General features: G+C 71.3%; 98 protein-coding genes and 4 pseudogenes (2 of these 102 only partly in view). 62 read left to right on the top strand and 40 right to left on the bottom strand.

The annotated features are described in order from the left end of the window. The 7 genes from LJ657_RS05710 to LJ657_RS05680 all read left to right on the top strand — a co-directional run. Positions 1-514 carry the end of an ABC transporter substrate-binding protein gene (locus tag LJ657_RS05710; RefSeq protein WP_232647115.1) on the top strand. Its footprint begins 821 nt before the window's first position, so the window shows 514 of its 1,335 coding nt (coding positions 822-1,335); the start codon falls outside the window, past its left edge; the stop codon is at positions 512-514. Positions 515-533: 19 nt separating this feature from the next. After that, a complete protein-coding gene (locus LJ657_RS05705) occupies positions 534-1,418 on the top strand; it encodes a carbohydrate ABC transporter permease (protein ID WP_232647114.1) in 885 nt (294 codons plus the stop codon). Continuing rightward, entirely contained in the window at positions 1,418-2,323 is a 906-nt protein-coding gene (locus tag LJ657_RS05700) for a carbohydrate ABC transporter permease (protein ID WP_232647113.1), read from the top strand. Before LJ657_RS05705 ends, LJ657_RS05700 begins: the two co-directional genes overlap by 1 nt. A gap of 48 nt (positions 2,324-2,371) precedes the next feature. Then, on the top strand, positions 2,372-4,003 hold the full coding sequence (locus tag LJ657_RS05695) for a glycoside hydrolase family 43 protein (protein WP_232647112.1): 1,632 nt from the start codon (positions 2,372-2,374) through the stop codon (positions 4,001-4,003). A gap of 209 nt (positions 4,004-4,212) precedes the next feature. Beyond that, the gene (locus LJ657_RS05690) at positions 4,213-5,256 is read left to right on the top strand and encodes a LacI family DNA-binding transcriptional regulator (protein ID WP_232647111.1); all 1,044 of its coding nucleotides are present in this window, start codon (positions 4,213-4,215) and stop codon (positions 5,254-5,256) included. Positions 5,257-5,453: 197 nt separating this feature from the next. Further along, positions 5,454-6,086: a VOC family protein gene (locus LJ657_RS05685; protein ID WP_232647110.1), complete on the top strand. Its 633-nt coding sequence runs from the start codon at positions 5,454-5,456 to the stop codon at positions 6,084-6,086. Positions 6,087-6,139: 53 nt separating this feature from the next. Beyond that, positions 6,140-6,541, top strand: coding sequence for a VOC family protein (locus LJ657_RS05680; RefSeq protein ID WP_232647109.1), 402 nt, complete (start codon positions 6,140-6,142; stop codon positions 6,539-6,541). Here LJ657_RS05680 and LJ657_RS05675 read toward each other — a convergent pair. Both LJ657_RS05675 and LJ657_RS05670 read right to left on the bottom strand, forming a co-directional pair. After that, positions 6,524-7,210, bottom strand: a complete 687-nt coding sequence (locus LJ657_RS05675; protein WP_232647108.1) for a DUF6597 domain-containing transcriptional factor — start codon at positions 7,208-7,210, stop codon at positions 6,524-6,526. The two genes, LJ657_RS05680 and LJ657_RS05675, sit on opposite strands and share 18 nt — an antisense overlap. Before the next feature lie 179 nt (positions 7,211-7,389). Further along, positions 7,390-8,526, bottom strand: a complete 1,137-nt coding sequence (locus LJ657_RS05670; RefSeq protein ID WP_232647107.1) for a YihY/virulence factor BrkB family protein — start codon at positions 8,524-8,526, stop codon at positions 7,390-7,392. A gap of 777 nt (positions 8,527-9,303) precedes the next feature. Between LJ657_RS05670 and LJ657_RS05665 the strand changes: the two genes are divergently transcribed. The 20 genes from LJ657_RS05665 (at position 9,304) to LJ657_RS05570 (ending at position 32,223) form a co-directional block, all read left to right on the top strand. Further along, positions 9,304-11,745 carry a Pls/PosA family non-ribosomal peptide synthetase gene (locus LJ657_RS05665; RefSeq protein ID WP_232647106.1) on the top strand — a complete coding sequence of 814 codons (2,442 nt, stop codon included), beginning with the start codon at positions 9,304-9,306 and terminating at the stop codon, positions 11,743-11,745. A 24-nt stretch (positions 11,746-11,769) separates the two neighbouring features. Continuing rightward, on the top strand, positions 11,770-13,860 hold the full coding sequence (locus tag LJ657_RS05660; RefSeq protein WP_232647105.1) for a non-ribosomal peptide synthetase: 2,091 nt from the start codon (positions 11,770-11,772) through the stop codon (positions 13,858-13,860). Positions 13,861-14,006: 146 nt separating this feature from the next. Beyond that, on the top strand, positions 14,007-15,014 hold the full coding sequence (locus LJ657_RS05655) for a TauD/TfdA family dioxygenase (protein ID WP_232647104.1): 1,008 nt from the start codon (positions 14,007-14,009) through the stop codon (positions 15,012-15,014). Beyond that, a complete protein-coding gene (gene sbnB / locus LJ657_RS05650; RefSeq protein ID WP_232647103.1) occupies positions 15,011-16,066 on the top strand; it encodes a 2,3-diaminopropionate biosynthesis protein SbnB in 1,056 nt (351 codons plus the stop codon). Before LJ657_RS05655 ends, sbnB begins: the two co-directional genes overlap by 4 nt. A gap of 37 nt (positions 16,067-16,103) precedes the next feature. Then, entirely contained in the window at positions 16,104-17,069 is a 966-nt protein-coding gene (gene sbnA / locus LJ657_RS05645; RefSeq protein WP_232647102.1) for a 2,3-diaminopropionate biosynthesis protein SbnA, read from the top strand. Positions 17,070-17,212: 143 nt separating this feature from the next. Further along, entirely contained in the window at positions 17,213-18,847 is a 1,635-nt protein-coding gene (locus LJ657_RS05640) for an acyl-CoA dehydrogenase family protein (protein ID WP_232647101.1), read from the top strand. Between the two features lie 293 nt (positions 18,848-19,140). Beyond that, positions 19,141-20,430, top strand: coding sequence for a GAF domain-containing protein (locus LJ657_RS05635; RefSeq protein ID WP_232647100.1), 1,290 nt, complete (start codon positions 19,141-19,143; stop codon positions 20,428-20,430). A 174-nt stretch (positions 20,431-20,604) separates the two neighbouring features. Then, positions 20,605-21,882 carry a hypothetical protein gene (locus LJ657_RS05630; RefSeq protein WP_232647099.1) on the top strand — a complete coding sequence of 426 codons (1,278 nt, stop codon included), beginning with the start codon at positions 20,605-20,607 and terminating at the stop codon, positions 21,880-21,882. Between the two features lie 186 nt (positions 21,883-22,068). Further along, positions 22,069-22,641 (top strand): GNAT family N-acetyltransferase, encoded by a 573-nt coding sequence (locus tag LJ657_RS05625; protein ID WP_232647098.1) that lies wholly within the window; start codon positions 22,069-22,071, stop codon positions 22,639-22,641. A gap of 127 nt (positions 22,642-22,768) precedes the next feature. After that, complete coding sequence (locus tag LJ657_RS48890) at positions 22,769-22,852, top strand: putative leader peptide (RefSeq protein ID WP_309486338.1); 84 nt, start codon at positions 22,769-22,771, stop codon at positions 22,850-22,852. A 152-nt stretch (positions 22,853-23,004) separates the two neighbouring features. After that, the gene (locus tag LJ657_RS05620) at positions 23,005-24,702 is read left to right on the top strand and encodes a nitrite/sulfite reductase (RefSeq protein ID WP_232647097.1); all 1,698 of its coding nucleotides are present in this window, start codon (positions 23,005-23,007) and stop codon (positions 24,700-24,702) included. A gap of 31 nt (positions 24,703-24,733) precedes the next feature. Continuing rightward, positions 24,734-24,922: a hypothetical protein gene (locus tag LJ657_RS05615; protein ID WP_232647096.1), complete on the top strand. Its 189-nt coding sequence runs from the start codon at positions 24,734-24,736 to the stop codon at positions 24,920-24,922. Further along, positions 24,919-25,629, top strand: a complete 711-nt coding sequence (locus LJ657_RS05610) for a phosphoadenylyl-sulfate reductase (RefSeq protein WP_232647095.1) — start codon at positions 24,919-24,921, stop codon at positions 25,627-25,629. The genes LJ657_RS05615 and LJ657_RS05610 overlap by 4 nt, the downstream gene beginning before the upstream one ends. Before the next feature lie 23 nt (positions 25,630-25,652). Next, positions 25,653-26,189 carry an adenylyl-sulfate kinase gene (gene cysC, locus LJ657_RS05605; RefSeq protein ID WP_232647413.1) on the top strand — a complete coding sequence of 179 codons (537 nt, stop codon included), beginning with the start codon at positions 25,653-25,655 and terminating at the stop codon, positions 26,187-26,189. Then, a complete protein-coding gene (cysD, locus tag LJ657_RS05600; protein WP_232647094.1) occupies positions 26,186-27,124 on the top strand; it encodes a sulfate adenylyltransferase subunit CysD in 939 nt (312 codons plus the stop codon). Before cysC ends, cysD begins: the two co-directional genes overlap by 4 nt. Positions 27,125-27,126: 2 nt before the next feature. Further along, a complete protein-coding gene (locus LJ657_RS05595) occupies positions 27,127-28,455 on the top strand; it encodes a sulfate adenylyltransferase subunit 1 (protein ID WP_232647093.1) in 1,329 nt (442 codons plus the stop codon). 221 nt (positions 28,456-28,676) lie between these two features. Continuing rightward, positions 28,677-29,783 carry an aliphatic sulfonate ABC transporter substrate-binding protein gene (locus tag LJ657_RS05585; RefSeq protein WP_232647091.1) on the top strand — a complete coding sequence of 369 codons (1,107 nt, stop codon included), beginning with the start codon at positions 28,677-28,679 and terminating at the stop codon, positions 29,781-29,783. Positions 29,784-29,817: 34 nt separating this feature from the next. Continuing rightward, the gene (locus LJ657_RS05580) at positions 29,818-30,603 is read left to right on the top strand and encodes an ABC transporter ATP-binding protein (protein WP_232647090.1); all 786 of its coding nucleotides are present in this window, start codon (positions 29,818-29,820) and stop codon (positions 30,601-30,603) included. After that, on the top strand, positions 30,590-31,468 hold the full coding sequence (locus LJ657_RS05575) for an ABC transporter permease (RefSeq protein ID WP_232647089.1): 879 nt from the start codon (positions 30,590-30,592) through the stop codon (positions 31,466-31,468). The genes LJ657_RS05580 and LJ657_RS05575 overlap by 14 nt, the downstream gene beginning before the upstream one ends. 5 nt (positions 31,469-31,473) lie before the next feature. Beyond that, a complete protein-coding gene (locus LJ657_RS05570; protein WP_232647088.1) occupies positions 31,474-32,223 on the top strand; it encodes a sirohydrochlorin chelatase in 750 nt (249 codons plus the stop codon). 13 nt (positions 32,224-32,236) lie between these two features. Here the strand turns inward: LJ657_RS05570 and LJ657_RS05565 are convergent, their stop codons facing one another. From LJ657_RS05565 to LJ657_RS05550, 4 genes are read right to left on the bottom strand one after another with little or no spacing between them, the layout of a single operon-like run. Beyond that, complete coding sequence (locus LJ657_RS05565; RefSeq protein WP_232647087.1) at positions 32,237-32,866, bottom strand: mycothiol-dependent nitroreductase Rv2466c family protein; 630 nt, start codon at positions 32,864-32,866, stop codon at positions 32,237-32,239. A 55-nt stretch (positions 32,867-32,921) separates the two neighbouring features. Then, positions 32,922-33,518, bottom strand: a complete 597-nt coding sequence (locus LJ657_RS05560; protein ID WP_232647086.1) for a TIGR03086 family metal-binding protein — start codon at positions 33,516-33,518, stop codon at positions 32,922-32,924. A 25-nt stretch (positions 33,519-33,543) separates the two neighbouring features. Continuing rightward, entirely contained in the window at positions 33,544-34,572 is a 1,029-nt protein-coding gene (locus LJ657_RS05555; protein WP_232647085.1) for a ketopantoate reductase family protein, read from the bottom strand. A 54-nt stretch (positions 34,573-34,626) separates the two neighbouring features. After that, on the bottom strand, positions 34,627-35,175 hold the full coding sequence (locus LJ657_RS05550) for a DUF1697 domain-containing protein (protein WP_232647084.1): 549 nt from the start codon (positions 35,173-35,175) through the stop codon (positions 34,627-34,629). Positions 35,176-35,575: 400 nt separating this feature from the next. Between LJ657_RS05550 and LJ657_RS05545 the strand changes: the two genes are divergently transcribed. Beyond that, positions 35,576-37,834 carry an MMPL family transporter gene (locus LJ657_RS05545; RefSeq protein ID WP_232647083.1) on the top strand — a complete coding sequence of 753 codons (2,259 nt, stop codon included), beginning with the start codon at positions 35,576-35,578 and terminating at the stop codon, positions 37,832-37,834. Positions 37,835-38,011: 177 nt separating this feature from the next. Here LJ657_RS05545 and mgt read toward each other — a convergent pair. Then, positions 38,012-39,127, bottom strand: a pseudogene (gene mgt / locus LJ657_RS05540) (macrolide-inactivating glycosyltransferase); the annotation flags it as partial. A gap of 258 nt (positions 39,128-39,385) precedes the next feature. Between mgt and LJ657_RS05535 the strand changes: the two are divergent. After that, positions 39,386-40,258, top strand: a complete 873-nt coding sequence (locus tag LJ657_RS05535; RefSeq protein WP_232647082.1) for a phosphotransferase enzyme family protein — start codon at positions 39,386-39,388, stop codon at positions 40,256-40,258. 130 nt (positions 40,259-40,388) lie between these two features. Here LJ657_RS05535 and LJ657_RS05530 read toward each other — a convergent pair whose 3' ends face one another. The 4 genes from LJ657_RS05530 to LJ657_RS05515 form a co-directional block, all read right to left on the bottom strand. After that, positions 40,389-41,111, bottom strand: coding sequence for a 3'-5' exonuclease (locus tag LJ657_RS05530; protein ID WP_232647081.1), 723 nt, complete (start codon positions 41,109-41,111; stop codon positions 40,389-40,391). A gap of 102 nt (positions 41,112-41,213) precedes the next feature. Then, complete coding sequence (locus LJ657_RS05525; protein ID WP_232647411.1) at positions 41,214-42,491, bottom strand: DUF5919 domain-containing protein; 1,278 nt, start codon at positions 42,489-42,491, stop codon at positions 41,214-41,216. 80 nt (positions 42,492-42,571) lie between these two features. Then, entirely contained in the window at positions 42,572-43,894 is a 1,323-nt protein-coding gene (locus tag LJ657_RS05520) for a copper amine oxidase (RefSeq protein WP_232647080.1), read from the bottom strand. 70 nt (positions 43,895-43,964) lie between these two features. Further along, positions 43,965-44,768 (bottom strand): Tat pathway signal sequence domain protein, encoded by an 804-nt coding sequence (locus tag LJ657_RS05515; protein WP_232647079.1) that lies wholly within the window; start codon positions 44,766-44,768, stop codon positions 43,965-43,967. A gap of 193 nt (positions 44,769-44,961) precedes the next feature. Here LJ657_RS05515 and glgX point away from each other — a divergent pair, with 193 nt between their 5' ends. Next, entirely contained in the window at positions 44,962-47,091 is a 2,130-nt protein-coding gene (gene glgX, locus LJ657_RS05510; RefSeq protein WP_232647078.1) for a glycogen debranching protein GlgX, read from the top strand. Here glgX and LJ657_RS48525 read toward each other — a convergent pair. Continuing rightward, complete coding sequence (locus LJ657_RS48525) at positions 47,088-47,414, bottom strand: hypothetical protein (protein WP_308117010.1); 327 nt, start codon at positions 47,412-47,414, stop codon at positions 47,088-47,090. The genes glgX and LJ657_RS48525 overlap by 4 nt on opposite strands. A gap of 111 nt (positions 47,415-47,525) precedes the next feature. Between LJ657_RS48525 and LJ657_RS48520 the strand changes: the two genes are divergently transcribed. From LJ657_RS48520 to LJ657_RS05490, 4 genes and pseudogenes are all read left to right on the top strand, one after another. Beyond that, the gene (locus LJ657_RS48520; protein WP_308117009.1) at positions 47,526-47,651 is read left to right on the top strand and encodes a hypothetical protein; all 126 of its coding nucleotides are present in this window, start codon (positions 47,526-47,528) and stop codon (positions 47,649-47,651) included. Between the two features lie 967 nt (positions 47,652-48,618). Then, on the top strand, positions 48,619-50,976 hold the full coding sequence (gene treY, locus LJ657_RS05500) for a malto-oligosyltrehalose synthase (RefSeq protein WP_232647077.1): 2,358 nt from the start codon (positions 48,619-48,621) through the stop codon (positions 50,974-50,976). A gap of 129 nt (positions 50,977-51,105) precedes the next feature. Then, positions 51,106-51,397 (top strand): annotated as a pseudogene (locus tag LJ657_RS49325) (dihydrolipoyl dehydrogenase); the annotation flags it as partial. A gap of 251 nt (positions 51,398-51,648) precedes the next feature. Further along, on the top strand, positions 51,649-52,899 hold the full coding sequence (locus LJ657_RS05490) for a M14 family zinc carboxypeptidase (protein WP_232647409.1): 1,251 nt from the start codon (positions 51,649-51,651) through the stop codon (positions 52,897-52,899). Positions 52,900-53,050: 151 nt separating this feature from the next. Here LJ657_RS05490 and LJ657_RS05485 read toward each other — a convergent pair whose 3' ends face one another. From LJ657_RS05485 to LJ657_RS05475, 3 genes are all read right to left on the bottom strand, one after another. Further along, positions 53,051-53,470 carry an SSI family serine proteinase inhibitor gene (locus LJ657_RS05485; RefSeq protein ID WP_232647076.1) on the bottom strand — a complete coding sequence of 140 codons (420 nt, stop codon included), beginning with the start codon at positions 53,468-53,470 and terminating at the stop codon, positions 53,051-53,053. Next, the gene (locus LJ657_RS05480) at positions 53,467-54,831 is read right to left on the bottom strand and encodes a M14 family zinc carboxypeptidase (protein ID WP_232647075.1); all 1,365 of its coding nucleotides are present in this window, start codon (positions 54,829-54,831) and stop codon (positions 53,467-53,469) included. The genes LJ657_RS05485 and LJ657_RS05480 overlap by 4 nt, the downstream gene beginning before the upstream one ends. Before the next feature lie 161 nt (positions 54,832-54,992). Further along, complete coding sequence (locus LJ657_RS05475; RefSeq protein WP_232647074.1) at positions 54,993-55,544, bottom strand: FHA domain-containing protein; 552 nt, start codon at positions 55,542-55,544, stop codon at positions 54,993-54,995. A gap of 173 nt (positions 55,545-55,717) precedes the next feature. Here LJ657_RS05475 and treZ point away from each other — a divergent pair, with 173 nt between their 5' ends. Beyond that, positions 55,718-57,463 carry a malto-oligosyltrehalose trehalohydrolase gene (gene treZ / locus LJ657_RS05470; protein WP_232647073.1) on the top strand — a complete coding sequence of 582 codons (1,746 nt, stop codon included), beginning with the start codon at positions 55,718-55,720 and terminating at the stop codon, positions 57,461-57,463. Positions 57,464-57,470: 7 nt separating this feature from the next. Here treZ and LJ657_RS05465 read toward each other — a convergent pair whose 3' ends face one another. The 10 genes from LJ657_RS05465 to LJ657_RS05420 form a co-directional block, all read right to left on the bottom strand. After that, positions 57,471-58,424 carry an aminoglycoside phosphotransferase family protein gene (locus LJ657_RS05465; RefSeq protein WP_232647072.1) on the bottom strand — a complete coding sequence of 318 codons (954 nt, stop codon included), beginning with the start codon at positions 58,422-58,424 and terminating at the stop codon, positions 57,471-57,473. A 46-nt stretch (positions 58,425-58,470) separates the two neighbouring features. After that, positions 58,471-59,598 carry an aminopeptidase P family protein gene (locus LJ657_RS05460; protein ID WP_232647071.1) on the bottom strand — a complete coding sequence of 376 codons (1,128 nt, stop codon included), beginning with the start codon at positions 59,596-59,598 and terminating at the stop codon, positions 58,471-58,473. A 117-nt stretch (positions 59,599-59,715) separates the two neighbouring features. Further along, positions 59,716-60,333: a LysE family translocator gene (locus tag LJ657_RS05455; RefSeq protein WP_232647070.1), complete on the bottom strand. Its 618-nt coding sequence runs from the start codon at positions 60,331-60,333 to the stop codon at positions 59,716-59,718. Positions 60,334-60,506: 173 nt separating this feature from the next. Next, entirely contained in the window at positions 60,507-61,094 is a 588-nt protein-coding gene (locus LJ657_RS05450) for a PDZ domain-containing protein (protein WP_232647069.1), read from the bottom strand. Between the two features lie 139 nt (positions 61,095-61,233). Beyond that, positions 61,234-63,108, bottom strand: coding sequence for an O-aminophenol oxidase PhsA (gene phsA / locus LJ657_RS05445; RefSeq protein ID WP_232647068.1), 1,875 nt, complete (start codon positions 63,106-63,108; stop codon positions 61,234-61,236). A 101-nt stretch (positions 63,109-63,209) separates the two neighbouring features. Beyond that, the gene (gene cyc2, locus LJ657_RS05440; RefSeq protein ID WP_232647067.1) at positions 63,210-65,366 is read right to left on the bottom strand and encodes a germacradienol/geosmin synthase Cyc2; all 2,157 of its coding nucleotides are present in this window, start codon (positions 65,364-65,366) and stop codon (positions 63,210-63,212) included. Positions 65,367-65,462: 96 nt separating this feature from the next. Beyond that, positions 65,463-66,215 (bottom strand): ABC transporter ATP-binding protein, encoded by a 753-nt coding sequence (locus LJ657_RS05435; RefSeq protein ID WP_232647066.1) that lies wholly within the window; start codon positions 66,213-66,215, stop codon positions 65,463-65,465. Then, positions 66,212-66,964, bottom strand: coding sequence for an ABC transporter permease (locus LJ657_RS05430; protein ID WP_232647408.1), 753 nt, complete (start codon positions 66,962-66,964; stop codon positions 66,212-66,214). The genes LJ657_RS05435 and LJ657_RS05430 overlap by 4 nt, the downstream gene beginning before the upstream one ends. A 92-nt stretch (positions 66,965-67,056) precedes the next feature. Further along, the gene (locus LJ657_RS05425; protein WP_232647065.1) at positions 67,057-67,875 is read right to left on the bottom strand and encodes an ABC transporter permease; all 819 of its coding nucleotides are present in this window, start codon (positions 67,873-67,875) and stop codon (positions 67,057-67,059) included. A gap of 7 nt (positions 67,876-67,882) precedes the next feature. Then, complete coding sequence (locus LJ657_RS05420; RefSeq protein WP_232647064.1) at positions 67,883-68,815, bottom strand: ABC transporter substrate-binding protein; 933 nt, start codon at positions 68,813-68,815, stop codon at positions 67,883-67,885. A gap of 225 nt (positions 68,816-69,040) precedes the next feature. Here LJ657_RS05420 and LJ657_RS05415 point away from each other — a divergent pair, with 225 nt between their 5' ends. Beyond that, entirely contained in the window at positions 69,041-70,303 is a 1,263-nt protein-coding gene (locus LJ657_RS05415) for a cytochrome P450 (protein ID WP_232647063.1), read from the top strand. A gap of 18 nt (positions 70,304-70,321) precedes the next feature. Here the strand turns inward: LJ657_RS05415 and LJ657_RS05410 are convergent, their stop codons facing one another. The 3 genes and pseudogenes from LJ657_RS05410 to LJ657_RS05400 all read right to left on the bottom strand — a co-directional run. Further along, on the bottom strand, positions 70,322-71,506 hold the full coding sequence (locus LJ657_RS05410; RefSeq protein WP_232647062.1) for a damage-control phosphatase ARMT1 family protein: 1,185 nt from the start codon (positions 71,504-71,506) through the stop codon (positions 70,322-70,324). A 46-nt stretch (positions 71,507-71,552) separates the two neighbouring features. Beyond that, positions 71,553-72,200, bottom strand: a complete 648-nt coding sequence (locus tag LJ657_RS05405; protein WP_232647061.1) for a ScbR family autoregulator-binding transcription factor — start codon at positions 72,198-72,200, stop codon at positions 71,553-71,555. 283 nt (positions 72,201-72,483) lie between these two features. After that, positions 72,484-72,873 (bottom strand): annotated as a pseudogene (locus LJ657_RS05400) (AfsA-related hotdog domain-containing protein); the annotation flags it as partial. A 278-nt stretch (positions 72,874-73,151) separates the two neighbouring features. On the opposite strand from LJ657_RS05400, the gene LJ657_RS05395 reads away from it, so the two are divergent. Beyond that, complete coding sequence (locus tag LJ657_RS05395; RefSeq protein WP_232647060.1) at positions 73,152-74,072, top strand: lytic polysaccharide monooxygenase auxiliary activity family 9 protein; 921 nt, start codon at positions 73,152-73,154, stop codon at positions 74,070-74,072. A gap of 18 nt (positions 74,073-74,090) precedes the next feature. Here the strand turns inward: LJ657_RS05395 and LJ657_RS05390 are convergent, their stop codons facing one another. Continuing rightward, positions 74,091-74,744 carry a Tat pathway signal sequence domain protein gene (locus tag LJ657_RS05390; RefSeq protein WP_232647059.1) on the bottom strand — a complete coding sequence of 218 codons (654 nt, stop codon included), beginning with the start codon at positions 74,742-74,744 and terminating at the stop codon, positions 74,091-74,093. A gap of 661 nt (positions 74,745-75,405) precedes the next feature. Between LJ657_RS05390 and LJ657_RS05385 the strand changes: the two genes are divergently transcribed. The 3 genes from LJ657_RS05385 to LJ657_RS05375 all read left to right on the top strand — a co-directional run bounded on the left by LJ657_RS05385 (position 75,406) and on the right by LJ657_RS05375 (position 77,654). Further along, positions 75,406-76,059 (top strand): DUF6230 family protein, encoded by a 654-nt coding sequence (locus LJ657_RS05385; protein ID WP_232647058.1) that lies wholly within the window; start codon positions 75,406-75,408, stop codon positions 76,057-76,059. Further along, positions 76,059-76,514, top strand: a complete 456-nt coding sequence (locus tag LJ657_RS05380; RefSeq protein ID WP_232647057.1) for a DUF6114 domain-containing protein — start codon at positions 76,059-76,061, stop codon at positions 76,512-76,514. Before LJ657_RS05385 ends, LJ657_RS05380 begins: the two co-directional genes overlap by 1 nt. 105 nt (positions 76,515-76,619) lie before the next feature. Then, the gene (locus LJ657_RS05375) at positions 76,620-77,654 is read left to right on the top strand and encodes an Lrp/AsnC family transcriptional regulator (RefSeq protein ID WP_232647056.1); all 1,035 of its coding nucleotides are present in this window, start codon (positions 76,620-76,622) and stop codon (positions 77,652-77,654) included. A 254-nt stretch (positions 77,655-77,908) separates the two neighbouring features. On the opposite strand, the gene LJ657_RS05370 is transcribed toward LJ657_RS05375, so the two are convergent. After that, complete coding sequence (locus LJ657_RS05370; RefSeq protein ID WP_232647055.1) at positions 77,909-79,366, bottom strand: MFS transporter; 1,458 nt, start codon at positions 79,364-79,366, stop codon at positions 77,909-77,911. 336 nt (positions 79,367-79,702) lie between these two features. On the opposite strand from LJ657_RS05370, the gene LJ657_RS05365 reads away from it, so the two are divergent. From LJ657_RS05365 to LJ657_RS05335, 7 genes are all read left to right on the top strand, one after another. After that, a complete protein-coding gene (locus LJ657_RS05365; protein WP_232647407.1) occupies positions 79,703-80,521 on the top strand; it encodes an SAM-dependent methyltransferase in 819 nt (272 codons plus the stop codon). Positions 80,522-80,756: 235 nt separating this feature from the next. Further along, positions 80,757-81,767 carry a substrate-binding domain-containing protein gene (locus tag LJ657_RS05360; RefSeq protein ID WP_232647054.1) on the top strand — a complete coding sequence of 337 codons (1,011 nt, stop codon included), beginning with the start codon at positions 80,757-80,759 and terminating at the stop codon, positions 81,765-81,767. 186 nt (positions 81,768-81,953) lie between these two features. Next, positions 81,954-84,290, top strand: a complete 2,337-nt coding sequence (locus LJ657_RS05355) for a sensor histidine kinase (RefSeq protein WP_232647053.1) — start codon at positions 81,954-81,956, stop codon at positions 84,288-84,290. Between the two features lie 15 nt (positions 84,291-84,305). Continuing rightward, complete coding sequence (locus LJ657_RS05350; RefSeq protein ID WP_232647052.1) at positions 84,306-84,737, top strand: roadblock/LC7 domain-containing protein; 432 nt, start codon at positions 84,306-84,308, stop codon at positions 84,735-84,737. 1 nt (position 84,738) lies between these two features. After that, entirely contained in the window at positions 84,739-85,098 is a 360-nt protein-coding gene (locus tag LJ657_RS05345; protein WP_232647051.1) for a DUF742 domain-containing protein, read from the top strand. Then, complete coding sequence (locus LJ657_RS05340) at positions 85,085-85,687, top strand: GTP-binding protein (RefSeq protein ID WP_232647050.1); 603 nt, start codon at positions 85,085-85,087, stop codon at positions 85,685-85,687. Before LJ657_RS05345 ends, LJ657_RS05340 begins: the two co-directional genes overlap by 14 nt. A gap of 154 nt (positions 85,688-85,841) precedes the next feature. Beyond that, positions 85,842-87,248, top strand: coding sequence for a glycoside hydrolase family 43 protein (locus LJ657_RS05335; RefSeq protein WP_232647049.1), 1,407 nt, complete (start codon positions 85,842-85,844; stop codon positions 87,246-87,248). 68 nt (positions 87,249-87,316) lie between these two features. Here the strand turns inward: LJ657_RS05335 and LJ657_RS05330 are convergent, their stop codons facing one another. Then, the gene (locus tag LJ657_RS05330; RefSeq protein ID WP_232647048.1) at positions 87,317-88,276 is read right to left on the bottom strand and encodes an ABC transporter substrate-binding protein; all 960 of its coding nucleotides are present in this window, start codon (positions 88,274-88,276) and stop codon (positions 87,317-87,319) included. Positions 88,277-88,557: 281 nt separating this feature from the next. Between LJ657_RS05330 and LJ657_RS05325 the strand changes: the two genes are divergently transcribed. Genes LJ657_RS05325 through LJ657_RS05310 form a run of 4 tightly spaced genes read left to right on the top strand, consistent with a single transcriptional unit; the run spans position 88,558 to position 93,263 of the window. Then, positions 88,558-91,746 (top strand): sensor histidine kinase, encoded by a 3,189-nt coding sequence (locus LJ657_RS05325; RefSeq protein ID WP_232647047.1) that lies wholly within the window; start codon positions 88,558-88,560, stop codon positions 91,744-91,746. After that, positions 91,743-92,201 (top strand): roadblock/LC7 domain-containing protein, encoded by a 459-nt coding sequence (locus LJ657_RS05320; RefSeq protein WP_232647046.1) that lies wholly within the window; start codon positions 91,743-91,745, stop codon positions 92,199-92,201. The genes LJ657_RS05325 and LJ657_RS05320 overlap by 4 nt, the downstream gene beginning before the upstream one ends. 56 nt (positions 92,202-92,257) lie before the next feature. After that, the gene (locus LJ657_RS05315; protein WP_232647045.1) at positions 92,258-92,674 is read left to right on the top strand and encodes a DUF742 domain-containing protein; all 417 of its coding nucleotides are present in this window, start codon (positions 92,258-92,260) and stop codon (positions 92,672-92,674) included. Continuing rightward, complete coding sequence (locus LJ657_RS05310) at positions 92,661-93,263, top strand: GTP-binding protein (RefSeq protein WP_372487806.1); 603 nt, start codon at positions 92,661-92,663, stop codon at positions 93,261-93,263. Before LJ657_RS05315 ends, LJ657_RS05310 begins: the two co-directional genes overlap by 14 nt. 75 nt (positions 93,264-93,338) lie before the next feature. Here LJ657_RS05310 and LJ657_RS05305 read toward each other — a convergent pair whose 3' ends face one another. The 3 genes from LJ657_RS05305 to LJ657_RS05295 are packed head-to-tail and all read right to left on the bottom strand — an operon-like array spanning position 93,339 to position 95,868. Beyond that, positions 93,339-94,007, bottom strand: coding sequence for an ABC transporter permease (locus tag LJ657_RS05305; RefSeq protein ID WP_232647044.1), 669 nt, complete (start codon positions 94,005-94,007; stop codon positions 93,339-93,341). Further along, on the bottom strand, positions 94,004-94,714 hold the full coding sequence (locus LJ657_RS05300; protein ID WP_232647043.1) for an ABC transporter permease: 711 nt from the start codon (positions 94,712-94,714) through the stop codon (positions 94,004-94,006). Before LJ657_RS05300 ends, LJ657_RS05305 begins: the two co-directional genes overlap by 4 nt. After that, positions 94,711-95,868 carry an ABC transporter ATP-binding protein gene (locus tag LJ657_RS05295; protein ID WP_232647042.1) on the bottom strand — a complete coding sequence of 386 codons (1,158 nt, stop codon included), beginning with the start codon at positions 95,866-95,868 and terminating at the stop codon, positions 94,711-94,713. The genes LJ657_RS05300 and LJ657_RS05295 overlap by 4 nt, the downstream gene beginning before the upstream one ends. 305 nt (positions 95,869-96,173) lie before the next feature. Here LJ657_RS05295 and LJ657_RS48055 point away from each other — a divergent pair. From LJ657_RS48055 to LJ657_RS05270, 5 genes and pseudogenes are all read left to right on the top strand, one after another. Then, positions 96,174-96,269 (top strand): annotated as a pseudogene (locus LJ657_RS48055) (glycosyltransferase family 2 protein); the annotation flags it as partial. Positions 96,270-96,438: 169 nt separating this feature from the next. Beyond that, complete coding sequence (locus LJ657_RS05285; RefSeq protein WP_232647040.1) at positions 96,439-98,565, top strand: ArnT family glycosyltransferase; 2,127 nt, start codon at positions 96,439-96,441, stop codon at positions 98,563-98,565. A 145-nt stretch (positions 98,566-98,710) separates the two neighbouring features. Next, positions 98,711-99,667, top strand: coding sequence for an ATP-binding cassette domain-containing protein (locus LJ657_RS05280; protein WP_232647039.1), 957 nt, complete (start codon positions 98,711-98,713; stop codon positions 99,665-99,667). Further along, positions 99,664-100,461 (top strand): ABC transporter permease, encoded by a 798-nt coding sequence (locus LJ657_RS05275; protein WP_232647038.1) that lies wholly within the window; start codon positions 99,664-99,666, stop codon positions 100,459-100,461. The genes LJ657_RS05280 and LJ657_RS05275 overlap by 4 nt, the downstream gene beginning before the upstream one ends. Positions 100,462-100,501: 40 nt before the next feature. Beyond that, on the top strand, positions 100,502-101,731 hold the full coding sequence (locus LJ657_RS05270) for a cytochrome P450 (protein ID WP_232647037.1): 1,230 nt from the start codon (positions 100,502-100,504) through the stop codon (positions 101,729-101,731). Here the strand turns inward: LJ657_RS05270 and LJ657_RS05265 are convergent. The 4 genes from LJ657_RS05265 to LJ657_RS05250 form a co-directional block, all read right to left on the bottom strand. Then, the gene (locus LJ657_RS05265) at positions 101,721-104,870 is read right to left on the bottom strand and encodes an ATP-binding protein (protein WP_232647036.1); all 3,150 of its coding nucleotides are present in this window, start codon (positions 104,868-104,870) and stop codon (positions 101,721-101,723) included. The two genes, LJ657_RS05270 and LJ657_RS05265, sit on opposite strands and share 11 nt — an antisense overlap. Before the next feature lie 287 nt (positions 104,871-105,157). After that, on the bottom strand, positions 105,158-105,898 hold the full coding sequence (locus tag LJ657_RS05260) for an FAD:protein FMN transferase (protein ID WP_232647035.1): 741 nt from the start codon (positions 105,896-105,898) through the stop codon (positions 105,158-105,160). Positions 105,899-105,902: 4 nt separating this feature from the next. Beyond that, complete coding sequence (locus LJ657_RS05255) at positions 105,903-106,613, bottom strand: FMN-binding protein (RefSeq protein WP_232647034.1); 711 nt, start codon at positions 106,611-106,613, stop codon at positions 105,903-105,905. Positions 106,614-106,632: 19 nt separating this feature from the next. After that, positions 106,633-107,970, bottom strand: a complete 1,338-nt coding sequence (locus LJ657_RS05250; protein WP_232647033.1) for a ferredoxin reductase family protein — start codon at positions 107,968-107,970, stop codon at positions 106,633-106,635. A gap of 153 nt (positions 107,971-108,123) precedes the next feature. Between LJ657_RS05250 and LJ657_RS05245 the strand changes: the two genes are divergently transcribed. The 4 genes from LJ657_RS05245 to LJ657_RS05230 all read left to right on the top strand — a co-directional run bounded on the left by LJ657_RS05245 (position 108,124) and on the right by LJ657_RS05230 (position 112,061). Further along, positions 108,124-108,813 (top strand): response regulator transcription factor, encoded by a 690-nt coding sequence (locus LJ657_RS05245; RefSeq protein WP_232647032.1) that lies wholly within the window; start codon positions 108,124-108,126, stop codon positions 108,811-108,813. Beyond that, positions 108,810-110,279 (top strand): sensor histidine kinase, encoded by a 1,470-nt coding sequence (locus LJ657_RS05240; protein WP_232647031.1) that lies wholly within the window; start codon positions 108,810-108,812, stop codon positions 110,277-110,279. Before LJ657_RS05245 ends, LJ657_RS05240 begins: the two co-directional genes overlap by 4 nt. Positions 110,280-110,534: 255 nt before the next feature. Continuing rightward, on the top strand, positions 110,535-111,536 hold the full coding sequence (locus LJ657_RS05235; RefSeq protein WP_232647030.1) for an NAD-dependent epimerase/dehydratase family protein: 1,002 nt from the start codon (positions 110,535-110,537) through the stop codon (positions 111,534-111,536). 219 nt (positions 111,537-111,755) lie between these two features. Next, positions 111,756-112,061 carry a hypothetical protein gene (locus LJ657_RS05230; RefSeq protein WP_232647029.1) on the top strand — a complete coding sequence of 102 codons (306 nt, stop codon included), beginning with the start codon at positions 111,756-111,758 and terminating at the stop codon, positions 112,059-112,061. A gap of 4 nt (positions 112,062-112,065) precedes the next feature. Here LJ657_RS05230 and LJ657_RS05225 read toward each other — a convergent pair whose 3' ends face one another. After that, complete coding sequence (locus tag LJ657_RS05225) at positions 112,066-113,178, bottom strand: sensor histidine kinase (RefSeq protein ID WP_232647028.1); 1,113 nt, start codon at positions 113,176-113,178, stop codon at positions 112,066-112,068. A 2-nt stretch (positions 113,179-113,180) separates the two neighbouring features. Next, complete coding sequence (locus LJ657_RS05220) at positions 113,181-113,918, bottom strand: response regulator transcription factor (RefSeq protein WP_232647027.1); 738 nt, start codon at positions 113,916-113,918, stop codon at positions 113,181-113,183. A 187-nt stretch (positions 113,919-114,105) separates the two neighbouring features. Here LJ657_RS05220 and LJ657_RS05215 point away from each other — a divergent pair, with 187 nt between their 5' ends. Both LJ657_RS05215 and LJ657_RS05210 read left to right on the top strand, forming a co-directional pair. Continuing rightward, complete coding sequence (locus tag LJ657_RS05215) at positions 114,106-114,789, top strand: glycosyltransferase family 2 protein (protein ID WP_232647405.1); 684 nt, start codon at positions 114,106-114,108, stop codon at positions 114,787-114,789. Positions 114,790-114,794: 5 nt separating this feature from the next. Beyond that, positions 114,795-115,343: the 5' portion of a TIGR04282 family arsenosugar biosynthesis glycosyltransferase gene (locus LJ657_RS05210; protein ID WP_232647404.1), read on the top strand. The gene runs 60 nt beyond the window's last position; the window shows 549 of its 609 coding nt (coding positions 1-549); the start codon lies at positions 114,795-114,797; its stop codon lies off the right edge, out of view.

Below are 115,343 nucleotides of genomic sequence, written 5' to 3'. Positions count from 1 at the left end.
CGGCATGGTGCAGAACTTCACCAAGTCCTTCGGGAAGTGGGCGCTGTCGCCGTGGCCGTCGTACCGGGGCGAGACCGCCAAGACGCCGGCCGGCACCAACCTGACCGGCAGCGTGACCCTGGTGACCAAGCAGTGCAAGGACGTCAAGCAGGCCGCCGAGGCCGCGCTGTGGATGTCCACCAACACCGGCGCGGTCACGACGATGGCGAGCCCGACGACCGGCAACGGCGTGATGCCGGCGCTCGCCGACTCCAACTCGTACGTCGGTGGGGCGATCTCCGACAAGCTGCTCGGCAAGAACTACCAGCCCGCCCAGAAGGTGGTCACCGACAGCCTGAACACCATCACCACGGACTGGACCTTCGGGCCGGACTGGACCGCCATGTTCACCGAGATGCAGGCCGGCTGGGCCAAGGTCGTCAGCAAGGAGGAGAAGGTCACCGATCTGCTGGCGCACATGCAGGGCTGGACGGTCAAGGACCTGAAGTCCCGCGGCATCAGCGTCAAGGGCTAGAGGCCGGGGTCGAGAACCGATGATTCGCTCACTGCGCTGGAAGGGTGCCGCCTTCACGGTGCCCTTCCAGCTCGGCTTCGTCTTCCTCTATCTGCTCCCGATCGGCTACGCGGTCTACCAGTCGCTGTACAAGGAGCAGCAGTCCGGGCTGGGTCTCGGCGGCTCGACGGAGAAGTTCACCGGGCTGGACAACTACCAACAGGGCCTGACCGACCCGGCGTTCATGGGCTCGGTGCTGCGGGTGGTGCTGTTCGCCTGTGTGCAGATCCCCGTGATGCTGCTGATCAGCCTGCTGCTGGCGCTGCTCCTGGACACGCTGACCTCGAAGGTCGCCGGCCGGTTCCGGATCCTGCTCCTGGTGCCCTACATGATCCCCGGCGTGGTCGCCGCGCTCGTGTGGATCAACCTGTACAGCCCGGACGTCGGTCCGCTGACCCCGCTGGGCAAGGTCTTCGGCTTCGACTGGAACTTCTTCGCTCCGTCGATGGTGTGGCCGTCCATCGGCAATCTGCTCACCTGGCACGGCGTCGGCTACAACATGGTGATCATCTACTCGGCGCTGCAGGGCGTCCCGCGCGAGCTGTTCGAGGCCGCGCGGCTCGACGGCGCCTCCGAGCGGCGGATCGCGCTCAGCATCAAGATCCCCTTCGTACGGGGCGCGTTGGTGCTGACCGGCATGCTGTCGATCATCCAGATGCTGCAGATCTTCAACGAGCCCGCGTTGTTCCGGAACATCACCCCGCAGACGGTCAGCGACAGCTTCACCCCGATCATGATCATCTACAACCAGGCGTTCAACGCCGGCAACTACCACTACGCCGCGGCTCTGTCGGTGCTCCTGGCCCTCATCCTCGGCGTCGCCTCCTTCCTCTTCTACCGGCTGACCGCAAAGGAGGCGGACTGATGACGATCACCGAAGAGCGCACCGAGCCGCGTGCCGTCCGGCGCCTCAACCGCCCGGACGCCGCGGCCAGTTCCCGCGGCGGCCAGCGCTTTCTCCTCGTCGGCCTGACGCTGGCCAGCGTCTACAGCCTCTTCCCGGTCTGGTGGCTGATCGTCTCCGCCACCAAGGACCGCGTCGGCCTCTACCAGAGCAACGGCCTGTGGTTCTCCGGCTGGCACCTCTGGAACAACCTGCACCAGCTGTTCACCTACGAGCACGGCATCTTCCTGCGCTGGACCGCCAACTCCCTCCTGTACGCGGGGGTGGGCTCCCTCGGCGGCACCCTGCTCGCCCTCGCCACGGGTTACGGTCTCGCCCGCTTCGAATTCCCGGGCCGCAACCTGGTGTTCGCGTGCGTGGTCGGGTCGTTCCTGATCCCGATCGCGCTGCTCACCCTGCCGCTGTATCTGCTGTTCTCGCAGATCGGCATGGTCGACACGCCCTGGGCGATGCTGATCCCCTGCCTGATCAACCCGTTCAGCGTGTACCTCGCAAAGGTCTACACCGAGGCCACGATCCCGTACGAGCTGCTGGAGGCGGCCCGTATCGACGGCGCCGGTGAGCTCAGGATCTTCTTCAGCATCGTGCTGCGGATGATGACGACGGGCGGTGCCACCGTGTTCCTGCTGGCCTTCGTCAACACCTGGAACGCCTTCTTCCTGCCGCTGACCGTCCTGCGCGGCGAGGACAACTGGACCCTCAACATCGGCCTGTACAACTGGTCCGGCAAACGCCTCGAGTCCGGCGTCGACCTCACCAGTCTGGTGCTGACCGGCGCGCTGCTGTCCATCGTGCCGATGGCGATCATGATGGTGGCGATGCGCCGCTACTGGCGGACCGGCGTCACGCTGGGGGCCCTCAAGTGACCGCCGGGTCAAGGGCGTTGAAGTGACCGTCTGCCGAGGAGCCTTCAAGTGACGCTGCTGCACAACCCCGTCATCCGCGGTTTCGCCCCCGACCCCTCTCTGGTCCGGGCCGGCGACTGGTACTACGTGGCGACGAGTTCCTTCGAGTGGTTTCCGACCATCCCGGTCCACCGTTCGCGGGACCTGGCCCACTGGCAGTACGCGGGCCATGTGCGCGGTGCCGCCCCCGGGGACTCGCTGGCCGGGGTGCCGGACTCGGGCGGCATCTGGGCGCCCTCGCTGAGCTGGGACGGTGAGCGGTTCTGGGTGGTGTACTCGGTCGTCCGGTCGGTGGGGACGCCGTACTTCGACACCGACACGTACGTCAGCACGGCCGCCGAGGTGAGTGGCAGGTGGACGACCCCGCAACGGGTCGGGAGCCATGGCTTCGACCCCGCGCTCTTCCACCACGAGGGGCGGCTGTGGCTGCTCAACCTGCAGAACGACCACCGACCGGGTGGACGCCGGTTCGCCGGGATCGTCCTGACCGAGCTGGACCGGAAGACGCTGAACCCGGTCGGTGGCACCCACTTGCTGCTGCAGCACGAACGGCTCGTCGAGGGGCCGAAGCTGCTGTGGCGGGACGGCTGGTACTACCTGGTGCTGGCGGAGGGCGGCACGGGCTTCGAGCACGGGGTGCGGGTGGCACGCGCTCGCGCGGTCACCGGCCCGTACGAACTCGACGAGCGGCCGCTGCTGACATCGCGCGACGACCCGTCGCTGCCGTTGCAGAAGGCCGGCCACGGCGAGCTGGTGCGGACTCCGGGCGGGGACTGGGTGCTCAGCCACCTGACGGCCCGCCCGGTACGGACGCCGGAGGGCCCGCGCTGCACGCTGGGCCGGGAGACGGCGGTCCAGGCGGTGGCTTGGGATGAGGACGGCTGGCCGAGGATGCCGCACGGGGGTTGGCATCCGGCCGTCGAGGTCGACGTACCGACTCATCCCGAGCCGCTGCCGCCTCGGCCCACCGGCTCCGACCCCGAGCCCGAGCGGCTGTTGCCCCGACTCGCCGCCTCCGAGGGGCCGTTGGGCTGGCCGTGGAGCACTCTGCGGGCGGCCCCCGATCCGTCCTGGGCCGACACCACGAGCCGTCCGGGCTGGATCCGGCTGCGCGGCCGGCACGGGCCCGAGTCGCGGTGGGCGCACAGTCTGCTGGCCCAGCGGATCACGGAGCACCGGGCGGAGGCCGAGGTCACCGCGGAGGCACGGCCGGACACCTTCACGCAGGCCGCGGGGCTGGTGCTCCGGTACAACGCGGAGGCGTATCTGAGCCTGGACCTGACCTGGGCGGAGCACGAGGGCGAAGGGCAGCGCGGGCAGCAGTGGCGGGCAGGCGGCCGTACGGTGCTGCGGCTCGTGGAGCGCGACGAGGCGAGCACCCGGACGGTGGCCGTGGTGGACGTCGACGCGGACGCTCCGGTGACGCTCGGGGTGACGGTCGACGGGGCCGAGGCGCGGTTCTGGTGTGTGCGGGGCGGGGTGCGTACGCCGGTCGGGGAGCCGTTGGACTTCGGCAGGCTCTCCGACGACCACGGATCCAAGCTCCGCTTCACCGGGTCGATGGCCGGTATCCACGCCGTGGACCTGGTGGACGCGGAGTTCACGGCCGACTTCACCGGGTTTCGGCTGGTCTGCTGGTAGCCGTCGCGGCCGTCTGCGGCCCTTGGGGCCGCCATCTCCCGGCGCCCGTCGCCGCGTTCGAAGTTTCGAAAGTCCGAGACCCCTGAAGACCTGCGAAGTCCAGCCTCTTCCCGACGTGATCCGGTGAACTTAGTGTAGGAAGCGCTTACTGTTTCCGCGCTGGTCGAAACTTTTCATGGCCCTCGGGCGGGCCGGAGAGGTGGTTCCCGATGGTCCGTACGGGGAGTGCGAGCGTGGCCGCCGGGCCGACGCTGGCGGTCGTGGCCCGCGAGGCGGGAGTCTCCGTGCCGACCGCCTCCAAGGTGGTCAACGGCCGGGAGGACGTGGCTCCCGAGACGCGCCGCCGCGTCACCGAGGCCCTGGACCGGCTCGGCTATGTCCGCAGACCCCGGTTCGACGCGGCGAAGGTGCCGGGGCTGGTCGACCTGGTGGTGCACTCCCTGGACAGCTCCTGGTCGGGGGCGGTCCTGCAGGGGGTGGAGGCGGCGGCGCACGACGTGGGTCTCGAGGTGGTCGTCTCGGCGGGGCTCAACCGGACCCGTGGCGGGCGCCCGGAGCGCGGCTGGCTGGACAAGCTGATCGCGCGCGGTTCGTCCGGGGTGCTGTTCAACCTGGCCGAGCTGACACCCTCGCAGTACGCCTGGCTGGACACGCACCGCATCCCGTACGTCCTGATCGACCCGGTCCTCGAACCGCCGCCGGGTGTGGTGTCGGTGGGCGCGGCGAACTGGCAGGGCGGGGTCACCGCGACCGAGCACCTGCTCTCCCTCGGCCACGAACGCATCGCCGTCATCGCCGGCCACCAGCGCAAGATGTGCAGCAGCGCCCGGGTCGCCGGATACCGCTCGGCGCTGGCGACGGCGGGGGTCCGCCACCGCCCGGAGTACGTCCGGCACGCCGGCTTCGACGAGACCGTCGCGCACCGCAGGATGCTGGACCTCCTGGATCTGCCCGAACCGCCGACGGCGGTGTTCGTCTGCTCCGACCACATGGCCCTGGGGGTGTACGAGGCCCTGGCCGTACGGGGGCTGCGGGTCCCGGACGACATCAGCGTGGTGGGCTTCGACGACCTGCCCGAGTCGCGGTGGGTCGCGCCCGGTCTGACGACGATCCGGCAGCCGCTGGCGGAGATGGCGGCGGGGGCGTTGCACTTGCTTGTGCGGATGATGGAGGGGAGTCGGATGGAGGGGACGCGCACGGAGCTGTCCACCCGGCTGGTGGTGCGGGCCAGCACGGGGTGCCCCCGCCGGTAGTGCCGTTGCGGGTCGTGGGTTGTCCTCGGCGGCGTCGTGGCCGGTCGCGCCCAGGCGGCGGAGCCGCACAATGACACAGCCCCGCGCCCCTTGAGGGCGCGCCCCGAACCGCCCGGCTGAAGACGGCACCCGCCCGCGAAGCATGGCTGCCGCACGAGCGTTCCCTTGTGGTGGCTGTCTGCGTAGCCTCGGCTGCGATGGACGTCATTCCCGCACACCTGGATCATCTGGTCCTCGCGACCCCCGAGCTCGCGGGGACGGTCGCCGAGTTCGCGCGGCGGACCGGTGTGACGCCTGCGCCCGGTGGGGCGCATGTCGGGTTCGGTACGCGTAATCATCTGGTGTCGCTGGGTGGGTCCAGCTATCTGGAGATCATCGGCCCGGATCCGGAGCAGGCCGGGTCGGAGGGCCCGCGGCCCTTCGACGTCGACCAGTTGTCCTCCGCGCGAACGGTGACCTGGGCGATCGGTCCGCCCGACCTGGACGCGGCGGTCGCAAAGGCGCGGGCGCGGGGGTACGACCCCGGTCCGGTGCGCCCGATGAGCCGGCGCCGGCCGGACGGCACGCTGCTGGAGTGGCGTCTGACCGACGGCGACACCGCGCACCCGTCCGGTCTCGTCCCCTTCCTCATCGACTGGGGGGCCTCGGCCCACCCGACGTCGACGGGGCTGCCCGTCACTCCCCTGCTCCGCCTGTCGGCCACCGCCCCGGACCCCGACGAGATACGCCCGCTGCTGTCCGCCGTGGGAGCCGAGCTCGTCGTCACCGAGGGACCGGTGGGTCTCTCGTTCACGGTGGACACCCCTCACGGGCCGGTGACCTTCGGCTGAGCGTGTCCGATTCCTTCAAGACCGGCCACCGGGGTGCTGCCTACGGTGACGGCATGACTCCACGATTCGCCGTGGTCGGCCTGGTCACTTCCGACCTGGCCGCCTCACTCGCCTTCTACCGTCGCCTCGGGCTCGTCTTCCCGGAGGGGTCCGAGGACCAGCCGCACGTCGAGGCCGAGCTGCCCGGCGGGCTGACTCTCGCCCTGGACCCCGAGGAGACCGTCCGTTCCTTCCATGCCGGGTGGCAGCCGCCGTCCGGGGGCGGCCGCATCTCGCTCGCCTTCACGTGCGGGTCGCCCGCCGAGGTCGACGCCGTCTACGAGGACCTCGTGGGCGCCGGGTACCACGGCGAACTCAAGCCGTGGGACGCCTTCTGGGGGATGCGGTACGCGGTCGTGCACGATCCGGACGGCAACGGCGTCGACCTGTTCGCGCAGCTACCCTCGGCCGAGTAGCTGCCCGAGCCGCAGTCCGGCCAGCTCCTTGACGTCCCGGGCCAGATGGGCCTGGTCGGCGAAGCCCGCCCGGGCGGCCGTCTCCGCGAACGGCAGCCCCTGCCGGGCCAGCCCCAGCGCCCGCTGCAGCCGCAGCACACGGGCCAGCGTCTTCGGGCCGTAGCCGAAGGCGACCAGGGAGCGGCGGTGCAACTGGCGGGCGCCGAGGCCCAGTTCGTCGGCGGTGGCCGCGACCGGGCGGCCCTCGCCGAGGGCGGCCACGAGGTGCCGTAGCAGCGGGTCGGGGGGTTCGGCGTCGGCGGCCAGGCGCAGCGCCGCCTCCTCCAGTCCGTCTGCCGGTTCGGGAGCGGCGTGCACGTGGGCGGTGAGCCGGCGGACCTCCGCGGCCGGCCGCAGGTCGGCGAGCGGGACGCGCCGGTCGCGCAGCTCGTGGGCGGGCACGCCCAGGAGGGCGGGCGCGGTGCCGGGGTGGAAGCGGACGCCCACCCATGTTCCGGGCTCGCCCGCGGTGACGTACGCGTGCGTGTCGGGCCCCGCGACCAGGAGCCGGCCCTGGTGCCACAGCAGGTCCATGCAGCCGTCGGGCAGCACGCGTCCGGCTCCGGCCTCGGACGGGGTGTTCGTCCACACGACGGCCCCGGTCAGCCGGGACGCCCTTTCCGCGTACACGTACGAAAGGCTACGCCCCCCGCGTCCGACTGCCTGCGGGATGCCGCCGCGGCTGGGGGTGTGGAAGGAGCAACCCGGTCGGGGTGTGTGAGCGCTGCCGGCTGCCGGTGCGTTCTGGCTGGTCGCGCCCACGCGGCGGAGCCGTGGACCGACACAGCCCCGCGCCCCTTTGGGGCGCCTCAGGAGCCGTCGTGTTTGTGGTGCGGGTGGGTGCTCTTCACATGTGTCCGCAGTCTCGACGTCACGTCCTCCGGTGGCAGGAAGCGCGACCAGCGCTCCGGGAACTCGGAGGGCATGTCCGGGTCGCCCGGGTCCGTCTCGTGGCCGGCGGCCGCGCGGGCCACGTGCTCGGCCAGCTGCGCCTCGCGCAGCCGCTCGTTGGCGGCGCGGGCCGCGGCGGTCGCGGCGGCCGGCCAGACGCGGTCGATCGCGGCGTTGACCGCGGCCCCCACGAGGACCGCGAACGCGGACACACCGATCCACAGCAGTACGGCGACGGGCGCGGCCAGCGAGCCGTAGATGGTGGGGCCCTCCACCGTGCCGGTCAGGTAGATGCGCAGCAGGAAGCTGCCGAGCACCCACATCGCGAGGGCGACCAGGGCGCCGGGCACGTCCTCGATCCACGGGGAGCGGACCGGCACGGACACGTGGTACAGCGTGGTCAGGAAGGCGACCGACAGGACGATGACGACGGGCCAGTACAGGACCTGTACGACGGTCGTCGACCACGGCACGATGTTCACCACGGCGTCCGGGCCGGCGACCATCAGCGGCAGCGCGACGGAGCCGATCAGCAGGGCCACGATGAACAGCACGAAGGACACCAGGCGGGTCTTCACGATGCCCCGGACGCCGTCGAGGCCGTACATCACGGTGATGGTGTCGATGAAGACGTTCACGGCGCGGGAGCCCGACCACAGGGCGAACAGGAAGCCTATGGAGATGACGTCGGGCCGGCCGCCCTTCATGACGTCGTGCAGGATCGGCTGGGCGATCTCCGAGACGCCCTTGTCGGACAGGACGGTGCGGGACGCCTCCAGGATGTTGTTCTCCAGGCTGGCGATGGAGTGGGCGCCGGTCCAGGCGTCGACATAGCCGAGCAGGCCGATCAGGCTCAGCAGCAGCGGCGGCACGGACAGCAGTGTGAAGAACGCGGCCTCGGCGGCGAGGCCCAGGATGCGGTACTCCATGCACGAGTTCACGGTGTCCTTGAGCAGCAGCCAGGCAGTCCTGCGCTTCGAGACGTTCCGATAGAGGGCACGCGCCCGGTGGAGACGCCCGGAGGGGCTCTGCGGGGATTCACTTGCTGACTGCACGACCTAACGGTATCCGTCGTGGCCCAGTGCACTCATCCCCCGTCCCCGGCAGCCATAGGAGGAATCCGACCCATTTTCCTGTCATGTCCGCGTTGGCCGGATTGTTCGGGTGTCCCTCCGGACGGCTGCGCAACGACACACGTCGTCGACGTGATCGGAAAACCACGGGGTTGCGAAATCGCCAATGGCCGAAATGCCCTTGAACCGTTCATGAAGTTTCCGAAAGAATTCGCGTTGCATTCGTTGCGCACGCCGGGAACGGCTCAGGCGCACACGGCACGGGGGGACTTCGAGGGGCCGGGACCAGACGCCCCATACAGCCGCGTACCCGTGATCCGCATGGGATCCATGCGGGTCGCGCCGTGCTGCCCCGCGCCCTTTTCACGCGGCCACTTCACCCACTTCCGCACCATTCCGAACTCGAATCTCACCGCTTCCCAATGTTATTTAATTCCGTCCCGCCGTGAACAGCGGGAGGAGTTCCGCCGTATTTGTCTCGGGGGATTTTCATGCCGGCTCCGCACTCGTTGACGCGTACACCACCAAGAGTCCACCGAGGTGGCGCGGGTGCCAAGCGCTCCCCGGCATGTGGCGCCTGTGGCAGGTGGATTTCCCGGGCACACCGTGGCGCGAGGCGCGCAAGGGGGTTCTGCGGGATTCCTCCGACGGCTCGGCCCGGTGGCGGAATGTCCGCGCCCGGCAACAGCCCGGCAAGCGCCGGAACCGGGCGGGCCGCAAACGTCGTAAAGCCTGTAAAACCCGTAAGGAGCGCATGTGGTGGGTAAAATCGACACCGGCACCGAAAATGTACTGGCCGAGATTCTGTCAGGTGTCGTCGACAAGGAACACATACCAGTCGACAGTCACTTCTTCGACGATCTCGGCGCCAATTCCCTGACCATGGCCCACTTCTGCGCCCGGGTCAGGAAACACCCGGATCTGCCGTCGGTGTCGATGAAAGACGTGTACGGCCATCCGACGATCCGCAGGCTGGCGGCGGCCCTCGACACCGCACCGGCCCCCGTCGCCCCGGCCCGGGTCCCCGAGCCGCCCGCACCGCAGCCGGGCAGCACCCCGCGCTACCTCCTGTGCGGCGCGCTGCAGTTTCTGGCCTTCGCCGCCTACTGCGCGCTCGCCGGGATCGTCATGGGCCGGGGCTACGAGTGGATCTCCGCCGTGGACGGGGTGGTCGACGTCTATCTGCGGTCACTCGTCTTCGGGGCCGCGGTCTTCCTGGGCGCCTGTCTCGTCCCGATCGCCGCCAAGTGGCTGCTGGTCGGCCGCTGGAAGGAGACCGAGTTCCCGGTCTGGGGCCTCGCCCACGTCCGCTTCTGGACCGTCAAGGCGCTGCTGCACGCCAACCCGCTGATCCTGTTCACCGGCAGCCCGCTGTACGTGCTGTACCTGCGGGCGCTGGGCGCGAGGATCGGCAAGGGCGTCACGATCCTGACCCACACGGTGCCGGTCTGCACGGACCTGCTGACCGTCGGTGCCGGTTCGGTGATCCGCAAGGACTCCTTCGTCCTGTGCTACCAGGCGCACGCGGGCCGCATCCGCACCGGCCGCGTGACGCTCGGCCGGGACGTGTACATCGGTGAGAAGACCGTCGTCGACATCGGCACGACGATGGGTGACGGCGCCCAGCTCGGCCACTCCTCCGCCCTGTACGGCGGCGCGTCGGTCCCGGCGGGCGGGCGGTGGCACGGCTCCCCCGCCCAGCCCACGGACGTCGACTACGTCCGCGTGCCCCCGGCCCGCGTCTCGACCCTGCGCCGCGCCGTGTACGGCCTCGGCGGACTGCTGCAGATGCTGGTCGTCTACGTCCCCGTCGCGGTCGGCGGAACCTATCTGCTGCTGACGGTGGTTCCCGTCCTCGGCACGCTGCTCGACCCGACCACCGGGGACCTGGGCTCGCCCGAGTTCTACGTCGAAGCTCTGGGTTTCTCGCTCGCCGCCTACGTGGGCTTCGTGGTCCTCGGCCTCGCCGCCGTGTCCCTGCTGCCGCGCCTGCTGGGCACACTGCTGCGCCCGGACCGGGTCTACCCGCTCCACTGCTTCCACTACGCGGTGCAGCGCGCGATCGCCCGCATCAGCAACGTCAAGTTCTTCAAGTGGCTGTGCGGCGACAGCTCGTACATCGTCCACTACCTCAGGTCCATCGGCTACGACCTCTCGCTCGTCGAGCAGACGGGCTCCAACTTCGGCACCGAGGTCCAGCACGAGACACCGCACCTGGTGACCGTGGGCAGCGGCACGATGGTCGCAGACGGTCTGTCGATCGTGAACGCCGACTTCTCCGGTACGTCCTTCCGCGTCTCGCGGGCGACGATCGGCGCGCACAGCTTCCTCGGCAACAACATCGCGTATCCGAGCGGCGGCCGCACCGGCGAGAACGTCCTGCTGGCGACGAAGGTGATGGTCCCGCTGGACGGCGCACTCCGCGAGGGCGTGGGCCTGCTGGGCTCGCCCGCCTTCGAGATCCCGCGCTCGGTGGAGCGCGACAGCCGCTTCGACCATCTGCGCGAGGGTGCCGAACTGCACCGCCGGCTGGCCGCGAAGAACCGCTACAACCTGCGCTCGATGGGTCTGTTCCTGTTCGTGCGCTGGCTGCACTGGTTCGCCCTCAGCGTGATCGGCTTCGCCGCCTTCGACCTGTACGGCGGGGGCGGCACCGCCGGCGGTCTGCTGATCGGCGCGTCGCTGATCGTGGGCCTCGCGTTGAGCACCGGCTACTACGTGCTCGTGGAGCGGCTGATCACCCGCTTCCGGCCGCTGCGGCCGCGGCTGGTGTCGATCTACGACCCGCACTTCTGGTGGGTGGAACGCCTGTGGAAGGTGCCCGACAACCACCTCGCGGTGTTCAACGGGACGCCGTTCAAGAGCTTCGTCTGGCGGCTGCTGGGCGTGCGGATCGGGCGCCGGGTCTTCGACGACGGCTGCTACATCACGGACCGCACGCTCGCCGCGATCGGCGACGACTGCACGCTCGCCGCGCACACCAAGGTGCAGGCCCACTCCCAGGAGGACGGCACCTTCAAGTCCGACCACATCAGCATCGGCGCCGGCTGCACGCTCGGCACCGGAGCGCTCGTCCACTACGGCGTCTCGATGGGCGACGGCGCCGTCCTCGCGCCCGACTCCTTCCTGATGAAGGGCGAGGAGATGCCGCCCGGGGCGCACTGGGGCGGAAACCCGGCGGTCGCGCCGCGGCACGCATGACAGCAACAGGGGGGAACTGAACTCATGGAAACGATCCCGCGCTGGACGCGCGATCCGGTACCGGGCACGGCGGAGTACGAGGTCCCGCTGCCGGAGGGCCTGCCGGGCGCGGCGTCCGCCCTCGCGGCCGCACATGCCCGGGTGCTCACCGCACTGTCCGGCGAGCCCGCCGGTCACCACGACACCCTGTCCGTGACCGTCACGGACGGCATCCTGCGTCTGCGCTACCGCACCGACGTCCTCGACGCCCAGGCGGCCGCCCGCATCGCCGGCTACCACCTCACCGCGCTCACCGAACCCGACCGTCCCACCCTGCTCTCCGAGGACGAACTCCGCTTCCAGCTGGACGAGTTGGCGGGTCCGGAGCGGGAGCTGCCCGACCGGCGGGTGCACGAGCTGTTCGAACAGCGGGTGGCCCTGCACCCGGACGCGGTGGCCGTCGTGCAGGACGGACGGCAGTGGACCTACCGGGAGCTCAACTCCCGTGCCAACCGCGTCGCCCGGGCGCTGCTCGCCCGCGGGCTGCGGCGTGAGGGCGTGGTCGCGGTGGTGATGGAGCGGAACCCGGACTGGCCGGCCGCCGTGCTCGGCGTGCTGAAGGCGGGTGGTGTGTATCTGCCGGTCGAGCCGCACTTCCCCGCGGACCGCACAGCGCGGACCCTCGCCCGGGCCGACTGCCAGCTGGTCCTCACCGAACCCGGCAGCGACGGCAACGTCGGCCGGGCGGCCCGGAAGCTGTTCGTCGACACCGCGTACGCCGAGGGCCACTCCGACGGCGACCTGGGCATCCCCGTCACCGCGGACCAGCTCGCGTACATCTACTTCACCTCCGGCTCCACCGGCGAGCCCAAAGGGGCGATGTGCGAGCACGCCGGCTTCGTCAACCACGTCCTCGCCAAGATCGGCGACCTGGGGATCGGGGCCGGCCGGACGGTCGCCCAGACCGCGCCGCAGTGCTTCGACATCTCCCTGTGGCAGCTGGTCTCCGCGCTGCTCGTCGGCGGGCGGACGCTGCTGGTCGGGCAGGAGACGATCCTGGACGTGCCACGGTTCGTGGACACGGTCGTACGGGGCCGGGTGAACGTGCTCCAGATCGTGCCGTCGTATCTGGAGGCCGTGCTCGCCGAGCTGGAGCAGCGGCCGCGGGAACTGCCCGACCTGCGCTGTGTGTCGGTCACCGGGGAGGCGGTCAAGAAGGAGCTGGTGCAGCGCTGGTTCGACGCGATGCCCGGGATCCGGCTCGTCAACGCCTATGGTCTGACGGAGACTTCGGACGACACCAACCACGAGGTCATGGACCGGGTGCCGGACCAGGAGCGGGTGCCGCTCGGGCGGCCGGTCGCGAACGTGCGGGTGTACGTCGTCGACGAGGACCTGGTGCCCGTGCCGCTGGGCGCGCCCGGCGAGATCGTCTTCTCCGGGGTGTGCGTGGGGCGTGGGTACGTCAACGACCCCGAGCGCACGAAGGCCGCCTTCACCGACGACCCGTACCGGCCCGGCGAGCGGCTGTACCGCAGCGGCGACCACGGGCGCTGGCTGCCCGACGGGAAGCTGGAGTTCCTCGGCCGCCGGGACAGCCAGGTCAAGATCCGCGGGTTCCGCGTGGAGATCGGCGAGATCGAGAACGCGCTGCTGCGGGTGCCCGGCGTGCGGGACGGCGCCGTGGTCGTCGTACGGAGTGCGCAGCTGGTGGCGTTCTGCACCGGGTCGGAGCCGGTGGGCGCCGACGAGGTGCAGGGCAAGCTGGCCGCCTCGCTGCCGCCGTACATGGTGCCGGCGGTCGTGCACTGGCGGGAGCGGCTGCCGCTGACCGGTAACGGCAAGACGGACCGCAAGACGCTGAGGGCGCTCGCCGAGGAGCTCGACGCGGGCGATTCCGGTGCGCCGGAGACGGCCGCCGAGCGGCGGTTGGCCGCCGCGTGGGCCGAGGTACTCGGCATTCACGCCGACCGGATCGGGCGCCTGGACCACTTCTTCGACCTCGGCGGTACCTCGTTGTCCGCCGTGAGGCTCGCTGTCGCCCTTGACCGGGCGATCACCCTCAAGGACGTCACCCACCATCCGGTCCTCGCCGACCTGGCGGGGCTGCTCGGCGCCCCGCCGGGCGGGCGGTGAATTGTCTGCGGGTGCGTGGGGGCTGGTCGCGCCCACGCGGCGGAGCCGCACATCGATGCAGCCCCGCGCCCCTTCAGGGCGCAACCGAACCGGAGCCGGCTTGATCCGGCCTGCTTGGAATCAGTACCACTGAAAGGAAGCGTGCAATGACGCACTCGTCCCCCGTCCTGCTACCGGACATCGAACAGACGCCCGGCCGTCCACCACTCCTGCACGCCAAGTCCGCTGGAGACCCCGCAAGTTGGGCCGCCCAGCACCGGCACGCGCTGCGGGCCGCGGTCGGGGAGCACGGCAGTCTGATGGTCCGCGGACTGAGCCTGACCGGACCCGCGGTCACGGAGGAGGTGTTCCGGCATCTCTCCAGCGGCCGGCTGATGGCCGACCGGGAGCCCTTCGCACCCCGCCGCTCCTACGCCGACGGCGTGTACTCCTCCTCCAAGTGGCCGCCCAACCAGCAGATGTGCATGCACCACGAGCTCAGCTACGCCCTGGAGTTCCCCGGTCTGCTGCTCTTCGCCTGTCTGGTGGCGCCGGAGAAGGGCGGCGCGACCGCGGTCGCCGACGGCCCGACCGTGCTCCGGGCGCTCCCCGCGGGCCTGGTCGAGCGGTTCGAGCGGGAGGGCTGGCTGCTGACCCGGACGTACAACGACGAGATCGGGGCGTCGGTCGCCGAGTCCTTCGGCACCGACGACCGGGCCGCCGTCGAGCGCTACTGCCGCGCGAACGCCATCGAGTTCGCCTGGCAGGACGACGGCTCGCTGCACACCCGGCAGCACCGCAGCGCCGTCGTACGCCACCCGGTGAGCGGCCGGCGCTGCTGGTTCAACCAGATCGCCTTCCTCAACGAGTGGACGATGGACCCCGAGGTGCGCGAGTACCTGGTCGACATGTACGGCCCCGACGGCCTCCCCTTCAACACCCGGTTCGGGAACGGCGATCCGCTCGACGAGGACATCGTCCGGACCGTCAACGAGGTCTACGAGGCCCACACCCTGCGCGAGCCGTGGCACTCCGGTGACCTGCTGCTCGTCGACAACATCCGCACCGCGCACAGCAGGGAGCCCTTCGACGGGCCGCGCGAGGTGCTGGCCGCGCTGGGCGACTCGGTGCGGCTGACGGACTGCGCGCCGACCATCGAGGTGAGGACCGCATGACCGCCGAGGAAAGTGCCACTCGAAGCGCCCTGGGCGCACCGCCGTTCGCCGTGATCTCCGGCGAGCAGGTGCAGTCGGTGCTGCACGGCCGGGAGCCGGAGATCGCCGAGCTCGTCGAGGCCGTGTACCGGCTGCACGGGGCGGGCGACTCGGTGAACCCGCCGTCGTACTTCCTGCGCTTTTCCGACCGCCCGACGTCCCGGATCATCGCGCTGCCCGCCTCGCTCGGCGGACCGCTGCGGGTGAACGGCCTGAAGTGGATCTCCAGCTTCCCGGAGAACACGAGGTCGGGCCTGCCGCGCGCCTCCGCCGTACTGATCCTCAACGACCCGGACACCGGCTACCCGTTCGCGTGCCTGGAGAGCTCGGTCATCAGCGCGACGCGCACGGCGTCCTCGGCGGCGCTGGCCGCCGACCGGCTGAGCCGGACCCGCCCGCGTCCGACCCGGGTCGGCTTCGTCGGCACGGGCCTCATCGCCCGCTACATCCACACCCATCTCACCGCCACCGGCTGGGAGTTCGAGGAGACGGGCGGGTACGACCTGTCGCCCGACAGCGCGGCCGGCTTCCGCGGCTACCTGGAGCGCTCGGGCGCCAAGGGACACGTCACGCTCCACGACGACCCCGAAACCCTGATCCGCTCCTGCGACCTGCTGGTGTTCGCCACGGTCGCGTCCGCACCGCACATCCACGACCCGTCGTGGTTCTCCCACCACCCGCTGGTGCTGCACGTGTCGCTGCGCGACCTGGACCCCGGGATCCTGCTCGCGTCGGCCAACTACGTCGACGACGTCGAGCACTGCCTGAAGGCGGAGACCTCGCCGCACCTGGCCGAACAGCTGACGGGGAGCCGGGATTTCCTCGACGGCACGCTGAACGACGTACTGACCGGGCGGGCGACCGTCCCCAAGGACCGGACGGTCGTGTTCTCCCCGTTCGGGCTGGGGGTGCTCGACCTCGCGGTCGGCAAGTTCGTCCACGACGAAGTGGCCCGGAGGGGCGGGCTGCACGTCGTGGACGGGTTCTTCCACGAGCTGCGCCGGCACGGCTGACCTGCCGGTCGTCGTGGCGCATGAGGAGGGGGGCAGCATGCCCGTCATTTCTGATCCCGTTCAGTTCAACGAGGAGGAGCTCTACGTCGACCTTCGGGCCGCGCTGGGGCTGCCGCTGTACCTGAAGTGCGAGGGCTTCAACTTCGCCGGCTCGATCAAGCTCAAGGCGGCCACCGAGATGGTCGACGCCGCCGAACGCGACGGACTGCTGCGGCCGGGCTCGGTCCTGGTCGAGTCGTCGTCCGGGAACCTGGGCGTGGCGCTGAGCGTGATCGCGGCGAGCCGGGGCCACCGGTTCCTGTGCGTGACGGACACGCGCTGCAACCAGCCGACGATCCGGCTGATGGAGTCCCTCGGCAGCAAGGTGCACATCATCGAGGAACCGGACGCGCGCGGTGGTTTCCTGGGCGCGCGGCTGGCGTACGTCAACGCACTGTGCGCGTCCGACGACCGGTACATCTGGCTGAACCAGTACACCAACCAGGGCAACTGGAAGGCGCACTACCGCACCACCGCCCCCGCCATCGCCCGCAGATTCCCGCACCTGGACGTCCTGTTCGTCGGGGCCGGCACGACCGGGACCCTGATGGGCTGCGCCCGCTGGTTCTGGCAGTGGCGGCGCCGGGTGCGCATCGTGGCCGTCGACAGCGTCGGCTCGGTGAGCTTCGGCGGGGCGCCGGGGCTCCGGATGATCCCGGGGCTCGGGACGAGCGTGCCGCCGGCGCTGCTCGACGAGTCGTACGTGGACCATCTGGTCCGCGTCGAGGAGAGCGACGCCGTCCTCGCCTGCCGCCGCCTGGCCGCCCGCGGCTTCATGTTCGGCGGCTCCACGGGCACCGTGATCAGCGGCGCCGGCCAGTGGCTCGCCGAACACGGCCACCAGGGCCTCACCTCGGTCGCCATCGCCCCGGACCTGGGCGAACGCTATCTGGACACGGTGTACCGGGAGGGCTGGCCGGCGAACGCGATGGAACCGGAACCGGCGATGGCGCGGCTGGCGTAATTCAGCCCGTCGTGAGGGTCCCCCGCTTGAGCGAAGCCGAGAGTGAGGGGAGTTCGAGGACGAGGCCGTTCAGGCCGATGCGGGGGTCCAGGGGGCGCGGCCCCCTGGTGGCCCACGACACCGGCCAGGGGTACCTTCGCCGCATGGCACGCCGCACACACACCGTGACCAACCAGCCCCCGCCCCTGGCCGACTACGACCTCTTCGGCGCCGACCATGCCCTCACCGAGGCCGTCGAGCGGCACCTGGACCCCGAGCTGCTCGACGAGGCGCACGGCGACCTGGCCGCGCTCGGCCGGGCCTCCGGTTCGGCGCAGCTGCAGGAATGGGCGGTCCAGGCCAACGAGAACCCGCCCCGGCTGCGTACCCACGACCGCCACGGCCACCGTGTCGACGAGGTGGACTTCCACCCCGCCTGGCACCGGCTGCTCGGCAAGGGTGTCTCAGCGGGGCTGACCGCGGCCTGGGCCCGGCCCGGCGGCCATGTCCGCAGAGCAGCCGCGTTCCTGGTGTGGACGCAGGTCGAGGCCGGGAACCTCTGCCCCCTGTCGATGACCCACGCCGCCGTCCCCGCGCTCCGCACCGACCCGGCCCTGGCCGCCGAGTGGGAGCCGCGGCTCACGTCCATGGTCTACGACCGCGAGCTGCGGCCCGCCCGCCTCAAGGCCGGGGCCCTGTTCGGGATGGGCATGACGGAGAAGCAGGGCGGCAGCGACGTACGCGCCAACACGACGACCGCACGGCCGCTCGCCGAGGAGGGGACGTACGAACTCACCGGGCACAAGTGGTTCTGCTCGGCCCCGATGTCCGACGGGTTTCTGGTGCTCGCCCAGGCTCCGGACGGGCTCACCTGCTTCCTCGTGCCGCGCGTCCTGGAGGACGGCTCCCGCAACGTCTTTCTGATCCAGCGGCTCAAGGAGAAGCTCGGCAACCGCTCCAACGCCTCCAGCGAGGTCGAGTTCGACGGCACCTGGGCCCGCCGGGTCGGCGAGGAGGGGCGCGGGGTGCGGACCATCATCGACATGGTGGCGGCGACCCGGCTGGACTGCGTGCTGGGGTCGGCGGGCCTGATGCGGCAGGCGGTCGCGCAGGCCGTGCACCACTGCACGTACCGGGAGGTGTTCGGCGCGAAGCTCGTCGACCAGCCGCTGATGCGCAACGTCCTGGCCGACCTGGCCCTGGAGTCCGAGGCGGCGACCACGCTCGCGATGCGTCTCGCCGCCGCCTGTGACGAGGGCGGCGAGCAGGAGCGGGCGCTGCTGCGGATCGCCGTACCGGCCGCCAAGTACTGGGTGACCAAGCGCTGTACGCCGGTCACGGTCGAGGCCGCCGAGTGCCTGGGCGGCAACGGGTACGTCGAGGAGTCGGGGCTGCCCCGGCTGGTGCGCGAGTCGCCGCTCAACTCGATCTGGGAGGGCGCCGGGAACGTACAGGCGCTGGACGTGCTGCGCGCCCTGCGGCGCGAGCCGCAGGCACTCGACGCCTACCTCCAGGAGGTCGGCAGGGCCCGCGGCGCCGACCACCGCCTGGACGGTGCGATCAAGGACCTGCTGACCGAGCTGGCCGACCTGGACGGGATCGAGGGGCGGGCCCGGCGGCTGACGGAGCGGCTCGCCCTGGTGCTCCAGGGTTCGCTGCTCGTCCGGTTCGCCCCGCCGGAGGTGGCCGACGCCTTCTGTGGCTCACGGCTGGGCGGCGACAGCGGCGCGGCCTTCGGGACACTGCCCCACACCCTGGACCTGGCGTCGGTGGTGGAGCGGGCCCGGCCGGTGTCCTGAACTGCATTCATGTCGTACGGGGGTGGTGCTGCGCCGACACGGCACCACCCCCGCCCAACCGGCCCGTTCGAGGCCACGAACACCGCTCGGGACGGCGTCGCTCAATATTCAATCAAGCCGGAGCCCGTCCACCAGGGTTGCAAGGGGTTGCAACTTGCTGCTGTCTGTCGCTGGACTGTGCCCGTCCGTCGGGAACGAACGGCACTATGAGACGGACAGTACGGACGACTCCGGCTCCGTGGCCGAAACGCGGCGAGAAACCGGTTGTCCGAGCCCTTCTTCCGGGAGGCCGAGTGGTGCACCCGCCGACGGACGTGACGCAGCTCGCCGTGGTCGACTCGGCGCGCGCGGCGCGGGTACTCAGCGAGGTCCGCGCCGCCAGGCTCTCCGGGCAGCGCACGCCCGTCGCGCCGCGCCCGGTGATCGAGCAGTCCTGGGGGCGCATGCTGCGCAGCGGTATCGACCCCGAACGCGACCACCGGTCGGGGCTGCTGCCCTCCGACGAGGTGCGGCGGCGCCGGGAGAGCACGACTCTGCGGCACGTCCTGCCGGTGCTGCGGGAGGGGCTGCTGTCGGTCGCGGACGTCGCCCACCACATCATGGTGGTCGCCGACGAGGACGGCCGGGTGCTGTGGCGCGAGGGCAGTGCGCCCGTCCTGCGCAAGGCCGACGGGCTCGGCTTCGAACTGGGCGCCGACTGGCGGGAGGACGTCGTCGGGACGAACGGCATCGGCACCCCGGCGGTGGTGCGCCGGCCCGTGCAGGTCTTCGCCTCCGAGCACTTCGTGCGCTCGCAGACATCCTGGACCTGTACCGGCGCGCCCATCACCGACCCGCGCGACGGCCGGCTGATCGGTGTCGTGGACGTCAGCGGACCGCTGGAGACGATGCACCCGGCCACGCTCGCCTGGGTCGACTCGGTGGCCAAGCTCGCCGAGGCCCGGCTGCGCGAGCTGCACCTGACCTCGCTGGAGCGGCTGCGGGCGGTGGCCGCGCCCGTGCTGGCCCGGGTGGGCGGCCGGGCCCTGGCGGTGGACCGGGACGGCTGGACCGCGGCGGTGACCGGGATCCCGTACACCGGCCGGGTCTCCCTGCCGAAGTCCCTGACGGCGGGCCGCCGGTGGGTGCCGCCGCTCGGTCTGTGCTCGGTGGAGCCGCTGGCCGAGGGCTGGCTGATCCGGGCCACGGACGAGTCGGTGCCGCGCGGCGCCACGCGCATCGTGCTGGACCTGACGCAGCCGCGCCGCTGGTCGGTCACGGTGTCCGGGTCCGCGGGCTCCTGGAGCCACGAACTGAGCCCCCGGCACGCCGAGTTGCTCTATCTGCTCGCCCTGCACCGCACTGGCCGCAGCGCGGCGGGCCTGGCCGAGGAGGTGTTCGGCGACCCGGCCCGTACGGTCACGGTGCGCGCCGAGATGTCCCGAGTACGGCGCTATCTCGGCGGGTTGCTGGAGCACCGGCCGTACCGCTTCGCGGAGGACGCGGAGGTGGAGCTGCTCCTGCCGGCCGACTCGCGCGATCTTCTGCCGCAGTCGACGGCACCGGCGGTGATCAACGTACGGCGGCCGGCCGATCCGCCCTGAACGTGTCCGACACATACCCCTGAGTGACCACACGGCCGCATCTTCCGCATATTTGCACGGTCTTCCTCCCCGACCGCCCCGGACTGCCGTAGCATCCCTCTACGGGCCACCCCACCTGCTCCTTTGGTCAACACACGGACCAATGGCCGCAGTTGGCCCGCCTCGGGAGGACGTATGAAGCAACGTGGCCGACACCGCAGGCAGCAGCGGGGCCGTGCGCTGCGCGCGTTCCTCGCCGGCACCGCCCTCGCACTCACCGCCGCCGCCACCATGATCAGCGCCTCGCAGGCCACGGTCGGCGACCGGCCGGGGGCCCTGAAGGCCCTCGCGGCGTCCGACCGGACGGCCGGGCTGCGGCTCCAGGAGCGTCTGGTGCCGCGGAGCACCCTGGACCGGCTCGCCGCCGCGATGGGCAGGCCCGTGGGTGTGAGCACCGTCCTCGACGACGCCGACCACTCCCTGCTGGGCGCGGCCGACTGCACGACCGCCGAGCGCACGGCGCTGCCCGTGGCGCCCGCGGCCACGCGCGCGTACTGCTGGGACGCCGCCGACACGCGCGGCTGGCGGGCCGGCGCGGTCACCACCTCCGGGGACGCGGACGACGACGGCCACTGGGGCGAGCGCCGCGTGATCCTCTCCGGCTGGACCCACCGGAGCGGCAGCTCGGCGAAGCCCGGCGCGGCCCGGGTCGCCTTCGTCGACGCGAGCGACCCCGACCGTCTCACCTACACCTGGGCGGCCCTCGCCGTACCCGTCGACGGCGGCCGCGACTACCGCGGGCTCAGCTCCCCCGTCTCCGGGATGGTCTGGTACCAGGACCGGCTCCTGGTCACCGCCGCCGACGGCCTGTACGTCTACGACATGCACCGCATCCAGCGGGCCACGGTCGACAGCGGCGCGGTCGGCAGGGTAGGCGGCGGCTGGGCGGCGTACGGCGCGCGGTACGTCCTGCCGGCCGTCGGCTCGTACCGGCTCACGGGGAAGGCCGCCCGCCCGGCGGCGATCTCCCTCGACCGCAGCACCGCGCCCGACAGTCTGGTGGCGAGCGAGTGGGTCCCCACGGGCAGCGGCCGGCACACCACCCGGCTGTGGCGCTACGCGTTCAGCAGCAACCCGGCCCGGGCCGGCCTGCTGGCCACCGACTCCACGGGACGCACGGTCGCGACCGAGGCGTACGAGACGAAGACGGCAGGCGTCGGCGGCGTCCTGTCGTACGGATCACAGTGGTACCTGGCCCGCGCGGCGGACACCGCGGACGGCCACGGCACCCTCTGGCGGCAGAACGCGCACGGCGCGCGGGCCACGCGGTGCGGGGCGGACGGAACGCACCGCTGCTGGGCCGGGCCCTCCGGGTCCCTCTCCTACTGGGAGGAGACGGGTGAGGTCTGGTCGCAGTCCGGGCGGATGTTGTATGCGCTGCCGTTGAGCTCCGTCGAGAAGTCTCTGGGGTAGTCGATCCGCGGGCTGGGTTGTTGTTCGTCCGCGGCGGCATCGTGGCTGGTCGCGCCCGCGCGGCGGAACCGCACATCGATACAGCCCCGCGCCCCTTCGGGGGCGCTTCCGAACCGCAGCGGACTTCGCGTCGGCTGCTTGGACTCCGATCGACAAAGCCACAGGCCGGATGATTCCCTGACCGCCATGACCAACATTCCCGTGACCACCTGGTCCCTGGAGCAGACCGCGCCGACCGACAGGCTTCCGGCCGCCGTGCCGGAGGGGGAGGTGCGGATCGTCCGCTCCGAGGTCCCCTCGCCCGAGTTCAGCCGTTTCCTGTACACGTCCGTCGGCGGCGACATCCGCTGGACCGACCGGCTGGGCTGGACGTATGCGCGGTGGCAGGAGCACCTGGGCCGGCCGGGCGTGGAGACATGGGTCGCCCACGACCGCGGGACGCCCGCGGGGTACGTGGAGCTGGACCCGCAGGACGACGGGGTCGTGGAGATCGTCTACTTCGGCCTGCTCCCCGCCTTCCGGGGGCGGCGGATCGGCGGACACCTGCTGTCGTACGGCGCAGCCCGCGCCTGGGACCTCGCGGACCGCTGGCCGGGACTGGCGCGGACGAAGCGGGTCTGGCTGCATACCTGCAGCCTGGACGGGGAGCACGCCATGGACAACTATCTGCGCCGGGGCTTCAAGCTCTTCGACACCAAGGTCGAGGAGGAGGCGGAGCTGGCGGCGGCGGACCCGTGGCCCGGGGCATACCGCGCCTGACCTGCACCGACAAGTCCGGCGGCAGCCGATGTGATCGACGACACCCTTGTCCCACATTTCGGGACAAGGGTGTCCGCATCATGGACGAAGCTGGACTGTGTCCAGATTGCCATGACACGCTTCCGTCATGTCTGGAACTGGAATTGCCTTGGTGAGTCGGCGGCACGTCGACCTCGGCCGCATGTCCAGCGCCATCTGTCCGGCGAGCTGAGCGATACCCGCAGTGGCCTCCGGCCACGGGCAGCAAAAGCCGACATATACCGACATCACTCCCATCCTGCGCAATGACGCGCACGTATGCCCATGCGCCCGAACGCGCAGGTCAGAGCCGCTTTCCCGCCTGTCCCGAAGGACGTAACAACCATGGCCGCCACCCCGCAGAAGCCTGCCGCCGCGACTCCCCGCCGCAAGGTGAGTCGTCACCGCGGTGAGGGTCAGTGGGCCGCGGGGCACCACACCCCGCTGAACGGCAACGAGCAGTTCAAGAAGGACGACGACGGTCTCAATGTGCGGACACGCATTGAGACGATCTACTCCAAGCGCGGCTTCGACTCAATCGACCCCAACGACCTGCGCGGACGTATGCGCTGGTGGGGCCTGTACACCCAGCGCAAGCCCGGGATCGACGGCGGCAAGACCGCGATCCTGGAGCCGGAGGAGCTGGACGACAAGTACTTCATGCTGCGGGTGCGGATCGACGGCGGGCGCCTCACCACCCAGCAGCTGCGCGTGATCGGCGAGATCTCGGAGGAGTTCGCGCGCGGCAGCGCGGACATCACCGACCGGCAGAACATCCAGCTGCACTGGATCCGCATCGAGGACGTCCCGGAGATCTGGAACCGGCTGGAGGCCGTCGGCCTGTCCACGACCGAGGCCTGCGGCGACTGCCCGCGTGTGGTCATCGGCTCGCCGGTCGCCGGTATCGCCGAGGACGAGATCATCGACGGCTCCTGGGCGATCGAGGAGATCCACGAGCGCTACATCGGCAGCAAGGAGTTCTCCAACCTGCCCCGTAAGTTCAAGACGGCGATCTCCGGCTCCCCGCTCCTCGACGTGGTCCACGAGATCAACGACATCGCGTTCGTCGGCGTCGAGCACCCCGAGCACGGCCCCGGCTTCGACCTGTGGGTCGGTGGCGGTCTGTCCACCAACCCGAAGCTCGGCGTCCGGCTCGGCGCCTGGGTCCCGCTGGACGAGGTCCCGGAGGTGTGGGCCGGCGTGGTCGGCATCTTCCGCGACTGGGGCTACCGGCGGCTGCGCACCCGCGCCCGTCTGAAGTTCCTGGTCGCCGACTGGGGCCCGGAGAAGTTCCGCCAGGTCCTGGAGGACGACTACCTGGGGCGCAAGCTGGTCGACGGTCCGGCCCCCGCCGAGCCCTCGGACCGCTGGCGTGACCACGTCGGCGTGCACCGCCAGAAGGACGGCCGGTTCTACGTCGGCTTCGCCCCGCGCGTCGGCCGCGTCGACGGTGCCACCCTCACGAAGATCGCCGAGGTCGCCGAGGCCCACGGCTCGGGCCGGGTGCGTACGACCGTCGAGCAGAAGATGATCGTCCTCGATGTCGAGGAGGCACAGGTCGAGCCGCTGGTCGAGGCCCTGGAGGCGCTGGACCTGACGGCGAAGCCGTCCCCCTTCCGGCGCGGCACCATGGCCTGCACCGGCATCGAGTACTGCAAGCTCGCCATCGTCGAGACCAAGCAGCGCGGTTCGTCCCTGATCGACGAACTGGAGCGCCGCATCCCGGACTTCGACGAGCCCCTCACCATCAACCTCAACGGCTGCCCGAACGCCTGCGCACGTATCCAGGTGGCGGACATCGGTCTCAAGGGCCAGCTGATGCTCAACGACCAGGGCGAGCAGGTCGAGGGCTACCAGGTGCACCTCGGCGGTGCGCTGGGCCTGGAGGCCGGGTTCGGCCGCAAGGTCCGTGGCCTGAAGGTCACGTCCGAGGAACTGCCCGACTACGTCGAGCGCGTCCTCAAGCGGTTCCAGGACGAGCGCGAGGACGGCGAGCGCTTCGCGGCCTGGGTCACCCGCGCCTCCGAGGAGGCACTGTCGTGAGCGTCAGCGAACGACAGCGAAAGGAGGGGCCATGAGCGAGCGGGCCGCCCCCTTCTACTGCCCCTACTGCGGCGACGAGGACCTCCGTCCGAGCGAAGCCGTCGAAGGTCGCCATGGCGCGTGGGAATGCGCCGCGTGCAACCGGGCTTTTCAGCTGAAGTTCCTCGGGCTGCTCGCCCGGGGTCTCCAGCACTCCGAAGCAGGGGGAGACGAGATATGACCGCGGTGAAGGAAGAACGTACGACCGAGGACCTCAAGGCGCTCGCCGAGCAGGCCGGCCGTGACCTGGAGGACGCCTCCGCGCTGGAGATCCTCCAGTGGGCGGCCGACACCTTCGGCAAGCGTTTCTGCGTGACCTCATCCATGGAGGACGCGGTGGTCGCGCATCTCGCCTCCCGCGCGATGCCCGGCGTTGACGTGGTGTTCCTCGACACCGGTTACCACTTTCCCGAGACGATCGGCACACGAGACGCGGTGGAGGCGGTGATGGACCTCAACGTCATCACGCTCACCCCGCGCCAGACGGTCGCCGAGCAGGACGCGGAGTACGGCCCCAGGCTGCACGACCGCGACCCCGACCTGTGCTGCAAGCTGCGCAAGGTCCAGCCGCTGGAGCAGGGGCTGACCGACTACGTGGCCTGGGCGACCGGTCTGCGCCGCGACGAGTCCCCGACCCGGGCGAACACCCCGGTCGTCGGCTGGGACGAGAAGCGCCAGAAGGTCAAGATCTCCCCGATCGCCCGCTGGACCCAGGACGACGTGGACGCCTACGTCGCCGAACACGGCGTACTGACCAACCCGCTGCTGATGGACGGCTACCCGTCCGTCGGCTGCGCCCCCTGCACCCGCCGGGTCCTGGAGGGCGAGGACGCGCGGGCCGGCCGCTGGGCCGGAAGCGCCAAGACCGAGTGCGGGCTGCACGGATGACGACGACGATTCAGGAGACGAACGTGACGACCGGAGCCACCGTCTGGCTCACGGGTCTGCCGAGTGCCGGCAAGACCACCATCGCGTACGAGCTGGCCGGCCGGCTGCGCGAGGAGGGCCACCTCGTCGAGGTGCTCGACGGCGACGAGATCCGCGAGTTCATCTCCGCGGGCCTCGGCTTCAGCCGCGAGGACCGGCACACCAACGTGCAGCGCATCGGCTTCCTCGCCGAACTGCTCGCCCGCAACGGCGTCAAGGCGCTCGTCCCGGTGATCGCGCCGTACGCGGACAGCCGCGAGGCGGTGCGCAAGCGCCACCAGGAGGGCGGGGCGGCGTACATCGAGGTGCACGTGGCGACCCCGGTCGAGGTGTGCTCCGTACGTGATGTGAAGGGTCTGTACGCCAAGCAGGCGGCGGGCGAGCTGTCCGGGCTCACCGGGGTCGACGACCCCTACGAGGAGCCCGAGACGCCCGATCTGCGCATCGAGTCGCAGCACCAGACCGTCCAGGAGTCCGCGGCCGCGGTCCACGCGCTGCTCACCGAAAGGGGACTGGCATGACGACGACCGTCGCTGCGGTCGAGGAGGGTACGGCGGCCCCGTACACCCTCTCGCACCTGGACGCGCTGGAGTCCGAGGCGGTGCACATCTTCCGCGAGGTGGCGGGCGAGTTCGAGCGGCCGGTGATCCTGTTCTCCGGCGGCAAGGACTCCATCGTCATGCTGCACCTGGCGCTGAAGGCCTTCGCGCCGGCCGCGGTTCCCTTCTCGCTGCTGCACGTGGACACCGGGCACAACTTCCCCGAGGTCCTGGAGTACCGCGACCGGACGGTGGCGGAGCACGGGCTGCGGCTGCACGTCGCGTCGGTGCAGGACTACATCGACCGGGGTGTGCTCAAGGAGCGCCCGGACGGCACCCGCAACCCGCTGCAGACACTGCCGCTGACGGAGAAGATCCAGGCGGAGAAGTTCGACGCGGTCTTCGGCGGCGGACGCCGCGACGAGGAGAAGGCCCGCGCCAAGGAGCGGGTGTTCTCCCTGCGGGACGAGTTCTCGCAGTGGGACCCGCGCCGCCAGCGCCCGGAGCTGTGGAACCTGTACAACGGCCGCCACGCACCCGGCGAGCACGTCCGCGTCTTCCCGCTGTCCAACTGGACCGAGCTGGACGTGTGGCAGTACATCGCCCGTGAGGGCATCGAGCTGCCGCAGATCTACTTCGCACACGAGCGTGAGGTGTTCGCGCGCAGCGGCATGTGGCTGACCGCGGGCGAGTGGGGCGGCCCCAAGGACGGCGAGACCGTCGAGAAGCGGCTCGTCCGGTACCGGACGGTCGGCGACATGTCCTGCACGGGTGCCGTCGACTCGGAGGCCGTGACGCTGGAGCAGGTCATCACGGAGATCGCCGCCTCCCGGCTCACCGAGCGCGGCGCGACCCGCGCCGACGACAAGATGTCCGAGGCCGCGATGGAAGACCGTAAGCGCGAGGGGTACTTCTAAGCATGAGCACCACCACGGAACTCACCGAGACGACCCTTCTGCGGTTCGCGACCGCCGGTTCGGTCGACGACGGCAAGTCCACGCTCGTCGGCCGGCTGCTGCACGACTCCAAGTCGGTCCTGGTCGACCAGCTGGAAGCCGTCGAGCGGGCCTCCGCCAGCCGTGGCCAGGACGCGCCCGACCTCGCGCTGCTGACGGACGGCCTGCGCGCCGAGCGCGAGCAGGGCATCACGATCGATGTGGCGTACCGCTACTTCGCCACCCCCCAGCGGCGGTTCATCCTCGCCGACACCCCGGGCCATGTGCAGTACACCCGCAACATGGTGACGGGTGCCTCCACCGCCGAGCTGACGGTGATCCTGGTCGACGCCCGCAACGGCGTCGTCGAGCAGACCCGCCGGCACGCCGCGATCGCGGCCCTGCTGCGCGTCCCGCACGTGGTCCTCGCCGTCAACAAGATGGACCTGGTCGAGTACAAGGAGTCGGTCTTCGCGGCGATCGCCGAGGAGTTCACGGCGTACGCGCTGGAGCTGGGCGTCCCGGAGATCACCGCGATCCCGATCTCGGCGCTGGCCGGCGACAACGTGGTGGAACCCTCCGCGAACATGGACTGGTACGGCGGTCCGACCTTCCTGGAGCACCTGGAGACGGTCCCGGTCACCCACGACCTGAGGCACTGCCACGCACGTCTTCCCGTGCAGTACGTGATCCGCCCGCAGACCGCCGAGCACCCGGACTACCGGGGCTACGCGGGCCAGATCGCCGCGGGTTCGTTCCACGTCGGCGAGGCGGTGACCGTGCTGCCGTCAGGCCGCGCGTCGAAGATCTCCGGCATCGACCTGCTCGGCGAGCCGGTCGACGTCGCCTGGACCACCCAGTCGGTGACCCTCCTGCTGGAGGACGACATCGACATCTCGCGCGGCGACCTGATCGTGCCCAGCAAGGACGCCCCGGCGACCACGCAGGACATCGAGGCGACCGTCTGCCACGTGGCCGACCAGGCGCTGACCGTCAACCACCGGGTGCTGCTCAAGCACGGCACCCGCACGGTCAAGGCCATCGTCAAGGACATCCCGTCCCGTCTCACGCTCGACGACCTGTCCCTGCACCCGCACCCGGGACAGCTCGTCGCCAACGACATCGGCCGCGTGAAGATCCGCACCGCGGAACCGCTGCCGGTCGACTCCTACGCCGACTCCCGCCGCACGGGCTCCTTCATCCTGATCGACCCGAACGACGGCACCACGCTCACCGCGGGCATGGTCGGCGAGTCGTTCGCGTCCCCGGAGCCGGTCAAGGACGAGTCCGAAGACGACGGTTGGGACTTCTGACATGAACTCCCTCGACTACTACTCCACGTTCGCGAAGGAGGGCGGCCGCGTCGGCAGCGGCGCGCTCGGCAGCGGGCAGGGCGGAGTGGCGCGATGTGTGCGTTGACGTACGCGCACTGCCTGCGCGCCCTCACCCCCCACCGCCGTAGACGCAACCTGCCGACCTCCCGGCCACGACCTGAGAGACCGTGACCGCCGGGCCTCCGAGAGGAACACCTCCCGTGCCTGCTTCATCCGCTCGTCGCCGCGCTTTCGCGGTCCTTGCCGCGCTCCCTCTCCTCACACTGGCCGCTTGCGGCTACGGGTCCCAGTCCACGGCCGACAACGCCAAGGAGAAGGTCGCCGCGGGGGCGTCGAAGATCGACGGTCTCGGCTCCGTCAAGATCGGCTACTTCGGCAACCTGACCCACGGCACCGCGCTCGTCGCCCGTCAGCAGGGCCTCTTCCAGAAGGAACTGGGGGCCACCAAGGCGGACTACCAGATCTTCAACGCAGGCCCGTCCGAGATCGAGGCGCTCAACTCCGGCTCCATCGACATCGGCTGGATCGGCCCGTCCCCGTCGATCAACGGTTACGTCAAGTCCGGCGGCAAGGGCCTGAAGATCATCGGTGGTTCGGCGTCCGGCGGCGTGAAGCTCGTCGTGAACCCGAAGAAGATCAAGTCCCTCAAGGACGTCAAGGGCAAGAAGATCGCGACCCCGCAGCTCGGCAACACGCAGGACGTGGCGTTCCTCAACTGGATCGCCGACCAGGGCTGGAAGGTCGACGCGAACACCGGCAAGGGCGATGTGTCGGTGGTCCGCACCGACAACAAGATCACCCCCGACGCCTACGCGTCCGGCGCCATCGACGGCGCCTGGGTGCCCGAGCCGACCGCGTCCAAGCTGGTCGCCGAGGGCGGCAAGGTCCTGCTCGACGAGGCGTCCCTGTGGCCGGACAAGAAGTTCGTGATCACGAACATCATCGTGCGGCAGGCCTTCCTCAAGGAGCACCCGAAGGCCGTCGAGGCGGTGCTGAAGGCCTCGGTCGAGGCCAACAAGTGGATCAACGCCAACCCGGACCAGGCGAAGGCCACGGCGAACAAGCGGCTGGAGGCGGACTCCGGCAAGGCGCTCCCCGCGAAGGTGCTGGACCCGGCCTGGAAGTCGATCCAGTTCACCGACGACCCGCTGGCCTCCACCCTCAACACCGAGGCGGAGCACGCGGTCAAGGCCGGCCTGCTGGAGAAGCCCGACCTGAACGGCATCTACGACCTCACGCTCCTCAACAAGGTCCTCAAGGCCGAAGGCGAGAGCACGGTCGACGCCGCCGGTCTCGGCACCAGCTGATCCCCGCCCGATGAGTTCCCAGGAGGTGACGACCATGGCAACGACCACGACACTGGCCAAGGCCGAGGAGTCGGTGGAGTACGCCGCTCGCCTTGAGCATGTCTCGAAGTCCTTCGCAGGACCGGGCGGGCAGCAGCTCGTCCTGGACGACATCAGCCTCGATGTCGCGCCCGGCGAGTTCGTCACCCTCCTGGGGGCTTCGGGCTGCGGTAAGTCCACCCTGCTGAACCTGGTGGCGGGCCTGGACCGGCCGACCGTCGGCTCGATCGCGACGGAGGGCCGACCGGCCCTGATGTTCCAGGAGCATGCCCTCTTCCCGTGGCTGACCGCGGGCAAGAACATCGAACTAGCCCTCAAGCTCAGGGGGGTTGTGAAGAACGAGCGGCGCGACAAGGCCGAGCACCTGCTCGAACTCGTCCGGCTGAAGGGCGCGTACGGCAAGCGCGTGCACGAGCTGTCGGGCGGTATGCGCCAGCGCGTGGCGCTGGCCCGTGCGCTCGCTCAGGAGAGCAACCTGCTGCTGATGGACGAGCCGTTCGCGGCCCTCGACGCCATCACGCGGGACGTGCTGCACGACGAGCTGACCCGCATCTGGGCGGAGACCGGTGTGTCCGTCCTCTTCGTCACGCACAACGTGCGCGAGGCAGTGCGGCTCGCGCAGCGGGTCATCCTGCTGTCCTCCCGGCCGGGCCGGATCGCGCGCGAGTGGACGGTCGACATCCCGCAGCCGCGGCGCATCGAGGACGCGCCCGTGGCCGAACTGTCCCTTGAGATCACCGATGTACTGCGTGGGGAGATCCGCCGTCATGGCCAGCACTGAGACGACGCCGGACCAGGACGCCGGAAGCGTCGAGGCGGGCCTCGACGCGCTGGAGACCAGGGCCACCGGCCGTACGCCCTTCAGCCAGACCTTCAAGAACAAGATCCTCCCGCCCATCATCGCCATCGCTGTGGTGCTGGTGGCCTGGACGCTGCTCTATCCCGTCGTCGACAACCCGTCGAAGCTGCCCTCTCCGGGCGACGTATGGGCCGAGGTCGAGGACCAGTGGCTCAAGGGGACCCTGCTCGACTACATCTGGGGCAGCGTCTCCCGCGGTCTGCTGGGCTTCCTGCTCGCACTGGTCATCGGTACGCCGCTGGGCCTGGTCGTGGCGCGGGTGAAGTTCGTGCGCGCCGCGATCGGCCCGATCCTCTCCGGCCTGCAGTCGCTGCCCTCGGTCGCCTGGGTCGCGCCGGCGGTGATCTGGCTGGGACTGAACAACTCGGTGATGTTCACGGTGATCCTGCTCGGCGCCGTTCCCTCCATCGCGAACGGCCTGGTGTCGGGCGTCGACCAGGTGCCCCCGCTGTTCCTGCGCGCGGGCCGCACCCTCGGAGCGACGGGTCTGCGCGGCACCTGGCACATCGTGATGCCGGCGGCACTGCCCGGCTATGTGGCCGGTCTGAAGCAGGGCTGGGCGTTCTCCTGGCGTTCGCTGATGGCAGCCGAGATCATCGCCCAGTCCCCGGACATGGGCATGGGCCTGGGGCAGCTGCTGGAGACCGGCCGCACGAACAGCAGCATGGCGACGGTCTTCCTCGCCATCCTGCTCATCCTCTTCGTCGGCATAGCCATCGACCTGCTGATCTTCAGCCCGCTGGAGCGGTGGGTGCTGCGCAGCCGTGGCCTGCTGGTGAAGAGCTGAGTCCCATGCATCCTTCGAAGCCCGTCCTCCTCCTCATCGCCCACGGCAGCCGCGACCCGCGGCACGCCGCGACGGTGCACACTCTCGTACGCCGGGTGCGCTCGCTGCGCCCGGACGTACGGGTGGAGACGGGCTTCCTGGACTTCAACGTCCCCTCGGTGCAGGGCGTGCTGGAGTCCCTGGCGGCGGAGGGCGTCCGTGACGTCGTGGCCCTCCCCCTGCTCCTGACGCGCGCGTTCCACGCGAAGGCGGACATCCCGGCGGTCCTGCGGGACGCGCCGCCGCTACTGCGGATCCGGCAGGCGGACGTCCTCGGTCCGTCGCCGCTGCTGCTGTCCGCGCTGGAACGGCGTCTGTACGAGGCGGGGCTGAGCCCCGCCGACAAGTCCTCGACCGGGGTCGTGCTGGCCTCGGCGGGGTCCACCGACCCGGAGGCGATCGCAGTGATCGCAGAAATCGCGCGGGAGTGGCGGCACACCGGTTGGTGCGCCGTGCGGCCTGCGTTCGCCTCCGCATCCCTGCCCCGCACCGAGGACGCGGTCCGGGAGCTCAGGGCGCTGGGCTGCGAGCGGGTGGCCGTCGCCCCGTACGTCCTGGCCCCCGGCTTCCTGCCGGACCGCATCGCACGGGGCGCTGCGGACGCGGATGTCCTCGCCGATGTGCTGGGAGCGGCACCGGAAGTGGCACGGGTCCTTCTGCACCGGTACGACGAGGCGTCCGCTCGGGCCCTGCTCCAGGTACGGGCGAGCGCCTGAGGGGCCACTGGGGCTAGTCGAACGACAGCCCGCCCGTGCGGGTCCTCTTCAGCTCGAAGAAGTCCGGGCAGGTCGCCAACACCCGGAAGCTGTCGAAGAGTTCCGCCGCGCGCGCTCCCCGCGGGATCGCCCGCAGCACCGGTCCGAACCACACCGTTCCGTCGACATGGATGGTGGGCGTGCCCACATAGCCGCCCGACTCCGGCTCGGCGCCCGTCTCGTGGCTGCGGCGCACGGCCTCGTCGTGCGCCGGGTCGTGCGCGGCTGCCGCGAGGTCGGATGCAAGGCCCAGTTCGGCGAGGGACTCGGCGATCACCTCGTCGAAGTCGTCCGACTTGCGTTCGTGGATCCGGGTGCCGAAAGCCGTGTACAGGTCACGCAGGACCTTCTCGCCGTGCCGCTCCGCGGCGGCCACCGCGACCCGTACGGGGCCGATCGACCTGTCGACCAACTCCCGGTACCAGTCGGGGAGTTCGTTGCCCATGTTGTGGAGATAGAGGCTCATCGCGTGGAAGCGGAGGTCGAGCGGGCGTTCGCGCTCGACCTCCAGGAGCCAGCGGGAGGTGATCCAGGCGAAGGGGCAGGCGGGGTCGAACCAGAAGTCGACGCGGGTGGGAGAGGTGGTGGGCAAGGAGTTCGTCATGGCATTGAGGCTAGCGGGCAGGTGGTTCAGTTTCCCGGCCCAATTCGATGCGTTTTCACTGACCCAATTCAGGGTTTCGTCCGCTGGCGGCGAGCGCCCGGTCGAACACCGGTGCGTCGTCCGGCACCGGTACGGGGTCGGCGAAGCCGTCGTACTGCCGGTAGAGCTCGCCGTGCTTCTCGACGACACCGAGGATGAAGCGGGCCGCCTCGTCCGAGACGTGGAACTGCTGACCGGTGGCGGTGGCGACGTCCCAGCCGTGCACCGCCATCTCCTTGATCACCATCGAGGCGATCTCGACGGCGGGCATCTTGGCCATGCCGAGGTCGACCTCGCCGTCCCATACCGCCGGGTCGGCCCAGGCCCCGACAGCGCGGTCCAGCTGGGCGGCGTAGCCGGCCGGCCAGTCCGGGTCGGTGGTGAAGTCGCGGGCGGTCAGCTCCTCGGGGAGCTGCTTGCGCAGGGCGCGGTGCTCCAGGCCGTGGGAGGTGTACAGGACCCAGTGGTTGACCAGGGCGCGGACGTCCCAGTCGTCGCAGTGGGTGGGACTGCCGAGCCGGTCCGCCGGGACGCCGCGCGCAACGCGCGCCGCCTCGGCGGCACACTCGGTCATGAACGTGTGCAGGTGCTTCGGGTCGTCGTCGTACGTCATGCACCACACGTTAGGAGGAGGCCGCTCAGGGCTCTTGAACAAACGCGACAGCCTGGTCGGCCAGCGCGGCGAGCTCGGCGATCGGCATCGATCCCGCCTCCCTGCGCTCCCGGGCGAACGTGTTGGCGAGGTGCTGAAGCAGCTCGTTCAGCGGGGTCGGTACGCCGTACAGGCGGCCGAGGAGTGCGATCTCGCCGTTGAGGTGGTCGGCCTCGATGGTGCCGGTGCCGCGGGCGAGGGACTGCCAGGTGGAACCTCCTGTGCGCGGGGCGCCGTCGAGCGGCACGAGGTCCACCTTGTGACCGCGTACCGCCTGCTGTTCCTCGACGCTTGCGTACGCGATTCCGGCCGCTGCCAGCACCGCCTCGCCCTCAGCCCGCACCCGTGCCCGCACCGCCGCCGCGGCCTCGGTGCCGTCGGCGGGCCCGCTCAGCGCCATAACGGTGTTGTTGAGGTTGGTCAGCAGCTTGGCGTACTGCCAGCGCGCGACGTCCGGCACGACCGGCGCCTCGAAGAACCCCGTCTTGTCCAGGTCGGCGGCGACCAGCCGTACCGTCTCGTCGACGCCGTGGGGATGCCGGCCCAGGTGCAGGATGCCGGTCAGCGGGGCGCCTCCGGCCGAGACGACGCCCGGTTCGACGAAGGTCGACGGCAGCCAGACGCAGACGCCGTACACGTGCCGGAAGACGCGCAGTGCGAGGCGCTGGCCCTCCACGCCGTTCTGGGCGCAGAACAGGGGCAGCCGCTCGGCCGCCGTGCCGCCGCCCGCGACCGGCGCCGGGCCCCAGGCCTGCAGCGCGCCCACGGTGTCCTGGGTCTTCACGGCGAGGACGAGCACGTCGTCCGCCCTCAACTCGTCCAGCCCGCCCGGCCCTTCGACCGTCGGCAGCCGGTACGTGTACTCGCCGTCCGGCACCTTCAGCCGCAGCCCGCCGTCCCGTAGCGCCGCGTGCTGCGCGCCCCTCGCGACCAGCACGACCTCGTGCCCCGCACCCGCGAGACGGCCGCCGATCGAACCGCCGACGGCCCCTGCCCCGATAATGATGTAGCGCATGGGACGAGCCTCGCACAGTCGTGTGTACCTGCCATGAAGGGCCCGGTGGCGCGGTCACTGCGCGGTGAGCTCCACGAGCTTCACGACGGTGTTCCAGTTGCGGCTCGTGGCGATCAGGCCTTTGTTGATACGGGGTTTGGCGAGGTGGACGGCGAGCTGGGAGCGGCCGAGGCCGTCCGGCGCGTACAGGTACAGCGCGCGGTCGCCGAGCCGGAACTCCTCCGGGAGGTAGGCCTCCCGGTCGATCTCCGCGAACCGTTCGGCGTCGACCGGGGCGGAGAAGTAGGTGACGTGGAGCTGCTTGGCCTCCAGCTCGGCGGCCGGGAACGGGCAGGCCTCGGCGACCGCCTTCAGGTAGGCGTGGTCGCGCACGATCACGTCGACGGCGAAGCCGAAGTGCTGCTGGATCGCCTGCGCGAGTTCGGCGGCCAGGGAGTCCTCGTCGCCGTGGCCGGACGCGAAGACGGCCTGGCCGCTCTGCAGATGGGTGCGTACGCCGTCGTGGCCGAGGCCGTCCATCAGCTGCCGCAAGTCGGCCATGGGGAGCTTCTTCTTGCCGCCCACGTTGATCCCGCGCAACAGCGCCGCATACGTCGTCGTCATGGCGCACACGATAAAGCGGCCGTCGTGCCCCGTGGGGGTGGGCACGACGGCCGCGGTGCCCGCACGGGCGGACTGCCCGAAACTCTGTCCGAACCGGGGGGTCCGGTTCAACAGATACACACACCTGTGACTTGTTCAACAAGGTTTCGCAATAACAAACAGGAGCGATGCCGACGGACCGGACACGGGCCGGCCACCCCGATCTTCATCCCCGAGAAGTCCGGATAGATGTAAGGGGCCTACGTCCTCCCCAGCGGTGAGACGCCGGGGTCCGAGGGGAGGACCCGCGCCCGTCGCACTTCACCGGGCAGCACGACGAGACGCCCTTATCCGGCCCATACCTTCGAAGCGAAAGGTGGCGGCAGGGGGCTGTCACCGCACACAAGGGGGCAAGCCCGTCATGGGGAACGGAGATTCGCGGGTGCGGGGCATCGCCGCCCGGGCCGGCGGCTGGAGCGCACGGCACCGATGGGCTGCCGTCGGCATCTGGGTGCTGTTCGTCGTCCTGGCGATGGGGCTCGGCTCGGCCGCGGGCCGGGTCGACGTCAAGGACAGCGACCAGCTCAAGGGCGAGACACACACCGCCGCCAAGATCATCGAGGACGCGGGGATCAGGGAACCGGCCAGTGAGACGGTCCTGATCCAGGCGAAGGGCGCAGACGTCAAGGCGACGGACGCCGAGTTCAAGGCGGCCGTCGGCGCGGTCGTGCAGGCCGTCGACGCGACCGGCAAGGTCACGGACGTGAAGTCGCCGTACACCACGCACACGATCTCCAGGGACGGGCGCAGCGCGCTGGTGCAGTTCGACATGCGCGGAGACGCCGAGACCGCGTACGAACGGGTCGAGCCGGTGCTGAAGGCCGTCGCGGGGGCGCAGAAGGAGCACGGGACGCTGCGGATCGAGGAGATCGGCAGCGCCAGCATGAACAAGACCTTCAAGGACGCGTTCGGCGACGACTTCAAGAAGGCCGAGCTCTCCGCGGTGCCGGTGGCTCTCGGCATTCTGCTCATCGCCTTCGGCGCGCTGGTGGCCGCGCTGCTGCCGGTGGCGCTCGCGATCACCGCGATCATGGCGACGATGGGTCTGATGGGCGTCGCCAGCCATGTGATGCCGATGAGCGACACCGCGAACTCCGTGATGCTGCTGGTCGGTCTGGCCGTCGGCGTCGACTACTGCCTATTCTATCTGCGCCGTGAGCGCGAGGAGCGCGCCGCCGGGAGGGACGCGCAGACCGCGCTGCGGATCGCGGCCGCCACCAGCGGCCGGGCGATCGTCGTCTCCGGCATCACGGTGTGCGTGGCGATGGCGGGCATGCTGTTCACCGGGCTCGTCACGTTCCAGGGGATGGGTCTGGCCTCGCTGATCGTCGTGGCGGTCGCCATGGTCGGGTCGGTGACGGTGCTGCCCGCGCTGCTCTCGCTGCTGGGCGAGCGGGTGGAGAAGGGGCGGATCCCGTTCCTGCGCAAGGCCATGGAGCGGCGGGCCGCCCGCACGGGCGGGGAGAGCCGGTTCTGGACCGCGGTCCTGCGCGGCGTGCTCGCGAAGCCGCTCGTCTCCGTGCTCGTCGCGGCCGGTGCGCTGCTGGCCGTCGCGGCTCCGGCTCTCGGAATGAAGACCCAGAACCTCACGCTGGACCAGGAGTTCGGCGACTCGCTGCCGATCGTGCAGACGTACAACCGCGTCAACGACGCCTTCCCGGGCGGCTCCGAGCCGGCCGAGGTGGTCGTCAAGGCCAAGGACATCAACGCCCCCGAGGTGAGGTCCGCGCTCGCCGACTTCAAGGCACGGGCGATCAGTTCGGGTGCCTCGCGGGGCCCGGTCGAGATCAAGCTGCATGACTCGCAGAACATCGCCTACGTGTACGTCCCCCTGGTCGGCGGCTCCGACCTGGACAGGGCGGGCGCCAGCCTGGAGAAGCTGCGGGACGAGGTACGGCCCGCGACACTCGGCAAGCTGGACGGCGTGCAGGCGCCGATCACCGGGCAGGTCGCCGGCTCGCACGACTTCAACGACCAGCTCGGCGGCGCGGTCCTCCCGGTGTTCGCGTTCGTCGTCGTCTTCGCCTTCCTGCTGATGCTGCTGTCGTTCCGTTCGCTGACGGTCGCGATCACGTCGATCCTGCTCAACCTTCTGTCGGTGGGCGCGGCCTACGGCATCCTCGTCGCCGTCTTCCAGCACGGCTGGGGCGCGTCGTTGGTGGGCGCGCAGGGCGTCGGCGCGATCATCACCTGGCTGCCGCTGTTCCTGTTCGTGATCCTGTTCGGGCTGAGCATGGACTACCACGTGTTCGTGGTCTCGCGGATCCGCGAGGCGCGGCTGCGCGGCCGTACCACCAGGGATGCGATCCAGCACGGTGTGGTCACCACGGCGGGAGTCGTCACCAGCGCCGCCGTCATCATGGTCGCCGTGTTCGCGATCTTCGGCACGCTGTCCATGCAGTCCATGAAGCAGATGGGCGTCGGTCTCGCGGCCGCGGTGCTCATCGACGCCACGATCATCCGGGGTGTGCTGCTCCCGGCGGTGATGGCGCTGCTGGGCGAGCGCAACTGGTACCTGCCGAAGTGGCTGCACCGGCTGCCCGACCTGACGCACGACGAGTCGGCGGAGGTCATCACGCACTCGGTCCGGCGCGACGAGGGTGAGCGGCTGGGCGTCTGAAGGGGTCGACCCCTCACCGAACCGAGGGCCCGCCGGTCACTGGGGAGCCGACGGGCCCTCGCCCTGTCCGGAACCACCGTGTCCGTGCGGGCAGTTCGGCCTGGTCCGTGCGGGCAGTTCGGCCTCGTCCGTGCGGGCAGTGCGGCCTGGTCCGTGCGGGCAGTTCGGCCTCGTCCGTGCGGGCAGTGCGGCCTCGATCAGATCGGCCGCCCGCTGCGTTCCCCCCTCCTTCGCCATACCGGCCTGGATCTCCTTGAGCCGCCGGGCGACCTCAGGGTCGTCGACGAGGGCGAGGGCGGTGGCGCGCAGGGTGTCGGCGGTCGCGTCCGCCGTGGAGACGTGACGGGCGACGCCGAGGGCCTGGAGCATGTCCGCGTTGCCGAACTGGTCGACGGCCTGCGGGTACGGCGATCATCGGCGTGGCGGTGGCCAGACCCTCCTGGCTGCCGCCCGCCCCCGCGTGTGTGACGAACAGGTCGGCGTCCCTGAGGATCGCCAACTGCGGTACCCAGGAACGGACTTCGGCGTTCTCCGGTACGTCGCGGAACTCGGCGGGGTCCACGTGTCGGCCGATCTGCAGGACGAGGTACCAGCCGGGCAGGCCGCCGAGCGCCTCGACGCACTCCCGGTAGAAACCGGGCTGGTTGGTGAAGGCCGACCCGAGCGACACCAGCACCACCTTCTCGGCGCCGTCCGGCCGCCGCCAGTCGCCCTGCGCGGTGCGGTCGCCCTGGCGGGCGCCGATGAAGGTGTACAGGGTCTCGTCGACCCGGTCGGCGTTGGGCTGGAGCGCCTTGGGGATCAGGACGAGCGAGCGGTCGGGATGGCCCGCGAAGTGGTCCGGGTGCTGGGTGATCCCGTTCTCCTCCAGCCATGCCTGGAAGCGCGCGTAGTACTCCCGGCCGCGCTCGGTCCGCTTCGGCTCCGCCCAGATCGGCTCGGCGACCTCCTCCTCGTACCCCTCCAGGCGACCAGGTTCGGCGAGAGCGAGATCGCGGGCACGCCCCAGCGGTGGGCGAGGACACGGGCCGGGTACGCCGTGATGTCGTGCAGGACGAGGTCCCGTACGTCCCCGTCGTACGCCTCGGCCAGCTGCGGCAGCGCCTGGATCGCGTCGGCTAGGAACAGCTCGACGTGGTCCAGCAGTTCACTCCCCCAGGCCGCCGGGTCCGCGTCGGGCCCCGGCAGTGTGGACTTCCACAGCTTCGGCTCGGCGCCCGTCTCGGCGACCTTCTCCGCCAAGGCCGGCGGAACGGCGTACGTGACCCGGTGGCCACGGGCGGCCAGGAGACGATTCGCCCCATCCAGTCATTTTCGAAGGTCACCCCACCCGGTGCCTCGGATGCGCACGTCGGAACGAGGCGTGCGGCGAGCCGCCGACGCCCGGGAAACCCGGCCACTACGACGTCCTCCCGCTCAATCTCCAGGAACGGTATGCACCGTCAAGGCCGTACGCACACGGTCCGACCTGTGCGAATGCGAGACTGGGCCGGTGGGTGGCGCGGTCTCGGCGCCGTTCACCGATGCATATGCGGACGTGGGAGGACGGCGATGGACGAGTCACGGGCGCGGGACGTACTGGCCGCGGCGGGGGTGCTCCCCGGCCCGGCGCGGGACGCGCGGCTCCTCGCCCTGGGTGAGAACGCGGTGTTCGCCTCCGGCGACCTGGTCGTCAAGGTGGGCCGTGACGCCGAACTCCTGGACCGGGCGCGCCGCGAGCTGCACATCGCGCTGTGGCTCGCCGAGGCGGGCGTGCCCGCGGTGCGGGCGGCAGAGACGAAGCCACTGCTGGTCGAGGGTCATCCGGTGACGGTGTGGCACCGGATCCCGGACGCCGTACGGCCGGCCCAGCCCCGGGATCTGGCCGAACTGCTACGGGTCGTCCACGCACTGCCCTCTCCCCCTGTCGCTGCCTTCGAACTGCCGCCCCGCGAGTTGCTGGGCGGTGTGGAACGCTGGCTGCGGCTCGCGGGCGATGCGGTCGATCCCGCGGACGCGGCCTATCTGCGCGAGCGCCGCGACGGGTTCGCCGCGGCCGCCGCGGCGCTCGTCCCGCATCTGCCGCCCGGTCCCATCCACGGCGACGCGCTGCCCCGCAACGTGCATGTCGGCCCGGACGGGCCCGTCCTGGTCGATCTGGAGACCTTCTCCGCCGATCTGCGCGAGCACGATCTGGTGGTCATGGCGCTCTCCCGTGACCGCTACGGGTTGCCTGCGGCGGCTTATGAGGAGTTCACCGAGGTGTACGGGTGGGATGTACGCGAGTGGGACGGCTGCTCGGTGCTGCGTGGGGCCCGTGAGACGGCGAGTTGTGCTTGGGTGGCCCAGCATGCGCCGAGCAACCCCAAAGCGCTGGCCGAGTTCGAGCGGCGGGTGGCGTCGCTGCGGGGCGGGGACGAGGCGGTGCGGTGGTATTCGTTCTGAGCGCCTTTTGATCGGGCACTTGTTGTTGTCCGGCGACTGCGCGGCCTCTGTGGCTGGTCGCACCCACGCGGCGGAGCCGCAGATCGGCACAGCCCCGCGCCCCTTATGGGGCGCTCGCGAACCCGGCGGGTCAGACCGGCTCGTCCGCCGGTTCCCGAAGGGGCCACGTACCGTCGACCACCGCCGTGGCATCCCCCTTGCGGCGCAGGAAGCTCTGGAAGTCCGCTGCCCACTCGGCGTACCACTCGATCTGGCGGTGGTGCAGTTCCGCCGGGCCCAGGGCCGCGATCTTGGGGTGGCGGGTGGCTATCGCGCAGGCCAGGCCGGCCGCGGCCAGGGCGTCGGCGGAGGCGTTGTGGGCGGCGTCGAGGGTGACGCCGTATTCCGTGCAGACCGCTTCGAGGTTGCGCTTGCCGCGGCGGTAGCGGTCGACCCAGCGGTCGATGGTGTACGGGTCGATGACCGGGGCGGGGTCGATGCCGCCCAGGCGCTCACGCAGGGACGGGAGGCCGTATCTGCGCAGTTCCGCGGAGAGCAGGCTCAGGTCGAAGGCCGCGTTGTAGGCGACGACCGGGACGCCCGTCTTCCAGTACGCCGCGAGGACGTCCGCGATGGCGTCCGCGACCTCGTCGGCCGGGCGGCCCTCCGTCGCGGCGCGTTCGTTGCTGATCCCGTGCACGGCCACGGCGTCCGCCGGGATCTCCACGCCGGGATCGGCCAGCCACTCCCGGCGCCCTATGGGCTGTCCGCCCCTGACCTCGATCACGGCCCCCGTGACGATACGCGCCTCGCGCGGATCGGTCCCGGTCGTCTCCAGGTCGAAGCCGATCAGCAGCTCCCGGTGCCAGCCCATGCGTGGCCCCCCTTCTTGGTGGTGCTTTCCCCCAGTGGTCTCCACCTTCCCATGGGCCACTGACAATCCGAGGACCGCATTCCGCTTGACCCCGGCGACAGTTCAGGACACAGGTCGCGAATCCACCCAGGACGTTTCGAACTCCTCGCGGTATGTCGGGAAGAGCCCGCTCTCAAACCCCTTGTCCATGTCGTCCGGCTTCACCACCCGGATTCCGTTGCGCAGGACGAGTACCGGCGCCTCCATGCCGCGCGAGCGCCGCAGATAGGACTGGACGACGGCGACGCCGTCCGAGCCGTCGCCGTCGACGAGGTAGGCCGTGAAGCGCGGGGTCTCGTCGTAGACCTGGATCTCGAAGGCGGCCGGGTCGCGAAGCCGGGACCGGACGCGGCGCATGTGCAGGATGTTCATCTCGACGGCGCGGCTCAACTCACCGCGCTTCATGCCGAGTTCGCGCTCGCGCCGTTTGACGGCACTGGAGGCGGGGTTGAGGAACAGCAGCCGGACGCGGCAGCCCGACTCGGCCAGGCGCACCAGCCGGCGCCCGGAGAAGTTCTGCACGAGCAGGTTGAGGCCGATGCCGACGGCGTCGAGGCGGCGGGCGCCGCCGAAGATGTCCTCGGCCGGGAACTGGCGCAGCAGCCGCACCCGGTCGGGGTGTACGGCGACCACGTCCGCGTACCGGTCACCGACCAGTTCCTCGACGGCGTCCACGGGCATCCGGCGGGCCGACGGCACGTCCCCGGCCGCGCCGAGGACGTCCAGCAGCTTCGCCGAGGCCCGCTCGGCCTGGTTCAGGACGGCCTCGGACAGGGCCCGGTTGCGGGAGACGACGTTGCGGGTGACCTCGAGCTCGTCCAGGGCGAGTTCCACGTCCCGGCGGTCGTCCACGTACGGCTCGAAGCAGGGCCAGTGCTGCACCATGAGCTCGCGCAGCTGGGGCAGCGTGAGGAAACTCAGGACGTTGTCGTCGGCCGGGTCGAGCAAGTAGCCCTTGCGGCGGCTGACTTCGCGCACGGCGACCGCACGCTGCACCCACTCCTGGCCGGCCGGCCCGGCCGCGGCGACCACCCACTCGTCGCCGTGGACGGGTTCGTAGATGGGCCGCAGAACAGCGGCCACGACCGCGCGCAGCCGCTGTTCGACGAGGTTCAGCCAGATGTAGGCCCGGCCGGCTCGCTGGGCGCGCGTACGCACCTCACGCCAGGCGTCGGCATCCCACTCCAACTCCGGCCCGATGGAACTCGTCGTCATCGGCCGGGCCAGGGACACCGTGCCGGGCGGGACGTCTGCGGAGTTCCCCTCGTGACCCTCGTCACCAGGGGGCAGCTCCAGCCCTCCCGACCCCACCCGCGCACCGCCTTCCGCTCCCCCGAGCATCCCCGTGTCAACGATCAAGGAAGGGTACTCCGGGAGCGGTCAGCGGTGCAGCCGGATGGACAGGTCGATTCTCAACTGCCCTAGTGCCAGTGCCCGTTCTGACCGGCCAGGGCAGCCGGAGTGAGCGGATTCATAGCCGTGACGTCGCGCGGGGCGATGGAGAAGCCCTGCCAGTGGACCGGCATCGGCTGCTGGTCCTCGTCCCGGGCTATGTGGTGGAAGCCCACATTCACCCAGACTATGGGGTGGGTGAGAGTCTGCCCGTTGACCCATGTGTCGACGGACTTGCCGTGCCCGGCACCGCAGTTGAGCGGGTTGCCGCTGGCGTACTGCTCGCACTTGTTGTACTCGGTGAAGTACACGTCGTGCTGGGTGAAGCTGCGGCCCGGGTACTTCGCGGTGGGGCCCTGGACGATCTCGTACGAGCGCGGGTGGTCGTCCTTGTTCTTGCCGGCCGTGCTGACCACGCGCCACCAGCGCATGTCCTTGGCGTCGCCCGCGAGTTCCTTGGTGACCTTGGTGAGGGTCGTCTTGTTGGTCGGCGCCTGCTGACCGTTGACCGGGGCGCTGACCTTCGAGTCGTACTGCTCGACCTTGGTCTTGGAGGAGCCGTCGAGGCCGAAGTCGAGCCGCCAGAAGATGTTGTGGCTGTGGCTGGTGGCATAGGCCTTGGCGCCCTTGCCGAGCGGCCAGCCGCGGCCGTCACCCGCGTCGTAGTCGTCGGGCGAGAGGCTGCCGGTGGCGCCGGCGTTCATGCTCATCGTGCCGTCGTCCTGGAAGCGCCACTCGGTGATGTACTCGTACCAGCCGACCTTGTTGACCGTGTAGAGGAGCAGGTCCTTGCCCTGCGCCTGGTAGGTCTTGTTCGCGTCGGACAGCAGGTGGTAGGCGTGGCCGCGGGAACGGGTGGTGGCGCACAGGCCCTTGACGTTCGGCGAGTCGGAGTAGAACGGTGTCGCGACCTTCACCGACTTGATGGTGCCGCCCGGGCATTCTTCGGGCGTGAGGTTCAGCAGGCCGTCGCCGAAGTTGTAGTCCGTGATGTCGTTGTACTCGACGCTGCCGTCGTCGTACGGCACGTCGATCTGGGCGAGTTTGGCGCTGTTGAGGACCTTGATCGGCTGGGATTCGCCGGGCGGCTGGTAGGAGATGTCGTCCAGGACGACCCCGGACCTGCTCTCGAAGCGCCAGCACATGCGCCAGGTCGTACCGGTGGAGAGCTTCTGCTCGATCTGGTAGGCCGCGCTGCACTGGGGGGCCGGCGCGGTGGCCGCCTCCTTGTGGTCGGCGAAGGCCGGTGCCGATGCCGTGCCGCCGAGGGCGAGCCCCACCGCGAGCGGGCCCACCACGGCCCGCCTGCTCAGTGCTCCGCGGCGGGCACGGCTGTCTCTGTTGACGCGCATGACGAAGTGACTCCCTTACAGGAGATACGAGTACGAGAGATGCGGGTTCGGAAAGCGAACGGAGCCCGGCTCAGCCGAGCTTGACGACCTTGCGGGCGCTCAGGTCGATCACGAAGTCCCTGGTGTCGATCCAGGCACCGTTCTTGACCTTCGGGAACAGCCGGGTGCAGCGGTGCTCGCCGCACTTGGCGAGTTCGGCCGGCTTCACACCCGGGCTCGCCCGGAACACCATGCTGGTGAGCGTCAATTGGTCCGGGGAGGTGAGTTCCTTGCCCGTGGCGTCCTTGTAGTCCGCCTTCAGGCCGGCGCCCAGCGGGTCCGCGATCAGCAGCCGGGCCGCCTCGGTCTGCTCGGCGATGCTGAGCGGCGGCTGGACGTCGTGCTGGGTGCTCGTCTCCTCGACCTTGCCGGTGTCCAGGTTGACGGTCCTGGTGACGACGCTGTCGTTCCGGTAGTCGTAGAACGTCACGTCGGCGCGCCGGGGCGCGTTCGCGTCGTCCGGCTGGTCGGTGTCCGGCTCGGTCATCTCCACGGTGAGGCGCTGCGGGCCGCGGGCGCCCTTGACGTTCTCACCGGAGTTCAGCAGTTGCCCGCTCAGCGCGATCTTCTCGACGCGCTTCGTCTCGTCGTCGGTCAGCGGGTCGAGACCCTTGCCCTTCTGGCCCTCGGCCGGCGCCTGCTCGACGACGCCAGGAGCGGGCGCGCCGTTCGCCTGAGCCGCCGGCTTGGCCGTCCGCCCTCCCTTGGTCCCTCCCGAATCGTCGGCCCCCGCTGTCCCCGGCAGCGTGATCCCGACCATCACGGCGGTCCCGGCCACGGCTATGGCCGTACCCGCCACCACCTTGCCCAGATGGCGGTGCACTATCTTGCGCACATTTGCCCCCTACTCCCCCTTCGTCCCCGGGAGTACTTTTCTGCCCCACTGATTGGCATACGGCGTTGCCATACGGCGTATGCACTGGTCGATCGGTAAGAGGGACGTAAGTCATAGGTGGTTCCATCACTTTCGGGGACACTCGACGCCAAGGCGCCCCCCGGGGCTCGCTCCACCTGAAAGAGTCGTGTCCATGCAGGTCTGGCCTGGCGAGGCGTATCCGCTCGGTGCCACGTACGACGGCGCCGGCACCAATTTCGCGGTCTTCACGGAGGCCGCGGACCGAGTAGAGCTGTGTCTGCTGCACGACGACGGCTCGGAGACGGCGGTGGAACTGCGCGAGAGCGACGCTTTCGTGCGGCACGCGTACGTGCCCGGCATCATGCCGGGACAGCGCTACGGCTTCCGGGTGCACGGCCCGTACGCCCCCGAGCGCGGCCTGCGCTGCAACTCGGCGAAGCTGCTGCTCGACCCGTACGCGCGCGCGATCAGCGGGTCCATCCGCTGGGGCGAGGAGGTCTACGGCTACCACTTCGACGCGCCCGACAGGCGCAACGACCTGGACTCGGCGCCGCACACGATGACGTCGGTCGTGGTGAACCCGTACTTCGACTGGGGCGACGACCGGCGGCCGCGGCGCGGGTACCACGAGACGGTGATCTACGAGGCCCATGTCAAGGGCCTCACCATGCGCCATCCGGGGCTGCCGGAGGAGCTGCGCGGCACTTATGCGGCGCTCGCGCACCCGGTGATCATCGAGCATCTGGTGGAGCTCGGCGTGACGACGCTGGAGCTGATGCCGGTGCACCAGTTCGTGAACGACCACCGGCTGGTCGACATGGGCCTGAACAACTACTGGGGCTACAACACGATCGGCTTCTTCGCCCCGCACAACGCGTACGCCTCCTGGGGCGACCGCGGCCAGCAGGTCCTGGAGTTCAAGTCGGCGGTGCGGGCGCTGCACGAGGCGGGTATCGAGGTCATCCTCGACGTGGTCTACAACCACACGGCCGAGGGCAACCACCTGGGCCCGACGCTGTCCTTCAAGGGCATGGACAACCCGCAGTACTACCGTCTCACCGACGACCCCCGCTACTACATGGACACCACGGGCACCGGGAACTCACTGCTCATGCGGTCCCCGCACGTCCTGCAGCTGATCATGGACTCGTTGCGCTACTGGGTCACCGAGATGCACGTCGACGGCTTCCGCTTCGACCTCGCGGCGACCCTGGCCCGGCAGTTCCACGAGGTGGACCGGCTGTCGTCGTTCTTCGACCTGGTGCAGCAGGACCCGGTGGTCTCCCAGGTGAAGCTGATCGCCGAGCCGTGGGACGTCGGCGAGGGCGGCTACCAGGTGGGCAACTTCCCGCCGCTGTGGACCGAGTGGAACGGGAAGTACCGCGACACCGTACGGGACATGTGGCGCGGCGAGCAGCGCGCGCTCGCGGAGTTCGCGTCCCGGCTGACCGGCTCCTCGGACCTCTACCAGGACGACGGGCGCCGCCCGCTCGCCTCGATCAACTTCGTCACCTGCCACGACGGTTTCACCCTGCACGACCTCGTCTCCTACAACCAGAAGCACAACAAGGCCAACGGCGAGGACAACCGGGACGGCGAGAGCCACAACCGGTCCTGGAACTGCGGGGAGGAGGGCGGGACCGACAACGCCGAGGTGCTGAAGCTGCGAGCGCGCCAGATGCGGAACTTCGTCGCCACGCTGATGCTGTCCCAGGGCGTGCCGATGATCAGCCACGGCGACGAGTTCGCGCGCACCCAGCGCGGCAACAACAACGCGTACTGCCAGGACAACGAGCTGGCGTGGGTGAAATGGCTCGACCCGGACGCGGAGGAGGACACGCCCGACGGCGAGCTGCTGGCCTTCACGCGCGCGATGGTGTGGCTGCGCAAGGACCATCCGGTCTTCCGCAGGCGCCGCTTCTTCCACGGACGGCCCGTGGAGGGCACCCATGACGAGCTGTCGGACATCGCCTGGTTCACGCCGGAGGGCAAGGAGATGACCCAGCGGGACTGGGACTCGGCGCCGGCCTCGGCGCTGTCGGTGTTCCTGAACGGCAACGCGATCTCCGAGCCGGGTACGCGCGGGGAACGGATCACCGACGACTCGTTCCTGCTGATGTTCAACGCCTCGCCCAGGACGCTGGACTTCGTGGTGCCCGTCAACCACGGCCGCCAGTGGGAGGTCGTGGTCGACACCGCCCGCTCGGACGGGGTACCGCCGCACCCGGGCCCGAAGGTGCAGGCAGGCGACCGTCTGACACTGGTGGACCGGAGCCTGACGGTGTTGCAGCGCCCGGTCTAGGACCAGCCCTGTTCCCGTGCCGGTGTGATCGGCTGCCGGTCGGGTACCCGCGCGTGGCGGCCCGCTTCGGTGGTGGGCCCGGTGTACGAGGACGGGCCCGCCGTCAGGGCGATCGCGCAGGCGAGTGCGGCAGCCGTACTCGCCGCTGCGAAGGCGGCCGCGGGGCCGTACGACTCGGCGAGGCGGCCGGTGACGGCGACCGCGAGGGCCTGGCCGCCGACGATCGCACTCGTCGCGACCGCCATCGCCTCGGCCCGCCGCGTGGGCGGCACCGCGCGCTCGGTGAGGCCGAAACACCGTGACCAGGTGCGGGGCGCAGGCAACACCGAGGACGGTGACGACCCCATGGAGGCCGCCCAGGCTCGGCGTCCACAGCAGGGGCAGCGAGGACGAACGCGGCCCCGGTCGCCACCCGCCAGCGGGCCGTGAGGGGGATGCGCGCCGGCACGGCGGCCGTGCGCAGGCCCGCCACCGCACTCAACACCCCCATGGCGGCGTACACGAGCCCGGCCTGCTCCTCCTGCCCGAGCCGCGCGCTGAGCGCGGTGATCCCCGCCTGACAAGCTCCGAACACCGCTCCTTGGAGGGCCAGGGCGGCGCGGAGGGGGTGGACGGAGCGGGGGACGCGGGGCGGGGGTGGACGGTGGGTGCGGACGGCTCGTCGGGGAGGGCGGTCGGGGGTGTCGGAGCGGGGCGAAGGCATCCTGTCGCCGGCGTCGGGACGGGACGGGACGGGAGCGTCGTGTCGCAGACGTCTCGTCGGGACCGGAGCATCCGTCCGCAGGCGTCGCGACGGGACCGGAACGTCCGTCCGCGGGCGTCGCGACGGGACCGGAACGTGTCGTCCTCGCCGTCGGGTGCAGTGCGAAGCCGCTGCCGCACAGGGCCACCAGGAGGGCTGCCGCGCCCACGGCGCAGGCAGGGTGGGCCGGCACGGCGGCCAGGCCGACCAGGGCCGGGACGAGGACGAAGGAGATCTCGTCGAGGGTGCTCTCGAAGGAGAGGGCCGCGCCGAGCGTGGACTCGGGAACCGCGGACCTGCGGGCCAGAGCCACCGGGCGGGCGCGGCCCAGGGGCCCGATCAGCGGCACGGTCGCACCCCGCCGCCGCCCCGAGCAGGGCCTGCAACGGGACGGACAGGCCGGCGAGCGCCCCGGCAACGAGTGCCGCGACGAGGCGGCGTTGGCGAAAGAGAAGGCGAGCACCACCGTCCGCCGGCCGTACCGGTCCGCGAGCCGCCCCACCAGCGGGCCACGGGCCACCTGTCCGATCGCCGGCGCCGCCGGTCAGCCCCGCGGCGGCCCGCGACCCACTGGTCCGCGCGACGAGCAGTACTCTGCCGAACCGGATCGTGGCCGTCGGCAGCCGTCCCAGGAAGGACACGACCGGCAGCAGCGGCCCGGTCAGGCCGATGACGTCTGTGTACGTTCGCCCGGTGCTCCCCGTCGCTCGACGCCGGCCACGCGCGCGTGCACCCGTGCAGGGGACGATGACACGAAGGGCGGCAGGGCGGGTACGTAGGTTTGCATGACACCTGAGCGACCCGACCCCCTGGTGCCCACGACCACCTACCGGTTGCAGCTGCAGCCCGAGTTCCCGTTCGCGGCCGCGGCGGCCGCCGTGCCGTACCTGGCCTCGCTCGGTGTCTCGCACCTGCACCTGTCCCCCGTCCTGGAGGCCGTGCCGGGCTCGGCGCACGGCTACGACGTCGTGGACCACGCCCGCGTGCGCGAGGAACTGGGTGGCGAGGAGGGGCTGCGCGCGCTGGCGCGCACCGCGAGGGAGCACGGTCTCGGCCTGGTGGTGGACATCGTGCCGAACCACATGGCCATGGCTCCGCGCCACAACCACGCCCTGTGGGAGGTACTGCGGGAGGGCCCGAAGTCGCCGTACGCGCGCTGGTTCGACGTCGACTGGGAGGCGCAGGGCGGCCAGGTGCTGCTGCCGGTGCTGGGAGGCCCACTGGGCTCGGTCGTCGGTGAGCTGCGGGTCGACGGGGACGTACTGCGCTGCTACGACCATGTGTTCCCGCTGCGCGAGGGCACCGAGGAGCTGCCGCTGCAGCAGCTCCTGGACGCGCAGTGGTACCGGCCGGTGTGGTGGCGGCTGGCCCGCACCGAGCTCAACTACCGGCGTTTCTTCAGCATTTCGGAGCTCATCGGGGTGCGGGTCGAGGACCCGGAGGTGTTCGAGGCCACGCACGCGAAGATCCTGCAGCTGCTGCACGAGGGCGTGCTCGACGGTCTGCGCGTCGACCATCCCGACGGGCTCGCCGACCCCGACGCGTATCTGCGGCGGCTGCACGAGGCGACCGGCGGCCGTTGGACGGTCGTGGAGAAGATCCTCTCGGACGGAGAGCCCCTGCCGGCCGCCTGGCCCGTCGCGGGCACCACCGGCTACGACGCCCTGCGGCACATCGACGGCCTCTTCACCGATCCGGCCGGGTTCGGGGAACTCCTGGGCCAGTACCGGCGGTTCGCGGCCCCGCAGACGGACCGCGGTGGCGACTGGGCGGCGACGGTACGGCGGGCGGCGTACAAGGTGCTCACGCACGAACTGGCCACCGAGATCGACCGGCTGACCCGGGTGGCGAACAGACTGTGCGCCACCGCGCCGGACCCCGCGCTGCGCGACCGCGCTCCCTGGGCGCTGCGCACGGCGCTGCAGGAGCTTCTGGTCCGCCTGGACGTCTACCGGCCGTACGCCTCCGGGGACGCGGCCTTGGTGGTCACCGAGGAGGCCGCGGCCGAGGCCCGGCTCGCCTTCGTGGTCCCGGAGGAGTCCGGCGCGGTCGACGTCGTACGGGATCTGGTCCTCGGACGTCATGGCGACGGGCCCGGCCACGTGGAGTTCCGGGCGCGGTTCGCGCAGACCGCGTCCGCCCTGCGGGCCAAGTCGGTGGAGGACACGGCGTTCTACCGCTATGTGCCGCTGCTGTCGGCGACCGAGGTGGGCGGCAACCCTGGCAGCCCGGCGGTGTCCCCGGAGGACTTTCACGCCTACTGCGCGCGCGTGCAGCGCGACTGGCCTACGACCGGGACCGTCGCGTCGACGCACGACACGAAGCGCAGCGCCGACGTACGGGCCGCGCTGGCCGTGCTCACCGAGTGCCCGCAGCGCTGGGCGGACGTGCTGGCGGAGGTGACGCGCGCGGGTGAGGGCGTGCCGGACGCGCAGCTGGCGTGGGCGGCGTGGCAGACGGTGTTCGGGCTCGGTGCGGCGGCCGAAGAGCGCGTTCAGCAGGCCCTGTTGAAGCATGTGCGCGAGGCGGGGCTGCTGACGAGCTGGACGGAGCAGGAACCGGCCTACGAGGGGGCGGTGGCGGCGTTCGTCTCGGCGGGTCCGTGCGGGGCTCCGGGCGAGCACGTGGTGGCCCTCCGCGGCGCGCTGGAGACCCACATCCGGGCGAACGTGCTGGGCACCGCCCTGATCCATCTGACGATGCCGGGCGTGCCGGACGTCTACCAGGGAACCGAAGGCGAGTACCTGGCGCTGGTGGACCCGGACAACCGGCGTCCGGTGCGGTTCCCTCCCTCGGCGGACCTCGGCGAGAAGGGCGAGGTGACCGCGGCGGCGCTGCGGCTGCGCGCACGGCGCCCCGGTGCCTTCGGGGAGGCGGCGACGTACGCTCCACTGACCGCCGAGGGCCCGGCGGCGGCCCACTGCGTGGCGTTCGCCCGCTCCGGAGAGGTCGTCACGGCCGTGACGCGACTGTCGCTGCGGCTGGCGGAGGCGGGCGGCTGGCGGGACACCCGGCTGCCGCTGCCGCCCGGGCGCTGGTCCGACGTGCTCTCTCCGGAGCGGGAGTTCACGGGACACGCGCGCGTGGAGGAGCTTTTCGGGCGGCTGCCGGTGGTGTTGCTGGAGCGGGTGGGCACGGACTGAGCGGTCCGCGGGCGGTGCCTCTTCGCGGCGCCGCTGATGTCACAGCCCCGCGCCCCCGCCCTCAGGAGTTCCACGAACGCCTCCGCGGCGCCGGTCGGTGGTACGCGGGCGCGTGCGGGCTTCGCCGTACGCCGTGGGGTCGGCCCGGCCACCGGCTCGCGGCCGCGCACGCTCCCGGGGCGAGAGCCGGACGGGCGGCGCGTGGTGACGAGCGACGAAGTGCTCCTCGCACCCGGCCCGCGGGCATCCCTGCCGGTGCCCCGCGGGGCGAGGTCGGCGTGGAGCCCGCCGAGCGGATCGGCCGCTCGGCGACGCGGATGTCCGCCGTCACCTGACGCGCGGCCGGAAGAAGCGCGACATCAACGTACCGGCGGGCGCCCGGCTGCTGAACGCCGAGGTCTTCGAGGACGGTGTCGTCGCCGAGGCCGGCGGACGGGTGCTCGGTGTGCGCCTGGTGGGCCCGCACGTGTCCGAGATGATCGCGGAGAGCGGCCGGACACGAGCTGCACCAGCAGTGAACGACGGTGTCCGCGCCCCCACCGGCAGCGCCGCCCCGTGCCCCCACCGGTGAATGCACCCGGGCGCCCCCGGGAGCCTCCCCCTAGGCGTTATTGACAGTTCACCTGGAGCGTGGGGTACTGCGGATTGCGAAGCCGGGCGGACGTGACGGGGGTGAGTCTCCTGCCGCAGCTGCGCTACCCCACCCTGACCCAACTCGTCGCGTCCGCACGCGCGTTGGCCGCAGGCAGACCCGGGCTCTGCGGGCTGAGGCAGGTCGGCATCTCCCGGGCGGGCAGACCCATGCACCTGCTGTCCGTGGGCCACGCCCGGCGCGCCGTGCTCGTCGTCGCGGGCGCCCACGCCAATGAGCCGACCGGCGGCCCCACGCTCCTCGCTCTCGCCGAACGGGTGCTCTCCGAACGGGAGTTACGTGCCGACACGTCCTGGCACTTCCTGCTGTGCGCCGACCCCGACGGGGCGAGCCTGCACCGGACTCCGGCGCCGCGCACCCTGTTCGACTACCACCTCGGCTTCTTCCGGCCGGCGGCCGAGGAACAGCCGGAGTGGTCGCCGTCCGTTCTGCCGCCGCACCGGCTGCCGCCGGAGACCCGCGCGCTGACCCGGGTCATCGACGAACTGCGCCCCTATCTCCAGGCGACCCTGCACGGGACCGACCTGGGCGGCAGCTGGGTCCAGTTGACCAAGGACATACCCGGTCTCGCCGAGCCGTTCGCCAAGTCCGCGGCCCAGCTGCACATCCCGGTGGAGACGGGCGCCTCGGACGCCGCGGGCTGGACAGCGTCCGGGCCGGGGGTGCACGTGATGCCCTCCCCCGGTGTCGGCGCCGCGTATCCGAGCATGCCGGACGACGCACGCCACAGCACCTGGTACGACCCCCACCGATACGGCGGCCTGACGGCGGTGGTCGAGGTGCCGATGTGGGCGAGCGACCTGGTGGACGACCCCGCTCCGCATCCCGCTCCGGCCGCGGCGATACGACGGCTGGCGCGCCGGCTGCTGCGGGACACGCTGGAGGTGGAGCGGGTCCTCGCCGAGGCGCTGCCGCGTCTGGAGGGCCTCGACGGGCCGCTGCTGCGCGCAGCCAAGTGGGCGCTGGAGCTGGTCCCTGGCCTGGCCGCGGACTGGATGCACACGCCGCCCGCCGACGACACGATGGCGTACGTGGGCAGTGTGGACGCGTTCGGCCGCCGCCTGCCGCTGCGGGCGGCGGCCATGCTGCTGCGCGTCCTCCTGGAGGCCGACGACCGGGCGGCACCGGGTCTGGAACGGCTCGTGGCGACCTGGAGCGACGCCTTCGCGGAGCGCTTCCGGGCCCGCTGGGTGCCTTTGGAACACCAGGTCGAGCACCAGTCCCGGACGGTCGTCGCGGCGGCGCTGTACGCCCGCGACCGGGCGGCCTGACCTGCGCCCAGCGCTCCGCTGGAGGAGCCGCCAGTGTGCCGTCGCTCGTCTGCGGCGCCGTCGTGGCTGGTCGCGCCCGCGCGGCGGAGCCGCATATGGATACGGCCCCGCGCCCCTGAAGGGGCGCGGTCGTACCGGCGCGGTACCCGGGTCAGGCGTCCAGCGCGAACACCGATCCGGTGCGCCCCGCCATGACGCACGCGCTGGAGAAGGTCTCGGTGTACTCGACCCGCCGTCCGCTCCACTCCCCGCGCGCGTGGACGGTCACCGGCGCGTAGATCATCGGGCAGAAGAGGTTCTTCTTCGACGGGATGCGGCCGATGTCGCCGTCCGCCGCAGCCAGTTCCGAACACGCGTCGGCGGCTCGTGCGTGCCCCTGGGGCGGATCGCACAGCAGCAGGGTGTCGCGCGTGTGGGGGGAGCGAACGTCGCCCCTGGTGACCGTGAGGTAGAGCCAGTCGCTGGGTGGGAAGCCCGGGGACGCCGCCTGTGCCGGGGCCGCGCCGGCGAGGAGGAGGGCGGCCGCCAGCAGCGAGCCCCGTACCGCTTTCACTGTGGTGCTGATCGTCATTCCCGATGCATCGGCACGGCGGCCTGGGAACCCCACCCCGACTCACCCGAACGGGAGCACGCGGGCGCGTACCGCAGGGCGAGTTCGAATGCGGCGAGCACCACGCGCGACTGGTACTCCACCTGGCGCGCGACCGGGATCCAACGCGCCCCCATGCCGTCGCGGTAGTCGGCGCACCAGTCGTCGATGAGGCGGTCCAGGTCCGGCAGCACACCGGCCGGGTCGCGGCCGGAGCGGGTCACGAGCTGGTGCAGCAGCCCCGCAGTGCGCAGTGCCAGCCGCCGTCCGGCGATACGCAGGGCGTTCAGATGGGCGGTGCTGAGCGGTGGGAGGGGGCGTGCGCCGTCGGCGACGTCGGGGTCCCACGCGTCGGCGAGGCCGGGGCAGACCAGTAAATAGTCGTCCACCGGGGCGAGCAGGCGGGCCGCGTCCGGCATGCCTGCGAGATGCGGCCGCAGCCGCGCGAGGAGCACCTCCAGGAACCCGGTGTCGTGGCGCAGCGTGTGGCTGACGGTGCGCAGCACGGCGGCCGTGTCGGCGGGCGGGGAGCCGTCCTCCACGGCCGCCACGCCCCACATGGGCGCCTCGACGACGGCCGTCACCGTGCCGTGCCGGTAGGGGTGGAACCAGGTCGACTCGACGGCCGCCTCGGTGATCGCCGCGGCCAGGTCGCCGATGCGGGGCGGCGGGATGCGGTAGACGGCGGGGCCGAGGTTCGGCCAGTACAGGGTGTCGTAGGGCCCGAGTTCGCGCGGAATGCCGAGGCGGGCGGCGGTGTGCGCGACGCGTCCGGCGAGTCCGGGCAGGTCTCGGGTGAGCTCGACGAAGCCGCCGCCGACGTCGACGCCGTGCAGGGAGCACTGCAGGAAGGGCCGCAGTTCGTCCTGGAGGTCGAGCAGGGTGCGGGTCTCCGGCAGGGCGGCGCCGGCCGCGCCGTCGGGCAGCCATTCGGGCTGTTCCAGGAAGCCGGGCCGGAAGAAGTTCCGGAAGTACCGGCCGAGCGCGTACGGGCCCGGCAGCCAGCCCTCGTTGCGGCGCAGGCCGTCGGGGTCGACGCTCAGCAGCAGGTTCCAGGTGGCGTCGGCGCCCTCGGTGAACCTGGCATCGGCGAGGGCGCGCTCGGCCAGGCGCAGCGCGGTGGCGCCGCCGACGGGTTCGTTGGCGTGGGGCCCCGCGACGACGAGCGCCTGACGGCTGCCGTGACCGACGGAAAGCAGCCACATGGGGGTGCCCGCGCGCGAGGTGCCGACGCGGCGCAGACGGGCGTCGTTCGGACGCCGGGAGACGAGTGCTGCCGCCCGCGCGCCGAGCTCGTCGACGGTCGGGTAGCGGAGGAGGGGCGGCAGGGCACACCTCCGCAATGTGGCGCCGTCGGTTCACCTGATGTGCAAGGCGTACGCACAGTCAGTCACGACTTGGGGGGTACGTCAACACCGTGGAGGGGAAAGCGATTTGCGCCATCCCCGCACGTCAACGCCGCGTAAATGCTCAGGCCAAAGCTAAGGCGAGACTCAGTCGGGGCTCAGTCGGCGGCGAGCCGGAACGACATCCGCCCGAAGCCCACCTGATCGCCTTCGCGGACGACGGCCGCTCCGATGACCCGCCGGCCGTTCACCGTCGTGCCGTTGGTCGAGCCGAGGTCGCGCAGCACCCACATGCCGCCCTGGCGGCTGAGTTCGGCGTGCACACGGGACACGGTTTCATGCGTGAGGCGCAGCCCGTTGGCCGGATCCCGTCCGATGCGCAGGGGGTAGCCGCCCGCCGGATGGGGCAGCAGCAGCTTGGGCAGGCGCTCGGCCTGCCAGGCCCTGCGCAGCCGTACGGTGAAGCCGGAGACCGCCTCCACGGTGCCGAACACCAGGCGCGCGACGCGGCTTTGCTGCGGGAGGTCGGCGGTGAGTGCGGCGAGTTCGTCGGAGCGGCGGGCGATGAGGGCCAGCTCCATACGGCGGATGAAGGTGTCGTGCGACAACCGTCCCATGGCGACGCCGTCACGCAGCACCTTCAGCGCCTTGTCGCGCTCCACGTCGGACAGCCGCGCGGGGTAGGTGTTGAACTCGAAGGACGACGTCACGTTCGTGATTGTCGGTCAGTGAACCCCGGGTGTCCAGGAAACGAGAAAACGGCCGCCACGCACGCGTACCTGACGACACCCGTCGTGAAAGGGGTGATTCAAAAGCGGATTGATCTCGTTTGAAGCACCATGGACGGGCTACATCACGGTGAGCAGACGAAGGGGAACCGTCCGTGCAGTTCGAGGTGTGGGCACCGCAGGCCGGCCGAGTGACGCTCCAGTGCGACGGCGCCACGCGCGCGTTGGAGCGTGATCGGGACCGGGAGGGCTGGTGGCGGACGGAGGCCGCGGCACGGGACGGCTCGCGGTACGGGTTCGCGGTGGACGACGGCCCCGTGCTGCCCGACCCGCGTTCGCGCCGGCAGCCGGACGGCCCGGACGGGCTGAGCGCGGTCGTCGAGCACGACCGGTACGCCTGGCGCACCGAGTGGGCCGGGCGCCCGCTGCCCGGCGCGGTCCTGTACGAGCTCCATGTGGGCACGTACGCGCCTGAGGGCACCCTGGACGCGGCCGCCGAGCGGCTCGGGCATCTGGCCGAACTGGGCGTCACCCACGTCGAGTTGATGCCGCTGTGCCCCTTCCCGGGCCGGCACGGCTGGGGCTACGAGGGCGTCTCGCTGTGGGCCGTGCACGAGCCGTACGGCGGCCCCGAGGCGCTGAAACGGTTCGTCGACCGGGCGCACGAACTGGGCCTGGGCGTGGTCCTGGACGTCGTACACAATCATCTGGGTCCGTCGGGCAACTACCTGCCCGCGTTCGGGCCGTACTTCACGGACACGCATCACACGCCCTGGGGTTCCGCGGTGAACCTGGACGCACCCGGCTCGGACGAGGTGCGGGCGTTCCTGCTGGGCAGCGCGCTGGCGTGGCTGCGTGACTACCGGATCGACGGGCTGCGTCTGGACGCGGTGCACGCGCTGGCGGACACGCGCGCGTGCCACTTCCTGGAGGAACTGTCGACGGCCGTGGACGCCCTCGCCGCCGACCTGCACCGGCCGCTGTTCCTGATCGCCGAGTCCGACCTCAACGACCCGCGGCTCATCACGCCCCGCACGAAGGGCGGGTTCGGGCTGCAGGCGCAGTGGAACGACGACTTCCATCACGCCCTGCACACCGCGCTGACCGGAGAGTCCCAGGGCTACTACGCGGATTTCGCACGCGCTCCGCTCGCCGCGATGGCCAGGACCCTCACGCACGGGTACTTCCACGACGGCACGTACTCCAGCTTCCGCGGCCGGCGGCACGGGCGCCCGCTGGACAGTTCGCGGGTGGCCGCGCACCGGCTGCTGGGCTACAGCCAGACGCACGACCAGGTGGGCAACCGCGCCCAGGGCGACCGCCTGTCGGCGTCCCTCTCCCCCGGCCTGCTCGCCTGCGCGGCGGCCCTCACGCTCACCACGCCCTTCACCCCGATGCTGTTCATGGGCGAGGAATGGGCGGCCGGTACGCCCTGGCAGTTCTTCACCGACCACACCGATCCGGAGCTCGCCGAGGCCGTACGGCGGGGCAGGCGGCGGGAGTTCGCGGCGCACGGGTGGGCTGAAGAGGACGTCCCCGATCCGCAGGACCCGGCGACCCGCGACCGCTCCTGCCTCGACTGGGCGGAGCTCGCGGACGAGCCCCACGCGCGCGTGCTGGACTGGTACCGCAGGCTCATCGCACTGCGGCACGAACAGGCGGACCTGACCGATCCCGACCTCGCCGACACCAAGGTGGCGTTCGACGAGCGGGAGCGCTGGCTGGCCTTCCGCCGGGGCGACGTCCGCGTGGCCGTGAACCTCGCCAAGGAGCCCTCGGCGATCCCCCTGGGCCCCCGCCACGCGCGCGTGCTCGCCGCATGGGAGCCCGTCGAGGCGCCGGGTGCGGACGGCGTGCTGCATGTGCCCGGAGAGTCGGCCGTCGTGCTGCTGCAGGAGTGAACGGCTCCTAGAACTCCTCGTCCGTGTCCTCGTCCCGGAACTCCGTCACCCTCTCCAGCAGGATCGCCTCCCAGGCGCGCCGGAGCTGGAGCCTGAGAAGGGGCAGGGGGCCCGCGTCGTGGCCTGCGAGGTGTCCGGCGAGGCGTACGACGGTGTCGCAGCGGGCCAGCCAGAGGCCGCGGAGGCAGGGGCGGGCGGCGTAGCCGGCGAGTGTGGCGGCGCGGACGGCCGCGGGTGAGCCGACGGCGACGGCCAGTCCGGCGATGTCCTCGGCCGGGTCGCCGACGGCCGCGTCGGTCCAGTCGAGGATGCCGCGCACCCGGCCGTCGGCGCTGACCACGAGGTGCTCGCCCCTGAGGTCGTGGTGGACGAGGACCGCGGTGCCGGGCTGGGCGGCGAGCTGGACGGCGGCCTGCGGGGTGAGCTGGTGGAGGCGTACGGGGTCGAACTCGTCGGCCGAGGCGAGGCGTTCGGCGGCGCGGACGGCGGCCCGGCGCAGCGCCTCCAGGGAGCGCGGAGCGGTGCGCGGGACACCGAGCGTCTCGGCCTGCCTCGCGGGCACCTCGCGCAGCCCGGTGAGCAGCCCCGCGAGGTCGGCCTCACCGACGGCGGACACGTCGTGCTCCTCGGCCGTCCCGCCGGGCACCTTGGTGTCGAGCGTGTACGTCAGCCCGGGCGCCCACTCCCCGTGCGCCACGCTGGTCGGCACCGCGACCGGCAGGTGCGGGCGTACGAGGTCGCGCAGGCGCAGTTCGCGGCGCTGGCGCAGGGCGGCCTCCCGGTCGGGGGCGAGGCGCAGCACATGGCGGGCACCGACCCACCAGGTGGAGTGCTCGCCGCCCTCGGCGACGGGCCGCACCTCGGGTCCGGCGGTGGTGGCCCCCCGTGTGGTGCCCTCCTTGATCAGAGAACTGACCAGCCGGCGGACGGTGTCCGCGGTGGGTGTCGGTGCCTGGGTCATGGTCGCGCCGTTGTCACTCGAAGGTGTGCTGGGGCTCCTGGGTCGCTCAGTCCACTATGACCATCTCGCGGTCGGTGTCGTTGAGGCGGCGGCCGCCGTCCTCGGTGACCGTGACGATGTCCTCGATGCGCACGCCGAAGCGGCCGGGGAGATAGATCCCGGGCTCCACGGAGAAGCACATGCCGGGCACGAGGGGCTGCCGTTCGCCCTCGATCATGTACGGCGGCTCGTGCGTGGTGACGCCGATGCCGTGCCCGGTGCGGTGGATGAAGTACTCGCCGTACCCGGCCTCCGCGATGACCGCGCGGGCGGCGCGGTCGACCTCCTGGCAGGCGACGCCGGGTCTGACCGCCCTGAAGCCCGCCTCCTGGGCCTCGCGCACCACGTCGTGCACCCGGCGTTCCTCGTCGGTGGGGTCGCCGACGTGGACGGTGCGTGAGGTGTCTGAGCCGTAGCCGTCCTTGAGGCCGCCGAAGTCGAGGACGACCATGTCGCCGCGCTCGATGACGCGCCCACCCACCTCGTGGTGCGGGTTGGCGCCGTTCGGGCCGGAGGCGACGATGGTGAAGTCGACCTGGGAGTGGCCGAACTGCCGCAGCAGGTCGGCGAGGTCCCCGCCGACGTCGGACTCCCTGCGGCCGGCGAAGGGAACCTTCCGGATCTCCTCGAACGTTGCGTCCGCGGCCGCGCCCGCGGCCGCCATCAGTTCCAGTTCCGCCAGGTCCTTGACGGCGCGGAGCATCGGCAGGGCGTCGGTGAGGGATGCGTAGTCGGTGCCGGGCAGTGCCCGCTGCAGTCCGAGGAGATGCATCGCCCAGGCGTTGTCGCTGATGCCGAAGCGGCCGGTGCCGGCGAGCAGGGCGGCGGTCGCGGCGTAGGGGTCCTTGCCGTCCGTCCAGTCGCGCAGGGCCAGGGCGGGAGCACCGGCGGCCTGTGCGGCGTCCGGGGCCTCCAGGGTGGGGACGACCAGGACGGGGGCCCGTCCCTGGACGAGGACCAGCAGGGTGAGCCGTTCGGTGACCGCGGTGGGGGCATAGCCGGTCAGCCACACCATGTCCGGACCCGGTGCCACCAGCAGCCCGGCGAGGCCGGCGTCGGCGGCGGCCCGCGCGGCGCGGTCCATCCGGTCCCGGTAGTCGTCGGCGGTGAAGGGCGCGCGCGTGCTGCCGGTCATCCGGGCCTCCCTGGGCGGGTGAAGGGACCACAAGGGACTACGGGCAGCATCCTGCCCGTACAGCGGGGGCCGCGCGACCGGTCTGCGGTTCTTTCGGACGCTCCGTCGGCCATGGCGTCAGCTCTCCAGGGCGAGGCGGGCGCCGAGGAGCAGCAGCACGCCCCCGGAGACCTGCTCCAGACGCCTGCGCACCCCGGCACGGGACAGTACGGCCCGCATCCGGCCGACGAACCACACGTACAGGCCGTAGTAGCCGACCTCGTAGACCGCCCAGAGTGCGGCGAGTCCGGCCATCACCGGCAGATGCGGGGCGCCCTGCGGCACGAACTGCGGCAGGAAGGACACGGCGAAGATCGCCGCCTTGGGGTTGGCGAGATTGAGCAGCAGTCCGCCGCGGTAGGCGGCCCAGCCGCTCTTCTCCGCGGCCTCCCAGCCGCCCGGGGCCTCCTTGGTGCGCCGCGCCTGCCGCAGCGTCTGGATGCCGAAGCCGACCAGGACGAGCGCGCCGACGATCCGTGTCACGTCGTACGCCGCTTCGGAGGCCGCGAGCAGCGCGGTCAGCCCGAACGCGGCGACCACGCCCCAGACGAAGACGCCGGTCTCGTTGCCGAGCACGGTCAGGAAACCGGAGCGGCGGCTGCGCAGCGACTGCTTGATGATCAGCACCGTGCTGGGCCCGGGTGAGGCGGCGATCAGGGTGCAGGCGCCGAAGAAGGCGAGGAGCGTGCTCAGCATGCGGCTCATCGTGGCCCACTCTGCGGACGGGGACCAGTGATTTCCCGCCGCATTAACGGATACAGGACACCAAACCATTAGGGGACAGTGCCGTACTCATGTGCGATTCGAGCATCCCGGGGAGCGACATGTGCTGGACGACGACGGGCGGCTCACGACTCACTTCCGGGTGGTCACGTGACGACACCTGGAAGCGCCGTCAACTGCTGGTAGGCGCCGCTTCGGTGGCGAACTGTCAAGGTGATCGCGGCGCCGGGGCGGGCGTGGGCGACGGCGCGTGCGAGATCGGCGGCCGAGTCGATACGGATCCTGCCGAACGCGAGGAGTACGTCTCCCCGGACGAGGCCCGCCGCATAGCCCGGGCCGGGCACGTGGACGCCGACGACCAGGGCGCCCGCCTTCTGCGCGTCCACGGCCTCCAGGCCCAGGGTCGCGACCGCGGGCGGCGGGGACGAAGGTGCCGTCGGGGACGACGGACCGGGGTGCGCCGAGGCCGACGGGCCGCCCGGGGCCTGTGCCTGGTGTCGCAGGTCGGCGAGTTTACTCATGCCGATCACCGTGGCTCCGACCGTGCCGAGACCGACCCCGGACAGCACCAGGACCGTTCCGACGAGCAGGCCGAACAGCGCAGCCCTGAGCCGTCGGCCGCGCCGGCGCACGGCGTGCGGGTGCCGGGCGGTGCCGGGTCGGGTGCCGGGCCCTGTGCCGTCGCCGGGCTCCCCGCCGGGCATCGGCTTGGGACGCAAAGCAGTCTGTTCCATGGATCGCCTCCGGCTGGAGCTCTACCCGGAGCCCCGGCGCCCGACGAGCCACGAACGAGTGAGACTGCAACGGCTCGCGCCGCGCCCGCACCCGAGAGGCCGGGCGCGGACGCGAGCCGCGGTGGCACAGGCCGGCGGGTCAGCCGGTGTGACCCTCGCCGTGGCCGCCGTGCGCGCCGCCGTGGTCGAACTTCATCGCCTCTTCGGGCATCACGACGAAGGGCCGCATCATGCCCATGTCTTCGTGTTCCAGAAGATGGCAGTGGTACATGAACCGGCCGTACGCGCCGTCGAACTTCCCCATGACGCGCAGGGTTTGGCCACCGGGCACCCGGAAGACGTCCTTGTAGCCGCGCTCGTTCGGTGCCAGCGGAATCTGCGTGCTCGCGTCGAACGCGACCGGCGTGCGGGTGCCGCCCACCGCCGGGTCGAAGCCCGAGACGTCGTACGCGTCCCGGCCCAGCAGCTGGAAGTCGGCCAGGTGGATGTGCATCGGGTGGACGATCGGCGCGAGGTTCAGGAAGCTCCACTGCTCGTAGGAGCCCTCGGCGATGGTGAAGCCGAGGCCGTCGTTGAACGTCCGGGACGTGCGCCGGTACGTCTTCGTCGTGCCGTCCGGCCCCTTGAGCTGGATGATGCCGTCGGCCGGGACCTGGATGCCGCCGGGATCGGTGACCTCGGTCATCTCCCAGATCTCCGGGTGCCCGCCGGCGCCCTTGGTGGCGGGCGGGGTGAGCACGATCAGGCGGTGGCCGTGCGGGATGTCATGGGTCAGCCGGCGGAAGGAGCCGGAGAGCGCCTCGGGCAGTTCGAAGGTGTCCGGGCAGCCGCCGTCGCCCACCCGGAACTCCAGGACCGCCGGGTGGCGCACGTCGTTCACCGGGTCGGGCACGCCCGGCGCCTGCCCGCGGCCCTTGTTGACCAGGCGCAGCGTCCGGCCCGCGAGGCCGCGGAAGTCGACGAGCAGGTCGAAGCGCTCGGCCGGGGCCGCGGTCAGCGTCGGCAGCGCGTCGTCGAAGTCGACCGGCACCGGGCGGGGCAGCAGCCCGCCGTCGCTGCCGATCTGGTGGACGACGCCCGGCACCGGGTTGTCGTCCTCGTCGACGAGGACGAGGCTGTAGATGCGCGCGTTGGACGCGTTGACCAGCCGGAAGCGGTACCAGGCGTCGTCCACCTCGGCGTACGGCCAGATGCGGCCGTTGACCGTGGTGTACGGGCCGGTGAACGGGATGGAGACCGGTTTGCCCGTCTCCGGGTTCTGCTGCTGGACGACCACCGTCTTGTGCAGCAGCCGCCCGTTGAGCCGGCCGTCCTCGTCGGTGTCGAGGTTCCGGTCGGCGAGCAGCAGCGGGATCTCCCGCTCCCCGGACGGCAGCCCGAGGGCGTCCTCCTCGTCGTCACGGACGAGGTAGGTGCCATACAGGCCCGTGTGCACGTTCCAACGGGTGATGTTCATCGCGTGGTCGTGGTACCACCACTGCACCGCCTGGTGCTCGTTCGGATACTCCGACAGCTGGGCGTCGCCGAATCCGACGGCGTTGTCGGCCCAGCCGTCGTTGCCGCCGCCCGTCTGCGCTCCGTGCAGGTGCGTCACCGACCAGGCGGGCAGGGCGGCGACGTCCTTGTTCGGCTCGACGCCCTCCCGGCCGGGCTCGGTGGTGGCCGGCGGGATGCCGGGCGCGCGCACCGGCACCTCCACCGACGTGACCGGATATTCGCTGCCCTTGGGAATGCGGTTGGTCCAGGCGATGCGGACGCGCTGTCCGCGGCGCACCTCGACGGTCGGGCCCGGCACCTGCCCGTCGTACCCCCACATCAGGGTCGGCGGGAGCTGCGGGTGCAGCCGGACCCAGGTGGGGCGCAGGGCGATCTCCGTCTCCCGCAGGACGTCACCGGATCCGGGACGCAGGACGGGAGGGACGGGTAACGGCGCGACGTACGGCGTCAGTTCGCCCGGAGCCGGCGCCGCTTCCCCCGTGCCGCCCTCGGTGATCCTCTCGATGATTTCGGTCAAGGCTCGAACACCCCCGTGTTCTGTGGTCTGTTCTCCTTGCCTCAGAAGACTCCCGACACCTCGCCCACGTTCCCTGAATGTCCCGTTCCGGCCGAAAAGGTTCAGTGCGGGGACATGGCGGCAGGCCGGTCCGGCAGGAAGCCGTGGGTGCGGCGGGCCAGATGGTCCGGCTTGTAGCGGTCCACGCTCCGGTGCCAGTTGAGGATGCCCGCCATCCAGTTCTGCAGGTCCTTCACATAGCCGTCCATCGCCTCGCGCGCGTCCTCCGAGAGGGCGAAGTCGTCGTAGACGACGGGTAGTTCGTGGGCGGCGACGTGTTCGAACTGCTGCATGCGCTGGGTCATCAGGTCGTGGACGACACAGAGTGCGGTCGGGTAGTCGATGCCGAAGAAGTTCTGCACGACGAGGATCGCGTTGTGGATCTCCCCCTCGTACTCGATCTCCTTCTGGTACGAGAAGACGTCGTTGATGAGCCACCCGTAGTCGATGGCGGCGTTCTCCAGGGCACGGACGGGGCCGCTGCGGTAGATCTCCGGCGGGACCGCGGGGCCGTGGCCCATCCGGCACATGCTCAGGGTGAGGTCGGAGCCGAAGGTGGCGCGGCGCATCTCCAGGTAGTCGACCGGATCGGGGATGCGGTTCTGCAGCTGGTTGGACAGCTCCCACACCCAGCTCTCGGTCATGACGTTCACCGAGTCCTTGAGGGCACGCCGCTGGTCGGGGGTCATCTCCGCCGTGGTGCGCGCCCACAGGTCGGTGAGGCCGCGTTCCATGCCGTTGAGCGGGGCGGGGGCCTCCTCGCCGTCGACCGGCATGCAGTCCGACAGGCGCCGGGTGGTCAGCCGGGCCGCCGCCAGGTCGCGGCGGTGGCCGTACACGAGCGGATAGTAGTCGTCGCCGTACGTTCCCCAGGCGAGCCACTGCGCACTCAGGTCGAGGGCCTCGGGTGTCGCGTCGGGGTCGAGACCCGCGGAGCACAGCGGAAGGTCGGCGGCGGCGAGTCTGTCCTCGTCCCAGACGCCCTCCTGGAGCATGCCCATGGCGTGCGTCCAGCCGATGAGGCGGTGCCGGGCGCCGTCCAGGTGGGGGCTCAGTTCGACCTCGAAAGGCATGTGGAAGTCGGGCAGCAGGGACGGGCCGACCTTCTGGTACGGCACGTGCGTGTACGCGCGCAGGCGCTCGGCGCCGGCCGCGGCGAGCAGCGCGCCCACGTCGGCGGCGGAGGTGCCGGGGCCGGTCAGGCCGTGCCACGGACTCGTCGACCGCGCGCGGGCGTTCATGTACCGGCTGGAGCGCAGGTGCCATTCGTGGCCTCCGGACTGCCAGTCCTGCAGGCCCTGTGCGTACTTGGCGACGGCGGCGACCTCGTCCGCGGTGAGGCCCTTCTCCAGGGCCACTGCGGGCACTTCGGTGAGGGCGGTGTGCTCGAACTGGTGGAGGCGGGAGGTGAGGATGTCGTTGACGGTGTCGGCGGCCTCCTGGGTGGTGCAGTCGAAGAAGGTCTCCAGGACGAGCACACCGTTGCTGTTCTCGCCCTCGTCCTCGACCTCACGCTGGTAGGAGAACAGGTCGTTGCGCAGGTGGACGGCGTCCGAGAACGTCTCCATCAGCACCCTGAGCGGCCTCGAAGCTGCCACGGTGGCGGGGACCTCGGCGGTCGCGTACTCCACCAGCCCCGCCGACCAGGGGGCGCCGCCCACCTTGCGGCGCATCTCGATGTACTCGACGGGGTTGGCGATCCGCCCCTCGTTGATGTTGGACAGCTCCCACAGGGACTCGTTGAGAAGGTGCTCGGTCGCCACGGCGAAACGGCGGCGCCAGTCCACCGACATCGACGGCACGGTGCGTGCCCACAGGTCGGCGAGTCCGGCCTCGACCGGGTTCTGCGGCTCCGGTACGGGAGTCGAGAGGTCGAGGGGCATGAATGAGGGCAGCCGGTCCAGGTAGGCCTTGCCGCCGACGCGGTCCTGGCTGCGTTTGAAGGTCTCCAGGAAGTGGTCGTCGAAGAAGAAGACCCACACGTACCAGTCGGTGATCAGGCAGAGGTCGGGGCCGTCACACTCGGGGTGGGTGTAGGCGCAGAGAAGTCCGTAGTCGTGTGCGTCGAGGTCGGACTGCTCCCAGATCCCTGACCCCTCCAGCATGCCCATCCCGCGTGCCCACTCTGTCGAATGGGCACGTGCCTCGTCGACATGCGGGTTCAGCCGCGCGGGGTACGGCATGTAGAAGTGCGGGAGTTCGAAGGGCTGCTGCGTCATGGGCGGGGCCCTACCCAGGGCTCTCGGACGACATCCACGAGCCGGGACATGATCACACCATCGCGTGAATCGGGGGCGAACCGGGAACAGGGCGGCCTACGAACCCCGCACCGCCCGTCCCACCTCCGCCCGCAGCGCAACGAACTCGGGCAGGCCCCGGGTGGCGATCTGGTCGCGCCCGCCGGGGAGTTCGACGGGCAGGTCGAGGACGATGCGGGAGGCGGGGGCCGGGGAGAGGACGACGACGCGGTCTCCGACGTAGACGCTCTCGTCGATGTCGTGGGTGACGAACACGATGGTCGTGCCGTCGGTGCGGTGCACCTCCAGGAGGAGGTCCTCCAGGTCCTCGCGGGTCTGGGCGTCCAGGGAACCGAAGGGTTCGTCCATGAGCAGCAGGGAGGGTCGGCAGACCAGGGCACGGGCGATGGCGACACGTTGCTGCATGCCGCCCGACAGCTGCCAGGGATGGCGGCGGCCGGCGCCGTCGAGACCGACGCGTTCCAGGATCCGCTCGGCCTCGGCCCGGCGCTCGGCCCGCGCGAGGCCGCGGCGGCGCAGCGGGAGGGCCACGTTGTCGCGGACGGTGAGCCAGGGGAAGAGGGAGCGGCCGTAGTCCTGGAAGACGACGGCCAGTTGGTCGGGTACGCCGGTGACGGGGGTTCCGTCGACGGTGACGGTGCCCTCGCGCGCGGGCTGAAGTCCCGCGACGGTGCGCAGGAGGGTCGACTTGCCGCACCCGGACGGGCCCACGACGCACAGGAGTTGGCCGTCGGGGACGGTGAGCGTGATGTCGTGCAGGACGCGCTGGTCGCCGTAGCGCTGGCCGAGGGAGTCGAGGCGGAGCGTCATGCCGTGCTCCTTCCCCGTCCGAGGACCCGCCTCTCGACCGCCAGCAGGGCGGTGTTGAGGAGGTACCCGAGGACGCCGAGCAGAAGCAGTGCCGCCCATACGGTGAGCAGGTCGGAGCGGGACTGGGCGTCGGTGAGGGTGTAGCCGATGCCGTCGGCGGTGCCCGGCAGCAGTTCGGAGAACACCATGAGGATGAGGGAGAGGGAGAGGCTGAGGCGCAGGCCGGCGAAGATGCGGGGCAGCGCGGAGGGCAGGAGCAGGAAGCGGAGCCGTTCGACGCGGTTCAGGCGCAGCACGGCGGCGACGTCGAGCCGCAGCGGGTCGGTGTCGCGTACCCCTTCCGCCGTGTTGACCAGCACCGGCCAGACCGCGCTGAAGGCGATCGACGCGATCTGCATCGGCGTACCGAAGTCGAGGACCACGACGAAGACGGGTACCAGCGCGGGCGGCGGCACGGCCCGCGCGAACTGCAGGACGGGATTGCACAGCGCGTACGCCCGGCGCGACCGACCGACCGCGACACCCGCCCCGATCCCGGCGACGGCGGCGATCGCGAACCCGGCCGCCATCCGTCCGAGGCTCGGCAGTACGTCCCCCACGGCGGCCTCGGTGAGGAACGCGCGCCGGACGGGCCCCGAGAACCACAGCTCGTGAGCGCGGTGGGCGATACGGCCCGGGGGCGGGAAGTACACGCTGCCGTGGGCCTGGGCGGCCACCTGCCACAGTGCGAGGGCGAGGACGAGGACCAGGAGGCGGAGGAGGACATGGCGGAACGACGTACTCCGGGCGGGGTTGCCGCGCCCCCGGCGCGCCGCGTTCCTGTCCCGCCGGATCACCCGCGTCACGACCGCACCCCGCGCCCGTCCGCCCGCCGCTCCGGTGTCCACGGGAACAACCGGTGTTCGGCCCACACCAGGACGCCGTTGATGACGAGCCCGAGGGCGCCCGCCCACACCACGCCGGCCAGGACGTCCCGAGTGCCGTCGGTGGACAGGCCCGCCTGGGCGATGAAGATGCCGAGGCCCTCGCCGAAGCCGGAGAGAAGCTCGGTGGCCACGGCGAGGATGAGGGCGATGGCCGCCGAGATACGGATGCCGGCGGCGATGAACGGGGCCGTGCCGGGCAGTTCGACCCGCAGCAGGACCGAGAGCCGGCCGAAGCCGAAGGCGCGCAGGGTGTCCCTGGCGATCGGGTCGGTCTCACCGAGGCCGTAGATCGTGTTGAAGAGGACGGGCCAGACGGACGCGTATGTGATCAGCGCGACCTTGGTCCCGGTACCGGTGCCGAGGAGCAGCGAGACCAGGGGGATCAGCGCGACTGACGGCAGCGGCCGCAGGAACTCCACGATCACGCGTACGGCGGAGTCGACGACCGGCACACTGCCGAGCAGCAGCCCGAGCGGGACGGCGATCGCGACGGCGAGGCCGAGCCCCAGCGCCCAGGCCCGCAGGGTGGCGCCGATGCCGTCCAGGAAAGCGCGGTCGCCCGCCAACTCGACGGCGCGGACGAGGACTTCGGAGGCGGGCGGAAGGTAGCTGCGCCGCACGATGCCCGCCCTGCCCACCGCCTCGCAGACCCCGAAGGCCAGCAGCACCCCGAGCAGGCCGAGCCACAGCTCCTGGTGCCGTGCGAGCGGTTTCAGCCGTTTCAGCCGCTTCACGTGGGCGTCACTTGACCAGCAGCGTCGCCGGGTCGACAGCGGTCTTCAGCAGCCCCTGTTTCTTCATGAGTTCGGTCAGGCGCCGCAACTGCGCCGCATCGGTGGCGGCCGGATACGCCGGCAGCCCGATCGACCCGGCCTGGTCCGCGGTCACCTTGGTGTACTTGGGGAGTTCTTCGCGTACGGCGCCCGGGTCCTGCGCCGCGATCTTCGAAGCGGCCTCGATGGCACGCCGGAAGGCCGCGGCCTCCTTGGCGTGCCCGGCGGCGAATTTCTTCGTGGTGACATACCCGCTGATGGGCAGCGACCGGACCGGCGCCGACCCGGCGTCCAGCAGCACCCTCGCCTTCAACTCCCCCTGGATCGCGCTGTCGAAGGGCTCCACCGCATGCACGGCGTCCACCTGATCCCGTTCCAGGGCGGGCCCCATCTGCGGGAAGGGGATCTGCCGGTAGACGGGACGGCCGACGCCCCGGGCGTCGAGGATCGCGTTGAGCGTGAGCGACTGGATGTTGTTGAGGATGTTGACGGCGACCTTCTTGCCCGCGAGGTCGGCGACGCTCTTGATGTCCGAGTCCTTCGGCACCAGGACGTCCATCATGTGCGGCGCGACCCGTACACCCTCGGCGAGGATGCGGAGGTCGAGGGTGCCCTTCTCGTCGGCCTGCAGGAACGTCACGTAGTTGGCGCTCGCGATCACGTCGACCTGCCCCTTGGCCAGTGCGGGCAGCGCCTGGATGCTCTGCTGGACCGGCTGGATCGTGACGTCCAGCCCCTCCTTCTTGAACAGCCCGCGGTCCCGTGCGAGGTAGAGCGCCGCGGAGTCCGTCAACGGCAGGGCGGCCACGGTGATCTCCGCACGTCCCCCCGCGGACATGGAGCCCCCGCCGTCGTCACCGCAGGCCGCGAGGAGCAGTGTCAGGGCGGCCGCGACAGCCACCGTTTTCCCGATTCCCGTCCGTGATCCCCGTAACGCCATGCGGCATCACTACCCGACAATTGTCATGATCACCACAGCAAGGAACGCTACGGTTCGGCCGCGTCCCAAAGGGGCGCGGGGAACTGCGCGAGCAACCACGACGAAGCCGCAGACGAAAGACGCCCATCCCGCGGCGCGCTTCCCGTTCCCTTGCCGGAGCCCCGCAGGGAACGCCACCGTGGCCCCATGAACGCACGCGAGACCCCGCCGGTTCCCGACGTCTTCGATCCGCGGCAGTACGCCGCCGGGGTGCCCCACGCCGCCTACCGTGTGCTGCGCGACCACCACCCCGCGGCCTGGCAGGACGAGCCCGAAGTGCTGGGCTGGCCGGCCGGGCCCGGGTTCTGGGCGGTGACCCGGCACGCGGACGTCGTACGCGTCCTCAAGGACTCGGCGACGTACTCCTCGCACCTCGGCGCGACCCAGATCCGCGATCCCGACCCGGTCGACCTCCCCTTCATCCGGCGCATGATGCTCAATCAGGATCCGCCGGAGCACGGGCGGTTGAGGCGGCTGGTCAGCCGCGCCTTCACCCCGGGCCGCATCGACCGCTTCACGACGGTCGCGCAGGAGCGGGCCCGGACGCTGTTCACGCAGGCGCTGCGGGCGGCCCGCGCGGCGGACGGCACCGTCGACCTCGTCACCGCCGTGACCGACGACTACGCCCTGCTCAACCTCGCCGACCTGCTCGGCGTCCCGGACGGCGACCGGGGCCTGCTGCTGCACTGGACCCGGCGGGTCATCGGCTACCAGGACCCGGACGAGGCCGGCGCCCCCGTGCTCGACGCGGCCGGCAAACCGGTCAACCCCCGCTCCCCCTCGATGCTCCGGGACATGTTCGCCTACGCCCGGCAGCTCGCCGCGCACAAGCGCCGGCACCCCGCCGACGACGTGATGACGACGCTCGCCCGGGATCCCGAACTCTCCGACGCCGAACTGGAGATGTTCTTCTTCCTGCTCACCGTCGCCGGCAACGACACCGTCCGAAGCGCCGCCCCCGGCGGCCTGCTCGCCCTGGCCGAGCACCCGGAGGCGTACCAGCGACTGCGTGCGGGGAGAGCCGAACTCCCCCTTGCAGTGGAGGAGTTGCTGCGCCGGCACCCGCCCGTCCTCACTTTCCGCCGCACCGCGGCACGCGACACCGAGCTGGCGGGGCGGCGCATCCGCGCGGGTGACAAGGTGGTCGTCTTCCACGCCTCGGCGAACCATGACGAAAGGGTCTTCGCCGCGCCGGACCGCCTCGACCTGTCCCGTACGCCGAACCCGCACGTCTCCTTCGGGGACGGTCCGCATGTCTGCCTGGGCGCGCACTTCGCCCGGTTGCAGCTGCGGGTGCTGTACGCGGAGGCACTGCGCGCCCTGCCGGTCCTGCGCACGGCGGGGCCGGCCAGACGGCTGACGTCCAACTTCATCAATGGGCTCAAGTCGCTGCCGGTGCAGGTCACCTGATGTTCGGGGGCGGGCCCCTCACGTCCGTACCTGGATCAGCGCGTGGGTGCCACCGGTCCGCCACCGCTGTCCCTCGGCCGCCACGAGCGCGGCCTCGGTGTCGGGGGCCAGGCCGGTGATCACGTCGGACTTGAGGGTGCGCAGGGCTGCGACCGGGCCGGGGAAGTGGGCCGTGACGTCTCCGAAGGGTGTGGTCGGCGCCCACAGCCGATCGCCCACCAGACGGCGGTAGTTGAGGTCGCCCTTCACGACGGTCAGCGCGGCCGTGGCGAGTTCCCCGCGGAGGTCGTCCGGCATGTCCGCGTACGGCAGCGGTGCGGCGGAGAAGGGGTGGGCGCGGAGGGCGAGGCGGCCGTCGGCCATCGCCGACCACAGGACGCGGCCGTAGTCGACGGCCGCGCGCCGCGCCCCGGTCAGCCTCCGGAGCGCGTCGAGCACGTCGGCCGTCGTCGCGTCGGAGACGTAGTACGGGTACGGCTTGATGTGCAGGACGGCACGTCCGATCCGCCCGCGTTCGAGGAGGTGGGCGATGAGGAGCAGGTCGGGAATGAGCTCACGGCCCGCGTTGTCGGCGATGAGGCAGAGCGTGCCCGCGCCGGTCGACGGGAGCAGCGACCAGAGGGTCTCGCTGTCGTCGGCGACCAGGCCCGGGGCGGTGTCCGCGGAGCCGGCGTGGGCGGCGGAGAGGCGGAAGCCGAGGTCGGCGCGGTTGCCCCAGAGGGAACCGTGCAGCAGGGCCCGGTCCAGGTCGTCGGCGGACAGGGCGCCGAGGGCGGCGAGTTCCTCGTCCGTCTCCGGGGAGTCGAGCTCGGCCAGCTTGAAGGGACGGAACGGATCGATGCCCTGCCAGGGACCGGGGCCGAAGTGGCCCACCGCATCGAGGAGTTGGCGGTAGAAGTAGCTCTCGGACCAGAGCCAGGGGATGTCGTACCAGGAACGGCCGACGCATTCGGCCATGCCCCACGCCTCCCAGCGGGCCCGGTCGTGCGCGTCGACCGGGAGCGGTTCGACGACGCCCTTGGTGCAGCCCGCGAGGAGCGCGTCCAGAGCGCGGTGCTGCGCGGGGCCGTACGGGAACGCGTCCCGTACCTGCCGGATGATCGCGGGGTGCCGCTCGGCGAGCACGCTGTGCGGGAACGACCCCGGCTCGTTGCCGAGGATCACGGGCGCGGACGGGGGGTGGGGCGAGGGGGTGTCGGGCATGCGCCCCACGATAGGTCCGCATGCCGACAGGTCCTCGGATCCTCCGTCACACGGTTCTGATCTCGCGCTCCAGTCGGGCGGCGAGGCCCACATAGCGGGCGCGGCGGGTCACCGGGACCAGGCCGCGGATCATGAGGTGCCACATCTCGGCCAGTCTGCGGGGCTGGTGGGCCACGGGTTCGAGGGAGCGGCCCACGAGGCGGGTGCCGACGAAGAAGCTGACGAGGGAGTGGGCGACGGCGTCGACATCGATGTCCGGGTGGACGTCGGACTCCTTGACTGCGCCGAGGAGTTTACGGGTGGCGATGTCCCGCCACTCGGTGAAGGGGTGCTGGAGCGGCGGCCGCAGCCCCAGCTCCCCGGTGGCGAGCCGGAGCCCGGCCCGTGGGATCGGGCCCTCCACGGAGAGACGGGCGATGCCGAAGGTGAGGCGCATCAGGGTCTCCAGAGAGGAGTACCCCCGGCCGTCCAGATCGTTCGCCACCTCGCGCGAGGCTTTGGACTGCAGCTCCATGATGGTGTGGGCGAGGTCTTCCTTGGCCGCGAAGTGGAAGTAGAGGGCGCCCTTGGTGACTTGGGCGTGTTCGACGATGTCGCTCAGGCTGGTCGATTCGTAGCCGCGGCGGTCGAACAGTTCGGCTGCGGCCGTGATGATCGTCGCGCGGGTCTGTTCGGCGCGTAACTGCCTCGCCATCGACTGAATACTCCTGGGGCTGGAAAGAACGGGCCGTGCTGTTTGTTATTTTAACTCCCCGTGAACGATATCTCACCCTGCGGCGGCGCCCACGGCCCACTCGAACCGTCGAACCGTCCTGGAGATCCGCGGACCTCCATGCCTGTCGCGGCCACGCCGTTCGTCTCGATCCACATGGGTCTGTCCAGCTCAGCATACTGACGGGAGGCAGCGCGGAAGGACGCACCCCGGGCCCGGCGCTCCGGGCGTGCGCGACCTGCCGGGCCGTCTCCAGGAGCAGCACGCCGGGGACCCGATCGAGCGGGTGGCCGAAGAAAACGGGGTGCGCGGTATCTAATCGAGGGCGCCGGCGACCGGGGTGGTCGGGCTGCGCCGCGCGGTACGTCGGTGTCGTGGCGTGCAGCTCCTGGAGCAGGAAGCGATGGTCGAGCGGGGCGTCGCACTCGGCCTGCCCGGGGAGTGCTCCGCACTGACGGACGGCCCCCGCGCCGAACACCGGCTCATACGCCGACCGGTCCGACGACACGTGTAACTGATGTGCTCGTGGCCACTGTGCAAACAGTGCTAACGGGTCGGGACGGATGCGTTCCCGGCCGGTGAGAAACGTTTCCGCTACGGCGGCGCGGTGGACGAGCCGAAGAGGCACGGTGGCCGTCAAGGCAGCCTGAAGCATGGTCGGTTGAGGCATGTCTCTCCCTCGGTCCCCCGCAGACGGATGACAGACCAGACGGCGAGGTGCCCGTGCCGGCGACCGCCAGAGTACGAGGCAACCAGTTGGTTTTCAATGAGGCATCGTTTGCTCCGAGGGGCGTACGGCGCAGGTGAACGGCCAGGGTTCGAGGAGTTGTCGGCGCCGGATCAGTCCCGAGCGTCACACGGTGAACACACCGGGCCGGTTTCCCGTACTTCACGGGAGCACATCGTTCCGCGCCGGCCGAGGAGACGTTCCGGATGCCCCGGATGACCGCACATCGCACCGCCCTGGCGGCCGCCCTCGCGACCCCGTTCCTGCTGCCCCTGTGGGCGGCGGGCCCCGCGCAGGCGCACGGCGCGCCGACGGACCCGGTCAGCAGGGTCTACGCCTGCTCCCCCGACGGCGGCGGCAACGCGCGGTCGGCGGCCTGCAGGGCGGCCGTCGCCGCGAACGGCGCCCCCTTCACGTTCTGGGACAACCTGCGGGTGGCGGACGTCAACGGCAGGGACCGGCAGGTCATCCCGGACGGAAAGCTGTGCAGCGGCGGACTGCCCGCCTACAAGGGCCTCGACCTCGCCCGCCCCGACTGGCCGTCGACGACCCTGGAGCCGGGCGCGACCCTGACGATGAAGTACACCTCGACGATCGCGCACACCGGCACGTTCAAGCTCTATCTCACCAAGCCCGGCTACGACCCGAAGAAGCCGCTGAACTGGTCCGAACTGCCGGACAGGCCGTTCGCGTCGGTCAAGGACCCGGCCCTGACGAACGGCGCTTACCGCATCACCGCGAAGCTGCCGTCGGACCGGACCGGCCATCACGTGCTCTACACGATCTGGCAGAACAGCAGCACGACGGACACGTACTACTCGTGCTCGGACGTGGTGTTCGGCACGGCGAAGAGCAGCAGGGGCGGCGGGGCGGCGGCATCCGCGGGCGGTGGGAAGAGCGCGGGCAGCAGCCCCACGGCCACGCCCGAACCCCGTACGACTCCTTCCCGTACCGCCGAGGGGGCCGCGACGCCTCGGCAGGAGTCCAGCGTCCCCGACAGCACCCCGGTGGCCTCGACCTCCACGGCGGACTCGGGCCCATCCGCGCCCATGCTGGCGGGCGGCGCCGCTGCGGTGCTGGTGCTCACCGGCGGCGCCGCCCTGGCGCTGCGTCTACGTCGGCGCTGAACTACCCCTGTCGGAGCGTCAGTTGACGTAGACGGGCGCGCCGTTGTCGGTCACCGGGGCGTACTTGGCGGTGAAGTAGCCGCTGCTGAAGCAGAGCGACGAACCGGACGTCTTGGTGAACTGCTGGTTGGCGAAGTTGATGCTGTTGTCGGTGTTGCTCGCCGTGCCGGCCAGGCTGGGGGCCTGGTAGACGCAGGTGATGCTGCCCAGCAGGGTCTTCAGCTTGACCGTGGTCTGGATGGTGGAGCCGCTGGCCGGAGCCACGGCGATGGTGCCGTCGGAGGCCACGGTGGTGGTGTACGGCAGGTTGTCGACCGTGATGCTGGTGACACCCGTCACGCCGAGGACGTTGCTGGTGCAGCTGCTGCTGTCGAAGGTCTGCCCGCTGACCGACTCGGTGGCCGTGCCCGGGGCGGCGGGGTTGTCGGTGACGGTCGCGGTGAACGTCGAGGACGTGCACTTCACGCCACTGGTACCGGTTGCGCTGGAGTAGAGGGTGGCACTGGTGCCACTGGCCAGCGGGGCGGACAGGACGTCGCCGACCGCGACGGCGGCGCCGCCGGCCGAACCGGTGGTGAGCACGGGGGTGTCGGCCGCCGAGGCCGGGACGGCCGCGGGGATGGAGAGGGCGGCGACGGTGCCGACGAGGGTGAGGAGGGAGCGAGTGCGCATGCGGGCGTACCTCTTTCTGGTGCGGGGTTCGAGGGTTGGGGGCTTCCGATGTGGCGCGAGGGAGGTAGGGGGACGCCGGTCGGCGTCCGCCGATGCCGGACCGTGACGCCTTCTCCGTACGCCACGGACCGGCAACGACGACCGGCCGGTGACCGGCCGCAGACCCGGGGGGTGGGCCTCCGGCCGGGCCGGGCGGAAGCGACGGCCTGGTGCGGACCAGGGGGAAGTGCCCGTGCCGGACCGTCTGAGGGGATCTCGGGCCGTGAAGGGCCCGTGCGGACTGGAGGGGTCCGGGAGACGCGGACAGCGCCGCGTGGCTGGATCCGGCGCCACGGATCTGGGGGAAGCCAGGGCAGTTCTAGACCTGAGTGTCAGTCAACGTCAAGGTGCGCCAAGGGAGTTGACGATCGTTCAAGGAGCGGGCGGGGCCGCCGGAACCTGCTGAGCCACAGGTGAGGCACAACCAACACCCTTTTTTCACAACTCCCTTGACCCTTGAAAGTAACCACGGGTAACTTCCTCGCTGGCTACTGCGGAGTACGAGAAAGCCCTTCCACCCGCCGGGAGTTTGGGAGGAGGCGTGCGCCCGCAGCCGCTGTCCGCGCCAGGACAACGCGCCGCTGAAGCCCAACCAGCACTGACTATGCACATGGGAGCAGAAATGGCCTCGTCCGCCGACCTCACCACAGGGAACCCGGAAAGCGGTTCCTCACCCGACCCCGCGAGACGCGGGCGGGTCCGGCTGCGCCGCACCGCGGTGATGGCGGTACCTGCCGTCGGAGCCCTCGCCGGCCTCGCGATCCTCACCGCCCAGGGCGCCCTGGGGGTGTCGTTCTTCATCTCCGGCATGCCCTTCACGGTCACCGCGAAGTCGCTCGACGGCACCGGCTTCGAGCAGTTCGGCGCCCTCGACCACATGATCAAGGACAGCCCGAACGCCGGCGACACCGGCGGTGACGTGCTCGTCGTCACGTCCGCCATCAAGTCCGCGACGCTGGACAGCCTGTGCCAGAGCGTCGACCTCGGTGGCACCAACCTGCTGATCAAGGCGGGCAGCGGCTCGTCGAAGGTGCAGGCGACCGACCTGACCACCGACTCGACTCAGCTGACCGGTGACGCCGCGTTCAAGAACATCGAGATCGGCAACGACGCGAGCCAGCTCGACAAGGCCGGCGTCAAGGGACCGGCGGGCGTCTTCAGCCAGCAGTCCGACACGGTGCACATCGACAACCTGCGGCAGACCAACTACGCGACCACCGCTGGCGTGTTCAAGCTTCCGGGCCTCAAACTCAGCTTCAGCGACTCGGGTTGCTGATGTCCGGCACCGACACTCCACCTCAGGGGTGGCGGCCCGCCTTCCGCGGATGGCGGGCCCGTCGGCCGTTCTGGGGCGGCCTGCTGCTGACCCTGGGCGGTGGGTGGATCCTGCTCACCGAGAAGGCCTCGCTGAAGGTCGTCATGCACGTCGGTATGCAGGGCCTGGCCGGTTACCTGCTGCCGACGGTGATGGTGCTGTGCGGGCTGCTGACCCTCTTCAGCCCTGCCCAGCGCGTTTTCTACTCGATCATCGGCGTCCTGTGCTCCCTCGGCAGCTGGCTCACCTCCAACCTGGGCGGCTTCTTCATCGGCCTGCTCCTGGGGGCCGTCGGCAGCTGCCTCGCCTTCGGCTGGCTGCCGGATCAGGAGCCGCGGGTGAGCCGACGTCGGCGCAGGAGGGAAGCGCGGGCCGCGGAGTCCGTACGGACCGTGCACGAGGCCGTGCAGCTGTAGCCGGCCGGGCGGGACCCGGCGCTCGCCCGGGGGCCGGCTGCTGCCCCTCGGGCGAGTGCCGGGTCCCGCCCGCATGGCTGGAGAACGGGACTGAAGAATGTGCCCATGCTGGACGACCTGGACCGTGCCCTGATCCACGCGCTGCACATCGACGGCCGCGCGCCGTTCAGCCGGATCGCCACCGCGCTCGACGTCTCTCCGCAGACGGTCGCCCGACGCTACCGGCGGCTGCGCACGGAGGCGTCGTTGCGGGTGGTCGGCTTGTCGGACCCGCATCGGGCGGGGCGGACGCAGTGGCTGGTCCGGCTCACCGTGGTGGCGAGTTCCGCGCGGGATCTGGCGTATGCGCTGGTGCGCCGTCAGGACACCTCGTGGGTGAAGGTCACCTCCGGCGGTACGGAGATCGTGGCGGTCGTCCACGCACCGACGGACCAGGAGGCGGGCGACTCGGGCAACTCCCTTCTGCTGCACGGCATTCCACGCACCGCGGCCATCACCGCGGTGTCCGCGCACTGCCTGCTGCACACCTATCTGGGCGGCTCGACGAACTGGCGCCGGAGCGCGAGCACCCTGGACGAGCGGCAACAGCGCCTCCTGCGCGAGCACGAGGCGGGCGACCCGTCCCATGTGCCGGTGCCCCGCCAACTCACCGACGGAGACAGCGAGTTGCTGCTCGCCCTGCACAAGGACGGACGGGCCACGCATGCCGAGCTGGCGCGGGCGACCGGCTGGTCCCCGGTGACCGTGGCAAGGCGGCTCGCGGATCTGCGGGCGGGCGGCACGGTCTTCTTCGACGTCGAGGTCGACGCCGGGCGCTTCGGCGTCAACACGCGGGCGCTGCTGTGGATGTCGGTGCCCCCGGCCCACCTCGACCGGGTGGCGACCACGCTGGCGGGCCACGACGAGCTGGCCTTCGTCGCGGCAACCACGGGTGCCACCAACCTGGTCGCCCAGGCCCTCTGCCGCGACCCCGCCGACCTGCACCGCTATCTGGTCCACCGGGTCGGCTCCCTGGACGCGATCCACACCCTGGAGACCAGCCCGGTCCTCCAGAACCTCAAGGCAGCGAGCCCGGTCATGACGGACCTGGCACGGCACCACCCCTGGGGGCTCCGCCCCCGGGCCCCCGTTCGGCCCTGAAGGGGCCTCATGCTCGGAGGCCGGACGGGCTGAAAAGACCAGACAAAACCAGCCCCTCCGGTGTTTGAGGAGCAGGGTCCGGGGCGGAGCCCCGAAGCGGGGTGCGGGGGCGAAGCCCCGGGCGGGGTCGAAGGGGCGAAGCCCCTATGGGACGGGAATGAGCAGGGGCGGCGGGGGCGGCGGGGGCGGAGCCGGACTCAGGCGTAGCCCGAGGCTCCCGCAGCTGCCTGCCGATCCCGCCCGACACGGCCCGGTCACCGCCCTGTCCCGCCCTCCGCGGACGCGCTCGCGCTCGCGTCAACCATCAGCCGGCTCGCCCCGAAGCTCACCACCACCAAAGCGACCGCCCCCCAAACCGCCGGCCGCACCGCACTCAGCCCCGCATCACCTGAGCTCGCACCGCCCAGATACACGCTGCCCAGAACCGCCACCCCGAGCGTCGCCCCCAACTGCTGCACCGCATTGAGCAGCCCCGCAGCCGAGCCGATTTCCTGAGGCCGCAGCGGCTTCAGGGCGGCGGTGAAGAAGGCGGGGGTGAACAGACCCACGCCGGCCCCCACGACGCCCAGCGCCAACGGCAGCGGCGTGGGGTAGGAGCCCGGGTCCGCAGCCGCCGCGCGGTACACCGCGATGGCGGACAACGCCCCCACCGACAGCACCGCGAGGCCGAGCGTCATCACGCGCCGCCCGTACCGCTCGACGAGGTGCGCCCCGGCGATCCAGGACGCGACGGCCAGCCCCACCGACCACGGCGCCAGCGTCAGTCCCGCCTTCAACACACCGACGCCCGCACCCAGTTGGAGTTGGAGCACGACGACCGTCATCAGACCGTTGGTGACCGCGAAGAAGGACGTCGACGTCACGAGGGCGGCCGGGAAACCGCGGTGCGCGAACAGGCTCGGCTCAACAAGCGGGCTGCGTCCGGCGCCGGCCACCCTTCGCTGGTGCGCCGCGAACACCGCCATCAGGCCCAGCCCGGCCACCACGGCCCCCCAGCTCCACCCCGGCAACGCGGAGAGGTCCGCACCGATCAGCGGGTGGACGACGAGCCCGATCCCGGCCGTGGCCAGCAGGGTCCCGGTCAGGTCGAGGGTGGGCCGCCTCGGCGCGCGGTTCTCCGGCAGCCGGGGCGAGATCGCGAGCACGGCCAGCGAGAGCGGCACGTTGACCAGGAAGACCGCGCGCCATGAGGAGCCGAACAGGTCGGCGTGGGTGAGCACACCGCCGAGCACCGGTCCGCAGACCGCCGCCAGCCCCATCACGGGACCGATGCTGCCCAGGGCCCTGGACACCTCGGGACCCGTGAACATGGCCTTGATCAACCCGATGGTCTGGGGAATGATCACCGCTGCCGCAGCCCCCTGCAGCACCCGGAAGGTGATCAGCAGCCCCACCGAAGGCGCCAGGGCGCACGCGGCGGACGCCAGCATGAATCCCGTGACGCCGATCACGAAGAGCCGCTTGCGGCCGGCGATGTCCCCCAGGCGGCCACCGGTGATCAGCAGTACCGCGAACGGCAGGGTGTAGGCGGCGGTGAACCACTGGATGTCGGAGACCGAACCGCCCAGATCGGCGTGGATGGCCGGAGAGGCGACCTGCACGATGGTCGCGTCCAGCAGGTTCATCGCCTCACCGAGCAGCAGGGCGGCGAGTGCCGGCCACCGCCATCGGTACGCCGTGGGAGCAGGCGTCAGCACATGCTCAGCGGTCATGGGGGTTCCTCTTCACCGTCGTAGGTACGAGGACCGGCGGGCAAGGGCGCCCGACCGGTCACGGCTCAGCGTGGAAGCGGCGGGAAGGGGCCTTCCAGCCGGCGGTCCCAGATGGAGGATTTCTTCCGTCGAAGCCGTCCGCGGTGTCGATTTCGCACGCGCGCGGCCGCGCACGCCGCGCCCGCGGAGTCGAGCGTCCGCACCGGCCGGTCCGTGACTGCTGTGGCCCAAGTGGTTGGCGCCGCCCGTGAGTTGACGAAGCTGGTTGTCGAGGTTTCGTGGAGATCGACGACGTTGACGGGAGGAGCCGCCGCGCCCGAGGACAGCGGCCGGCCGATCGGCCACAGCGCGACAGCCGAGAACGGCTCCCTCGCGGGCGGGACCGCACACGCCGCGCGGATCTACGACTACATCCTGGGCGGAAAGGACCACTACCCCGCCGATCAGGAGGCGGGCGACGCCATGTGCCGGGAGTGGCCCGCCCTGCCGATCCATATGCGCGCCAACCACGACTGGATGAACCGTGCCGTGCGGTGGCTGGCCGAGGAGGCGGGGGTACGGCAGTTCCTCGACATCGGCACCGGCGTACCGACCTCGCCCAACATCCACGAGATCGCCCAGGCGACGGCCTCCGACTCCCGGGTCGTGTACGTCGACAACGACCCGCTCGTCCTCGCCCTCTCCCAGGGCCTGCTGAACAGCACGCCGGAGGGCAGGACTTCGTATGCCGAGGCGGACATGCGCGATCCGCAGAGCATCCTCGGCAGTCCCGCCTTCCGCGACACCCTGGACCTGGGAGAGCCGGTCGCCCTGACGGTCGTCGCGATCGTCCACTTCCTGCTCGACGAGCACGACGCCGTGGGCATCGTCCGCCGCCTCCTCGAACCGCTTCCCTCGGGCAGCCATCTCGCGATGTCCATCGGTACGGCCGAGTTCGCACCGGAGGAGGTCGGCCGGGTCGCCCGCGAGTACGCCGCCCGCGACATGCCGATGCGGCTGCGCACCTTCGCCGAGGCCGAGGAGTTCTTCGAGGGCCTCGAACTCGTCGCGCCGGGCATCGTCCAGGTCCACAAATGGCGTCCGGACGGCAGGGAGGGCGAAGCGATCCGCGACGAGGACATCGCCATGTACGGGGCGGTGGCCCGTAAGCCGTGACGAGACCTGCCACGGCCCGAAGGCCGTGCACGCCCCCGTGCCGACCGGTACGCATCATCACGATGCGGCAGCGACAACTCACTCAATGTTGCTGATCACTTGACTACCGGCGGTCACACGCGATTGGCTCCGGCCAGCGAGAGTCATCCGGACGGTGTACGACGTGTCGGACGCCGTCCGGGGACTCCTCTCGCCGTTCCGCTTGCTCGGCCGCACAGCGAGGTGCCGCACCCTCATGAACACTCCTCCCCCACCCCCCGCTCCCCACAGATCCGCGCGCGTCGCCGCCCTGGCCGCGCTCGTGTGCCTGCTGGCGGCCGGCTGTTCCGCGGCCGACGCCACGTCCGGCTCCGCCACGGGCAGCGTCGGCAGGGCGGGCACCGCCCGTCTCAAGGTCGCCATGGTCACGCACGCCTCGCCGGGCGACACCTTCTGGAACCTGGTGAAGAAGGGCGCCGAGGACGCCGCGGCGAAGGACGACATCGACCTGACCTACGCCAGTGACTCCGACGCGGCGGGGCAGGCCGAGCTGGTGCGGGACGCGGTCCGCCAGAAGGTCGACGGTATCGCGGTGACCCTCGCCAAGCCGCAGGCGATGAGGGGCCCGATCGCGGCGGCCAAGGCCGCGGGCACACCCGTGGTCGGCCTCAACTCCGGCATCGACTCCTGGCAGTCCGAGGGGGTGCTCGAGTTCTTCGGGCAGGACGAGAGCCTCGCCGGGCAGGCCGTCGGCGACAAGCTGGACGACCTCAGGGCCAAGCACGCCCTGTGCGTGATCCATGAGCGCGGCAACGTCGCCCTGGAGGCCCGCTGCGCCGGCGTGAAGAAGACCTTCGACGGCAGGACCGAGATGCTCTACGTCGAGGGCACCGACGCGAACGCGACCGCCGCCGCGATCACCGCCAGACTGCGGCAGGACCCGACGATCGACGAAGTGGTCACCCTGGGCGCCCAGTTCGCGCTCACCGCGGTGACGTCGGTGCAGCAGTCGGGCAGCAAGGCCCGTGTCGCGACCTTTGATCTCAACGAGGGCCTGGTGAAGGCCGTCAAGAACGGCGAGGTGCAGTTCGCGGTGGATCAACAGCCGTATCTGCAGGGCTATCTCGCGGTGGACGCGCTGTGGCTGTACCGGACCAACGGCAACACCAGCGGCGGCGGTGTGTTGCCCGTGCTCACCGGCCCGGCCTTCGTGACCAAGGCGAACGTGGCCTCGGTCGCCAGGTTCGCGGCGCGCGGCACCCGCTGAGCCGAGCCGAACGCCGAGCGACACTTCGTACAGCGATGTCCCGATGTACATCAACGTCTCGAAAGATTCGGGGACCTGCGGCACGTGCGGTCACTTGTACGGATAGCATCCTGTGCACCCCTTCTCTCCCCGCTCACGGCCACTCCCCTGTTTCCCCCTCCGCTCCGCTGACCGCCTAGGACGACGATGTCTCCACGGACAGGTGCCCGGCGCCGTCTCGGCTCCATACGTCTCTCCCTGATCCTGCTGGCGCTGGTGCCCAGCGTCACCCTCGCCGCGATGTGGGCCCTGACGACCACGCAGACCTTCGACGAGGGGCTGCGGCTGCGCGGGCAGACGGAACTGAGCCGGTCGACGGGGGCCATGGGCACCGACGCGACACTCGCGCTGCAGCGGGAGCGCAGCCTGTCGGCGGCCTGGCTCGCCCACGACCCGCGCGGCTCCAGGGCCGCGCTGGACACACAGCGCAAGGAGACCGACAAGGCGGTCGCGAAGCTGGTCGGCCAGTCCGACGCGATCAGGAAGGCACCCGCGCGCATCTCGGACCGGCTGTACTCGGTCCTCGGCTCGGTGGGCAGCCTGGAGTACTACCGGGGCCAGGTCGACAACCCCACCGACATCACCGCGGCGCAGGCGCTGGACCAGTACAGCTCGATCATCGACGACCAGATACACGCCTTCCAGGAGCTCTCCCAGGTCGACGACGGCGACCTCACCTCGCAGGCCGGCCCGCTCGTCGCGCTGGAGCACGCGGCGGAGCTGACCTCCCAGGAGGACACCCAGCTCACCCTGGCCTGGCCGAACGGGCACCTCGACGAGAAGACGTGGGAGACAATCGCGCAGCTCGTGAACACCCGGCGCTGGCTCGTCGAGGACCAGATCGTCCCCTCGTTGCAGGGCAGCACCAAGACCGAGACCGAGCGGATTCTGCAGAGCCCCGAGTGGCAGACCCTGCAGCACATCGAGGACCAGGTGCTCGCGGCCCGGTCGTCCGCTGCCGGCGGCAAGGTCCCGCTGCCCGACGCGAAGCAGCAGCAGAAGCAGTGGGCGGCCGCGTTCAGCAGGGTCGGCGACGAGTACTCGCGGCTGATCGAGAACCAGACGTCCGGGCTGCTCGACCGGAGCGCCGACAAGGCCGACAGCCTGCTGCTCACCGCCGCCTCGCTGAGCGCGGGCGGACTGATCGCGCTCCTGCTCTGCGTGGGCATGTCCTGGCGGATCACCCGCTCCCTGTCGCGGCGGCTGCGCGGCCTGCGGGAGGCCACCCTGAGCCTGGCCGAGGAGCGGCTGCCGGACGTCGTGGCCCGCCTGGACCGGGGCGAGAAGGTCGACGCGGACCTGGCGACCCCGCCGCTGGACTACGGCCGGGACGAACTCGGCCAGGTGGCGCGGGCGTTCAACAAGGCGCAGCGCACGGCGGTCCATACGGCGGTCGAACTCGCCGACACCCGGCGCGGCTTCCAGAAGGTCATCCTCGGCATCGCCCGGCAGAGCCAGAACCTGGTCAACCTGCAGCTCACCAAGTTGGACGCGCTGGAGCGCAGCCACTTTGACCCGGACGTCCTCAAGGGCCTGTACGAACTGGACTCCACGGCCAGCCAGTTGCGCCGCTACGAGGAGAACCTGGTCATCATCAGTGGCGAGCAGCCGCGGCGCAGCTGGCGCGAGCCGGTCGCGCTGATCGACATCCTGCGCAGCGCCGTCGGCGAGGTCGCCGAGTACCAGCGGGTCGAGGTGCACACCGACGAGGACGTGTACATCGCGCCGCCCGCGGTGGCCGACGTGATCCACCTGCTGGCCGAGCTCATCGACAACGCGACGGCGTACTCGCCCGCGCCGGCCCCGGTCGGGGTGCGGGCCGCGCTGGTCGCCAAGGGCCTGGCGATCGAGGTCGAGGACCGCGGCCTAGGGCTGCCGGAGGGGGACTACGCCTCCTTCAACGCGCAGTTGGCGGTGGAGCCGCAGTTCGACGTGGTGGCGCTGGCCGACGACCTCCGGCTCGGCATGTTCGTGATCGCCCGCCTCGCCACCCGGCACGGCATCGCGGTCACCCTGCGCCCGTCGCCGTACGGCGGAACGACGGCGATCGTGCTGCTCCCGCACGAGATCGTCGTACGGGAGCCGGTCCCCGCCCCTTCCGAGGACACCCCCGCCGTGGACGGGCCGCCGACCGCGCAGGAGCCCGCTCGGCCCGTACGGGAGCCTCGCCCCGCCGCCGCGCCCGCCGCCCGGCGCGACGGCCTCGCCCCGCTGCCCCGGCGCGTCCCCCAGACCAGCCTGGCCGCCGAGCTGCGCGAGGACGCGCCCGGCGACGAACAGCACGGCCACGCCGAGGAGTTCACCGCCGAGCGGGCCGCTTCCTCGCTCGCCGGTTTCCAGCGCGGCACGCTCCAGGCGCGTGACGACGACACACAGACGCAGTACGACCAGGGCCAGGAGGACGCACCCGTCACTCGGGAGACGGGTGCGCACCTGGCCGAAGAAGGCACGACCGTCCCCTCGACTCCGCCCGCCGACCGCTGACGAAGGAACACCGCCATGACACGCCCCATCCCAGCCACCCATACCCAGCTGGACCAGTTGCTGACCGGACTCGTGGAGCGGGTCGCCGAGGTGAACCACGCCGTGGTGCTCTCCGAGGACGGGCTGGTCGTCAGCAAGTCCACGGGGTTCCTGCGGGACGACGCCGAGCGGCTGGCGGCCACCGCGTCCGGTCTGATGAGCCTGAGCAAGGGCGTCAGCATGGACTTCCGCGGCGGCCCGGTGCGGCAGGCGCTGATCGAGATGGCGCACAGCTATCTGATACTGACCTCGGCCGGCCCGGGCGCCCATCTCGTCGTCCTCACCAGTCAGGGTGCGGACGTCGGCGTGGTGGCGTATCAGATGAACATGCTGGTGAAGAAGATCGGCGAGCACCTCAGCGCGGCACCGCGGGCGGGCCTCGGCCCGACCGTCGAGTCCGGCGCGTGAGGTGAGCGGAGGCGACACGGACGGCCGCCTGGTACGGCTGTTCGCGCTGACCGGCGGACGGACCCGGCCCAGCCGTGCCGACTTCACGCTCATCACGACGGTGACCGCGGTGGACCCGCCGCCGACCTGGGCCACCCGGCCGCAGCCCGAGCACCAGCGCATCCTGCGCCGCTGCGCCGAGCCGATCGCCGTCGCGGAGCTCGCCGCACTGCTCGACCTGCCGGTGAGCGTGGTCGTGATCATGCTCTGCGATCTGCTGGAGAGCGGCCGTATCACCGCCCGCGCCCCGCACCCCGTCTCCTGTCAACCGGAAGACCTGGACCTGCTGCAGAAAGTGAGGGACGGCCTTGGCCGGCTCTGACGTCATCACCCGGGCGGCGCCCGACACGGTGAAGATCCTGATCGCCGGTGGCTTCGGCGTCGGCAAGACCACCATGGTCGGCTCGGTCAGCGAGATCGCGCCGCTGCGCACGGAGGAGCCGCTGACCGCCGCCGGTCTGGGCGTGGACGACCTGGACGGCATCGAGGAGAAGCGGGCCACCACCGTGGCCCTGGACTTCGGCCGCATCACCATAGGCAGCGACCTCGTCCTGTACCTCTTCGGCACTCCCGGCCAGCAGCGCTTCTGGTTCATGTGGAACGACCTCGCCCTGGGCGCCCTGGGCGCGGTCGTCCTCATCGACGTCCGCCGCCCGGAGACCAGCTTCGCCGCCATCGACTTCTTCGAACGCCGGGGCATCCCCTTCGTGGTGGGCGTCAACGGCTTCTACGGCGACCATCCCTACCCGCCCGACGAGATCCGTGAGGCCCTCGCCCTCCCGGACCACGTCCAGGTGCTGCTGTGCGACGCACGCGAGCGGGACTCGTCCCGGGACGTACTGATCGCCCTGATCGACCAGTTGATCGCGGTGGCGGTCCACACAGGTGCCGCACCGCGAACGGACAAGTGAACGGCGAGATCCAGCCAAGCGCGACCGCTTCATTGACGCACACGCGCCACATCCTTAACTTCTGATCGATTTACCGAACTTGGTTCGAAATATCGGCCAACTCGACCTTCGATCAACCTCGCCGGGCACCCCCGCACGCCCCCCTGGAGCACGAATGAACGCGACGCCGCACCCCGAGCACCCCCGCCCCTCCCGCCGCTCCTTCCTCGGCATGGCGGCGACCGTCCCGCTGGCCGCCACCGGTGCGCTGGCCCTGGGCGCGGGCACCGCGCGGGCCGCCACCAATTCGGCGTATGTCATGTGCTACTTCACCGAGTCGCCGAACATGCTGGCCGCCAACTACGGCCTGCACCTGGCCGTCAGCCCCGACGGTCTGCAGTGGACCCCGCTGAACCAGAACAACCCCGTCGCCACCCCCACCGAGGGCTCCCTCGGCCTGCGCGACCCCTTCGTCCTGCGCAAGCAGGACGGCACCTTCGTCGTCCTCGCCACCGACCTCAAGGGCACCGACTGGACGTACGTCAGCCAGTACATCCACGTCTGGGACTCCACCGACCTGCGCACCTTCACCGGCTACCGGCGGATGAAGCTGCACGACATGAACACCCACAGCTGGGCGCCCGAGGCCTACTGGGACGCGAGCCGCGGCACGTACGGCGTGATCTACTCGGCCGTGAACTCCAGCGGCCACAACGTGATCATGGTGAACTACACCGGCGACTTCGTGACCGCGGGCAGCCCACAGGTCTTCTTCGACCCCGGTTACGACGTCATCGACGGCGACCTGGCGATCGGCGTGAACGGCGTCAACTACCTCTACTTCAAGAAGAACTCGACGCTGGTCGGCGCCCGCTCCACCTCACTGAACCCGGGCAGCTTCACCGAGTTCAGCACGGCCGTCTCGCACAACGGCACCGAGGCCCCGACTCTGGTCAAGTCCCTGACGTCGAGCTCCACCTGGTACCTGTGGGGCGACACCTGGTCGCCGAACGGGGTCTTCTACGCCTGGCAGACCAGCAGCCTGGCCGCCGGCACCTGGACGGCCCTCGACCAGAAGACCTACACCCAGCCGCTCAACTCCAAGCACTGCGGCATCCAGCCGATCACCTCGACCGAGTACGACAACCTGCTCGCCAAGTGGGGCACGCCCGCCTGGAACCGCCTCAAGTCCTACAACTACCCGGCCCGTTACGTCCGCCACTGCGACTACGTCGGCCGGATCGACGAGTACGCCTTCGACCCGTACACCGACTCCCAGTGGAAGCTGGTGCCGGGCCTCGCCGACAGCTCAGGGGTGTCCTTCCAGTCGGTCAACTACCCCACCCGCTACCTGCGGCACTACAACTACGCGCTCCAGCTCGACGTCAACGACGGCACGTCGACGTTCGCCGCGGACGCCACGTTCTACCGGACCGCCGGGCTGGCCGACTCCTCCTGGTCATCCTTCCGCTCGTACAACAACCCGACCCGGTACATCCGCCACTCCGACTTCGTTCTGCGTATCGACCCCATCTCGACCACCACCGACAAGCAGGACGCGACCTTCTACGTCGGCTACTGAGCGAACCCGCGCATACGACGACGCGGGCGCCCCCACAGTGGAGGCGCCCGCATCGCGTTCGTCCGAGGTCAGACCAGACCGGCCGACTTCAGCCAGGCCTTGGCGACATCCAGCGGGTCCTTGTTCTCAAGCTGGACCTGGGTGTCCAGTTCGAGCAGGGACTTGGTGTCGAGCTTGGCCGAGACCGCGTTGAGCGCGGCGGTGCCCGCCGAGGACAGACCGCTCTTGTAGACGAGCGGCTGCACGTTCTCGAAGCCGAAGAGGTTCTTCGGGTCCTGGAGGACCACGAACTTCTCCTTGGTGATGCTCGGGTCCGTGGTGAAGATGTCCGCGACCTGCACGGTGTTCTTCTTCAGCGCCGCCAGGGTGAGCGGGCCGCCCGCGTCGAGCGCCTTGAAGCTCTCGAACTCCAGTCCGTATACGGACTTCAGACCGACCAGGCCCTGCTGCCGGGTCTGGAACTCCGGCGAGGCGCCGATGGTGAGGCCCTTCACGATGCCCTTGAGGTCCGCGATGCTGGACTGGGACGTCAGCTTGTACTTGTCGGCGGTGGCCTTGTTGACCGTGACCGAGTCCCTGTTCTGCGCGGCGGCGGGGTCGAGGAGCGTCAGCTTGGAGTCCAGCTTGGCCTCGATGGCAGCGGTGGTCGCCTCGACGGTCTTCGGCGCGGCCTTGGGGTCGAGATAGGCCAGCAGCGCGCCGTTGTACTCCGGAAGCACGGTGATGGAGCCGTTCTTCAGCAGCCCGTACGTCGTCTCGCGGCTGCCGATGTTCGGCTTGTAGGTGACCTTGACACCCTTGGCCTTGAGGGCCTCGCCGTAGATGTCGGCGAGCAGGATGCTCTCGGGGAAGTTGTTCGAGCCGACGACGACGGTCTTGCCGTCGGACCCCCCACCCTGGAGCGGGTCGGAGGACTTGTTGCCGTCTGAGGAGCCACATCCCGCCAGCAGGGCCGTGGTCGCGGCAAGCGCGACGGCCGCCGCGGGATAGCTCCTGATGGACCTGCTGCGTGGGGCGTTGGAAGTCACGATTCCCGTTCCGGACCTTGGGGATTGATGAGAAGCAAGCTCTGGAACTGATCCAATCCAGCCGGTTCTCACTCAGTCAAGAGCAGCCCGGTCACCAATTGGCGTCGATGCGTGATCAGTTGTGAATGCCGTGTAAACGGAGAGGGGCCGAACCGGAGGCTCTTTGTAATGGATTCTTGACTGAGGGCAACGTGCTTGATCGTTCAATGAGGCGATAGTCTCCACGCAGTTGGCGATCAGAATCGGTCACTCCGCATGGTCGCAAGCTTTGAGACCCCCGCATGAACCATGAAGGAGGCCCGGTGGCCGGCATACGGGGCTTCGCCGACCGGTGGTCGTTCCGCCGCAAGCTCAACCTCCTCGTCGGTGTACCGCTGGCGGTGGTGGCCGCCCTGCTCTCCTATCTCATCGCCGGCCAGGTGGGCCAGGCGCGGGACGCGGCATCCGCGGCGGATCTCGTGCGCAACAGCGAGCAGGTGGCCTCGCTGGTCAACGGCCTGGAGAGCGAGCACCAGCTGGCGATCCTGCTCTCCGTGCGCTACGAGGCCGGAGGCCGCGGAGTCCAGTCCACGCTCACCGCCTACCGCAAGGCGCAGGACGCGGTCGACACGCAGATCGCCAAGGTGCGCGAGTCCTTCGGCGACGCGCTGCCGGACAGCGAGGCGCAGGCGCTGAAGGAGGTCGAGGGCCTCACCAGCCTGCGCGGGACGGTCGAGCAGGGCTATCTGCCCGCGAGCAACATCGACCCGGCCTACGACAACGCAGCCAGGACCGCGATCGCCGGTCTGGGCCTCGACCGCAACGCGGAGCTGGCGGCCACGTTCACCGGGAACCTGCTGGACTCGCTGCTGCGCGCCGACGCGGCGCACGGTTCCTTCGAGAGCGGAGTGTTCTCCGCGACGACCGGTGACACGAACGCGCAGATCGAGTTCACGACCGCGGTCGGCGCCTACCAGCTCTACACCAACCAGGCCGAACGCTTCTCCCGGTTCGCCACCGAGCAGCAGGCCGACGAGCTCTCCGGCATCGAGCACACCGGCGCCCAGCAGGCCATCGCCGAGGCGTACGCCGAGCTCCAGGTCGCCCCCAGCACCCTGCAGGCCAGCACGCCGGCGGAGATCAAGGCCGCGTTCCAGACCGCCCTGAGCGAGTATCCCGCCTACCCGGAACAGGCCGCGGCCCGGCTGAAGATCACCTCGTCGCTCATCGGCCAGATCGCCGACGGCGCCGACCATGCCTCCACCGAGGCCTGGTGGCGCGCGGGTCTGCTGCTGGCCGGGGCTCTGCTCGGCTTCGTCCTGTGGCTCGCCTTCTCGGTGCTGGTGCGCCGGTCGGTGGTCCGGCCGGTGCAGGCCCTCACCGGCGCCGCGCAGGAGGTCGCCGAGGTGGCGGGCCGGGAACTGGCCCGGGTGGCCGACGACGACGCCGAGGACGTCAGCCCGCCGAAGCTGCGCGAGATGCCGGCCACCGCGGACGACGAGATCGGCGAGCTGGCCGAGGTGTTCAACCGCGTGCAGACCACCGCGATCGCGCTGCTGGAACGGCAGGTGCTCAGCCGCCGCAACGTCGCCGAGATGTTCGGCAACGTCGGCCGCCGCGTCAGCAACCTGACGACTCGTCAGCTTGCCCTGATCGACGCGGTGGAGCGCGGTGAGACCGACCCGGCCCTCCTCGAACGCCTCTACTCCATCGACCACATCGCCGTCCGACTGCGCCGCAACGCAGACAGCCTGATGCTGCTGGCCGGTATCCGTGAGACGGTCCTCGACGCCGGGCCGACCGCGCTCACCAACGTCGTACGCGCCGCGCTCGGGCAGATCGAGGGCTTCCAGCAGGTACGGCTGCACGCGCGCACCGAGGTCATGGTGGAGCCCGACATCATCGGCGACCTGACGCTGATGGTGGCCGAGCTCCTGGAGAACGCCGTGTCGTTCTCGCCCGCGGGCAGCCCGGTCGAGGTGTACGTCCGGGACACCACCGGCGAGGAGGCGGCCCTCTCGGGCGGTGCCTCCATCGTGATCTCCGACCACGGCCTCGGCATGAGCGCCGAGCGGCTCGCCGAGGAGAACGCCCGGCTGATCCGCCGCGAGCGGCTGGACGTGGTACCGACGAAGGTGCTCGGCCTGTTCGTGGTCGGCACCCTGGCACGCCGCTGGGACGTCAGTGTTCTGCTGTCCCGTACACCGGGCGGCGGCATGACGGCGGAGGTGACGGTCCCGTCGTCGCTGCTGCTGACGATGAGTCCGGTCGGTGCCACGGGAGACCGGGGCGAAGTGACGGCGGGTCCGGCCGGCCGGGGATCCGGCGAACCGCCCGCGCCCAGCGTGTCCGGTACCGTCTCCGGCCCGCGCCGGTCCGCCGCCGTCACCGAAGCCGCCGGGCCGTCGGACCTGGCCACGCGCCACGGCCACCCCGGCCCGCTCCCGCGCCGGGTGCCCCGCCGGGAGACGGACCCTGCCGAGACTCCGTCCGCGGCCACTGCGGCCGAGGAGGCCGCCTCTGCCGCACCCGCGCCGGGCACGGCAGCGGACATGGCGCCCGGCGCACCCACCCCTGGCACGGCACCGAGCGCACCCGCCACCGGCACGGCGGCAGACGAAGCACCCACCGCGCCGGCACCAGGCACCACACTCGCCGCGGCGACAAGCGCACCCGCTTCCGGCTCGGCCCCGGACGCGACACCGGCCACACCCGCCTCGGACACGGCGGCGGATGTCGAGTCGGGCGCAGGCGCGGACACGACACCGGCCGCAGCCACCAGGTGGTCGACACCGGACGACGTACGTACCGCACCGGCCGCCACAGGCACGGGCGCAACGCCTGCTGCAACCGTGCCGAGCACTGCCGTAGGCCAGGCGCCGGCCGCCCCCGTCACGGGGGAGACACCGGCCGCTACCGCACCAGCCACGGGCACGGGCGCAACACCGACCGCACCCGCCACGGGCCCGGCGGCGGGCGAGGCGCCGAGCGCGCCCGCGCCGGGTGCAGGGGCGGGTGCGACAACTCCCGTCCTGGGCACGGCGGTGGATGCCACGTCTCCCCACCCCTCCTCATACGGCTCCGGACAGGCCCCGTTCGTCCCCCGGACCCGTGCCGAGGCCTCCAGGGGGGCGGGTCGCTCGCCGGTCGATGAACCAACCCCCGGCCACCCTTCGGGGGTTGTACCAGAGGTATCGTCTTCCCAGGTCACCCCCGGTGAGACAGCGCTGTCCGCCCCGGCCGGGGACGGCTCCTCGCGCCCCCTGCGTCGCCGCGTCCGCGGTGCCACTCTGCGTACGACCGTCGACGCCGCCGCCCAGCAGGCGGCGCGGCAGGCCCCGCGGCTCGCCGATGCGAACGCCGTGCGGGACGCTCTCGACGAGTTCGAGGCGGCCGTGGCGCGGGCGCACCGCGACAGCGCCGCCGCCGGCCGGCCGACGACCACCGACCCGCACGACCAGAACCACCTCCCGGAAGGAGCCGAGCAGTGAGTACGCCGACTGGCGCCACGCCCGCCGAACTGCAGGCCGCCGCAGCCGACTTCACCTGGCTGCTCAACCGTTTCGCCACCGAGACCGCAGGCGTCGTCGACGCCATCGCGGTGTCCTCCGACGGGCTGCTCATCGCCGTGTCCGAGCTGCGCGAACCCGCCGACTCCGAACGGCTGGCCGCGATCGTCTCCGGCATCACCAGCCTGGCCGCCGGCGCGTCCGGCAATTACGGCCTGGGCGGCCTCAACAAGGTCATCATCGACCTGGAGGGCGGCCATGTCCTGGTCTCCGCGATCGGCAGCGGCGCCGTCCTCGGCGTCGTCACCGACAAGGAGGCCAAGCTGGGCAACATCGCCTACGAGATGACCCTGTTCGCCAACCGGGCCGGCAGCGCCCTCAACCCGCAGCTCGTGCTCCAGCTCAAGAACAGCGTCGGCGCCGCGTCGGCACGCTGACCGGTCGCCACCCGGACACAGGCTCACGGGCCCGGTCGAGGAGGAAGACTTCACCCATGGCGGACGCCTCCCCACCTCCGGACCCGGACCCGGTCGGCCCGGCCCCCGCCGTACGGCCGTTCCTGGTCACCGCCGGCCGGGTGGCGCCGACGGCGTCCGGCCGGCCGATGCCGGTCGAGACCCAGGTGGTGGCCACCGCCGAGGGTCTCGCCGTGCTCGACGGGCTCTCCTTCGAGCAGCACGACATCGTCGCCGCCTGCCGGCTGCCGCAGTCCGTCGCGGAACTGGCGGCCCGGCTGCGGCTGCACCTCAACGTCGTGCGGGTCCTCGCCGAGGACCTGCGCGCCGCCGGGCATCTGACGGTGTATGTGCCCGACGTCGACGTCACCCACGACGCATCCGTCCTGCGCAGGGTGATCGATGGCCTCCGCGCCATCCCGAACTCCCGAGGGGTACTGCGTGACAGCGACTGAACCGGCCACCCTCGCCCCGGCCGACCAGGGGGCCGCCGTACGACCGCCGCTGCCGGTCAAGATGGTGATCGCGGGCGGTTTCGGCGTGGGCAAGACCACCGCCGTGGGTGCGATCTCCGAGATCGAGCCGCTGACCACCGAGGCCGCCATCACGGAGGTCGCGGCGGGCGTGGACGACCTGAGCCACACCCCGCGCAAGACGACGACCACGGTGGCGATGGACTTCGGGTGCATCACCATCGACCCGACGCTGAAGCTGTATCTGTTCGGCACGCCCGGCCAGGAGCGGTTCGGCTTCATGTGGGACGACATCGTGGAGGGCTCGGTCGGCGGCCTCGTCATCGTGGACACCCGCCGCCTGGACGACTGCTACGCCGCCGTCGACTACTTCGAGCACCGGCAGATCCCGTTCGCCGTCGCCGTCAACGCCTTCGACGGGAAGGTCGAGCACGGACTGGACGAGGTCCGCTGGGCGCTGGATGTCTCCGACGGTGTGCCGGTTGTCGTGTTCGACGCCCGGGAGCGGGGCTCGGTCCGGGACGCCCTGCTCGTCGTACTGGAGTTGGCGTTGGCGCGCACCCAGGGCTGACGGCAGGACCGCGCCCCGTAAGGGGCGCGGGGAACTACGCGACCAGCCCCCACCGGCCCGCGGGTTCAACACGGCCTAGTTGCTGCGCCGCACCCCCGCTGACACGGTGAACCGCGCCACCGCCCAGAAGAACCCGAGTGTCACCAGCGCCAGCACGGCAACCAGGGTCGCCCCACCCACCACCTTCTCGTAGTTGCGCTGGTAGAGACCATCGACGATGTACCGCCCAAGACCGCCAAGAGAGACATACGCGGCGATGGTGGCCGTCGACACGATCTGGATGGCCGCCGAGCGCAGGCCGCTGAGGATCAGTGGGAGGGCGACCGGGAGTTCGACCTGGAAGAGGATGCGGGGCTCGGCCATGCCCATGCCGCGGGCCGCGTCCACCGGGGACGGGTCGACGGAGCGCACCGCCTCGTACGTGGTGACGAGGATCGGCGGGACGGCGAGGACGACCAGGGGGATCATCACCGGGGTCAGGCCGAGGCCGAGCAGTACGAACATGAGCACCAGCAGGCCGAAGCTGGGCAGGGCCCGGCCGGCGGTGGCGATGAACGCCACCGTGTTGCCGCCGCGCCCGGTGTGACCGGTGAGCAGGCCGACCGGCAGGCCGATGGCGGCGGCGATCGCGAGCGCGGTCAGCGAGTACTGGATGTGCTCGCGCAGCCGGGTGGGGATGCCGTCGTAGCCGTGCCAGTGGGCGCTGTCGCCGAAGAAGGCGTTGATGAAGTGGAGGACGTTCATCGGACGGCGTCCTCCAGTGCGGCCTGCATGGGTTCGGGTTCGTCGACGGGACGGGACCTGCGGTTGCCACGCGGCATCCAGGGCGTGACGAGCACGCGCAGGAGAACCAGCAGGGCGTCCGCGAGGATGGCGAGGACGGCGGTGCCGACCACGGACAGCCAGATCAGGCGCGGCTGGTGGTAGATCATGCCGTCGTTGAGCAGGTTGCCCAGGCCGCCCTGGTTGCCGATCAGCATGCCGACGCTGACGAGGGAGATGCTGGAGACGGTCGCGACCCGCAGTCCGGCGATGATCGCGGGCGCGGCGATGGGCAACTGGACCTGGAAGTACCGGCGTACGGGTCCGAGGCCCATCGCCGTGGCCGCGTCGAGGGTCTCCTGCGGGACGGACCGGACGCCGTCGACGATCGCCGGGACGAACACCACCAGGCTGTAGACGCCCAGCGGGATCATCACCGTCGTCTCGGTCTGGCCGGTGTAGTCGATGAGGACGACGAAGAAGGCGAGGGACGGGATCGCGTACAGGATCGTCGTGACCCACAGGACGGGCGGGTACAGCCAGCGCAGCCGCACGCACAGCTGGGCGATGGGCAGCGCCACGACCAGTCCGACCACGACCGGGATCAGGGCCTCGCGCAGATGCAGCCCGACCAGACCCCAGTACGTGTTCTGCAGGTCGCTCGGGATGTCGAAGAGGCCGCCGCTCATCCCGCGACCTTCGCGTCGCCGGCGTCGCCGGAGTCGCGTGCGTCGGTGCGACCCTCGGCGTGGGCGGCGCGGATCGCCTCGCCGATGGTCTGCTGCGAGACGACGCCCGCGACCCGGCCGTCGGCACTTACCGCGACGGCCCACCCGGTGGGCGAGAGCACGGCGCAGTCGAGCGCGGCACGCAGCGAGTCCTTGCCGTGCTCGAAGGGGCGGCCGTGAGCGAGGAGCCGGGACGGGTCGATGTCCCCGGCGGTCAGGGCGCCCGGCTCGCTCCAGCCGAGCGGCCTGCCGTCCGCACCGATGACGAGCAGGTACGGCACGTCGTTCGCGCCGCGCTCGGCGATCTGCTCGGCGGTGGCGTCGACGGCCACGACGGGGGAGGTCAGCAGGTCGAGTCCGGCGGAGGAGAAGAACGACAGCCGCCGGATGCCGCGGTCCGCGCCGAGGAAGTCCTCGACGAACGCGTCCGCGGGGCTGGACAACAGCTCGGCGGGCGGCGCGAACTGCGCGAGGTGACCGCCGGTGCGCATCACGGCGACCATGGTGCCGATCTTGACGGCCTCGTCGATGTCATGGGTGACGAAGACGATGGTCTTGCCCAACTCCCCCTGTATTCGGAGCAGTTCGTCCTGCAGCCCCTTCCTCACCACGGGGTCGACGGCCGAGAACGGCTCGTCCATCAACAGCACGGGCGGATCCGCGGCCAGCGCCCGCGCCACACCGACGCGTTGCTGCTGGCCTCCGGACAGCTGGTACGGGTACCGCTTGGCGAGCGCGCCGTCCAGCCCCACCCGCTCCATCAGCTCCCGGGCCCGCGCCCGCGCCCTGTCCTTGCTCCAGCCGAGCAGCCGGGGCACCGTGGCGATGTTGTCGACGATCGTGCGGTGCTGGAAGAGGCCGGCGTTCTGGATGACGTAACCCATGGACCGCCGCAGTGTGTTGACCGGCTGCTGGGTGATGTCCTTGCCGTCGAGGGTGATCGTGCCCTCGCTCGGCTCGATCATCCGGTTGATCATCCGCAGGGTCGTCGTCTTGCCGCAGCCGGACGGTCCGACGAAGACAGTGATCGAGCGGTCGGGTATCTCCAATGAGAGGTTGTCGACCGCGACGGTGCCGTCGGGGTAGCGCTTGGTGACTGAATCTATGCGTATCAAGACGCCGAACACCCTTCGGTCTGGGCCGTTGCAGGCCGAGTCTAGACCGCCTGTGTTTCGCGTTTTCCTTCGGGAGTTTGGCCAGATCCGGCCCCAGCCTTGGGATCCGTCCTCACCCGACTGTGACCGACCTGTGAGTCCGCTGATTCTCACCCTTCGCTCAGTACCCGCTCAGCGATCCCACAGGCGGGGCCCCGATGGTCATGGCCATGAACGAAACGAACGCGGGAGGCGTCCGGCACCCGACCCTCCGCCTCCCCCACGTGCACGCCGTGCACCTGGCGGCCGAGGGCCGGGGCCGCGACGGGCACAGCGGCCTCGCGATCGGCAGCCGGCCGCACCGGCATCCGGACGTGGTGCGAGGCGCCGGGCGTGAGTTCATCTCCCGTTCCTACGACCTGTCGACGACCTGATGGGCATGCGCCGGATGCCGCCCGGCACCCTCACCGGCCGTACCCGCGTCGCCGTACCCCGGCGGACGGCCACACCGCGGGTGCCGGCCGCTCGAAAGTCCGCCGAAGCCCTGCCCGCCCCGGCGAACCCCTCTCTGGAAACCCTGGAGTACGCGTCATGACGACCCTCGCCCCGCCCCCCGCACCCGCCCAGGAGGGCCGGCACCGGGCCGAAGCCCCGCCCGCCACCCGGCTCAGAAGGCTCTTCACCGGCGCCCCCGAGGACCCGCGCTGGGCCCGCCCCGCACTGTGGGGGATCCTGCTCCTGGCGACGGTCCTGTACGCCTGGAACCTCTCCTCCATCACCGGCAACACCTTCTACGACGCGGCCGTCTACTCCGGCACCAAGAGCTGGAAGGCGTTCTTCTTCGGCGCGCTGGACTCCGGCAGCTTCATCACGGTCGACAAGCCGCCGTTCGCGCTGTGGGTGATGGGCCTTTCGGCCCGCGCCTTCGGCTTCGGCACCTGGCAGTTGATGCTGCCGATGGTGGCCGTCGGCACGGGCTCGGTCGCGCTGCTGTACCGGCTGGTCAAGCGGGACTTCGGAGTCGTGGCGGGCACGATCGCCGCGCTCACGCTCACCCTCACGCCCATCACGGTCGCCATCAACCGTGACACCAACCCGGACCCGATCCTGGTCTTCCTGATGCTGCTGGGCGCGGCGGCACTGCTGAAGGCGGTGCGCACCGGGCGGCTGATGCCGATGGTGTGGTCCGGCGTCGCGATCGGCTTCGCCTTCAACACGAAGATGATGCAGGCCTACGTCGTGCTGCCCGCGTTCTTCCTGGTCCACCTGTGGGCGGCTCGGGCGAGCCTGGGCCGACGTATCCGCAACCTGGCCGTCGGCACGGTGGCGCTGGTCGCCTCCAGCGCCTGGTGGATGGTGGTCGTCGACCTGATCCCGGCTTCCTCCCGCCCCTACATCGGCGGTTCGACCGACAACACCGTGTGGGACCTGGTCATCGGCTACAACGGGTTCGGCCGTATCTTCGGCGCGAGTTCGTCGGTGGGCTCGCAGGGCAACGGCGCGAGCTTCGGCGGCAGCGCGGGCATCTACCGGATGTTCAACGATATCATGGGGGGCCAGATCTCCTGGCTGATCCCCTTCGCGGCGATCGCCCTGGTCGGCGGACTGGTGCTGCGCGGCCGGGCGCCGCGCACGGACACCAGGCGGGCGGCTCTGATGCTCTGGGGCGGCTGGTTCGTCCTGCACTACCTGACCTTCTCCCTGGCCGAGGGCACCTTCCACCCGTACTACGTCACCGCCATGGCCCCGGGTATCGCCGCGCTGGCCGGTGCGGGCGGGGTGATGCTCCACCGCGCCTTCGAGGAAGGCCCGGCTGCGACGGGGGTCCCCCCGCGCGAGCGTATTCGAGCGTGGGGGAGGGGTTGGGCCCTCCCGGCGGCGATCGCGGCCAGCTCGGTCTGGGCCGTCGTCCTGCTCCAGCGGGTCTCCGGCTCCGGAACGCTGTACACGGTCGCGGAGGTCGTGGTCGGGGTCGCGGGTGCTGCGGCGGTGCTCGGTCTCCTGGCCGGGCGGTTCATGAAGCGGCAGAAGCTGGTCGGTTTCGCGGCTCTGGCGGCGATCGTGGCCCTGCTCGCCGGGCCCGCCGCGTACTCCGCCTCGGCGGCGACGACCGCGAGCAGCAACGGCACCAACCCGACGGCTGGGCCCAACACCGGCGGAGGTATGGGCGGTGGTGGCGTGGGCGGCGGTCCGAGCGGCAGCAAGGGCGGTGCGCCGGGCACGAGCGGCGGCAAGCCCGGCGGGAACGCCCCGAGTGGCTCGGGAAGCTCCGGTGGTCAGTCGATGGGGCAGCCGCCCTCCGGTACGGGAAGCACCGGCGCCAGGGGAAGCAGCGAGTCGCAGAGCGGTCGTACGGCCGCAGGCATGGGCGGCGGCATGGGCGGTCAGGTCAGCTCCGCGATGATCACGTATCTGAAGAAGCACCAGGACGGCGCCTCCTGGCTGGTGGCGGTGGCGACCGACCAGACCGCGTCCTCGATCATCCTGGAGTCCGGTCAGCCGGTCATCTCGATGGGCGGCTGGTCCGGCAGTGACAACGCCATGACGCTCGCAAAGCTCAAGAGCCTGGTGACGTCGGGCAGGCTGCACTACGTCGTCGTCAGCAGCGACGGAGGCCAGTCCACCAACTCCGAGATCTCCACCTGGGTCAAGAAGCACGGCACGGCCGTGAGCGCCTACAGCGGCCTCTACCGCCTGGACGCCTCCGACGCCGGCTGACCCTCACATCCCCCACCCACAGCGGGCGGGCCGCCGGACTCCCCCACCGGCGGCCCGCCCTTTCCACTGCCCCGGTTTCGGTCCGCCCGGGCACTGAAACCACAGTGAAGCCGCGCTGAATCCAGCCCCGTGCACGCTCTGCGACATGAACCCGACGACACCTCCGGCCATCGAAGCCACCGGCCTCCGCAAGGCGTACGGCGACAACGTCGTCCTCGACGGCATCGATCTGCGCGTTCCGCGCGGCACGGTCTTCGCGCTGCTCGGTCCGAACGGAGCCGGCAAGACCACCACCGTCCAGATCCTCTCCACGCTGATCCGCGCCGACGGCGGCGAGGTCCGGGTCGCCGGGCACAATGTCGCCGCCGCACCGCAGGCCGTACGGACCGCGATCGGCGTCACCGGCCAGTTCTCCGCCGTCGACAACCTGATCACCGGCGAGGAGAACATGGCGCTCATGGCGGACCTGCACCACCTCCCCCGCCCCGAGGGCAGACGCGTCATCGCCGAACTCCTGGAGCGCTTCGGCCTGGTGGAGGCCGCGAAGAAGCCCGCCTCCGCCTACTCCGGTGGGATGCGCCGTCGCCTGGACATCGCGATGACGCTGGTCGGCTCCCCCGAGGTGATCTTCCTCGACGAGCCGACGACCGGCCTCGACCCGCGCTCCCGGCACACCATGTGGCAGATCATCCGCGATCTCGTCGACGGCGGGGTCACCGTCTTCCTCACCACGCAGTACCTGGAGGAGGCCGACCAGCTCGCCGACCGCATCGCGGTGCTCAACGGCGGCCGGATCGTCGCCGAGGGCACGGCGGACGAGCTCAAGCGTCTGGTCCCCGGCGGCCATGTCCGGCTCCGGTTCCTCGACCCCGCTCAACTCGCCCGTGCGGCCCAGGTGCTGGGCCTTGGCCTGTGCGACGACGAGGCGCTCACCCTCCAGGTCCCGGGCGACGGCAGCGTGCACACCCTGCGCGCCCTGCTCGACGTCCTCGACAGCGCCTCCGTCGACGTCGACTCCCTGACCGTGCACACCCCCGACCTCGACGACGTCTTCTTCGCGGTCACCGACCGCCCCGAGCACGAGAAGGTGCAGGCCCGATGACCACCGCCGTCCCCTCCACCCCGCACGTCCGCGACTCGCTCACCATGCTGCGCCGCAACCTGCTGCACGCCCGCCGCTACCCCTCGATGACGCTCCAGGTCGCGCTCATCCCCGTCTTCCTGCTGCTCCTGTTCGTGTACGTCTTCGGCTCCGCGCTCGGCGCCGGGATCGGCCAGGGCGGCGGCCGTACCGCCTATCTCGCCTATCTCGTCCCCGGCATCCTGCTGATGACCGCGGGCACCGGAAGCGTGCCGACGGCGGTCGCCGTGTGCACGGACATGACCGAGGGCATCGTCACCCGCTTCCGCACGATGGCGATATCCCGGGCGTCGATCCTGGTCGGCCATGTGGTCGGCAGTGTCATCCAGTCGGTGTTCAACCTGGTCCTGGTGACCGTCGTCGCCCTCGCCATCGGCTTCCGTCCCGACGCGAGCCCCTTGGAGTGGCTGGCGGCCGGCGGGCTGCTCGTTCTCTTCGTCTTCGGTCTGACCTGGCTGTCGGTCGCCCTGGGGCTGCTCAGCAAGACGCCGGAGGGGGCCAGCAACGCGCCACTGCCGATCTCGTTCCTGCTGCCCTTCGTCAGCAGCACCTTCGTGCCGGTCGACTCGATGCCCTCCTGGATCCGCTGGTTCGCCGAGTACCAGCCGTTCACCACGGTCATCGAGACCGTGCGCGGGCTGCTGACCGGCACCGGGATCGGGCACAACGGCTGGATGGCGGTGGCGTGGAGCGTGGGGATCGCGGTCCTCGGCTTCGTGTGGTCGCTCCGCCTGTTCGACCGCGACCCCAGCTGAACGGAACAGACCTCACCAACCACCCCGAAAGGAAACCGAGATGACCACCGAGAACCCCGTTCACCTCACCCCCGAACTCGTCGAGAACCCCGTCGGCGCCTACGCCGGCCTGCGCACCCGCCCCGGCCTCGGTCACGTCGTCCTCCCTGGTCTGAACGCCCCCGTACGGCTCGTCACCCGCCACGAGGACGTGAAGGCCGCGCTCGCCGAACCGCGGCTGGTCCGGGACCGCTCGACGATCCCGGACTCCGAAATGCCGGATCCACAGGCCGAGTTGATGGCCCAGGGTGCCGATGGTCTCCCGCCCGAGTACGCGCAGTACCTCTCGGGGCACCTGGCCCTGTTCGACGGCGACGAGCACACCAGACGCCGCAACCCGCTCACCCGCGCCTTCACCGCCCGCCGGGTCGCCGCGCTCCGCCCCTTCGTGGAGAAGACGGCGCGGGAGCTGATCGAGGCCCTTGCCGAGCGCGAACAGGCCGATCTGCTGGGCGAGTTCGCCTACCCGCTGAGCACCGCCGTCATCTGCGCGCTCCTCGGCGTCGACGCGGCCGACCAGGACAAGGTCTGCGGCTGGATCCGGGACTTCGCGTACGGCGACGGCAGCCGCGTCCTCGAAGGGCTCGGCGGCGTCGTGCAGTACACCAAGGACCTGGTCACCCGGCGGCGCGCCGAGCCCGCCGACGACCTGGTGTCGGCGCTGCTGGCGGACGGCGGGATGGCCGACGACGAGATCGTCACCGTCTTCTTCCTGCTCATCAACACCGGCATCACCCCGCCCGCCCTGTTCCTCGCCCACGCCGTGCTCGCCCTCCTCGACCACCCGGACCAGCTGGAGCGGCTGCGCGCCGAGCCCGAGCTGCTGGGCCGCGCGGTCCCCGAACTCCTGCGGTACGTCACCCTGGTCCGCATGGGCGCCACGCTGTACGCGACCGAGGACTTCGTGTTCGCCGGCACCGGGCTGAGGAAGGGCGAGGCGGTGACGGTCGCCCTGTTCGCCGCGGACCACGACCCGGCCGCCTACGACGCCCCTGAACGCCTCGACGTGGCAAGGGAGTTCGGCCGCGGTGACGGCCACCTGGCCTTCGGGCACGGCCCGCACTACTGCATCGGCGCGGCACTCGGCCGGCTGGTGACGGGCGTCGTGTTCGAGGAGCTTCTGGTACGGCGGCCGGCGGCACCGGAGCTGGCCGTGGACCGTGCCGACGTCCGCTTCGGGCACTGGCCCGGCGACGGCTTCCACCTGCTGAGCCTGCCGGTCAGGCTGTGAGCCCGTCCCGCACCAGGCCGAGTGCGACCTCGCGCAGCCCGTCCCCGTCCAGGGCGGCGTACGTGGACACCGCGTCCTCGTACGCCGCCCTGTCGGCGTTCCGGGCGGCCTCGCGGGCGCGCGCCGAGGACATGCTGGGCTGGAAGTTGCGCAGGGCGCGGAAGCGTTCGGCGAGGGCGGTCAGCCGGGCCCCGCGCCCGCTCTCGCCGTCCGCGAGGGCGACCGTACCCAGCGCGAGCAGCAGCGCGCCGCACACCGGGTACTCGACGGTGACGTGGTGCGGGGCCGGCCTGGGCCGGGTCAGCAGGGTGGTGAGGCGGCGGGGCAGCGCCGCGGCCAGGGGCGCCACCAGGTCGGTGCGACCGTGCCGGGCGTGTGCGACGAGGGCGACCGACTGGAGCTCCAGCACCCAGCCCTCCATGAGGAGTTCGTCGCCGAAGACCGGGACCGCGCGACCGTTGTCCAGCCGCTCCAGGGCCCGGCGCCACAGGCCGAGCCCGGTCTCGGTGTCGCCGCGCGCGAGGGCCATCTCGGCGCGGGCGCCCAGGTCGGGTGTGAAGGCGTCGGAGGCGGCGCCCTCGGGCTGGTGCCGCAGCGCCTCCTCCAGCCAGTGCTCGGCGGTGTCGAGGTCGCCGGTCTGCAGATGGGCGAGCATCAGGCCCCACCGCATGCCGATCGCGTCGTTCCATTCGCCGAGGCTCTCCAGGGCGTCCAGCGCCGCCCGCAGATGCACCAGGGCCTCGGCGCCGCGCTCGGTCTGCAGGCAGAGTTCGGCGAGCCGGGAGGCGGGCCAGATCCGCAGCAGCGGGATGTCCCGGTCACCGAGCAGCTCGACCATACGGCGGGCGGCGGCCAGGGCGAGGTCCGGCCGTTGCCCGCTCTCCGCCACGTAGCTCGCGACGCAGTTGGCGACGCCCGCGAGCAACGGCTTCTTCGCGGCGCACAGTTCGGCCAGCGCATTCCGGTCCGTCAGCACCTGCGGGAAGGCGCACAGCACCGCCGCCACGGCGCGCACCAGTGTGTCCGGTTCGGCGGACGGCAGCCGGCGCAGGGTGACAAGGGTGCGGACGGCGCCCGTCCCGACGCCCAGGAACAGGTTGGCGGCCAGCAGAGCGGCGGCGGTGCGGGCCGGCTCGACGTATGCGGGGCCGGGCCGGTAGTGGGACAGCGGCCGGGCGCAGTCCTCGGTGAGGGCGATCAGTCGCGGGTAGTTGGCCTCCGTGGTCCACAGGGCGCCGAGTACGGCGGTGACCGCGGCGACGGTGTCGAGGTCCTCCCGGGCGAGTGCGAGCCGGAGTGCGTGGACGAGGTTGTCCTGCTCGGCGCGGACCAGCTGCCAGGAGGAGAGGGGATCGGGCCCGAAGGGTGCGTCGTGGTGGACGACCCCGAACTCCCTCGCCCAGCCGAGGAATCGCTCCGTGACGGCGGCCTCCTCGCCGGCCCGCTCCCGGTGGGCGGCGGCGAACTCCCGTACCGTCTCCAGCATCCGGAAGCGGGTGCCGTACCCGGTGTCGGTCACCTTGAGCAGCGACTGGTCGACGAGGTCCGCCAGGACCTCCAACGCGTCGAAGGTGTCGGCGAGTTGCTCCGCGGCGCCGGCGGTGAAGCCGTCCGGGAACGCGGACAGGGCGCGCAGGGCGGACCGCCCCTCCTCGTCGAGGAGGTTCCAGCTCCAGTCGACGACGGCCTGGAGGGTGCGGTGGCGCTGCGGGACGTCGCGGGGGCCGCCGCGCAGCAGCGCGAAGCGGTCCTCCAGGCGGCGGGCGATCTCGGCGACCGACATCACCCGCACGCGGGCCGCGGCGAGTTCGGTGGCCAGCGGCAGGCCGTCGAGGCGGCGGCAGAGGGCGGCCACGGAGTCGGCGGGCAGGTCGACGTCGGGCCGGGCGGCCCGCGCACGCTGCTCGAACAGCTCGACCGTGGTGGCGAGGTCCAGTTCGGGCAGCGGGTAGACGGTCTCGGAGGTCAGACCGAGGGGGGCGCGGCTGGTGGTGAGGACACGCAGGTCCCTCGTCCGCGACACCAGTGCCCGTACGAGATCGGCGACCCCGCCGACCACCTGCTCGCAGTTGTCCAGGACGAGCAGGGCGGGCCCGGAGCCCAGGGCACCCACGATGCCGGCGATCGCCTCGCCGCCCGCGGCGGGCCGCAGACTCTCGCCGGCGCCCAGCGCGGAGGCGACCTCGGCGGCGACATCGGCGTCCCGGCGGACACCGGCGAGCGGCACCAGGTGCACGACGCGCTGCTCGGCGTCCCGGGCGACGGCGCTCGCGAGGCGGGTCTTGCCGAGGCCGCCGGGTCCGACGACCGAGGTGACCCGGGCACTGTGCAGCAGCCGGGTCACGGCGGCGATGTCGGCGTCCCTGCCGAGGAGGGGATTGGGCTCGTGCGGAACGCCACGCCGTACGACGGGTGCCTCTCCGCGCAGCAGTTCCTGGTGGAGTTCCTGGAGGGCGGGTCCGGGGTCGGTGCCGAGTTCGTCGCGCAGGCGGCGACGGTGGGTGTCGTACGTGGCCAGGGCCGCGGCAGGTCCCGCGGCGGCCGTCTGGCAGCGCATCAGCTCAAGGAGCAGTTCCTCGTCGTGGGGGCGGTCGGCGGCCAGTTCGGCGAGCGGGCCGGCGGCTTCGTCCCGGCGGCCGGTACGGGCGAGGGAGAGCGCGCGGCAGCGGACCAGCGCGCGGTACGTCACGGCCCGCTCGGCCCGCAGCTCGCCGACGGGATCGCCGAAGGTGCCCGTTTCACCGGCCGGGGCGCCGTCCCACAGCCTGAGCCCCTCCTCCGCCTCGGCGAGGGCGCCCGGGTGGTCCCCGGCCCTCGCCTTCTCGGCGCCGGCGGCGGCGAACAGCAGCACGGCGGAGGCGTCGACCTGGTCCTCCCGCAGGGCGAGCCGGTAACCGCTCGGCGTGCTGGCGATGACCTCGGCCCCGAGCCGGCGGCGGGCCCTCGACACCAGGATCTGCAACGCCTTGACCGGGTTCTCGGGCTGCTCGTCCGGCCACAGCCCGTCGACCAGCCGCCCGGCACCGCACCCCGCCCGCAACTCCCCCGCCAGCAGCGCGAGCAGCCCCCGCAGCCGGGGCGCGGTGATCTCCTGCCCCTGGTGGGAGACGGACGACAGCAGCGTCAACTCGATGGTCACCGCGCCAGGTTAGCCAGGCGCGGGAGGCTCGGGGCGGGCCCCCGCCACGGAACCCCGGGCAGGGCCCGGAGGACTCGTCCGCCGCCAGGGGCCGGGGAGCGCCGCCCGGGAAGCCTCGGCGGACGCCGGGCCACCGCAAGCCCCACGACCACGCGGCGACGTGCGCCTCCCCGGCGACGGGACGAAGACGGTCGGGCAGACGCCCACTCCGCCGCCGGCGGCCGGGAAGGGCCGACGCCCGGCCTCGGCAAGCCGCACGACCATGCAGCGAGGTGGCAACCGGCCGATCACGCGGCCGCCGAGGGCTCCCTCGCGACCGGAAACCCCTCCGTCCGCAGCACCTGCCCCCCGGCGTCCACGGCGAACACCTCGCAGCCCGGCAGTGAGGCGGCCCACTCGATGCCCCGCGCGCCCATCGCGAACGCCGCCGTCGCTACCGAGTCCGCCTCGGTCAGGGTGGCGGCCACGACGGTCAGACTGAGCAGCCCGGTGGCGGGGAGGCCCGTACGGCCGTCGATGATGTGGTCGCCGCGTTCGTAGCGCGCGGACGTCGCGACCGCCCCGTCGGTGAGCGCGAGGACGGTGCACAGCTTGTCGGCGTGTTCGGGGTGCCGCACGCCGACCCGCCAGGGGCCGCCGGCGGCGACCACGTCACCGCCGGCGTTCAGCACGAAACTCTTCGCCCCGGCCGCCATCAGCAGCTCCGCCGCCCGCTGCACCGACCAGCCCTTGACCACCGCACAGGGGTCGAGGGCGCGGCCGGGCAGCCGTACGTCGAAGGCTCCGCCCGTGGCGATCCGGTAGTGCTCGCACAGGTCGAGGACCTCGGCGAGGTCGTCGCTGAGCTCGTGGGAGTCCAGCTCGCCCCGGCCGTGGCGGGACACCTCGCTGTCGGGCTTGAACGGGCTGAACCGGTCGTCGACCTCGCGCAGCCACGCGAAGACCGCGTCGGCGGCCGACTCGGGAAGGTCCTCGTCGTCGACCCGGAGCGAGACGGGGAAGCCCATGACGTGTTCGACGCGGTGCATCGGATCACTCCTCCGCGTCGAGCGCGGCCTGGAGCGACTTCCGGTAGGCCCCGCTGGTGATCGTCGCACCCGACACCGTGTCGATGTCCGCGCTCTGCGCCTTCAACGTCGCCGCGATCAGCTTCGGCACCGCGGCCGTCGTCTGCGGATGGTCCGGCTGCTGCAGCATCCGCACGGCGGTGATCTCGTCGTCCTCGCCGAAGGTCACCTGGACCTGCACGGGGCCCTTGACGGTGTTCACCGTCGGACCCGAGACGGTGCCCCCCGATTCGTCGGAGGACGAGGAGGACTCCGAAGAGTCCGAGGAGTCCGAAGCGGACTTGGACGACTTCGGGTTCGCCCTGTCCGCGTCGATCGCGGCCTGGAGGGACTTCTTGTAGGCGTTGCTGGTGATCGTCGCGCCGGACACCGTGTCGATGTCCGCGCTCTGCACCTTCAGCGTCTCCGCGACCAGCTTCGGCACCGCCGCCGTGGTCTGCGGATGGTTCGGCTGCTGGAGCATCCGTACAGCGGTGATCTTGTCGCCGTCGAAGGTGACCTGGACCTGGACGGGGCCCTTCTCCGTCTGGACCGTCGGGCCCTTGACTCCGGTGCCGGAGGAGGAACCCGCGGACGCGGAGACGGAGGGGGAGGCTACGGGGGTCGACGGCTCGTAGCGCCAGACGGGGACCAGGCCCGCGATGCTCAGGACGACGACAGGTATGGCTCGCTTCACGATGTCTTTCCCGTCTTCCTCATCCGGCCAGGCTGAAGCGTTCGAAGTGGATCTGCTGCCTGGGCACGTTCAGTTCGCCCAGGCTGCGCAGCACCGCGTTCATCATCGGCGGCGGGCCGCACAGGAAGACGTCCCGGTCGGCGATGTCCGGCACCAGCCGCGCCAGCTCGCCGGGCGCCAGCTTGTCCGGGACGGGCGAGCCGGTGACCAGGTGCAGCTCGTGGCCCTTGGCGACGGCGAGTTCGCGCAACTCGTCGTAGAGGACGGCGTCCCGGTCCGAGGAGACCCGGTAGAGGACGACCGCGTGGCCCTCGATCTCCTCCAGGATGGCCCGGATCGGGGTGACGCCGACGCCGCCCGCGATGAGCAGGGACTCGGACCTCACCCGGTGCATGGTGGTGAAGGCTCCGTAGGGGCCCTCGGCGAAGACGCGGGTGCCGACCTTCACGTGCCGCAGGGCGGCGCTGCCGTCGCCCGCCGCCTTGGCGGTGAGGCGCAGGGTGCGGCCGTCGGGGGCGGCCGACAGGGAGAAGGGGTTCGCCTGCCACCAGCGGTCGCGGGTCAGGAACCGCCACATGAAGAACTGGCCGGCCTGCGCGGGCATCCGGTCCAGGTCGCGCCCCGTCATGTGGATCGAGACGACGTTGTCGGACTCGTGGACGACCGCGGAGACCCGCAGCTGGTGGCGCCGGTTCCGCCACAGCGGGAGGAGCAGGCGGCCCAGGACCAGTGCGCCGAGGGCCACGCCCCACACCCCGTACCAGTACGCCTTGGCGGCGGACGACGCGGTGAACGTCGTACCGACCGCGACCTGGTGCGTGAACGCGAGCACCACGGCGGCATACGTGTAGAGGTGGATGAAGTGCCAGGTCTCGTAGGCGAGGCGGCGGCGGGCGTAGCGGGCCGAGACGGCGCCGACCACGAGGATGATGCCGAGGGCGACGATCGCGCGGAGCACGCCCTCGGTCGTCTGGGCGAGGTCCACGATCTCGGAGATCGGACCGACACCCGCGCCTTGGGCGTAGCCGAAGGTGATGAAGACGGCGTGTGCGAGGAGCGTCCACAGCAGGGCGAAGCCGGTCCAGCGGTGCCAGGAGGTCAGCCGGTCCATGCCGATACGGCGGTCGAGCCAGGGCAGCCGGGCCACCAGCACCAGCTGGAAGGCCATGACGAGGGCGCCGTAGAGGCCGAAGAGGCGGCCGATGACGATCAGGGCGTTGGAGGCGAAGCCCGCCTGGGCGAAGAAGTAGGCGACCACGGCGGCGTTCGCGGCGAGCACGGCGTACAGGCCCGTGCGAGCCACCACCCTGGGGCGTATCGCCGTGGGGGGCGCAGGGGGTGATTGGACGGTCGTCACGTGACGGCAACTCCTTGATCGGGTCCTGGGTAACCCGAGCTTGGCCGGTGGGAGCTGTCGAAAAGCTGTCGGACAACTTTCAAGTACTTATCGATGTGCTCGTTGTGACCCCGGGGATATGGCCTCACCAGCCACGTACCGCAGTATGAGCGGGTGGAAAAAGTACGCCTCCTGGTCGTGGACGACGACCCGCCCATCGCCGACCTCGTCGCGACCGTGGCCCGTTACGAGGGCTGGGACGCGGTCACCGCGAACTCCGGTGAGGAGGCGCTGCGGCTGGCCGGCGAGTTCGATCCGGACATCGTGGTGCTCGACCTGATGCTGCCGGACCTGGACGGCTTCGGCGTGCTCGACCGGCTGCGGCACAACGGCACGATGGTGCCCGTGGTGTTCCTGACCGCCCGGGACGGCATCGCCGACCGGGTGGCGGGGCTGACCCGGGGCGGCGACGACTACCTGGTCAAGCCGTTCGCGGTGGAGGAGCTGATGGCCCGGCTGCGCACCGTGCTGCGGCGCAGCGCCGGGCCGGCCTTCCAGCGCTCGGTGCTGCGGGTCGCGGACCTGACGATGGACGAGGACACCCGCGAGGTGCGCCGCGCCGACCGGCTGCTCACCCTCACCCCCACCGAGTACGAGGTCCTGCGCTTCCTGATGCGCAAGTCGCCGACCGTGATGACCAAGGCGCAGATCCTCGACCATGTGTGGGAGTACGGCTTCGGGGGCCGCTCGAACGTCGTCGAGCTGGTCGTCAGCCGCCTGCGCCGCAAGCTCGACGACACGGGCGAACCGCTGATCCAGACGGTACGGGGCTTCGGCTACGTCATCCGGCAGGCCGCCGAGTGATCGGGCGGATTCCGCGGGGCTACCGCGGACTGCGGCTGGGCACCCGGCTGGCGCTGGGACTCGGCGCGCTGGCACTGGTGGTGTTCGCCGTCGTCGGCACGGCTCTGACGACCTATATGCGGGACTACCTGTCGCACCAGCTCGACGACCAGCTGGGCCTCGCCCAGGTCGCCCAGTCCAAGAACGTCGCGGAGACCGGCACTCTCCAGGGCAAGAAGTACTGGGGCTGGTACTACGCCGTGTACGACGTGTCGGGCGGCAGAGCCGTGCTCCGCAAGCCTGAGGAGGCCGGCGACCTCCCCCAGGACGTCGCCCCGTTCGCCTCCCTGGCCTTGGCACAGGCCGGCACGGACAGCGAGCTCGTGCGCACCGCGGACCTCACGGGCGACGGCGCCTACCGGCTGCGCGCCTGCGAGGTCAAGCCCGGTGTGATCCTGATCAGCGGCGCACCGATGGGCGACATCGACGACACGGTACGGCGGCTGATCACGGTCCAGGTCATCGCCTTCGGGCTCGCGCTGCTGGCGTTGGTGGTGTTCGGCCGGCGGATGCTGAAGCGGGGCCTGAACCCGCTGAGCGACATGGCCCACACGGCCCACGGCATCGCCTCGCACGACCTGACCGAGTCGGCGGCCCGGCTGCCGCTGCGCGCCGACAAGCGGGGCGGCGGCCCGGAGGTGGAGGAGCTGCGCACCGCCTTCAACACCATGCTGGAGCACATCGACGACTCACTCGCGGTCCGCGCGGAGGCGGAACAGCGCCTGCGCCGTTTCGTCGCGGACGCCTCGCACGAGCTGCGCACCCCCCTGATGTCCGTACGGGGCTACGCGGACCTCTTCCAGTACGCCGCCGCCAACGCCCCCGAGGAACGGGACAAGCATCTGGCCCGGCTGCGCGCCGAGGCGGCCCGGATGGGCGTCCTGCTGGACGACCTGCTGCTGCTCGCCCGCCTCGACGCGGCGGAGGTGGACGCGCCCCTGCGGATGCAGGACACGGACCTGGTGGAGCTGGTGGACGAGGCCGCCGCCGCCTTCCGGGCGAGCCATCCGCAGCGCCCCCTGGAGGTGACGTCCGGCCCGCCCTCACTGAAGCTCCGTCTGGACCCGCACCGCATCCGCCAGGTCCTGGACAACCTGCTCACCAACGCGGCCGTGCACACGCCGGCCGGTACGCCGGTGTCGATGGCGGTCGAGGTGGCGGGGGACCAGGCCGTCGTACGGGTCGCGGACGCCGGCCCCGGTATTCCGGCCGCCGACCAGGAGCGGGTCTTCGACCGCTTCTACCGCGTCGACAAGGCCCGCAGCCGGGACCGGGGCGGCAGCGGGCTCGGGCTCCCGGTCGCCGGTTCCCTGGTCCGCGCCCACGGCGGCACGATCGAGCTGCGCAGTGAACCGGGGTCGGCGGTGTTCACGGTGTCGCTGCCGGTGGGCTCCCGGGCCCTGTCGTCGGGACCAGGTCGGCTGTAGGGGTCGGTGCGTTGCCGCCGCGCCGAGCGGGGTCATGGGCCCCGGCTCGAGCGGGGCCGAGAGTGGGGCGGTGTGACGACAACGCCACTGGGGCCCCGCGCCCTCAGGGCAGTGGGGGGAGCGTGCCAGGGCCCGCGACGCCGAGCTGATCCCGACGACAGAGCCCGGCTCCGGGGCTCCCGGAGGTCTTACGGACCCGTGACGTCCTGGGCGCGGCCCGCGCCTCCCGCCTGGTCACGGCCCTAGCGTGGCCGCATGCGTGTACTGGTCACCGGCGGTGCCGGGTTCATCGGGTCCCATGTCGTGCGGGCGCTGGAGGCACACGGGCACGAGCCCGTCGTGTACGACGTCCGGGCCGATCCCGCGGCGGACGTGCGCAGTCCCACGGCCGTCCGCCGCGCCCTCACCGGGGCCGACGCCGTGTGCCACCAGGCGGCGATGGTCGGCCTGGGCGCCGGGTTCGCGGACGCGGCCGACTACGTCTCCCACAACGACCTCGGCACCGCGGTCCTGCTCACCGCCATGGCCGAGGCGGGCGTGGGGCGGCTGGTGCTTGCCGGGTCGATGGTGGTGTACGGCGAGGGGCACTACGCCTGTGCGCGGCACGGGGTGGTGCGGCCGGGCCCGCGTACGGTGGCCGACCTGGACGCGGGCCGCTTCGAGCCGCCGTGCCCCGTGTGCGGTGCGGCCCTCTCCCCCGGCCTGGTCGGCGAGGACGCCCCCGTCGACCCGCGCAACGTGTACGCGACGACCAAGCTCACCCAGGAACACCTGGCGGCGGCGTGGGCGCGCGCCACGGGCGGTCGGGCGGTGTCGCTGCGCTATCACAACGTGTACGGGCCGGGGATGCCCCGCGACACCCCGTACGCGGGGGTCGCCTCCTTCTTCCGCTCGGCGCTGGCCCGCGGCGAGTCCCCGCGGGTCTTCGAGGACGGCCGTCAGCGGCGGGACTTCATCCATGTACGGGACGTGGCCGCGGCCAACGTGGCGGCTCTGGAGGCGGGTTCGCGCGACGGGGCGCTGACCGCGTACAACACCGGCAGCGGCGAGGTGCACACCGTGGGCGAGATGGCCGGGGCGCTGGCGTCGGCGTACGGCGGCCCGGAGCCGGTCGTCACCGGGGAGTACCGGCTCGGCGACGTACGGCACATCACGGCGGACTCGGCGCGGCTGCGGGCGGAGCTGGGCTGGAAGGCCGGGGTGGGCTTCGAGGAGGGCATGCGGGAGTTCGCGCTGGCCGGAATGCGTGAGGCATAGGCCCCCGATGGACCGGTGGCGCCGGTAGCCCGGTGGCGCCCACAGACCGGTGGTGCTGCCCGCATTCACGAAGCGGCAGCGGGCAGCACCACCTCGAAAACGGCGGCCTCCGGGAATGCGGGAGTTCACGCGGACGCACTGAGCGTGTCCACGCCTGGCCGACGTCGTTGTCGTCGATCATGGCGCTGTTCGGCACAAATCAGTTGAAAGGACCGCAGAATGCTCCGGCGTACCCTCAAGCCCACCCGCACCCGGATCGCCGCGCTGCTCGGCGCACCGGTGATCGGCGTGTTCCTCCTCGCCCCGTCGGCCTTCGCGGACACACCGCCGCCCGGCGAGAAGATCGACAGCGCCGCCGTCATCGACAGGGCCTGCAAGCACGCGAGCGAGGACTCCGAGGACGGCGCGGACGGGTCCTGCGAGAAGCTCGTCGCGCCGCTCCTCTCGCATGCCATCGGCCCCGGGAGCGGGCTCACCTGCCGGAGCGTGTCCCCGACCGACATCGACTGCCGCCCCGAGAGGTGACCGTTCACGCCTCCGCGACCGGCAGGGTCACCTCGAACCGGCAGCCGCCCGGGATGTTGCGGACGCTCGCCCGCCCCTGGTGCGCCTCCACGATGCCCCGCACGATGGCGAGGCCGAGTCCCGCGCCCGCAGGGGGAGTCCGGGCATGCGTGCCCCGCCACCCGGTGTCGAAGACGCGGGGCAGGTCCTCCTCCGGGATGCCGCCGCAGGCGTCCGTCACGGACACGACCACACCGTCCGGCGAACGCTCCGCGGCGATCGCGACCGTGCCGTCGGCCGGCGTCCGCCGGATGGCGTTGACCAGCAGATTGCCCAGCACCCTGCTCATCTCCTTGCCGTCCACCTCGACCGGCAGGGGTTCGACCCGGTCGCCGACCAGCCGTACGCCGTACTCGCGGGCCAGGGGGTCGGCGCCCGCGAGCGCGTCGCCGACGAGGTCGTAGAGGGAGATCCGGCTGGGGCTGAGCGCCAGTGAGCCCGCGTGGATGCGGGAGAGTTCGAAGAGGTCTCCGACCATGTCGTTGAGGCGCTCGACCTCGGTGCGGATCTGTCTGAGGTAGCGGCCGGGGTCGGCGGCGACGCCGTCCTCCAGGGCCTCGGACATGGCGCGCAGGCCGGCGAGGGGGGTACGCAGGTCGTGGGAGATCCAGGCGACGAGTTCGCGGCGGGAGGACTCCAGGGCGCGTTCGCGTTCCCGGGACTCGGCGAGTTTGGCGCCGGTGGCCTCCAACTCGCGGCTGAGGGCGGCGAGTTCGGCGGTGGCGGGGCCGACCGGTGAGGTGAAGTCGCCGCCGTCGCCGAAGGAGCGGGCGGCGAGGGTGAGGGCGCGGCTGCGGGCGGCGACCCAGCGGCCCAGCAGCAGGGCGGTGGCCAGGGAGACCACGGCGGCCATCGCCACGACGGTCGTGACGACCTTCAGGTCGTGCCCGGACAGGAACATGGCCTGCGCGACCGCGAGGGTGCCCGCGAGCATCGCGGTGACGGCGACGGCGGCGACCACACCGAGGTGCAGGGCGAGCGAGCGGCGCCGGATCAGCAGCAGCACACAGGCGCCGAGCAGTCCGGCCGCGGCGGCGCCGAGGAAGGCGAAGAGGGCGATGAGGAGGTTGGCGTGCATGGTCACGCCTCCGCTCGGGAGACGCCGTCGGAGCCGTCTTCGGAGCCGTCGAAGCGGTAGCCGACGCCCCACACCGTCTGGATCAGCCGGGGCCTGCCCGGGTCGTCCTCGACCTTGCCGCGCAGCCGCCGCACATGGACGGTGACGGTCGACAGGTCGCCGAAGTCCCAGCCCCACACCTCGCGCATCAGGTCCTCGCGGCTGTAGACGCGGCCCGGGTGCCGCAGGAAGAAGGCGAGGAGGTCGAACTCGCGGATGGTGAGGGCGAGTTCGGCGCCGTTCTTGACGGCGCGGCGGGACGCCGGGTCGACGGAGAGCCCGGCCGCCCGGAGCAGGCCCGAGGGCTGGGCGGGGCGGGTGCGGCGCAGCACGGACTCGACGCGCAGGACGAGCTCGCGGGGGCTGAACGGCTTGGTGACGTAGTCGTCGGCACCCACCTCCAGGCCCAGGATGCGGTCGTCCTCGTCGCCCCGCGCGGTGAGCATGATGACCGGCACCGGTCCGCGCCCCCGCATCCGTCGGCACACCTCCAGGCCGTCCATGCCGGGCAGCATCAGGTCGAGGACGACGAGGTCGGGCCAGTGGGCGGCGGCGCGGGCGAGCGCGTCGGGGCCGTCGCCGGCCCGGTCCACGACATATCCGGCGCGGTCGAGATACCCGGTGACGACCTCGGCGACGGTCGGATCGTCGTCGACGACGAGCACCCGGGCACCGCCCTGTGCGTACTGCTGCTGCTCCATGAAGCCAGCCTCGCACCGCACGCGCGAACATGCCGCCGTCCGCCCCTGACGTCCGTGTTTCGTAAGGAGCCGAAGCCCGATTTGCCTGATTCCCGTTCGTAGGGTGAGTGCCGTGACGCCCCCTTCTGACAAAGACGAATCCGAAGTACGGGACCTACGAGACGTACGAGAACCGGGCGCGACGTCCGTGGACGTCGTGCTCCCCTGCCTCGACGAGGCCGAGGCCCTGCCCCGGGTGCTGGACCGCATCCCACCCGGCTGGCGCGCGATCGTCGTGGACAACGGCTCCACCGACGGCTCGGCGGACATCGCCCGCGGGCTCGGCGCGAGTGTGGTGCGCGAGGCGCGGCGTGGCTTCGGTGCCGCCTGCCATGCCGGTCTGACGGCGGCCACGGCGGACATCGTCTGCTTCTGCGACTGCGACGCCTCGCTCGACCCGGCCGACCTGGTGCCGTTCGTGGAGCGGATCCGGGCCGGGGAGGCCGACCTGGTGCTGGGCCGGCGCCGTGCGCAGTCGCTCGGCGCCTGGCCGTTGCACGCCCGCGCGGGCAACCTCGCCCTCGCCCGCCTCCTCCGGCGCCGCAGCGGCCTGCGCCTGCGCGACCTGGGTCCGCTGCGCGCCGCCCGCCGCGAGCCGCTGCTGTCCCTCGCCCTCACGGACCGCCGCAGCGGCTACCCCCTTCAGATGGTCGTCCGCGCCGCCGACGCGGGCTGGCGGATCGCCGAGTACGACGTCCCGTACCGCCCGCGCGCGGGCGCCTCCAAGGTGACCGGGACCTGGCGCGGCACCTGGCAGGCGGTGCGGGACATGAGCCGGGTCCTGGCCGAGCCGCCGGTGGAGCCGCAGGTACGCGAAGGAGTGCGCCCATGACCGCCCTGCCCACGCTCCTGGTCATCGCGAAGGAACCGAGGCCGGGGCGGGTGAAGACGCGGCTCACGCCCCCCTTCACCCCTGGGGAGGCGGCCGCGCTCGCCGAGGCGGCGCTGGCGGACACCCTGGACACCGTGGCACAGACCCCGGCCCACCGCCGGGTCCTGGTCCTGGAGGGTGAGCCGGGCCCCTGGCTGCCGCCCGGCTTCGAGGTCGTACGGCAGTGTCCGGGCGGCCTCGACGAACGCCTGGCCGCCGCCTTCGCGCACTGCGACGGCCCGGCCCTCCTCATCGGCATGGACACCCCGCAGGTGACCCCCGAGCTCCTCAGCGTCGACTTCACCGACTGCGACGCGTACTTCGGCCCCGCGGAGGACGGCGGCTTCTGGGCCCTGGGCCTGGCCGACCCCGACCCGGCCTTCCTGCTCGGCGTCCCCATGTCGACACCCCACACGGGCGCCGACCAGCGCGCCCGGCTGGCAGGACTGCGCGTACGGAACCTGCCGCGCCTACGGGACGTCGACACGGCGTACGACGCCGAACTGGTCGCCAGG

This window comes from Streptomyces guryensis (assembly GCF_021261325.1).
GTDB lineage: Bacteria > Actinomycetota > Actinomycetes > Streptomycetales > Streptomycetaceae > Streptomyces > Streptomyces guryensis.
The sequence above is the reverse complement of the archived record's forward strand: the minus strand, read 5'-3'. Positions and strand labels throughout refer to the sequence as shown.

Bases quoted from the DNA above. Each gene is read 5' to 3' on its own strand.
- treY (WP_232647077.1), top strand. From the start codon at position 48,619: ATGACACCTGAGCGACCCGACCCCCTGGTGCCCACGACCACCTACCGG.
- LJ657_RS05390 (WP_232647059.1), bottom strand. From the start codon at position 74,744: ATGCGCACTCGCTCCCTCCTCACCCTCGTCGGCACCGTCGCCGCCCTC.
- LJ657_RS05300 (WP_232647043.1), bottom strand. From the start codon at position 94,714: ATGAGCGGCGGCCTCTTCGACATCCCGAGCGACCTGCAGAACACGTAC.
- LJ657_RS05595 (WP_232647093.1), top strand. From the start codon at position 27,127: ATGAGCACCACCACGGAACTCACCGAGACGACCCTTCTGCGGTTCGCG.
- LJ657_RS05415 (WP_232647063.1), top strand. From the start codon at position 69,041: ATGAACGCACGCGAGACCCCGCCGGTTCCCGACGTCTTCGATCCGCGG.
- LJ657_RS05460 (WP_232647071.1), bottom strand. From the start codon at position 59,598: ATGACCGGCAGCACGCGCGCGCCCTTCACCGCCGACGACTACCGGGAC.
- LJ657_RS05610 (WP_232647095.1), top strand. From the start codon at position 24,919: ATGACCGCGGTGAAGGAAGAACGTACGACCGAGGACCTCAAGGCGCTC.
- LJ657_RS05685 (WP_232647110.1), top strand. From the start codon at position 5,454: ATGGACGTCATTCCCGCACACCTGGATCATCTGGTCCTCGCGACCCCC.
- LJ657_RS05410 (WP_232647062.1), bottom strand. From the start codon at position 71,506: ATGCCCGACACCCCCTCGCCCCACCCCCCGTCCGCGCCCGTGATCCTC.
- LJ657_RS48520 (WP_308117009.1), top strand. From the start codon at position 47,526: ATGCGCGCCGGCACGGCGGCCGTGCGCAGGCCCGCCACCGCACTCAAC.
- LJ657_RS05630 (WP_232647099.1), top strand. From the start codon at position 20,605: ATGAAGCAACGTGGCCGACACCGCAGGCAGCAGCGGGGCCGTGCGCTG.
- LJ657_RS05325 (WP_232647047.1), top strand. From the start codon at position 88,558: ATGAACCATGAAGGAGGCCCGGTGGCCGGCATACGGGGCTTCGCCGAC.
- LJ657_RS05395 (WP_232647060.1), top strand. From the start codon at position 73,152: ATGCCCCGGATGACCGCACATCGCACCGCCCTGGCGGCCGCCCTCGCG.
- LJ657_RS05225 (WP_232647028.1), bottom strand. From the start codon at position 113,178: ATGCACGCCAACCTCCTCATCGCCCTCTTCGCCTTCCTCGGCGCCGCC.
- cyc2 (WP_232647067.1), bottom strand. From the start codon at position 65,366: ATGACGCAGCAGCCCTTCGAACTCCCGCACTTCTACATGCCGTACCCC.
- LJ657_RS05690 (WP_232647111.1), top strand. From the start codon at position 4,213: ATGGTCCGTACGGGGAGTGCGAGCGTGGCCGCCGGGCCGACGCTGGCG.
- LJ657_RS05705 (WP_232647114.1), top strand. From the start codon at position 534: ATGATTCGCTCACTGCGCTGGAAGGGTGCCGCCTTCACGGTGCCCTTC.
- LJ657_RS05520 (WP_232647080.1), bottom strand. From the start codon at position 43,894: ATGCGCGTCAACAGAGACAGCCGTGCCCGCCGCGGAGCACTGAGCAGG.
- LJ657_RS05580 (WP_232647090.1), top strand. From the start codon at position 29,818: ATGGCAACGACCACGACACTGGCCAAGGCCGAGGAGTCGGTGGAGTAC.
- LJ657_RS05620 (WP_232647097.1), top strand. From the start codon at position 23,005: ATGGCCGCCACCCCGCAGAAGCCTGCCGCCGCGACTCCCCGCCGCAAG.
- LJ657_RS05280 (WP_232647039.1), top strand. From the start codon at position 98,711: ATGAACCCGACGACACCTCCGGCCATCGAAGCCACCGGCCTCCGCAAG.
- LJ657_RS05450 (WP_232647069.1), bottom strand. From the start codon at position 61,094: ATGGAACAGACTGCTTTGCGTCCCAAGCCGATGCCCGGCGGGGAGCCC.
- LJ657_RS05680 (WP_232647109.1), top strand. From the start codon at position 6,140: ATGACTCCACGATTCGCCGTGGTCGGCCTGGTCACTTCCGACCTGGCC.
- LJ657_RS05270 (WP_232647037.1), top strand. From the start codon at position 100,502: ATGACCACCGAGAACCCCGTTCACCTCACCCCCGAACTCGTCGAGAAC.
- LJ657_RS05700 (WP_232647113.1), top strand. From the start codon at position 1,418: ATGACGATCACCGAAGAGCGCACCGAGCCGCGTGCCGTCCGGCGCCTC.
- LJ657_RS05535 (WP_232647082.1), top strand. From the start codon at position 39,386: ATGGACGAGTCACGGGCGCGGGACGTACTGGCCGCGGCGGGGGTGCTC.
- LJ657_RS05235 (WP_232647030.1), top strand. From the start codon at position 110,535: ATGCGTGTACTGGTCACCGGCGGTGCCGGGTTCATCGGGTCCCATGTC.
- LJ657_RS05405 (WP_232647061.1), bottom strand. From the start codon at position 72,200: ATGGCGAGGCAGTTACGCGCCGAACAGACCCGCGCGACGATCATCACG.
- LJ657_RS05560 (WP_232647086.1), bottom strand. From the start codon at position 33,518: ATGACGTACGACGACGACCCGAAGCACCTGCACACGTTCATGACCGAG.
- glgX (WP_232647078.1), top strand. From the start codon at position 44,962: ATGCAGGTCTGGCCTGGCGAGGCGTATCCGCTCGGTGCCACGTACGAC.
- LJ657_RS05285 (WP_232647040.1), top strand. From the start codon at position 96,439: ATGACGACCCTCGCCCCGCCCCCCGCACCCGCCCAGGAGGGCCGGCAC.
- LJ657_RS05350 (WP_232647052.1), top strand. From the start codon at position 84,306: ATGACACGCCCCATCCCAGCCACCCATACCCAGCTGGACCAGTTGCTG.
- LJ657_RS05260 (WP_232647035.1), bottom strand. From the start codon at position 105,898: ATGCACCGCGTCGAACACGTCATGGGCTTCCCCGTCTCGCTCCGGGTC.
- LJ657_RS05615 (WP_232647096.1), top strand. From the start codon at position 24,734: ATGAGCGAGCGGGCCGCCCCCTTCTACTGCCCCTACTGCGGCGACGAG.
- LJ657_RS05455 (WP_232647070.1), bottom strand. From the start codon at position 60,333: ATGCTGAGCACGCTCCTCGCCTTCTTCGGCGCCTGCACCCTGATCGCC.
- LJ657_RS05335 (WP_232647049.1), top strand. From the start codon at position 85,842: ATGAACGCGACGCCGCACCCCGAGCACCCCCGCCCCTCCCGCCGCTCC.
- cysD (WP_232647094.1), top strand. From the start codon at position 26,186: ATGACGACGACCGTCGCTGCGGTCGAGGAGGGTACGGCGGCCCCGTAC.
- LJ657_RS05550 (WP_232647084.1), bottom strand. From the start codon at position 35,175: ATGACGACGACGTATGCGGCGCTGTTGCGCGGGATCAACGTGGGCGGC.
- LJ657_RS05575 (WP_232647089.1), top strand. From the start codon at position 30,590: ATGGCCAGCACTGAGACGACGCCGGACCAGGACGCCGGAAGCGTCGAG.
- LJ657_RS05230 (WP_232647029.1), top strand. From the start codon at position 111,756: ATGCTCCGGCGTACCCTCAAGCCCACCCGCACCCGGATCGCCGCGCTG.
- LJ657_RS05370 (WP_232647055.1), bottom strand. From the start codon at position 79,366: ATGACCGCTGAGCATGTGCTGACGCCTGCTCCCACGGCGTACCGATGG.
- LJ657_RS05355 (WP_232647053.1), top strand. From the start codon at position 81,954: ATGTCTCCACGGACAGGTGCCCGGCGCCGTCTCGGCTCCATACGTCTC.
- LJ657_RS05485 (WP_232647076.1), bottom strand. From the start codon at position 53,470: ATGACGATCAGCACCACAGTGAAAGCGGTACGGGGCTCGCTGCTGGCG.
- LJ657_RS05625 (WP_232647098.1), top strand. From the start codon at position 22,069: ATGACCAACATTCCCGTGACCACCTGGTCCCTGGAGCAGACCGCGCCG.
- LJ657_RS05525 (WP_232647411.1), bottom strand. From the start codon at position 42,491: ATGCTCGGGGGAGCGGAAGGCGGTGCGCGGGTGGGGTCGGGAGGGCTG.
- sbnA (WP_232647102.1), top strand. From the start codon at position 16,104: ATGCCCGTCATTTCTGATCCCGTTCAGTTCAACGAGGAGGAGCTCTAC.
- LJ657_RS05385 (WP_232647058.1), top strand. From the start codon at position 75,406: ATGGCCTCGTCCGCCGACCTCACCACAGGGAACCCGGAAAGCGGTTCC.
- LJ657_RS05305 (WP_232647044.1), bottom strand. From the start codon at position 94,007: ATGAACGTCCTCCACTTCATCAACGCCTTCTTCGGCGACAGCGCCCAC.
- LJ657_RS05375 (WP_232647056.1), top strand. From the start codon at position 76,620: ATGCTGGACGACCTGGACCGTGCCCTGATCCACGCGCTGCACATCGAC.
- LJ657_RS05530 (WP_232647081.1), bottom strand. From the start codon at position 41,111: ATGGGCTGGCACCGGGAGCTGCTGATCGGCTTCGACCTGGAGACGACC.
- LJ657_RS05565 (WP_232647087.1), bottom strand. From the start codon at position 32,866: ATGACGAACTCCTTGCCCACCACCTCTCCCACCCGCGTCGACTTCTGG.
- LJ657_RS48890 (WP_309486338.1), top strand. From the start codon at position 22,769: ATGTCTGGAACTGGAATTGCCTTGGTGAGTCGGCGGCACGTCGACCTC.
- LJ657_RS05220 (WP_232647027.1), bottom strand. From the start codon at position 113,918: ATGGAGCAGCAGCAGTACGCACAGGGCGGTGCCCGGGTGCTCGTCGTC.
- LJ657_RS05555 (WP_232647085.1), bottom strand. From the start codon at position 34,572: ATGCGCTACATCATTATCGGGGCAGGGGCCGTCGGCGGTTCGATCGGC.
- sbnB (WP_232647103.1), top strand. From the start codon at position 15,011: ATGACCGCCGAGGAAAGTGCCACTCGAAGCGCCCTGGGCGCACCGCCG.
- LJ657_RS05655 (WP_232647104.1), top strand. From the start codon at position 14,007: ATGACGCACTCGTCCCCCGTCCTGCTACCGGACATCGAACAGACGCCC.
- LJ657_RS05660 (WP_232647105.1), top strand. From the start codon at position 11,770: ATGGAAACGATCCCGCGCTGGACGCGCGATCCGGTACCGGGCACGGCG.
- LJ657_RS05275 (WP_232647038.1), top strand. From the start codon at position 99,664: ATGACCACCGCCGTCCCCTCCACCCCGCACGTCCGCGACTCGCTCACC.
- LJ657_RS05315 (WP_232647045.1), top strand. From the start codon at position 92,258: ATGGCGGACGCCTCCCCACCTCCGGACCCGGACCCGGTCGGCCCGGCC.
- LJ657_RS05435 (WP_232647066.1), bottom strand. From the start codon at position 66,215: ATGACGCTCCGCCTCGACTCCCTCGGCCAGCGCTACGGCGACCAGCGC.
- LJ657_RS05465 (WP_232647072.1), bottom strand. From the start codon at position 58,424: ATGACCCAGGCACCGACACCCACCGCGGACACCGTCCGCCGGCTGGTC.
- LJ657_RS05640 (WP_232647101.1), top strand. From the start codon at position 17,213: ATGGCACGCCGCACACACACCGTGACCAACCAGCCCCCGCCCCTGGCC.
- LJ657_RS05545 (WP_232647083.1), top strand. From the start codon at position 35,576: ATGGGGAACGGAGATTCGCGGGTGCGGGGCATCGCCGCCCGGGCCGGC.
- LJ657_RS05380 (WP_232647057.1), top strand. From the start codon at position 76,059: ATGTCCGGCACCGACACTCCACCTCAGGGGTGGCGGCCCGCCTTCCGC.
- LJ657_RS05570 (WP_232647088.1), top strand. From the start codon at position 31,474: ATGCATCCTTCGAAGCCCGTCCTCCTCCTCATCGCCCACGGCAGCCGC.
- LJ657_RS05360 (WP_232647054.1), top strand. From the start codon at position 80,757: ATGAACACTCCTCCCCCACCCCCCGCTCCCCACAGATCCGCGCGCGTC.